Here is a 92,930-nt window from a genome sequence, read left to right as displayed (position 1 = left end):
AACCACAAGCGAAGTGACCATCACCATCAATGGTGCCGATGATCCATCTGAGATTACCGTTGGTGAAGGTGATTCTGACCTGGGTGAGGTGACGGAAGATGTTAATGTCGATCCTGATACTAACGAACTTTCAGTGTCAGGTACTTTAACGATTACTGATGTCGACACGAGTGACATGCCCGCCTTTAAACCTAATGGTGTGTTTACCCCTATTGGGTCTACTTATGCACTTGCTTTGGGTATTTTAACGATTACTCCAGAGGGCGCATGGAGTTATGTCGTTGATAACGATGCGGTTCAATACTTGAATGATGATGACACGGTTATTGAAAGATATGTGGTAACCGCGATCGATGGTGTAGAGCATGTTATCGAGATAACAATCAATGGTGTCAATGACGCACCTGAAGCGACCAGCTTTACGGTCGTTAATGATGAGGACGCGATTATACCTATTCTCTTCGATTCTGAAGATGGCGGCATGCCTGATTACATCTCAGATATAGAAGATGACCATGACGACATTCCACTTAATATTCGAATCGAAAGTTTGCCAACCAACGGCAGCCTCTTGTATACCGACGAAAATGGCGTCACGAGAGAAATTGTACAGTCTGATGTTGATAACGGTGAGTTGTTTGTTCCGAACAATATCAGCTTCGTTGCCGGGCCTGGAGAAATGTTTGAAATGGGCTTTAGTGGCGATCCTGAGGATATGCCAGAGCTTGTTGATGGTTTCTATAATTGGGGTGTGGAAGTTTCACCAACAGAGAGACTTATTACGCTAGATAACGGTAATACGATTACATTAACGATCGAAGATAACAATAATAAACCGTTGAAACAGTATCAAGGTGAGCAACCTCATGTCGGCTTTGGTATCGGTGATACAGACGGTAGAGGCATGAACAAACAGGAGACCTTGGTCCTCGACTTTACTAATAATCCATTAGAGGTTGTTGACTTTGGTTTAGATGGGTTGGGTGGTTCATTTAACACTGATAGCAATGTTTATGTTGAAGTGCTCTATACCTTTGCTGATGGCACGACTCAGACGGAGCAATATCAAAAAGATCCAGGAGATACGGGGAATAGCCAAATTCTGTATGATTTTAGTTATTCTTCACCAGACAATCCGATTGTTGGGATGGAGCTGTCATCGACAGGGGGCAGTTGGGAGTTACGCTATGTCCAAGGTAACGAGGCAGTAACCGAAGACCCGCAGTTTGATTATGTCGCGGTCGACTCTAATGGTGCAGAAAGCACGTTAGAGACGGTCACCATAGATATCGAAGAACCGCAGCAATATAACGTTATTAGTGCTGCGAGTAATGAACCTTTGTATGCGGAGTCAGGCAACGATCTGCTGATTGGAGATAGCGGAAACAACATTTTCACTTGGCTAGACTCTGCGCTCGACAACGGTACTGATATTATTAAAGATTTCGAGCTTTATACAGGTGGTTCTGGGGATCTGATTGACCTCAATGATTTGGTCGAAGACCCTCAAGATGAGACTCAAATGGCCGAGCTACTTGATGCGATTGAGGTCTCTGTCGACGGAGAAGATATCGCGTTGTCCATTCCAATCAATGGAGGGGATGATGTCCAAACTATCGTTGTTGAGGGGATTGCGACTGAACTAGGTGGTTCGGTTGACCTAGGTAATGACCTAGCCGTGCTGGGAGAGCTGATAAAAAATGATGCTGCTTAATTAGATAATGTGAAAGGTTCTAACGTTTAACGTAAGAAAAGCCCTCGATTTCGGGGGCTTTTTTGTGTCGAGTACCCGCTAAAGAAAAGGTATCGGAACAACACACAAAAAAAAGCCCAAACCAACGTGGTTTGGGCGGATACAAGTATAGGAGTTAATAAGGAAAATGCAGTAATTAAGAAAGCAGTGAGAAGAACAAGTTTGACGGCCTGTTAAACTTCTAAATACGCTGTTTTCTATATAATTTATGACCCACCATTTCCATTTCAGTTCCAAGAAAATTCATTATTTTTTTCTTTTTTTGTAAACACACAGCGATTCAATCGGTTAGTGCTGAGTTTTATTAACTGGTACGACCAATTTGTGAAAATGTGATGTTGCTTGCTTGTTAAATAAATGTACTAAGCGTATATTTCAAACAGTTGTTTAATACGAGTGATTGAAATGGCACCAAGAAGTACAACCAAAGACAAAATCTTAGATGTGGCTGAAGGCTTATTTGCTGAGCACGGTTTTAATGACACCTCTTTACGCACGATTACGAGTAAAGCGAATGTCAACTTAGCTTCAGTGAACTATCACTTTGGCGATAAGAAGACTCTGGTTCGTGCGGTACTCAATCGTTACTTAGAAGCATTTATGCCAGCACTGCAAGATGCATTAGTGAACTTAAACTTGAACGAAACGTATTCTATGAGTGACGTGTTTGAGTCGTTGAGACAGCCACTAAGAGCACTTAATGATGTTAGGCCAAATGGTACAAGCCGGTTCATGTTACTTATCGGCAGAGGCTATACAGATGTGCAAGGACACTTGCGTTGGTTCATTACTACCCGTTATAGCGAAGTACTTTCTTTGTTTACAACGTCAGTAATGAAGGCGAATCCGAACCTCACTCAAGAACAGTTATTTTGGCGATTACACTTCACCCTAGGGACTTGTGTATTCACCATGGCATCAAGTCAGGCTCTGGTAGAAATTGCAGAGAATGACTATGACAGAAAGATAGATGCTAAGGCAGTGGTCGATATTCTTATTCCATATTTAGCCGCTGGCATGTCAGCAGAAGAATAAAACAATAAAAAGCGAAACATTCACAACCAATATAGTGAACAAAAGGATCTGAACTATGAGCTCTCTAAGACAAAAATGGGTAAGTGACCCAGCTTTTAAACTCTTTAAAAAAGTACTACCACCACTATCTAGCACCGAGAAAGAAGCGATGGAAGCGGGTAGCGTGTGGTGGGACGGAGAGCTGTTTTCTGGCAAACCAGATTTCACTAAGCTGCACCAATACCCTAAACCTCAGCTGACAGCAGAAGAGCAATCGTTCATGGATAATGAGCTTGGAACTTTGCTGGCTATGCTTGATGACCACCAAATTGTAAAAGAAGATCGAGACCTTCCTGAAGAAGTGTGGAACTTCTTACGTAAAGAGCGTTTCTTTTCTCTTATTATTGCGAAAGAGTACGGCGGTCGTGAATTCTCAGCACACGCCAACTCAACTATCGTAACTAAGATTGCGACTCGCAGTATCAGTACTGCGGTTTCGGTAATGGTTCCAAACTCTCTTGGTCCTGGTGAGCTGCTTTCTCACTACGGAACGCAAGATCAAAAAGACTACTGGCTGCCTCGTCTTGCTGACGGTACAGATATCCCATGTTTCGCACTAACAGGCCCTGAAGCAGGTTCTGATGCGGGTGGTATCCCTGATGTAGGTACAGTTTGTATGGGCATGCACGAAGGTAAAGAGACACTAGGCATCAAGCTTAACTGGAACAAACGCTATATTACGCTAGCACCAGTAGCGACAGTACTTGGTCTGGCTTTCAAACTGCACGATCCAGAAAAGCTACTGGGTGATAAAGAAGACATTGGCATCACTTGTGCGCTTATCCCAGCAGATCACGAAGGTGTTGTAATTGGTGAACGTCATGACCCACTTGGTCTTGCATTCATGAATGGTCCAACACGCGGTCACGATGTGTTTATCCCTATGGAATGGCTAATCGGTGGCGCAGATTACGCAGGTAAAGGCTGGCGTATGCTGGTGGAATGTCTGTCTGCAGGTCGTGGTATTTCACTACCCGCACTGGGTACAGCAATGGGCCACCTAACTGCAAGAACAACTGGCGCATACGCGTATGTTCGTAAGCAGTTTGGTATGTCGATTGGTAAGTTTGAAGGTGTTGCAGAGAGTTTAGGCCGTATTGGTGGCTTAACGTATCTACTAGAAGCGACTCGTACACTGACAACTACTTCACTTGATATGAAAGAGAAGCCGGGTATCGTCACGGCTATCGCGAAATATCATATGACAGAGATGGCACGTACTATCCTGAATGATTCAATGGATATTCACTCTGGTCGTGCAATTCAAGATGGTCCAATGAACTACTTGGCTGCGCCTTATCTAGGTATTCCAGTTGCTATCACAGTAGAAGGTGCGAACATACTGACTCGTAACCTGATGATCTTTGGTCAAGGTGCGACACGTTGTCATCCATACGTGTTGAGCGAAATGGAAGCGGCAGCAAATCCAGACGAGAAGCAAGGTGCTAAAGACTTTGATAACTTGCTGTTCAAGCATATCTCTCACGCAACTAAGAACACGTTTGGCGCGCTTGGCGCAGCACTAACTGGCTCTAAGTTCATTAAAGCCGACATGAGCGGTCCAACTAAGCCTTACTACCAAGACTTAACTCGTCTAAGCCGTGCGCTTGCTGTAAGTGCGGACTTCGCAATGCTAACGCTAGGTGGCGAACTGAAACGTAAAGAGCTTATCTCAGCACGTTTAGGCGATGGTCTAAGTTACCTATACATGGCGTCTGCTGCGCTTAAGAAGTATGAAGACGAAGGTCGTCAACAAGCTGACCTGGACTACGTGCACTACGCGGTTCAACACTGTTTCCACAATGCGGCTAAGTCACTACAAGAAGCGTACAGAAACTTCCCGAACAAGATGGTAGGTAAAGTACTTAAAGGTCTAGTTTTCCCTGTCGGTAACCACTTCGAAAAACCAAGTGATAACCTAACAGTGCAACTAGCAGAAAGCTTGATGACTCCGGGCGCACACCGCGAACGTCTGACTCACCTTTGCTACATCGGCAAGGAAGAAGAGGACAGTGTTGGCCTGATGGAGAACGCGTTCAATGCGATGTACAGCATCAAGCCGTTAGAGCGTAAGATCTTCAAAGCAGTGAAAGAGGGCAAAGTGGCTCGTAAAGGCTTACTGCAAGACAAACTTGCTCAAGCACTTGCTGCTGATGTGCTAACGCAAGAAGAAGTCGACCAAATTGTGGCTGCCGATAAACTGCGTTACGCTGCGATTCAAGTTGACCACTTCAGTCATGACTTTAGTGAAACTTTGACGCGAAAAGAGTTAAAACCTAAGCTAAATAGCGTTGCTTAGATAAAGAAACGATAAAAGGCACCTAATTAGGTGCCTTTTTTGTTTTTGTCGTAGAAGTCGCAATAGATGCGTTAACAAATGGTGACTTAGTCAGCAAATATCAGCTGAGTGCTCCAACCACTTGCATTTTCACCACATTTTTACAGAAATTAGATGCCATTTGCGTACGAAACTTTTATCCTTAACCTGATTTTTTAAGGAAGTTGAATATGATCATCAAACCTCGAATTCGCGGATTCATCTGTACTACAACACATCCAGTCGGTTGTGAAGCTAATGTAAAAGAACAAATTGCTTACACAAAAGCTCAAGGCCCAATCGCAAACGCACCTAAACGTGTACTAGTTGTTGGCTCTTCAAGTGGCTACGGCTTGTCTTCACGTATTGCGGCTGCATTTGGTGGCGGCGCTTCAACTATCGGTGTTTTCTTCGAGAAAGCCGGTACTGAGAAAAAGCCGGGCACAGCTGGTTTTTACAACTCAGCAGCGTTCGACAAGCTAGCTAAAGAAGAAGGCCTGTATTCAAAAAGCCTGAACGGCGATGCTTTCTCTAACGAAGCGAAACAGAAAACGATTGACCTGATCAAAGAAGATCTAGGCCAAATCGATATGGTTGTGTACTCACTGGCGTCTCCAGTGCGTAAAATGCCAGAGACTGGCGAAGTGATTCGTTCAGCTCTAAAACCTATCGGTGAAACGTACACATCAACGGCTGTTGATACCAACAAAGACATGATCATCGAAGCAAGTGTTGAGCCTGCATCTGAAGAAGAGATCAAAGACACTGTTACAGTAATGGGCGGTGAAGATTGGGAACTTTGGATCAACGCTCTATCTGAAGCGGGTGTTCTAGCTGACGGTTGTAAAACTGTTGCTTACAGCTACATCGGTACTGAACTAACGTGGCCAATCTACTGGGATGGCGCGCTAGGTAAAGCTAAGATGGATCTAGACCGTGCAGCGTCAGCGCTTAACGAGAAACTAGGCCAAACTGGCGGTACTGCAAACGTTGCTGTTCTTAAGTCTGTAGTGACTCAAGCAAGTTCTGCAATCCCTGTAATGCCTCTTTACATCGCTATGGTGTTCAAGAAGATGCGTGAAGAAGGTATTCACGAAGGCTGTATGGAACAGATCTTCCGTATGTTCAGCCAACGTCTATACAAAGAAGATGGCAGCGCAGCAGAAGTGGATGAAGTGAACCGTCTACGTCTAGATGACTTAGAACTTCGTGAAGACATTCAAGATCACTGTCGTAACCTATGGCCTCAAATCACAACTGAGAACCTAAAAGAACTGACTGACTACGTAGAGTACAAAGAAGAGTTCTTGAAGCTATTCGGTTTCGGTGTTGAAGGTGTTGATTACGAAGCTGAGGTTAACCCAGCTGTTGAGTTTGATGTAGCTGATATCTAATTCAAACTATCGAATCTAAACAAAATAGGCGCTCATTGAGCGCCTATTTTTTTGTCTTAAAAGCAGATACGGGATTCGAGTGTCGAGATTCGAAAAGATCTAAGAGCGGATGAGAAATTCGAGTGGCGGGATACGAAGAGCTTAAGAGCGGATACGAGTGACGAGATTCGAGATACGAAGAGAGCTAAGAGCATGAGCGGGGAAGGAGGCTTGAACTGCTAAAAACAAGCAATAAAAAATGCACTAACCCAAAGTGAATTAGTGCATTCGAAATATCTAAGCTTGGTTGCTTTTAAAGCAGCAGACGCTAGCTAATTATGATGATGAAAGTACCTGCTAAAGTCATCAATATATTGGCTATCGCGTAAGTACCCGCGTAACCCAGAGCCGGAATCGTTGAGCGAGCGTGATCATTTACGATGTCCATAGCTGGAGCACAGGTTCGCGCACCAATGATCGCGCCAAACAGCAACGCTCGGTTCATCTTCAACACGTAAGCGCCAACCAAATAAGCAAAGAATACTGGCAGCACACTCACTACTAGGGCGATACCTATTACCTGTGGGCCAACTTGGGTTAAGTGCTCAAATATCTTACCACCGGCGCTTAAGCCGATACCGACCATAAAGAACATCAAGCCGAGGTCTTTGACCATGTTTAACGCACCCTGAGGAACATAACCGAAAGTAGGGTGGTTCGCTCGTAAGAAGCCCAGCATGATGCCTGATAGAAGAAGGCCAACCGCGTTGCCTAGTCCAAAAGACACCTGACCGAATGTCATGGTGATCAAACCAAACAAAATACCCAAAATGAAGAAGCTACAGAAGGCCATCAAATCCGCCATTTGGCTGTGGATTGAGATGAAACCAATTTTTTCAGCTAGGCCGTGCACTCGACTCTTTTCACCACTCACCTGTAGGACGTCACCTTTAGAAAGCACGATGTTTAAGTCCATCGGCATTTCAATCTGAGCACGCACTACGCGGTTAAGGAAACAGCCATATTCAGACAGGTTTAAGTCAGATAGACGTTTACCTGCGATGCTGTCACTTTTAACGACGATCTCTTCTTCCACGATACGCAGGTCGAGAAGGTTACGGTCGAAAACCTCTTTACCGTTACGGAAGCTTGGGTCTAGACGAGCGTGGCTATCTGGGAAACCAACCAATGCGATTTCGTCACCTTCTTGCAGAATTGCATCACCATCTGGGTGGGCAAGAATACCATTACGACGAATACGTTCGATGTAACAGCCTGTTTGGCGATAGATACCCAATTCACGCAGGTTCTTACCGTCAGTCCAAGAGATAAGCTCTGGTCCCACACGATAAGCACGAATGATAGGAAGATAAACCTTACGTTGACCAGAAGCACCTAGACCGCGTTCCTGAGCGATTTGTTCAGCTGAGTCGTGCAGGTTCACTTTCTGCAGCTTTGGAATCAGGCGAGCGAACATGATCATACTGATTAAGCCAACCAAGTAAGCCATCGCGTAACCCACTGATAGGTTTTCGATAATCAGGCTCAAATCCATATTTCTTGGTAATTCTGCAAGCCCAGAATTCAGAGCATCTTGAGCACCTACCAATATCGGCGTTGCTGTTAAGGCACCTGCCATCATGCCTGCAGATAAACCAAAGCCTAGGCCAAGGTAATGACTGCTGAAATAGGTTAAGGCAATCGCAGTAGAAAGTACCACAAGGCTTAGAATGAGGTAGTGCTTACCGTCTCTGAAAAAGATACCGAAGAAGTTTGGACCCGCTTCAATGCCAACACAGTAGATGAACAGCATGAAGCCAATGGTGAGTGCATCTGCATTAAAAGAAAAGCCAAGATGTCCCATAACGAGGGAAGTAATCAGAACACCGATTGAGTTGCCGAGTTGGAGACTACCGAAACGAATTTTACCAATGGCTAATCCAATCGATAAAACAACAAAGATGAGGAGAATGGGGTTTTGTTCTAACAGAAAAACAACGTCGATATTCACAGTGGTCGCTCAATAATTGGCGTGAAACACAGGGTAAGTTTGAGGGGTGAATTGTATCTAAATATAAATAAATTATAAGCGATATTTTGCTATTTTACTTGATTTTGACCTTATTCTTATTCCGTATGAAAACTGGTTATAAAAAAGCCCGCTACAGTGAGCGGGCTTTCTATAAATCGTACAGTCTAACGACTAAATGGGGCAGCTGTTTAAGGCTTTAGCCTTGATTCTCGTTTGAGAAATCCTAGCTTAGTCGAAAAGACCTAGGTTTTCTTTTGCGTATGCTTCAAATTCTGTGCAGCCGCCGATGTGGTCTTGGTCGATGAAGATTTGTGGCACTGTGTCTACAGGTTTACCAACAGTCTTCTCTAGATCAGCTTTGCTGATGCCTTCAGCGTGGATGTCAACGTAACGGTAGTTGAAGTCATCGCGTTTAGCTTTAAGAGTTTCAGCATGCTCTTTTGCACGAACACAGAATGGGCAAGCAGGGCGACCAAAAATAACTACAAACATTTAATTTCTCCTAAATACGGGATGAGGCTCGTTAACTCATTTATGTTAACTATTCTTTTATGAATGCCACTCAAAATTTCTTAAAACCAACTATGCCTCAATGCTATGGGGAAATAAAGATGGAATTGCCTCTTAATACAATAGGTTTTGCCTATCAGAGCAAATAATGGTCACAAAAAGGATCCGTGATGATTTTTGATGGGTATCTAGGTTGAGTACCCATAATTTAAGAGTGTGAATTACCCCTAAGAATAGGACTTTAATCCATCTTTAATGCGACAAGTTGCACCTTGTCAAAAAACGTACTCATAGAACGAGGCATCTTAATACTGATGCGCGGGAAAGAAGCTGAATTGAAAAGGGGCAGCATGGCGTAAATACACGGACAGCCACCATGTGCGGTATTCTTTGGTAGCCATCTGTTGTTTTCAGCAAACTCTTACCCTCGCTACTAAATCTGTCAGTTAAAAAGGCAAGAAAAAACGAGCTACAAAGTCTACATTCCAAAAACCAAGAGTTCGCAGTTTTGTTCGGTCATAGGCGCAGGAGGCACCATGTTTCAATTTATGACATCTACAAAGATCATCTTTGGTGATGGAGCACTTTCCGCTTCATTGTCTCTCTTTAATCAATATGGCTACAGTGTGCTATTGGTTACAGGCAATACATTAGAGCGCACTTCAATTGTTACTGACTATCTGGATGCGCAGAGTATGCGTTATCAGCACATTGCCGTTTCCGGTGAACCTAATATTAAAATGGTTGAAGAGGCGGCTATTTCTGCTCGTCGATTTAAGCCTGACATGGTCGTCGCCATGGGCGGTGGCAGTGCCATCGATATGGGAAAAGCGTTAGCCGCGGTTTTACCTAATCAAGGCAATTTATATGACTATGTTGAAGTGGTCGGGCGTAATGTTCCTCTTAAAACCAAACCACTTCCGTTTATCGCAATTCCAACCACAGCGAGTACCGGCGCCGAAGTCACTAAAAACGCGGTGCTGAAATCAGGCCAAGACCAAGTAAAAATCAGCCTTAGAAGCCCAGACATGCTGGCTGACGTTGCGATTGTCGATCCAACCCTAACTCATGGAACTAATCTTTATCTATCTGGACGAGGTGCGATGGATGCCTTTACTCATCTAATGGAAGCCTACGTGTGTGGTGAGCCGAATCCGTTAACCGACATGATTTGTGAAGAAGGGCTGCGTAAGTTGAGTGGTTCTGTGGTTCAGGCATGTGTTTATGATGAGCCTCAAGCGCGTTCTGATCTTGCTTTCGCCTCTATGCTCGGTGGTATGGCGATAACCAATGCCAAGCTTGGCGCAGCCCATGGTTTAGCCTCTGCATTAGGAGGTAAGATTTCTGCGCCTCATAGTGTGATTACCGCGCGCTTAGCGCCATTTGTGATGTTGGAGAACATAGCTGTCGCGAAAGAGCAGCAAAGAAGCGACATCCTAGCGCGTTATCAGCGAATCGCTCAGATAATAACAGGTAACGTAGAAGCAGTAGAAGAGGAGGCAATTTCTTGGTTATCGGAAGTGCTTGATACGCTTAAGTTACCCAACTTGCTGGAATTTGGTGTCTGTGAAGCACAGTTTGATGAGGTGTCTACAGATGCGCTCAAATCCGTGGCGATTAAAGGAAACCCTTTGCCGCTTAACCATGAGAGGCTCGTACACATTTTGAAGCAGGTGTGTGAGAAGTGCAGTTGTAGAGAAGGGCATCATGAGGGAGCTTCAATGAATCAAATTGGGCAAGAGCCAGCTGTCGAGTCGAGCTTTACCATTATCAATTCTTATGCGTCCGAAAACAGCGTGGTTGAGAAGGGCAATAGTTGGACTATCTAACGGTCTTAAACTCGTTCGTTGTATAAGTCATTTTATACAGACAAATAAAAACGGAGCTCTAGGCTCCGTTTTTTTAATTTAACTTGTTCTCTGGTCATCTGTTTTCAGTTCATGACTAAGCAGATTAGAACTGAGAGTACTTCTCGTAACGTGAATCACGAAGTGACTCTTTGACGCGCTTTAGGTTCTCTCTGAAACCAGAACCACGACGTAGCGTAAAGCCTGTCGCTAGCACATCGATAACCGTCATCTGAACAACGCGACTTGCCATTGGCATGTAAACGTCAGTGTCTTCTGGAACATCCAGAGAAATAGACAACGAGCTCGCTTTATCCAGTGGAGAATCTTTTGCTGTGATAGCAATAACTGTCGCACCGTTTTCACGCGCTAAGTTTGCAATCTCAACTTGGCTTTTAGTGCGGCCAGTATGAGAGATAAGAACAATAACGTCGTTATCACTGCAGTTAATGCAGCTCATTCGTTGCATCACGATGTCTTCGAAACACGTGATTGGGATATTAAAACGAATGAACTTGTTTTGAGCATCTTTGGCGACAGCAGAAGAGGCACCCAGTCCGAAGAATGAAATGCGTTTTGCTTGAGTCAACAAGTCAACCGCACGGTTTACTTGCATCGCATCTAAACTGTTTTTAGCAACGTCTAGACACGCCATAGTTGATTCGAAAATCTTATGCGTATAAGCATCTGGACCATCATCTTCTTCAACATTACGGTTCACGTAAGGTGTACCGTTCGCCAAGCTTTGAGCTAGGTGAAGTTTGAAGTCAGGGAAGCCCTTTGTGTCTAATCGACGACAGAAGCGGTTAACTGTAGGCTCACTCACGTCAGCCATTTTAGCTAAAGTAGCAATGCTAGAATGAATTGCAGTTTGAGGGGAAGCCATAATTACTTCGGCTACCTTGCGCTCAGACTTGCTGAAATTTTCCAGATTTTTTTGTATTTTTTCTAATGTATTCATAGTGTTCACAAGGGTATAGAGAACAACTTGCTAGTTAATATCTTTTACCAGGGGGTATGGCTGAAGCAAATATCAGTAAACACAAAGCCAAATGTATATTCGGTATCGTAAATACTGCTGCGTCAAATAGATATCAAGCTAACTAGCACCATAGAGTCAGTATAAACCCAACATACTATTTACTAATACAAAAACAGGGCATGAATGCTTAAGAATATGACAAACCTCAACAAAATTTTAGAAAACTACAGAATTGGAAGAGAGTTTGAGCAAAAAGAATGCAAAATGAGTATGAACTGACAGGTTAGTTACATCAAAAAGAAAGAAATTTTCAATTTGATGCAACTAAAATTGAATGACTATGCGTTGATTTGCGTAACCAGTTTGTTGATTTTGCCCATCAAGTTTGGTGCTAGTTTAGAGATCTCACGTTGTTCCTCAAGCACTGACGAAAGAATGTCATTGCCTGTTAGTGGGTTTGCTAACACCACGCGGAAAACGATGATTGGCTGATGTACCCATGCTTCAGGGTTTAAGCGTGTACGTGACACGAAAGACTTACCTGTTTCACGCTGTTTCTTCTGAATAAATTTCGTGAGTTCATTGAGCAACTCATTCAGTTCGACACGATGTTCAGGCTCAGCTTTAAGGAGTGCAGCTTTGACTGATTCAGGCACGTAGCGATAAGTCAGTAGGCAAAGCTCAGGTTCTGAAACCAGTTCGAAGTCGCTTTGATCTTTAATTAGGTCGGCAAAGTAGCGCGCTTTGTTGATGCTTTGGTCGATCAGCAGTTCATAACCTGGGCGGCTAATGATGTGCATTGCGGCGTAAACCAGCATTGCCATACCTGAACGAGAACCTTCTAACGTATGGCTACCTAAATCTTTTGAGCCTTTACGAAGAATGTATTGAGCATGATGTTCAATCGCTGTCATCGCATCTGGCTTCTTAAACAGAACCATGCCCGCACCCATTGGGATATAAAGCTGTTTATGCGCATCAATCGTGACTGAATCCGCCAGTTCAATACCATCAAGCAGGTGACGATGATTGTTGGACATTAGAGTCGCACCGCCCCAAGCAGCATCAACGTGGAAATGACAATCGGATTCGGCACACACCTCAGCAATGTCTCTTAGCGGGTCGATATTACCGGTTTCGGTTGTACCAGCCACACCAATGACGGCGAAAGGTTTGATCTTGTTCTGCTTGAGTTGCTCAATCTTGAGTCTTAGATCATCAGTACAAATACGATTGTCATTATCTGTTTTAACAGACACTAGACCTTCTTGACCAATACCAAGGACATCCGCGGCTTTTTTCAGAGAGTAGTGACCACGTTCAGAGACTAAGATGGCAAGCCCTTCGTAGTCGTAGTGCTTCATGGCTTTAAACAAGCCCTCTTTTTCCACACCTTTGAACGAACCTTGTGCTTTTAGTGCGTTGTTACGTGCAACCCAAAGCGCCGTAATGTTCGCGATGGTACCGCCAGAACAAAACGCACCTAAAGAGTGGTTTGCGCTGTGCATCCAACGAGAATAAAACTGGTCACTATCTTGATAAATCAGGCGATGTAACATGCCCAGAACTTGACGTTCTAGGGGAGTGAAAGCTTTTGAGGTCTCGATTTTTACTAGATTCTGATTCAACGCAATCATGATTTTTGAAAGCGGCATCAGGAAGTACGGCAACGCAGAGGTCATGTGGCCAATAAAACTTGGCGAAGACGTGTGAACCGAATGAGACACAAGAGAATCGAGGAGATGCTCAGTATGTTCAGAAACAAACTCAGGCTGCTCTGGGATATGAGCATTTGAAAAATCTTTCTCAATTTCACGCAGCGGCTTTTCTTCAGCCACAATATGTTCACGTAAGAATTGATTCAGGTTTCGTGAAAGTTTGTCTTCAATTTGAGTGAGTGTTGAATCTGGGCCTTCAGGTACCGTGAAGATACGTAGAAGACTGTCGAAGCTAACATCTGCTGTTTTTTGTTCCGTAACCATAGCAAGCGAGTTATTTTTCTAATATTGACGCGAGCGGGACAATCTAAACGAAAACGGGAACAATGTCCCGTCTTAATTATGAAATCCAACTTCTCAAAAAAGCATATTAAATGCGGGGTTATTTACACTTAATCGCTTCAAGTTTACTGATCGACTGATTGTAACGCTGTAGCGCCGAGTCGATTTGCTTAGGGTGGCTAAGCAATTCTGCAAAGGCAGAACGTAGCTCGTAGTTTTGAGCGTGAGGCGTTGATTGGCGGTCGTCGAACGTTGTTTTCGCGATTTTACCAAGCTCATCATCACGTGTTGATAGCGTTTTAATGTCGTGTTGCTCAAGTTGCAACCAGCCTTCTACAGGCTGCTCTGTTGCCACTTTGCTTGAATCGTTCACAAGGTAGTAGTTAACCGCAGCACGATTCAGCTCAAAGTGGTGCTTACGACCTTCTAGGAACCACTCACTCACTTCTGTTAGCTCTGGATATTGCTCAGAGGTTAATGCAGCAAGGTCGGCATACCAATTCAAAGAAGCGTCGATGTACGCATCATATTTTTTTGCTTGGCACTGGTTTGTCTCAGACATTGAATCTGCTGCAAAAGAGAAAGTAGAAGTTGAAGCTAGCAGTAATGCGACGCAAAGGCGTTTCATAGTAGTTCCTTTTGTAAGTTTATTCTTTTTATAACTTTGTCGTTATAGGTTACCGTGATCGTTATTTGTTGAGCAATGACACTTAGTGTCTTTTTATTTCGGTAACTGTATCGGTGTCTGGGCATTGGTATTCGAGTTGCATTCTAATCTAAAACAAACGCTATTCCTGCGATCTAGTTAGCAAGAGATACAAAGAACAACATCAATATCGGAACAAGCAAACTGAGGATAAAGCCACTGACGATAGCGATAGGCACACATCGAACGCCGCCTGTTGTTTGAATGACCGGTAGGGTGAAGTCCATCGCAGTCGCACCAGCATAACCAATGGAAGTGCATGGATAACTGCGAATCAGCACTGGAATCAGTACCAAGGCAACTAACTCTCTTAACAGTTCAAGCATGAAAGAAGCGCCACCATAGACAGGGCCAAAGGCGTCACCCATTAAGATGCCAGCCAGAGAGTACCAACCAAATCCGGAAGACATTGCCAAGGCTTTGAACAAAGGGATATCTAGGATGTAAGCCGCGATAATACCACCTAACATTGAGGTGATGATAATGGTGATTGCGATAACCATGCCGTGCTTGTTGAGTAAGATCTGACGAAGTGTGAGTCCGCTATTACGCAGTTGAATGCCGATAAAGAACAGGAGAACAAACAAAATCCATTCGCTTGCGGTATCAACCCAATCAAGGCCAATAGGCAGCACCAAGCCAGCGATTAGCCCTGAACCCACCACTAAGATGAGTTTGGCAGATTCCATCGCCATAGAAGAGAGGGGAAGCTTCTTCTTGCTACTGTCGGTTTTGAGTGGCAATAACTTATCAATAGCGGGCAGTGCCATTAGGTTACAAATGCTTAAGCAGACAAAGAAAGTGACGGTATATAGAAGGATTGTCTGCAGATTACTGCCTAGGTTATCGAGGGCGGCTAAGCTTAGTCCCATCAACGCCAGAATCACGTAGATCAACCGCGATGTTGAGCGGTTGATAAATTCTAATGTCTGAGCGTTCGAAATTGCAAAAAGATACCCCACGACGAGTGGCGCAAATATAAAGATCATCCCTGTAAACATGCTTTCCCCATTGCATTTACTTCATATTACATTTACTTGTCACTTAACAGTGACTTAGAAGCCGCTAGTATTGATCACGTCGCTTAGCTTTGCATTAAAATCATGTTTGCTCAAGTTGCTTAATTTATAGAGCACCTCTGCACCTGTCACATTAAGTTCAACTTCGTGTTCATCGATGTTCTCATCCTTGTTTCTGAACATCAGTAGGTGGTTAGCGATTCGAGCGATATCTAAGTAAGACACTTCACGTTGTTCGTGGTTATTGATGGTATTGCTGCACACATCAATAAAGTCGCTGTCGAAGCCCCAACGATTAAGCACCAATTTACTGGTAGCAGAACATTGGCCTTGGAAGATTTGTAGAGCAATGTCGTGGTCTAGATAATTGCCGTTTTCGAGGTAGAGGTGGTATTCGCTAACCAAACAGAACAAGCCAATATCAGCCAGCAATCCAACAAGCAGTGATTTTTCATGTTCAAGGTAGCGGTATTCAATAGGGGAGAGTTCTTTGAAGCCGTTGGTAACCAATACCATGGTGGCGCCTAGTTCTTTGGATACAGAAGCGCTATTAACCAATAACTCATTACATTCTCTGCTTAGGTCAACTGAATGCTTGAGTTGCTCAATGGCCTGAGCCGTCACGATGTCACGAACTCTTAATATACCAAGGCGGGATACGGCTGTCATAATATCGACACAAGTAATGTTGCGTCTGTTGAAGACGACAGAGTTAGCCACACGAATGACGATAGCAGTAAGGCCTGGATCTTCGAGTAGGCACTCGGCAACTTCGGCAATCCCGGTTGACTCGAGGGTACAGAGTTTTTGAATTTTCAGTACAACGTTAGGGATAGGAGGAAGTGTTATTTTTCCCGCTGAGATAGAATGGCCAACAAGTTGGGCAAACTCTGATTCCAGACCCTTTAAGAGAAGAGTCTTATTTTGTGGTAGCCAGAAAAACGATAAATGATTCATATAAAGAGTAAAAACATGTATGTCTTGCCATTTTACAAGCCACGATGCTGCGAGGCAATACTCATCCGTCCACATAACCTTTAATAATTTGAACCGGTGTATCACTAGGTGTCCAAATTCAAGCATGGTTTGATAGGTTATTGTGATGTCAATCATGAAAAACCAGAATGCTCAATTGATTGATGTGAACTAAGTCCAGACTTATTTTTCTTTTCGAAGTATGATTTATTTAAAGGTGGAAAACGAAACCATAATATTCACCTATAGAATAACAAAATAGATTTAAAATTTTTCGCATAACAAGCTGCTTGTCTGGTGATCAACCTAATCGGGGTAATTTGATTAAGGATCAACGGATATGACCGAGACAGCATTTATTAATTACGTGAATCAATTTGGTGAGCATCAAAAACGTTCTATGTTTGGAGGTATTGGCCTCTTTCAAAATGACGCTATGTTCGCTTTATTGAGTGAAGGTTGTTTATTCATTAGAGGTGGAAAATCATTAGATAAAAAACTGACGGATCTTGATTGTGAAAAGTATCGTCATGTAAAAAAACAGACAACAGCTACCGTAAATTACTACGACATTACGGATCTGTTTACCTGTGAACATCCTGAATTGGATAGTATTATTCGTACTTCAATCGATAATTCAATTCAGCAACGTAGCTTCAAGAAATCATCAGCTAGCCGCAGATTAAGAGATCTACCAAACATGCAACTTACGTTAGAGCGCATGGTTAAAAAGGCGGGTGTGGATGATGTTTCAATGTTTATGCAGTTGGGCGCGCCTGAAGTGTTTAATAAGGTTCGCAAAGCGTACGGAAACGATGTTGACCTAAAACTACTTTGGAAATTTGCGGGTGCAATTGATGGTATTCACTGGAAACTATTACAAGAGCCACGCAAGCAGCAATTACTGAAGAGCTGCCACTAAAGAAGTTTGCCTTATATGCTTAAGATTACTGTCAATAAAAAAAACCGAGGAATGTCCTCGGTTTTTTTTGTTTCTGTCTTAGCCGGATTTCTTAAAAGACTAAGTATCAAAAGGCTAAGTGCTCGTTAAGAGCTAGCTTGGTTTTAAGTATTAGTACTTAAAGCGAGCAGTGAACATAAGTTGGTCACCGTAGAAGTCGTTAATACGAGCTTCAGCGCCTAGAGAGAAAAGCTCTGTAGAGTGGAAACGTGCGTAAACAGAACCTGTCCAATCATCGTTGTCATCGATAGAAACGTAACCACCTTTACCACCAACTTCTAGTTGTGGACCAAGCCATTGGCGAACACCAACGTTGATTTCCATACCGATATCAGTAGAGCTTGAGTTCTCTGGCTGAACGATACGAGCTAGCATTTCACCTGTTAGGTCTGCCCAGTTGTTTAAAGGAGCGTGGAAACCAAGACCGACAGCTGAGTCGTAATCGCCTTCAAATTCTGAATCGATACGTGCTACAGCATGAGCGTTCGGATGAATGGACTTACTGAACGCACCACCAAATGTTACTGGGCTAGCACCGATACGTGCTTCAAAGTAATCATAGTTAAAGTTGCTCATTACCTGTGGTTGTTCATCAACAGCTAGTGCTTGACCAGAAGCCAATAGCATAGCGGTAGTAAGTAGAATTTTGCGCATAACGACCGTAAACCTATATTAGTGTTAATTCCTTTGGTTTGAGACAAATCGGCAAACCATAAACATTGAGACAGTTTAATCTAACTCACGGAAAAGTAATCCTTTAAAATGTAAAACCTTACTCATTTAGTTAAAAAACAAGCAAATTAAGGATCAGTATGTAACAGAGATCTCATGTTTTAGGGCGAATGAGAAAAATAGACGAGCGAATTATCCAAAATTTGTATGCATTCGGACGGTTCTTATATCGGATGCCGCTTTTCTCAGTATCCATTAACCAATCAGTGCTATTCACCAAAACTGGTGCGTTTATCCGCCATTGAAGTCAGTATGCGCTCGGTATCCAAGATCGAAGTCCAGTTAAGCAATTGCTTGTCGTTGGCAATGACATAGTCAGTCAATTGTTGAGTAATCGTGTCTCTCAGTTGGTCGCCTTGCCAAGGTTTTGAAATATAGAAATCAAGTGCTGCGTTGTTAATGGCTGTGATGGTATCTTCTAGCCCAGCTTGCCCGGTGAGCAACAGCTTACGCGTTGGTTTAGTCGCGTCGTGTTGGTTGAGTTCGATCAGAAAATCAATGCCGGTTTCTTCTGGCATGATGTGGTCGCACAAGATTAACGCGAGCTTAATACCATCTTGTCCCATTTCTTTGATGACTTGCTTGGCTTCATCGACCGACTCAGCACCTTCAACCAGAAAGTTCTCTTCAAATATCGCCAAGTCCTGAAGGACACTATTGAGAACTTCAGGTTCATCATCGACACATAAAATTAGGTACTTATTCATGAGGTGCTCCTTCTTGTTTGAATGGAAGCCACACTTGCATGTTTGTATGACTGCCTACCTCTGACTCCACCAAAATAAATCCTTGATGAGCCGAAACGATTTGTTGAGAAATGGATAACCCAATCCCTAAACCAAAGTTGCCTTCTTTTTTGGTGGTGAAGTTTGGGTTGAAAATGGTGTTGATGTCTTCTTTGGCAATGCCGTGGCCAGTATCGGAGATTTGCACCACAAGAAACGTGTCGTCGCCTTTTGTCTGTTGAGAAGTGGTGATGGACACTTTTCCTCGTTCAGATAGGGCATCGAGCGCATTGGAGATAAGGTTGGTCCACACTTGTTGTAGCGAGAGCGACTGGCACAATAAAGGTGGCAAGTCGGTGTCGTAATGCTTCTCGAGTTGGTGATGTTTAAGCCTGTTTTCAAAGATCACTAAGGTATCTTCAAGCCCTTCATGGATATCTGTGTAGTGGCGAACTTCTTCATCTTCCCGGGCATAGCTTTTTAGGCTTTTAACCATGTCGGCAATCCGTTTGCTGCACACTTGAATTGAGCGGATAGAGTTTCCAACATAGTGATAATGTTCTAAGTCATTGAGCAGCTCTTTGCCTGCGATAGGGGAGTCTTTCAAAGTGTTTAGAACCGCAGAGTCTTGGCTTAGGTTTAGTCTCACGGTTTTTTTGGCTAGCGCCCGATCATCAATAGTTGAGGTGAGATGTTTTACGAGTTGTCTTTCTTGAGCTGTAGATAGTGGTTTTGCTAGTTTTGAATGAGCGAGTACGTCTATTCCTTTATTCGATTCTGGGACTGACGAGTTTTCTAGTATCTGGTCGAGATGTTCAGACAAGGTTTCGATGCTTCTTAATATGGCTGCAATCGGGTTATTTAGCTCATGTGCGACTCCCGCGACTAGCTGCCCGAGCATCGCCATTTTCTCTTTTTCGATCAGTTGTTGATGGGCTGATTCTAACGATTCCAGTGTTTGCTGGAGTTTGATCTTATTGGTGATGCTGCGTTGCAAACGTCGATTGAAATGACGAAGCAATAGATTGGTAAACAAAGGCAGCAGGGTATTGTTTGAATGCATCACCTGAGCAAAGCTATCTTTATCCAGCTTGATAACGCGTGTTTGCGTTAGGGTGATCGCGGTAGAAAACGAAGGCTCACCTGTCACAAATGACATCCCGCCGACAATGTTCCCCTTGGAGTGACGTACCACTTCCCGTTGTTGCCCAAGTTCATCTTTCTTATAAAGAGCCGCTTCACCCTCAATGATCAGCCATAAAAAGCGATTGTCTTCGCCTTCCACAGTGAGCAGATGCTCGGGGGAATAGTCACGAATGGCCTTGGTTTTATCATCTTTTGAAAACACATCTTGTAAGGCACTGACGACACGCTCTGCAAGGGCGTTATCCGAAAGCTGGTGGTAATCGTGAATGAAACCCGATTGGAATGAGTGAATCTTTTGTTCAATGTGCGCTCTGAGTAAGCGCTGCTGGTCGAGTGCGTCGCTGTAAGACAACAGGTTTTCTGAGTCGTATTGGATAACAAAAGAAGTCAGCTCTTTTTGCGCTGATTTGAATAGAACCTGATCTTGAACCGGCTTGGTTAGACAGTGGTTAAGCCTGCCTTCATTTACAGCGGTTAGAATGGATTGAATGTCTGACGAAGCGCTGACTAATATCGTTCTTGCGGTATTACTATGGGGCAGCTGTTCGAGTTCAATCAGAAATTGCACGCCATTAAATTCAGAATGATGATGAGTGATCACCAAGGCTACGGTTTGGTTGTGATCATGAATATCTTCTAATGCGTGATGTGCGTCTTCTATGTTCTCGGCAGTATAAATATCGAATACAGAAGCCAACGGAGCCAGCTCCGAACGTATTCTTTCAATGCTAACCGGATTATTGTCCAAACAGATAACAGCGTATTGATTCACAGCTCAACCTTAATAGTAGCGACGTCTCTAGCCTAGCAAGAACCGCCTAATAAGGATGAGAGCTAGCCGTTAATTTATTGAGGCAATCGAAGTATCGAGCAATAGACTGATTTAACTCAATGTTTCTTGTTTGCTACTGATGGGTTAGACTAAAAAAACAGACACGTGTAGAAAGAGAACTCATGGAACAGTTAAGAAAAATTGGTGCAATTGGCGGCGCAATCTCATTGGCTCTTTGCTGGCCTTTAGCGGTTGGCCAAATTGGACAAAATGCGATTACTGATGGCGTTGCAACGCTTAACAATTCAAGCATTCAAGCTGAGATCGTGGAATACGATAGAGGTTACTTGTCTTCCAACGTAACCACTCGTTTAACTGTGACGGATGAAAACCTGAAAGAGCAACTCGCGATTGATGGCTTACCCAGTGAGTTTGTCATTAATAGTGCGGTTAGCCACGGTTTAGTAAGCTTAAACGCGCTATCAACGTTTGAGAACGCTGACATTCTTCCTCTTACTCTGACTACCAGCACGGAACTAAACGGCAACACAGATTTCAATTTCGAGTTAAGCCAGTTCAATCATCAAGGTTCTGATGAGAATGGTACGTCGGTATCGATCACTAAATCGAACCTTTCTGGCCATGCGACTGTTTTAGGCCAAGTTGATTACGAGCTTTCAATCCCTTCAGTTCAAATTGATTTTGAAACCGGTGAAGAGGTAACGTTGTCTAATCTGAAAGGTGTGGGTTCAGGCCAACAAGCGAAAGGCTACTGGTTAGGTACTCAGAATTTTACTATCGATAGCTTCTTGGTTTCAGACTCTGCAATGCAGCCTTTCATGACCATTGAAAATTCTAAGTACGATTTTGAATCACATTTAGATGAAGCAACTAAGCGTCTGCGCAGCAATCTCAAGCTGGATATCGCCAACATAGAGACCAGTGAAGGCCAGTTGAACAACCTAAACGTCGATTTTGAAATGTCGAAGCTGGATAGCGAGTCGTTTGAGAAAATCTTTGAGATTTACCAATCTAACCCTGTGATGACGCAAGAAGACGTTGCAGAGATCATTCCATTTATCGATATCCTGTTTGCTAAAGGTTTCGACCTTTCAATGAACAACATGTCACTAGAGCTAGGTAAAGGGCAGTTCGAATCTAAGTGGTTGGTGAGCGTACCGGAAGGGACCGAAAACATCAGCAGCAACCCTTCGATGATCATGCCGGCATTAACGGGTAACGTTCACTCTAGCTTCTCAAATGAGCTTGTTGAAGAGTACCCATTCATCCGTGAAGGTATCGATGAATTGCTTGTGATGGAAATGATCAAGGAAACAGAAAGTGGTTATGAAATCAGCGCTGACTTAGAAAATGGAAACCTAGTGTTCGAAAATGGACAAGAAATTCCATTAATCGCTCTACTTATGCCGGTTTTTGTTCAATAAATAGAACAGGCTTGAATACTGATAGGGTGATTTAGCAGGTTAAGCTTAAACATTTTATACAGTACAAAACAAAAGAGGTCTTAAGACCTCTTTTGTTGTTTTTATGTTGGGTAAAACATGGTATTACTTTCATAGTTATTATTTAGCAGGAGCAATTATCCCCATGGAACTTACATTAGATAACGTATTCAACTTTAGTGCTGGCCCAGCGGCACTGCCTAAACCGGTAATGACACAAGCGCAAGCAGACTTCATTGATTGGAATGGTTTAGGCACTTCCGTTATGGAAATCAGCCATCGCAGCAAAGAGTTTATTCAAGTTGCCGATGAGTCTGAGCAAGACCTACGTGATCTTCTGAACATCCCAGACAACTATAAAGTTCTTTTCTGTCAGGGGGGAGCTCGTGCTCAATTCGCTGCTGTTCCTCTAAACCTTCTAGGTGACGCGACGAAAGCAACTTACATTGATGCGGGTTACTGGGCAGAAAGCGCAGTGACTGAAGCGAGCAAATATTGCGAAATCGATGTATTTAACGCGAAGACATATCTTGATGGCAAAGCGGCGGTTGTTCCGGCTAAAGATTGGAAAATCGACCCAGAAGCTGCGTACGTACATTTCTGTCCAAACGAAACCATCGATGGCATTGAAATCAGTGAGCTTCCTCAAACGGATAAGCCAATCGTCGCGGATATGTCATCTAACATTCTGTCTCGTAAGATCGATGTTTCTCAGTATGGTGTTATCTACGCGGGTGCTCAAAAGAATATCGGCCCAGCTGGTATCTGCATTGCTATCGTACGTGATGATCTACTAGAACTAGCAAACGAAGTATTGCCGAGCATTCTGAACTACAAAGTACTTGCTGAAAAAGACTCAATGTTCAACACACCGCCAACGTACGCTTGGTACCTATCAGGCCTTGTATTCAAGTGGCTGAAAGCTCAAGGTGGCGTTGAAGCGATGGAGTTGGTGAACAAAGAGAAAGCGGCGTTGCTTTATAATGCGATTGATAGCACTGCTTTCTACAAAAACGATGTTCACACCGCAAACCGTTCAAGAATGAACGTACCTTTCCAGTTGGCGAAACCCGAGCTAGACAGCAAGTTCTTAGAGCTGGCTGATACTGCAGGTCTGAAATCGTTAAAAGGTCATAGAGCTGTAGGTGGAATGAGAGCTTCACTTTACAACGCAATGTCTCTGGAAGGCGTTCAAGCACTGGTTAGCTTCATGAAAGATTTCGAAGAGAAGTACGCTTAATCGATGACAGGGCTTTGACCGATAAATTGCTTATTTGATTTTTATTGTGTCGAATGCACCAAACGAGATAAATGCCGCTTTTGCGGCATTTTTTTGTCGTTAATAATAAAGGGTATGGTATGTTGATTTATTGTAAGAACAGTCATCGAGAGATATGACGGATGTATCGGAATGAGCAGACCTTTCTCTTAAAGCGAGAGTTGCAACTGTTATTCAGGCACTTTTTACTATATAACGTGTCGCCCAAAGTTAGGTCTCTAATCATGAGCAGCGAGCGATAAGTCGCATCGCCCGGTTTATTGATTGGCGATTAAAATCCAACGTCTAATTTTTACCACAAGGAAGCAAGAGTGAGGTTATTGAGTCTATTTGCGATGCTATTTCCAGCCGTTGCTTGTTCGTCCACACTTGAAATATGGGCTGGTATTAATTATGAAACGGCCGATTATGTAAAAGAACATATCGAAGCGATGACGGATCATCGCGTAGAAATTCGTTCGTTTGACGTCAACAGTATTCGTTCTGAACTTCTTGTTGCTGACCCTAGAGACAATACTTTTCCCGACGCCATTTGGGTTCCTTCGGACTTCTTAGGTCTAACTGAATATATCGAATTAGCGACACTTCCCGAGGCTTGGGTTGATACCCAACGCTATGAGAAAAAGGCGCTCGATGCGGTGGTCATTAACGGTGAGCTTAAGGCGTTACCGGTTGGCATTGGAAACCAGGTCGTTCTGTATTCGAGCAAACCTCAAGCGCAAGTCGTTACATGGGAGAGCCTAATTGAACGCTCTGCTCAGTCCGATCAAGTGAGTGTGCTTTTTCCCAACCCAAACATGTACTTCTATCTAGCTTTCTATCAGCTTTTTTCTGAAGACTTATTATCGTCTAAGAATGTTAACGGTGAAGGGTTAGTTGCTATCTTTGATTTCATCGATATGTTGCAGCAGAAAAAAGTCATCGAATCATCGTGCAGTGATATTTGCGCGAGGCAGAGATTCATCAATGGGGAAGTCGAGTTTTTGATTGACGGCGATTGGGCTTTCAGTGAACTCGATGCTGCTTTTGGTCGAGATTTGTACATCAATTCGTTGCCGACCTATCGTGGTGAGAGTATGTCTTCATTTAGTGGCGCGAAGATTTTTGCTGTCACGGAAAAAGGCATGAAGAACCCAGATAAGAAATTAGCTTTGAAAGAAGTCATTCAATACCTGCAATCAAACAGTTTCACCTATTTAGCTCACTCGAGTGCCATGGTTTCGCCGTTTTATGAGGTTAATCAACGTCGTGTTAAGGAAGGTAACCAGACATTTTCAAATATGTACGATGAGTTTCAAGCGTCGCAAATGATGTCGAGTGACTACAAGATGGCGATCGTTTGGGAGGCATCGGCTCGGGCGTATCAGCGTTACAAGTCTGGGATGCCAAAGAGTGAACTGCATAAGTTTTACAATGATTTTGTTCAATATTACTCGGCGAATATGAGGGTAAGAGATTGAAGCTATCATTAAAATATACCATGGGCTTGGTGTTGTTGGCTTGCTCAATGCTCCCTGTTTACCTAGCGGGGCAGTTGATTCTCAATAAACAAAACCAAAGTTCTTTAGAGCAAAAAGAAACCAAGCTGGACAACTCTACGACCGGTATTCGTCAAACTGTACAGGAGCAAATTAAGCTGACGGCGAGCCTAACCCAATGGTATTCGCAAGACCGATCACTGATTAAAGCGGGCGGTAACATCTTTTTCTCGAGTGTGGTTTGGGACAAGATGGATAGCTTCAATGCGCTAGCGGAGAGTGTGTCCGCGACTTATATTCTGGACCAAAACTGGAAGCCCATTTATGACAGCAAAGGCAGCTTGTACCATTTTGAGCAGAGCCAGTTATTAGAAAGCTTGAAACGTCCTCAATCGGTTTATGGGCAAGGGAAATTGTTTCACACCGAGTTTACCGAAACGGAAGTGGCGGATAATGCCACTGCCGGTATTGCTTTTGTCGCGCCGATTTTACCTTATCGTTTGATTGAAGGTTCTACATACACGCCGCAGGGTTATCTTGTGGTTCTTATGGGGTATGACAGACTTAACACTAAAGTGACGCCTTTCCTTTATCAAAATGAGTCGGTTGAGTTTAACTATGTTGATTCAACGGATGCTCAGTCTTCTAAACAAAGTGCGAACATTATCTCTATCGACAGCACATTCTTTACCGACAAATTGGTACTGAACGTCAAACATCATATTTCCGACAGTGCGCGTTTATTAGAGATGCAACAAGCTCAGGTGGTCTTTGTCAGAATATTGGTGGCGACGCTTGCCATCTCGATTGTGTTTGCTCTGTTCCTAAGCCGCTGGTTCTCAGGGCAATTAAACCTGTTGGCTGAATCTGTTACGTCGTATTCGCATAACCAGTCACCGACTCATAGTGTGGATGAACATCGTTTTACAGAGTTCGTCACGCTGAGTCGTTTATTGGAAACCATGTGGGGCCGTATACAATACCAAGTCCGTGAACTGACCGAAAGCAACGATAAACTCGAAAGATTTAATGTTCAGCTAGAGGACTTAGTTGAAGAGAAAACCAGCAAGTTAACGTATTCGCTCGCGCGTGAAGAATCCCAGAAGCATCGTATTTTGAAGATCGTTCAGTTTGCATCATCAAGACACGCGGCTGAATATCGGTTGATTCCTCAAATGGTCGATCAAGAGTTAAAGACATTACTTGTTCAACATTCGATTCAGTTTCATTTTAACCGGACTGGCGAGGCTGACCTGATACTCTGTGACTCACAGGGGACGGCGATCGGGTATTTTTGTTCAAGTTCATTTGATGTCCTCAGTGAAGAAGATCTTCTGATTTTTGACATGTACCAAAAACAGTTAGCTGGTTGGCTAGAGCTCGAAAATATTACACGGATTAACATGCCGACTGGCTGTTTGAACCGTAAAGCTTTTAATGAAGATCTTGAATTCAGTAAACGCAGCATTAACGACAATCAATATCAGGTTTCTTTGATCATTTTTGATATCAATGGCTTGAAAACGACCAATGATGTTCATGGGCATGAGATCGGGGATGAGCTGATACAGCGCTGCGTAGACGTAATCAGCCACGAATTGACACCTGCCAGTAATCTATATCGTTTGGGTGGAGATGAATTTGCGGTGCTTACCTTAACGTCTGGTGAGTCGAGTTCGCTCAATGTCGCAAAGATGACTGAGCAGTTGTACATTGCTCAGGAGCAACAGGCAATCGAGACTAAAGCGGGTATCTCTATTCCTGTCAGATTCTCGATTGGTGCAGCCTCTAGTGATTCAACAGACGTTGAGCAATTGTTCTCAGTCGCTGATGAGAATATGTATCAGCAAAAGCGTCTTTATTACCAAACGTTGTCTGTGGTTGGGAAGTAATAATGCCAATCACGCTGACAAATAGCGATCACGATTTTCGACGCACATTAGAGCGGAACTGCTGCGGTGTGACGTTATAATATGTTTAAACGCTTATGGGAAATGCGCTTAGTCGGGCCAACCGTTGCTTAAACACAGACGATAAAAATGAAAAAGCCCACCAATGGAAGTTGATGGGCTTTGTGTTTGTATTTAGCTTACGTAACTCAGCTAGAGCCAGAAACTCTTCAGAGGCATCTCAGAGTCAAAGTGATGAGCAATTTGCGCTTGGAGTAGCTCAGCGGTCGCAATAGCGTCAGTTAATGCATGATGCGGCGTGTAGTCGGGCAGATGGTATCGACGACGACTCTGACCCAGTCTCACTGAAGCTGGCTTCTTACCTTTCAGCTTATTCCACAAGCCGCCAGCCAGTTTATTTTGGATCTGAGATTCAATCTCCAGCGTGTCGAGGACTGGGAACTCAATGCCTTCACCGAGTCGCACTTTCAATGCATTGTCCAAAAAGTCACGTTCGATACGACGATAGTGAACCACAGGGATATGTCCCGCCATTGATTCTAAGATCTCGCCCAACACTTCGCTAAGGTCTGGCGCATCAATGATGTCATTGTGAGTGATGCCATGAATCACGACAGACTCTTCTTCAAGTTTCTGTTTTGGTCTTAGAGTCCAGTGTTTGGCTTGTCGCAAGTAGATGCGATTGAGCGTAAATGGCACTAAACCAATGGTGATGATGCCGTCTTTGTTTGGGTTTAACCCCGTTGTCTCAAAGTCGACAGCCAAGAACATCACTTCTGAAAGTGGCGTATCAGGCGCAGGAAGAGGCTGGCTATAAAAGTGCTTTAAGCGCGCGTCTCTCGCTCGTTCCAGCTTCTGAGCAAACTTAAATGGCCAATCGACCGCAGGTGATCTGAATAGTTTGTTCATAGGCCCTACTTAAACTTGTTGCTGGCTTGATAACGGAACTTAAGGAAGTTTTGCGCATTACTTAATATTTGGAATGCATCCTTTAGGTTACGTCGCTCGAAGTCAGACAGGTTCTCTGGCTCGATGTTGTTATCAGGCTCGATGTTGTTGTCGACATCGTGTGCTTGGTGGCGAATACGAACCAGAGAGATAAACTCCATCGCATCTTTCAAATCTTGAGCTCGGCCTTTCGGCAGAATACCAGCGTCGATAATGTCATCCAATCGTTCAAAAGAGTTTTTCGAGCGAGACGCGACAGCCAAAGAGTGAACACGAATCAAATCGGCCAGTGGTGCAGTACCACGACGCTTAAGATTGATTGAGTTGTTGTGGCGGCCATCTTTCTCCATCACGAAATCTTTGAAAAAGCCCAGTGGTGGAGTACGGTTGAGCGCGTTACGAGCAAGACACGCCAAGAAGCGGTTGTTCTTACGTGCGCGTCGAACAATAAAGCTGTTCAATTGCTCGGCCCATTTCAGGCGACCATAAACGCCATCTAAGTCAAAGAAGATAGATGCGTTCAACAAGGCTTTCGGGTTTGGATCATCAATCCAATCGGCAAAGCACTCTTCCCACTGTCGACGTGTCATACGCCAAGTCGGGTTGGTCGCCATGATGTCGCCAGTACAGTAAACATAACCACATTGGTCTAAGCCGTCACAAATGAATTTTGAAAGTTCTTCAAAGTACTTACCGTGTTTTGCTTCGTCGTATGTGTCATCGAGGATGATGGCGTTATCTTGGTCGGTAACCAGTAGTTGCTCATCACGTCCCATCGAACCTAACGCAAGGAAACAGTATGGGATTGGTGATTTACCTAACTTCTCTTCACCCAACTCGATAATACGCTGTTTAAAACTACGGCCAATTACCGACATTGCAGTACCCACCATGTGGGCATTGGCATCTTCGTTAACTAAGCGCACAAAGCTGTCTTTCACTTGCTCGGAAAGCACCTTCAGGTCTTCGATACTTTGTTGCTGGAAGATACTACTTACCAATAACAGCGAGTTTTGAGACTCATAACGAACAATATCGGTCGCTTCGATAATACCAATCGGCTTCTTATCTTTAAGCACTGGTAAATGATGCACGTTATAGCGAAGCATGGTCATCATAGCTTCGTATACGTAAGCATTATGGTCGAGTGAGATAACCTCTGGTGTCATTACGCTGGATACTTCATCCGATGGGTCAAGACCTTCGGCGAGAACACGCGTACATAAATCTCGGTCGGTGATGATGCCAATCACGGGTGTTGAGTCATCTTCATCATCTTCAACGATATCTGGGTCGATGATCAGCAAAGAGGAAACATTATCTTGTGCCATCATGGTCGCGGCTTGCTGAATGGTGCGCGTTTTTTCGATCATTGGCGCTTCGCTGGTCAGCAGCGTTTTTACCTTTGATGTGGTTAGGTCGTTAGCGTCGTTGCTGTCTGAGTTGGCTTGGCGCAGTCGCGCGTTATCTTCTACTTCTACGAAATCGGCAAAGGAGTCGTAGTTGTCGTAGAGCTCTTGAAAGATAGGCTCAGGAATACAGTAGAGTAGGGTGTCTTCAGTCGCTTTAACTGGGAAACGCACCTTGTTGTTGGTCAGTAGGCCCATTTGACCGAACAAGTGGCCTTCATCAAGGCGGTTATAGAGTTCGCCTTTACGACGGTAGACTTCGACTTCGCCACTTCGAACGATGTATAAGTCATGAATTTGATCACCAAAGTGAATGATAGGGGTATCTTGGCGGTAATAAGAAATTTCCACGCTACTGGTCACTTTCGCCAACATCTCCTCAGGGAGTTCTGTGAAAGGGGGGTATTGTGCCAGAAAGTTTTGAATCTCTAATAACTCAGCATCCATAATGATCATCCATTGGTTTGTATGATTTCATGGTACAACATTTGATAATATTTTGCCGTCACAAATCAATCTGTGAGCTAAAACCTTTTTAAAGTCTTATGGATAGACTAACCTTTCAATTAATGGAGTGACAGTTTAAGGATGATAGGAATGTCGAAGTGGAAGCTTAGTTTTGTATCTGCGGTTTTTATGTTTTCTCCAAGTTTGTGGGCGGACACTAACGCGGTGGATATTTTGGATTACGACCATATTTATGCCACGGCGCATTCGGGCAGTTTAAATGAAGATGCAGGCAGTAATAACAATGCCTCGTCGTATGGATTAGGCGTCAGTTACGCGATGACGGATGATTGGTTGTTGCTGGGAGACTACAGCGCACGCTTTATTCACCCTGATGACACCACAACTCGAATTGATACGCTGATGCCAGGTGTTGGTTACCGTTACAGCATTAAGAAAGATTTAGATATAGTGGCTTACTACCTGCTTGGTATCACTAAAGGTAAGGTTGAAGATAATGACACCAACCGAACTGAATCTTCAGACACTGAGTTCATCCAAGGGGTAAAAGCTGAGCTTAACTATGGCTTTGCGAAACGTTGGATAGCTAACGGGAGTGTGCAGGTGAATCGGAGTGACCTGTTTGATGAAGAGATTTATCACTTAGGTTTACGTTATCTAGTGACCAACAAGTTTGCGATTGGTGGGTCATACCAACATCGAGATGGTGAAGGTAAGATTCGCAGTGAACGAACCAATGAGCTGGGAGTGGAATTTTTCCTAGAGTATTAGCCAGTAACGAAAAGGCTACGTGCCCTAATAGCTCTTATATACAAAGAGACTGACACAAAAAAGCCAGCTTGATTGCTGGCTTTTGCATGTCTATTGGTCTGCAAATACAGGTTTCGCTTTTCGATTAAAGAACCGCAGCGATACCTTTACATAGAGGACCCATGTTTGACTTAGTCATACCAGCAACACTGATACGGCCAGAGCCAACAATGTAGATTGCGAATTCGTCTTTTAGGCGAGTTACTTGCTCTTTGCTTAGGCCAGAGAAAGAGAACATGCCGTTTTGACGTTCGATGAATGTGAAGTCTGCATCAACACCTTCAGATTTCAGTGTCGTTACGAATAGTTCGCGCATCTCTTGGATACGGTCGCGCATTTCTGCTACTTCTGCTTCCCATTCAGCACGTAGATCAGCATCACCAAGGATGTGAGTTACCACAGCACTGCCGTGCGCTGGTGGGTTAGAGTAGATAGAGCGGATAATACTCTTAACTTGAGAGAACGCTGTCGTTGCTACGTCTGCTGATTCAGCAACCAAAGTGAATGCGCCAACACGCTCGTTGTACAAGCCGAAGTTCTTAGAGAACGAGCTAGCAACAAGGATCTCTTTGTTGTATTGAGCAAAAATACGTAGGCCAGCAGCATCTTCTTCAACGCCTTTTGCAAAACCTTGGTAAGCAAAATCGAATAGAGGAAGCAGTTTCTTCTCAGCAACCAATTTAGCCAGAACTTCCCACTCTTCAGTTGTTGGGTCGATACCTGTTGGGTTGTGACAGCAGCCGTGAAGAAGAACGATATCGCCTTCAGAAGCTTTCTCTAGGTCAGCAACCATGCCTGCGAAGTCTTTGTCTTTAGTTTCAGCGTTGTAGTAGCTGTATTGAGCAGTTTCGATACCCGCAGCAGCGAAAACGCCGTTGTGGTTCGCCCAAGTCGGGTTACTGATCCAGATTTTCACGTCGCCCAGTTGGCGCTTGATGAATTCACCCGCTACGCGAAGTGCACCTGTACCACCTGGAGCTTGTGCTGTTTTAGCGCGTTGAGATGCAACGATCTCTGCGTCTGAACCGAAAAGAAGTTTCTGAACCGCTAGACCGTATTCAGCTGTACCTTCAATCGTTAGGTAAGATTTGGTTTTTTCGTTTTCAAGAAGTGCAGCTTCTGCTTTCTTTACTGTTTTAAGTACTGGTGTTTGACCATCTTCATTTTTGTAGATGCCAACGCCAAGGTTGATTTTCTCTGCACGAGAGTCTTTTTTAAACTCTTCAGTAAGGCCGAGGATAGGATCGGCGGGAGCAGCTAACACTTTTTCAAACATAATCTTCATCCATGTCAATTGAGAGGGGATAGTATCTATGGGTAGTTATACCTGTATGGAATTTTTAAGACAATACGAAGTGAACAGAAAGACCAAAAAAAATCCATTTCAATCAGATTTATTGACTAAAGAGGGTATTTGATAACAAAACACCCTACGGATTAACCTATAGGGTGCAAGAAGTTAGTGGATTTTGAATAGATTACGCTGGTTGAGCAATAAAGCTTTCGCGCTCGAGTTCACTCGCTACATTTTTACCATCTTTGTAGGTCGCGGCAATTGAAACAAACGCTTGTTCGACGGCTAGAAAAGCTTGGACAACTTGCGGATCAAAATGCGCCCCATTGCCCTCTAAGATGATCTGTTTAGCTTGTTCATGAGTAAAGGCTGGCTTGTAGACTCGCTTCGAGATGAGCGCATCATAAACATCAGCTAATGCCATTAAACGGCCAGATAACGGGATATCTTCACCAGACAACTGATTAGGATAACCACTGCCATTCCATTTCTCGTGGTGAGTCAGAGATATCTCCTTTGCGACTCTTAAGAAAGAGCTACTTCCCAACTGCTTTTCTGCAATAGATAACGCTTCAGCCCCAATCGCGGGGTGACCTTTCATTATCTCAAACTCTTCGTCCGTCAATTTACCCGGTTTCAATAATACGCTATCAGGCACACCGACTTTGCCCACGTCGTGCAAAGGTGCAGATTTGTAGAGCAACTCGATGTAGTTTGGTGTTAACAAGCTCGAGTGGGTTTCTGATTTGCTGAGCTCTTGTGCGAGAACTTTGACGTACTCTTGAGTTCTTAAAATGTGAGCACCCGTTTCATTGTCTCGAGATTCAGCCAATGCCGATAAGCTCACAATGGCCACGTCACGTGTGGTTTTGACTTCGTTTTGCGCGGTTTCGAGGCTATCAAGCATGGTATTGGTCATAGATGCCATTGAGCCAAGCTCGTTGTAGCCGAAAATAGGTAAGCGAACGCCTTGCTCGCCATTGGTGACTTTGTTTAATGCGTGCTCTTGGCTTAGGAGAATACGCTTAATTAGCTTGCTCCAAGCGTCATGATGGTAATCGCGTAGCCACCCAGTACCACAGCCAAATAAATAAACTCTTTGATCACGCTGATCTTGCCGGTGCCATCCAATAAGCGGTCAGGGTTATGTTCTAACCAAAAGATGTCTTTGACAGCAATCATCGTCAACATAGTCGTCAGTGTTACCAGAAGCACGATAACCAAGCCTATCATCTGCTTGACTAGTGAACTTCTTTCACCAACCAGTTGGAAGTCGAATTGTCCAGTCGTCTCCATTTTATCCATTTGGCTGAGCTTAGCGTTCAATTGAAGAATGGTTCCGGTAAAGAAGCCGAATAGGCTCATTCCAAACAGCACCTTCAAATTACTATCTATGGTGAATTCATAGCTTAAGTTGTAGTAGAGCGCGAAAGGCACACTTGTAGCAAAAAATAGCAGGGTATCGAGTTGCGCGAATCGGCCTTGCTTGACCAAGGTATGTTGAGCGAATAGGTAACGACGCGCGAGCCATAATAAGACAAACACAATACTGACTTGTGTGAAAATCTCTAACGTCGTTAAGCTCTCGAGCATAGGACACACCCGACTGCCATAGGTGCCAAACAGCACGCCAGCAATGACGTATAACTTAGTCGTTAGCGATTGATTGTAATTTAAAGTATCCATCGATAAGCCTTTGTTCTCATTCTTATTAGATTTACGCATTCATTGATTCACGACTTTAGAACTGCGAATGATTAGCATAACTGACGTGAATAAGACCGGAAATTCTATCGATAGCTTTCGTGGATTGATACAAGAAACTGGTTTGTGTTAGAGATTTGTTAGCTAGGTGGGGGTTATTGCAGCATTTTTATGAAGATACTTGAATAGCCTCGGTCGAGGTTCGAGGCTATTCAGTCTGTGTACTGGGTTAGAATCGCAAATGATTGAGTTCGCTATCTACTTTAACCCGTTACTTTTTCAGATTGATTTCAGCTTCGATTGATCCGGTTTCAATCTCAGGGTGGGACGCTAGTTTGTCTGCAGCCCATTGGTTGATGTGTTTCAGAATAGCAGACACCGCGTGTTTTTCCGTTGGTGCTTGGTCTTGTTCGACATCGATCTTTTGCTTTGGATGTGAGCCTGTCGCATCTTCAGCAATATGGAGCCAATCCGGGTGCCAGTAATATGGCTGACCGCTCGGTGTTGTCCAACTGTGAACACCGTTTGACTCTCCTTTATAACCTAATTGGTCTGCTTCTATTTTTTTCATTGTTATCTCGCATGTTTTTGGGTTACATCAAATTATTGAGGTAGAAAGCCAACTTAGTTCCTACCTTGGGTACAAACTTAGCAAAGCTTACAAAGTTATCTGTGAACTAATTCACACTATTGTGGAAATTAGGTGCGATCATATGGATAGCAGCAATAGTTGTTGGCGTAAGTGATAAAATCACCGGCTCACAGAATTTCTCTAGGTAGTACAATTAGATGGCGCGTTATGAAGAGCTTGCAAAGGATATTCGAACTCAGATAGCCAACAATACGTGGCGATCCGGAGAGAAGATCCCTTCGGTACGCATGAGTTGTCGAAATTACAACGTCAGCAATAGTACTGTCTTACAAGCCTATCAGTTGCTAGAAAGCGAAGGGTGGATCATCGCTAAACCTCAGTCGGGCTACTTTGTAGCGCCAAGGCTGGACGGCGTTGATTACGCACAGCCACTCGTTAGTGAAAAGAAAGCCATTAATGACCGCTTATTTGATTTCTTAAAGTCGAGTTCAGCTGAAGGAGTGATTCCTTTCGGCTCTGCATTCCCCGATCCTGACCTTTTCCCGTTACCTACTTTGACTCGAAACCTTGCCAGCGCGGGTAGGAAGATGACTGGCGCGAGTGTGATCAATAATTTGCCACCGGGCAGTGAGTCCTTGAGAAGACAAATCGCGCAGCGTTATCTGCAACAAGGCATTACGGTTAATCATCAAGACATTGTGATTACGTCGGGTGCTATGGAAGCGCTCAACTTGAGCCTGCAAACGGTCACTAAGTCGGGTGATAACGTCGTGATAGAGTCTCCCGCATTTTATGGTGCTCTGCAGGCTGTCGAGAGGCTAGGGCTTAACCCTATCGAAGTGGACGTTTGCCCAATCAATGGGTTGAATATAGAGCAGTTTGAAAACGCGCTACAAAACCAAGATGTTAAAGCGTGTTGGCTGATGACGACTTTTCAAAACCCAACGGGAACCAGTTTGTCGGAACAGGCAAAGCGCCGTGTGGTAGAGATTGCAGAACAGCATGGAACCTACATTATTGAAGATGACGTGTATGGCGATCTTTATTATGAAGGGCACAAGCCGAAGCCATTAAAGGCTTTCGATAAGACCGATTCCGTCTTGCTTTGTGGGTCGTATTCAAAAAGCTTGTGTCCCGGTTATCGAGTAGGGTGGGTTGTGAACACGCGTTTTAACGATGCGATTCAAAAGTTACAGCTTCTTTCTACGTTATCGAGCAGCGCTCCCGTTCAACTTGGTGTCGCCCATTTCTTAACACATGAAAGCTACGACAATCACCTTCGTAAACTGCGTAAAAACCTTGTCGTCAGGAAAGAGCGATTTATAGATGTCATTAAGCAGTACTTTCCGCATTCAATCGAGATTGAAGAACCGGCTGGTGGCTACTTGATATGGATTCGCTTTTCTGAAAAATTCGACAGCCAACAGTTTCATCAACTAGCTATCGAACAAGGCATTAGCGTCGCATCTGGCGATCTGTTCAGTGAGCAGGGCAGAGTAGATAACGCGATACGATTGAACTTCTCTTACGAACTGACAGAAGAGAAAGAACAGGCGCTCATCTGGCTTGGCAAACTGGCACATCAACTTACGCACTCGTAAAACCTTAAGTCCCTCATAAAAAGACAATCATTCCAACTGTACGGGTTGTTTGTGGGGTAACTGTACGCCTAATTGACCAAAGAGTTGTGATTCAATAACGGTAGACCAAATATTGGAGATACCGTTATGTTGAAAATGACTATGGGAAATGAAGTTAAGCTGATTATTGTCGCGATTGTGTGTGCGCTTCTGCTTATTCTCGGCCACGTACTGCTGGCAAAAGCATTCGCTGATATGGCGTGGGCAGAATACACCACTGCCGCGATCCCATTCGTTATGATGGCAATCTGCGGTCTCGCAATAAAATACGCTATCGACCAAGATGTTGATTAGCTTTTGAGTAACGAGTCTTAGATGGTGGCACGCAGAAACAGCCGTCGTCTCGTTTTATTCCGAACATAAAAAAACCTCCGCAAGTGCGGAGGTTTTTATTTGTTCTTAACTTTTAATATCGAATAGGTTTCGAATTAGAAGTTTGCAGAGCGTGGTGTACGTGGGAATGGAATCACGTCACGAACGTTGCCCATACCTGTTACGTAAGATACTAGACGCTCGAAACCAAGACCGAAACCAGCGTGTGGCACTGTGCCGTATTTACGTAGGTCGCGGTACCAGCTCATGTGCTCAGGGTCGATACCCATAGCAATCATACGCTCGTCTAGAATGTCTAGACGCTCTTCACGTTGTGCACCACCGATGATTTCACCGATGCCTGGTGCAAGTACGTCCATTGCTGCAACTGTTTTGCCGTCGTCGTTTAAGCGCATGTAGAAAGCTTTGATGTCTTTCGGGTAGTTCTTAACGATAACAGGCGCTTTAAAGTGCTCTTCAGCTAGGTAACGCTCATGCTCAGAAGACATGTCGATGCCCCACTCAACGTCAAACTCAAATTTCTTACCAGAGTCTAGTAGGATTTGGATTGCGTCAGTGTAGTCAACTTGTGCGAAGTCAGCGTCAACGAATTGCTCTAGACGAGTAATTGCTTGCTTGTCGATGCGAGAAGCGAAGAACTCTAGGTCGTCGCGGCGCTCTTCAAGAACAGCAGCGAAAACGTACTTAAGCATGTCTTCAGCCAGTTTCGCTACATCGTTAAGATCTGCAAACGCAACTTCAGGCTCAACCATCCAGAACTCAGCTAGGTGGCGGCTTGTGTTTGAGTTTTCAGCACGGAACGTCGGACCGAACGTGTAAACCTTGCTTAGTGCACAAGCGTAAGCTTCAGCATTAAGTTGGCCAGATACTGTTAGGAACGTCTCTTTACCGAAGAAATCTTCGTTGAAGTCTACGTCGCCTTTTTCAGTGCGTGGTAGGTTTTCCATGTCTAGCGTAGAAACGCGGAACATTTCACCTGCGCCTTCTGCATCAGATGCAGTAATAAGCGGAGCAGAAGTCCAGAAGAAGCCTTGCTCGTGGTAGAAACGGTGAATCGCTTGAGATAGACAGTTACGTACACGTGCTACTGCGCCAATCACGTTTGTACGTGGACGTAGGTGAGCAACTTCACGAAGGTATTCGATAGAGTGACGTGTCTTAGCCATTGGGTAAGTGTCAGCGTCTTCAACCCAGCCTACAACTTTAACGTCAGTTGCTGCTAGTTCGAAGTCTTGACCTTTCGCAGGAGACTCAACAATCTTACCTGTTACTTCAACAGAGCAGCCAGTCGTTAGCTTTAATACTTCGTTTTCGTAATTATTAAGATTATTAGGAACCACGGCCTGAATCGGGTCGAAACAAGAGCCGTCATAAATGGCAAGGAAAGAGATTCCAGCTTTGGAATCACGACGTGAACGGATCCAGCCGCGAACAGTTACTTCACTGTCTACCGCTAGCTTGCCGCCAAGTACGTCTGTTACAGGCGCGTAAGTCATGTTGATTTCATTCTCCATTGAGGGACAAATTCAACTCAAAGTCTCTGGCATTGCTGCATATAAACATACATTTGCACAATAATTAGCCGAAACATTAAGTTGTATAAACTTTTTAAATCGATTGAACATATTACCTGTCATACCGACAGCTTCAACCTTTATTCTTGCTTGGTGAAAGAAATATTGTGTCTACTGACGATAAAACCGTTTGAGGGTGTGTTTTTTGTTCGATCTTAGCCTGCACCTTACCTTTCAGCCCAATGTCAGTCGTTGAACGAGCAAGGCGTAATCGAAACCTTTGTTTTCAATAATGGGAGTGTGATTGTGTTGAGACTCGCTCTATATTGGCGCGGATTCAGTCATATTGGACTTGATCACTTTCTTAATTTCCCACTAAAGCAACAAGAGGAGTTTAATATTTACGTGTTAATTACGCCGCCTTAGCCCCTGCATTCTCTCTACACCCGCACTTTTCGAGCGCTCGCTCATTCAAGAAAAACAGTCGATCAAATTATGTCTCAACAAGGCAGGACTGGCTGTACAAGTAAAAGAGAATTACATGCTTAATTATTTAAAAAAACACTGGTTATCAAACGTTAAAGGAGATTCATTATCTGGGATTGTGGTTGCACTCGCATTGATCCCTGAAGCCATCGCATTTTCAATTATCGCAGGCGTCGACCCTAAGGTAGGGCTCTATGCATCTTTTTGTATCTGTGTTGTCACCGCTTTGGTTGGCAGTCGTCCGGGGATGATTTCCGGTGCAACAGGCGCTATGGCGCTGTTAATGGTCACATTAGTGAGAGAGCACGGACTAGAGTACCTACTCGCAGCTTCATTCCTAGCTGGCGTCATTCAAATCGCGGCTGGGTATCTCAAGCTTGGTAACCTGATGAATTTCGTTTCCAAATCGGTGATTACTGGATTTGTTAACGCGCTCGCCATCCTAATCTTCATGGCCCAGCTCCCTGAATTGATCAATGTCCCTTCAAGTGTTTACGTATTAGTCGCTTTGGGTTTGGTGATCATTTATCTGCTTCCTTATTTTCCAAAGTTTGGTCGCACGATACCTTCTCCACTGGTCGCTATTGTCACCCTGACAATCATTAGTTTGTTGTTCGGATTAGATGTGAGAACGATTGGCGACATGGGCAAGCTTCCGGATTCACTGCCTGTGTTCTTGATTCCTAATATTCCATTCACGTTTGATACGCTCGCAACCATCCTTCCATATTCGATTGCTCTATCTCTAGTTGGCTTGTTGGAATCCTTGATGACAGCAACCATAGTCGATGATCTGACCGATACTGAAAGTAATAAAAACAATGAATGTAAAGGGCAGGGCGTTGCGAACATCGTGGCTTCCCTTTTTGGTGGAATGGCGGGCTGCGCAATGATCGGTCAGTCGATCATTAACATCAAATCAGGTGGCTTAACCCGATTGTCCAGTATGATCGCTGGGGTGGTTTTACTGCTAATGGTGGTGTTTGTTTCTGATTGGTTGAAGCTGATACCGATGGCGGCGTTAGTGTCTGTGATGATCATGGTTTCTATCGGCACATTCTTATGGCGTTCTGTTGTTGAGCTTAAAGACCATACACTGCCAACCAATGTAACCATGTTGGCAACCGTGGCGGTGGTGGTGTTTACTCATAACTTAGCGATAGGTGTGGCGGTGGGCGTGATTCTGTCTGCGTTATTTTATGCGCATGTTAGCAAGTCTATGGTCTTTATATCAGATGAAGTGGTGACCAACGAAATGCACACCATTCACCGAGTAAAAGGGCATGTATTTTTTGCGTCTTCAGATGCGTTTGTTGACCTATTCGATTACGACAACGCGACCTCTTTAGTGACCATCGACATATCTGATGCATCGTTTCTCGATAATACATCGGTAGAGGCGCTTGATAAGGTCGTGTTTAAGTTCCGTAAAAAGGGAGCTTATGTGGAGGTTTCCGGAATGGATACTGTGAGTGCGAATCTCATATTCAAACACGCGATGTATCACAAGCATAAAGACTTAACCGCGGTTTCCATTACGCACTAATCATTGTCTAAGGTTCTTTGAAAGCCTGAACTAGACATTGCTAGGAAGATAAAGCGCTCATTGTTGAGCGCTTTTTTGTTGGCGATCTATGACTTCTTCTTTGTACTCGACAAAGTGAACTGATTAATCAGTGACTCAAGGTGATCAGACAGCTCTTCTAAATCATTACTGATTCCACGAGTCTCAGCCGCAGACTGCGATGTGTTGTCGGCGTGAGAAGTGATGGTCTCAACCTTTTGTTGAACATCTTCGGTCGCGTGTGTAGTGGATTGCGTCTGTTGTTGAATATTTTTCGCATGAGCCAGTACTTGTTTCATCTCTTCAACGACACCATTCATTTCAACGGACAGTGCGTCGATATCGGTTGAGCTTTGATGGGCTTGTTCGCAAACGCGATCGGCAGATGTCAGCGACTCTTCGCTGCCTTGTTGGAATTGATGAATGATTGACTCAATGCTGCCTGTTGCTTCAGCGGTTCGCGATGCAAGGTGGCGAACTTCATCTGCGACTACCGCAAAGCCTCGGCCTTGTTCTCCCGCTCGCGCCGCTTCAATCGCTGCATTCAAGGCCAGAAGATTGGTTTGGTCAGCAATACCACGAATCACACTCAATATTGAAGAGACCTCTCCGGTTTGCTCATTGAGTGTCAGGATTTTGTGTTTCACTTCTTCTATGCTGCTGACTAGGTTCTTTATTTCACTGCTTGCATCATGAGCTTGGTTAGCACTCTTACACGCTACATCGGCGGTGTGATTGATTAGTTCTGAAGCGGTTAAAGTGGCTTGTTCTACATTGACTTGTTGCGCCTGTATCCCTTCGATATTGTGTTGCACTTCTGCGGTTTCGCTTTGCTGGTCGCTGGCGGCTTGCTCGGTAATTTGCGCGACGCTAGTCAGTTGGTTTGCCGAGGCATTTAACTTGTGCGAGGTGCTTTGTACCTTTTCTAAGCTGTCAGATACGGTTCCCATGAACGAGTTGATGGAGTTAGCCAGCGTGCCAATCTCATCCTTGCTTTGTTCCGGCAGGCGAGTGGATAGGTTTTTATCGTCGCTGACTTGGGTCATAAAGCGAGAAGTCTGTTGCAGCGGGCGCACGATAATCTTACGAATTAATCCCATCGTAAGGACAAATCCGGCAAACGAGATCACTGCCATAATGCCAATAGCAGCCATGGTTTGAGTGTTGATCAACGAGTTAACATGGTTGAGGTTATATTCGAGGCGAATCGCACCCAAGACTTTACCCTCTGGTGCCATATGACAGGCGACACAATTGGTTCCTCGGTAATCTTCACTCGACTTCATTGGCAGAGCAATAACCAAGCCTTTGCCCCAATCAGCAGAAAAAGGTTCGATAACGGTTTCGCCCGCTAGCGCTCGTTTATCAATATCGTCAACCGGTGTTTGGTTGTCATCACCTGGGCCGTATAACTTGCTGACAGCGTCGGCGCGTAAAACACGAACGTCTTCAATGCCTTCTTGAGCCAGTGCTTTCTGACGAAGGGTCTCTTTTTGTGCCATGGTGCCGGTGAGCATCATCATGTTGAGGCTATCGAAGTAGTTACTTGCTTTGTCGTGAAGCTGCTCACTTAACACTGAGTTTACAAGTTGCTTTTGTTGCGAATATTGGAAATAGGTCGATATTGCCAGCAAAAAGGTGAACACGATGGCGAGGGCCACTAGGATTTTAAAGGTGATTGTTGAGCGCATAAGGTGTTTGTTTTTATTAATTATAATGACGCAAATACTGTACTAGTAAGAATTCCTACCACCTATGGGGTATAACGAATTGTGTGACCACACTCCGGTTGTGGTTATGTTTCTGTGATGTAGCGAGTTTGTGTCGTGTCTGATGTTGAAATGGAACGCGCTTCAAGCTCGTCACTGTTCTCAAAACATAGTGTGGTTCTTAAAACATCGTGTTGTGAAAAATACAGCTTTTATTGAAACAGACTGCTGTTTTGGGAATAGAGCGCTGTTATTGAAGTGCAGCAACGGGCTGTGAGTCTGCTGATAGTTAGAAGAGCCTTGGTTGTTGATTAGCTCGATGTATTTGTCAGCTTGTCTTTTATCAATAAAGACTATTGTTTTAGATGGCTTAGCGGTTAATTTATATCCAAACGGCTTTTTTGTTCAATTTAATAGCAAAAAATGTGGTTATGGCGTTGTGTTTCAGAGTTCATTCGATAATATGAAGTGACCTCTAATGACAGAGGAAGGGCAGCAACGGATACGCTGCTTTAAATAATATGGAATGTGACTTATTGATATTGGACACATACATGAAATTCAAGATTACATCACCGATCATCGAACCCACAGAAGGGTCACCACATCAGAAGATGGCTTCTTCATCTGATCACACCTCTCTATACTCTCGCTTGTACTACTCGTTTTCTACTGCCTTTTCGCGATTTAACTCCGCTTATCGCTCCTATCGATATTCGTTTTAAAGCTTAACTTCTTTCGAATTTTCTTTGCATCTTGGTTGATGACAGAGAACTACGCCTATTAAAAACTAAATAAATAAGTTAAAGACAATGAATATTAAAATGATGGGTAGCTCCCTAATTATCGCTGGTACCGCTCTTGGTGCTGGTATGCTTGCAATCCCAATGGTATTAGCTCAATTCGGATTGCTTTACGGCACACTGCTAATGGTTCTGATCTGTTTCGGTACCACTTACGCCGCATTACTACTTCTTGAAGCAACCATCAAAGCGGGTGGTGGCTTAGGATTAAACTCTATCGCTAGAAAGACACTAGGCAAACAAGGGCAGCTGATCACCAATGGTCTGCTTTACGCCTTACTGATTTGCTTGCTAATGGCTTATATATTAGGTGCAGGTGACTTGCTGAGTAAGCTGCTGTCTAACCTCGGTGTCGATATTACTGCAACAACGAGTCAAATTACTTTTACCTTGATTGCCGGTGCTGTTGTGGCGAGTGGAACAGGCGTGATTGATAAGCTCAACCGTGCACTGTTCTTCGTGATGCTAGCAAGTTTGTTTGCAACGATGGCGTTTTTAGCGCCAAGCATGACGCAAGATAACTTAATGCAGGTAACAAGTCACAATCATGTAGACCTAATTAAAACGAGTGCAATCTTGTTCACCAGCTTTGGCTTTATGGTCGTGATTCCAACATTGGTTTCTTACAACCATGAAGCAACCGATAAACAGCTTCGTAATATGGTGATTGTAGGCTCGCTTATTCCTTTAGTGTGCTACCTATGTTGGTTGTTTGCCGTGGTAGGTAACTTGAGTGAAGAGCAGTTTAGAAGCTTCCACAATGTATCTGACTTGATGGCTGCATTTGAAGCTCAGTCGCCATGGGTTGGTACTGTGCTATCTATCTTCACTGGTTTGGCGCTGCTGACTTCGTTCTTTGGTGTGGCAATGTCGCTATTCAACCAAAACCGAGACATGTTCAACCAAAATACAGCGGTGACTTACTGCATTAGCTTTATCCTGCCATTAGCGGGCTCACTACTGGCTGCGGATAAGTTTCTACAAGTGCTGAACTACGCTGGCATCATTCTGGTGTTCTTGGCGGTATTCGTACCTCTGGTCATGGTTCACAAGCAACGCTTTATGAAAGTAGCAGAAGACAGGTACAGCGCAGAAGGTGGCAAACCAATGATGCTTTTCTCATTGTTGTTTGGTTGCTTCTTACTTATCTCTCAAGTGATTTAACCATTGCTGTGCTGAACAGCAGCTGATATTGAGACATAAAAAAAGGAACGCATATGCGTTCCTTTTTTTGCTTGTTTGTTAGCGAGAGTCGATTAACAAACAACCTTAACAGCCAAACCACCTTGAGATGTCTCACGGTATTTAGCGTTCATGTCTTTACCGGTTTCTAGCATTGTTTCGATAACTTTATCTAGAGAAACAGTAGGAGCTGAAGAACGACGAAGTGCCATACGAGTTGAGTTGATTGCTTTTACAGCAGCAATACCGTTACGCTCGATACATGGTACTTGTACTTGGCCAGCAACTGGGTCACATGTTAGACCTAGGTTGTGCTCCATTGCGATTTCCGCAGCCATACATACTTGCTCAGGGCTACCACCCATAAGCTCAGCAAGACCAGCAGCAGCCATAGAACATGCCACGCCAACTTCACCCTGACAGCCAACTTCTGCACCAGAGATAGAAGCATTACGCTTGTAAAGACCACCGATAGCGCCAGAAGCCGCGAAGTAACGGATGTAGTCTTTCTCAGTCACAGTTTGGATGAACTTATCGTAGTAAGCTAGAACAGCAGGGATGATGCCACATGCGCCGTTTGTTGGTGCAGTAACTACACGACCGCCAGCTGCGTTCTCTTCGTTTACTGCGAATGCAAACATGTTTACCCAGTCAACAACTGTCATTGGATCATTGGTTGTTTTTTCTGAAGTCATTAGCTGTTGGCGAAGTGCTGCAGCACGACGAGGTACACGCAGTGGACCAGGCAGGATACCTTCAGTATTCATACCGCGATCCATACACTCACGCATCGTTTTCCAGATGTTAGCGAAATAAGTACGAGACTCTTCGTCTGAGTGGAATGCTGCTTGGTTTTTCATAACCAGTGTACTGATAGAAAGACCGCTCTCTTTACACTGATTAACCAGCTCTTCAGCTGTTGTGAATTCGTAAGGTGCTTTGATTGGGTTTTCTTCTTCTTTGCCGAAGTTCTCTTCGTCAACGATGAAACCGCCACCAATTGAGTAGTACGTTTTTGAGTATGCAACTTCGTCACCAACCCATGCATGAATGCTCATGCCGTTCTCGTGTAGAGAAAGGTTGCTAGTGTGGAAGTTCATACCGCCATCGCGTGGGAACGATACTGTATGACAGTGCATGCCAACAGGAAGGCGCTCAGTTTCTTCTACGCGAGCAATGAAGCCAGCAATAGAATCGATATCAACACGCTCAGGAGTATTGCCAGCAAGACCCATGATGATTGCGATATCTGTGTGGTGACCTTTCCCTGTCAGTGATAGTGATCCATATACGTCCACGGTGATTTTAGTGATGTCGCGCAATTTTCCCATTGAACGTAGGTCATCAATAAATTCTTTACCCGCTTTCATTGGTCCAACTGTGTGTGAGCTCGATGGACCAACACCGATTTTATAGATATCAAATACACTAATCATAGCGATTACCTCAAAAAGAGAGCCTCCCAAGGGGAGTAGGGAGGCTCATTTATTATCATTATATTTTTTGTCTAATCTCGCGATATAAGATGGATGCCATCTTATAAAAAGGGCTTGAGATTAAAGAGCGCCGTAGATTACAGAACTAATAGCCGCTAGACCACATAAAGCTGTAAAGATTTGCACAGGTGCTGAAGTTTTGTACTTAGCCATTGCTGGTACTTTGTTCATTGCGAATACAGGCATTAGGAACAGGATAGCTGCAATCATTGGAGCACCCATTGTTTCAATCATACCTAGGATGCTTGGGTTAACTACCGCAACAATCCAAGTTGTAATAACGATGAACGCTAGAGATGCTTTTTCAATCTTGCTTACTGAAGAACCAGAGCGAGATTTGATTAGACCAACAAGACCTTCGTGAGCACCAAGGAAGTGACCAAAGTAGCTTGAAGTAATTGCCGCGAACGCTACTAGAGGACCCATGTAAGAGATAAGTGGAGACTCGTGAACGTTAGCTAGGTAAGAAAGTACAGAGATGTTTTGCGCTTGTGCTGTTGCTAGTTGCTCTGGAGATAGAGAAAGTACTACAGAGAATACGAAGAACATTACAAAACCCATCAGCATCATTGCTGCGCCACCAGTGATTGCGTCAGTTTTTTTAACTGCGTCTTCACCGTATACACGACGTTGCTCTTTAGAGAACTGTGAAATGATTGGGCTGTGGTTGAAAGAGAACACGATGATTGGAATAGCAAGCCAGATAATAGAAGGCATTGTTGACCATTCTGGGCTTACGTCCATCATTGAAGTGTTCCAATCAGGAACTAGGTAGAAAGATAGCGCTAGTAGGATGAATACTAGTGGGTAAACCATTGCTGACGTTGCTTTCAGCATTAAATCTTTACCGAATACAACACCTGCTGTCATAGCTAGGATAAGTGCACCAGAAAGAAGAGGACGTGGAATAGATTCCATACCCATTTGGTTTACTAGGAAAGAATCAACTGTGTTTGTGATACCAACACCGTAGATAAGAACGATTGGGTAGATAGCGAAGAAGTAAGCGAAAGTAATAATGTTTGCGCCAGTCTTACCGAAGTGTTCTTCAACTGTGTCTGTAATATCTGCTTCAGGGTTTTTAGCTGACAGTACGAAACGAGCTAGAGATTTGTGTGCGAACCAAGTCATTGGTGCCGCGATTAGAGCTAGGATAACTAATGGCCAAAAACCACCCGCACCAGCTTTGATTGGAAGAAATAGTACGCCAGCACCAACTGCTGTACCGAATAGTGATAAACACCAGGTAAAATCTTTATAGTTAAACTTGCTTGAATCTTTAACGGCATTTGCCGAAGAAGTTGTTGTGTTCATGTTAAATTACTCATTTTTTGGGAACAGGAAATAAGTCGGGGCTAATTCTGCAGAATTTTCGTCTGCAAAAAATAGATCTAAATCATGTAATGAAACGGCGTGTCACATGATATGCGAAAAACGGATTTTTGATCACGAAAATAGCGTGCCACAGGTGATTTATGTTTATGCTTGGTATTAGTTTTTTTTATGCGAAAGGGCGGGTTGTATAGATCTATAGCAGGTAAACGTTTGCGTAAAATTGTATTAATAATTCTGTTCCATACAAAGCTTGCGATTTGTTAACAGAGATTAAACAAAACGTAGTTGCTATGTAATTCGTTGCACTACATGTTGCTGCAGTGATTGGATGATTTGAGCCGTAACGCCCCAAATTAGGTGCTCTTGGAAGGGCATCGCAAAAACGCGATGCTTGATTTGTTTAAAGTTGACCATGTGACTGTGTAACTTGGCTTGGTCTAAAACATAGGTAGCGGGCACCTCAAAAATTGAGGCAACTTCGTTCTCATCGATGATGGCTTTATAGTCAGGATCGACCATGGCAACAATCGGCGTCACAGAAAATTTACTAATAGTACTCAATGCAGGTAATTGCCCAACAATTTTAACTTGATCCGATCGAATTCCCACCTCCTCATGGAGCTCTCTGAGTGCAGTGAATTGCATAGAAGGGTCAGAAAGTTCGTGTTTACCACCAGGAAAGCTGACTTGGCCGGGGTGATGCTTTAAATTAGCCGCTCTTTTAGTAAAAATGACATGTAAACCATCTTCTCTTTCAACTAAACCTACCACCACTGCCGCTTTACGTAATTGCTCGCCACTGATGTGCGAAACACGCTCTACTGACTCAGGGTGATAGCCAACGGTAGGGTTAAGTTGGAATTGCTGAAGGAAGTTTTCTTTATTCATATCAAGCCAATATATTGATTATTATGATTTTAAGTATAGACATAACCGTGGGTTGATTACCAATATTGAATTTTTCTTCATTTACTTTCCCTCTTTTAGTTATCAATTGGATGCCATGAGGGGCTTTTTACCACTGAATCTCCTCAACATGACGATTTTTGCTATATTCAATATGTGCATACAGGCAAGTAAGCGTTATCGATGTCATAAAATTGGGTGACGAAACGTAGATTTTTTGTTTAAGAATTTGATAACAATAACTTAGTGGACCATTCTAAAAAGAAATAGAAGAAAAGGTATGAGATGAAAGGAATCATATTCACCGAATTTTTAGAGCTTGTTGAAGACAAGTTTGGGCTAGAGCTTTTGGAAGAAGTTCTAGAAATGTCAGAAGATGAAGGGATCTATACGTCGGTCGGCAGTTACGACCACAAAGACCTTGTCAGGTTGATTATCAACTTGAGTAAGAAAACCGATATTGATGCGGCAAGCTTGCAACGCGTTTTGGGGCAGTCTGTTTTTAAGAACTTACTGGCCTCATTACCAAATAAAGCGAGCCTTGCTCACAGCAATACCACCTTTCAATTTATTCAGCACGTAGAGCGCTACATTCACGTTGAAGTGAAGAAGCTTTATCCAGATGCTGAGCCACCTGAATTCAGTTTTATCACCACTACCGAAGCACAACTTGTTTTTGACTACAAAAGCGCAAGGTGTATGTCTCATGTTTGCTTAGGACTTATAGAAGGATGCGCTGAATACCACGGTGAATCTATCGCGGTGGAGATGACGCCACAAAATGATGACCAAAGTGTGGTTAGGTTTAATCTCAAAGTAGAAAAGTAATATGGATCTGGCATCTGCCCTAGAGAAGAAGCTTAAGCGTCAAATCGCGGCAAGAAAAGCGGCTGAAGGATTGTTGGAACAGAAGAGCCTCGAGCTGTTCGAGGCTAACCAACAACTTGAGCTTGCTTTGCGTCAGTTAGAAAAGCGCTCCAACGCGAATATACGCCGCATTGAATTCCAAGAACAAATCGACAACCTGTTGATTGATTTTGGGCGCGCGTTTCTAAGAAATGATCTCGATGATGTCATGCTATCTGAATTAACGACCAACGTGACCAGCAGTTACTTAATCGAAGCCAGTCGTTTGATTCTACCTCCCAAGCTCATCCCTCAGTTACAGACCTATGATTATGGCGATGAGACTGTCGAGGTGTTAGAGCAAGACATTCAAGAACCTCATTGGCAAGACGACCTGCTGACCGTGCCTTTAGAGGTTGAAAAAGTCATAGTTGGCGCGTTAATCGTCAGAGTCAGGTTGTTAGACCAAGACTACGAGTTTATACAAAGCCAACTGTTGTTAGTAACGGACCTTATCTGCAGTGCCTTAACCCATCAACTAGCAATCAACCGAAATATTGAATCACGTAAACGAGCGGAAGAGTCCGAAAGGGCAACGCGTGACTTTGTGGCCATGATTAACCATGAGTTAAGAACTCCGCTTAATGGCTTGTTAGGTAGTGCAGAATTGATCAGTGATACGGAACTGAACAGCTCTCAACGTGAAATAGTGAACAACCTGCGCCAGTCTGGAGAGTTTCTCAGAACCATCATTAATGACTTGCTGGATTTCAGCAAAATTAACGCAGGGATGTTAGAGCTGATTCCAAAGAAATTTGCCCTGAATGACTTGCGAAACACGATTGATAGTATCTTCGTCAATCGAGCAATAGAGAAGCAGCTTGAATTCAATATCAGTGTTGCGTCGAACGTTCCTTCCCATTTTCAAGGCGATTTAGAGCGCATCACTCAGCTGTTTGTGAACTTAATCGGTAATGCGATTAAATTTACAGAAGAAGGGCATGTGAATGTTGATATTAAGTGGGACAAAAACCAATTTGTTTTCTCTGTAGAAGATACCGGAGTCGGAATTGCTGAATCGGCGCATAAGACGCTATTTGAACCTTTTACGCAGGCAGATAACTCAAGTAGCCGGAACTATGAAGGCACCGGGCTTGGGTTGGCGATTTGTCGCAAGCTGGTGGCTCTGATGAATGGTGATATTGGGGTGACCAGTGTCGTTGGTTCAGGCACGACGTTTACCATCTCGATTCCTCTTCAAGTTGTCGATGTTCCGGCTGAGAGTGATAGTGTTACCAAGGGCTTTGAGTCTGAGGCGGAATTGTCACTACTTAAAGTGCTGGTGGTTGATGATATTAAGATGAACCAGATCATCATCCAACAGATGCTCCGTAAACATGAGATTGAACCTGCTATTGCAAGTAATGGTGTCGAAGGGTTTGAGCTCGCGTCAGACAATGAATACGACATTGTATTCATGGATTGCAGAATGCCCGTTATGGACGGCTTTGAAGCGACAGAGAAGCTAAGAGAGAAGGGTTACGTTAAATCTATTGTGGCTCTGACCGCCGGAACGACACTTGAAGAACGCGAACGTTGTATTCAGTGTGGAATGGATGACATTTTGAGTAAACCTTACACCGCCAACGATCTTAAAGAGATGCTTAAGAGGTGGGGGCTCTCTGCGGCGAAGGTCGCTTAAACACGCGAATAAAGCGTTGTGAGTCATGTACTCTAACTTAAAGACTAAAAAACCGAAGTGATCTTGCGATCCTTCGGTTTCTTCTTATATAAAGCTTTTTCTGGCCGTTAAGCAGCGGAACTCGTCATTAAGTAGCGGAACTAGCAGTTAATGACATTAGGTTTAGCAATCTTCAAGTACCGGTAGAATTCGACTCAGCTTATCCAGTGTTTCTTGGTATTCAGAAGCACAATCACTATCAAACACCACACCACCGCCAGCCCATGCATAAAGCGTATTGTTCTCGGCGACTAATGTACGAATGGTAATACTGGTATCCATTCTGCCATTTCGGCTGATGTAGCCAATACTGCCGCAGTACGCTGAACGTCGATGCGGTTCTAACTCTTCAATGATCTGCATCGCGCGAACTTTTGGTGCGCCAGTAATCGACCCTCCAGGGAAACACGCCCTCAGAAGGTCAGTCGCAGAATATTGATCATCAAGGTCTGCTCGTATCGTGCTTACTAAGTGGTGCACGGCAGGGAAGCTCTCAATATCGAATAACTTTGGTACATGAACAGTGCCCGGTTTTGCCACTCGGCCAATGTCATTACGAAGCAGGTCGACGATCATCAGGTTCTCGGCCTGATCTTTATCGGCGCTTGCTAGGTCTTGCGCGTTGGCATCATCAATCATCGGGTCATCAGAACGAGGTCGTGTGCCTTTGATTGGCTTGGTTTCAATGACGTTGTCTTTGAGTTCTAAGAAACGCTCTGGCGAAACACTGATGATTGCGCAGTCGGCCAAACGGATAAAACCCGAAAAGGGCGCTGAGTTGTACTGCTCTAACTTGTCATAAGCCAACCATTCACTGCCTTGGTATTGAGCATTGAAGCGCTGAGCTAAGTTGATCTGATAGCAGTCCCCGGATAACAGGTACTCTTGAACACTATCGAACTTAGTGGCGTAGCTTTCTTCGCTCATATTGGATTGCCACGGTGTGGTTAATCCAAAGGGCGCATGTGTTAGGTGTGATTGACCCATTTTCTGCATCAGCCAATCATGATGTTCGTCGATATTGCTGCCGACAATACACGCCGTTTTCAGTTGGTGATCAACGATAACAGCCCATTCATATAAGCCAACCGCCATGTCAGGTGCTTCAATATCACGCGTTGCGAGTGAAGGAAGTGTCTCGACTCTGCGCCCTAAATCATAACTAAAATAGCCTAAAGCGCCGCCAACGAATGGCAACTCAGTGTGCTCTTTAGTCGCAGGTAATAACTGTTGCTGATATTGGTCGAGTAGTTCGAAAGGATCGGAGTCTGAAACCTCGCACGTCTCATTAACATTAACGGTCGTTTTTGCACCGATTGTCTCGAAGGTGGCGATGGGTTGAGCAACTAAAATATCGTATCGACTATCAACGTGGCTTTCTGAAGCGGAGCGTAATAGCATTGCCCACGGCAGGTTTTCAATATGGGAAAACAGCTGTTTAGCTAAAGTTGATTGATATTCAAGCGGCTTGATTTGGATAGAGCGAAATTCGTTGTTATTCATTTGTTTAATTTGTGACAAAGAGTTCGATCACTGCATGGCGTGTGAGAGGAAGCAAGAGTATCATAAATTGAAAATAAAATGGGTTCTTGATTAGAACGGTGCAAACTACATGGTTTAGTTTACAGCTATGCAAGCGATTGCTAAAGCAACTAAATACAGCTCAACATAATAAAAAGCTAAGCCAACTAATCCGGTTAGACAAAAACAGTCAAACCAAGACCCCACATGGAACCAGAACAATAAAGAGGCATGCAATGACGGTTATTCGTAAGCAAGATGTGATCAGCAGTGTCGCTGACGCACTTCAGTACATTTCTTATTATCACCCTTTAGACTTTGTCCAAGCCCTAGAAAAAGCGCACGAGAAAGAAGAGAGCCAAGCAGCTAAAGATGCTATTGCTCAGATTCTTATCAACTCACGCATGTCTGCGGAAGGCCATCGTCCAATTTGTCAGGATACGGGTATTGTTACTTGTTTCGTGAACATCGGTATGGATGTTAGGTGGGAAACGGATCAAACAGTACAACAGATGGTTGATGAAGGCGTTCGTCAAGCTTACAACAATCCAGATAACCCATTGCGTGCATCTGTCCTAATGGACCCTGCAGGTAAGCGTATTAATACCAAAGACAACACACCAGCGGTTGTTCACATTAATATGGTTCCAGGCAACAAAGTTGAAATTCAAATCGCGGCAAAAGGCGGCGGTTCTGAGAACAAAACCAAGATGGTTATGCTGAATCCTTCTGATGATATTGCAGAGTGGGTAGAGAAGACGCTGCCAACAATGGGGGCGGGCTGGTGTCCACCGGGTATGCTAGGTATAGGCATCGGCGGTACGGCTGAGAAAGCAGCAGTTCTAGCGAAAGAATCTTTGATGGAACATATCGATATCCAAGAGCTTATCGAGAAAGGTCCAGAGAACGCAGAAGAAGAGCTTCGTCTAGATATCTTCAACCGTGTAAACAAGCTGGGTATTGGTGCACAAGGTCTTGGCGGTCTAACGACTGTGGTTGACGTGAAAATCAAAACAGCACCAACTCATGCTGCATCTAAGCCAGTTTGCTTGATCCCGAACTGTGCAGCAACGCGTCACGTGCACTTCACGCTAGATGGTAGCGGCCCGGCAGAGCTAACGCCACCTAAGTTAGAAGAGTGGCCAGACATCACTTGGGAAGCGGGCGCAAACACACGCCGTGTTAACCTTGATGAAGTGACTAAAGAAGACGTACAAGAGTGGAAGACCGGCGAAACGGTTCTTCTGTCAGGTAAGATCTTAACCGGTCGTGATGCGGCTCATAAACGTATTCAAGGCATGCTAGAAAGCGGCGAAGGCTTACCAGCTGGCGTTGATTTCAAAGGCAAGTTCATTTACTACGTGGGTCCTGTTGATGCTGTAGGTGATGAAGCGGTAGGTCCTGCAGGTCCAACAACTTCAACACGTATGGATAAGTTCACTGACATGATGCTGAACGAAACTGGCATTATGGGCATGATCGGTAAAGCAGAACGTGGGCCTGCAACGGTTGAATCAATCAAAGAGCACAAAGCGGTTTACCTAATGGCGGTTGGCGGCGCAGCTTATTTAGTCGCGAAAGCAATTAAAAAAGCACGCGTAGTTGCGTTTGAAGATCTAGGTATGGAAGCGATTTACGAGTTTGAAGTTGAAGATATGCCTGTAACGGTAGCCGTTGACTCTAACGGCGTGAACGCACACCAGATCGGCCCTGACACTTGGAAAGTGAAGATTGCTGAAGCTGAGAAAGCGTAATTAACCGACGCCAAAAAATTGTAATTGTCGTTAACTTCAGCGTTTGAATTGCAATTTTTGACAGAAAGTTAAAGACAAAAGTGCAGCATTATCTGCACTTTTGTCATATTATCAATGATATAGTGATAAACACATAGTTTGATATAAGAACATAGGAGAGAGGAATGCCTCGTTTTATTCAGATCCTACAGATTATCTTAGCAGTGGTGATTGGTGCTTTTGTTGGCTACGACCTGATCTTGAAAGGGATCAGTATCTTTGATAATAAATACGTGACGATTACATGTGCGCTTTGGCTAATTGCAGAGATTGCGCTGTTTGTTATCTACAAGTTGATTGAAGACGATTAAACGTCGGATATCGTGCAAAAATTCTAAAGCCCCTGATTATGAATGTAGTCAGGGGCTTTTATTCATCTAGCATTAAGAATGTGTATTGCATACTCATCAACATCAAGATAAGCAAATGCATACAAACTATCCCAACTGGGAAAGAACATAGGCTTGCCTCTCTATTATCATAACCAGCTAGCCTAACTATCACGGAGTCGTTCAAATGAAACACCTAACTCAAGAAATGAGTGACTTTATAAGCAGAGGAACGGATTCTCATATTCGAGTAGCGGTCACGGGGCTCTCTCGTGCGGGTAAGACAGCATTCATTACTTCGCTGGTTAATCAGCTTCTTCATACGTCTACCCACAAAAACTTGCCACTGCTTGCATCAGCGAGAGATGGAAGAATTATTGGCGCAAAGCGCATCCCGCAACACAACATGATGATCCCACGCTTCTCTTATGATGAAGCGATGGAGTCGTTGAATGCACAGCCACCAGAATGGCCGGTGCCAACGCGTGATGTCAGTGAGATTCGTCTAGCAATCAAATATAAGCCTGCGAAGGGCGCAAAGAAGCTACTGAGTAAAAACAGCACCCTTTATCTCGATATTGTCGATTATCCAGGTGAATGGCTGCTTGATTTGCCGTTACTGGATATGGACTTCGATACCTGGAGCCAATCTCAGTTTGCCGCATTGAAAGGCGACAGAGAAACTTACTCGCAACAGTGGAACGCCATGCGTGGTGATATCGATTTGCTAGCAGAAGCGGACGAAAAGAAACTGGTCGCGATTGCCGATAGATACACCCAGTACCTTCATACTTGTAAAAGTAACGGGTTGCATTGGGTACAGCCGGGTCGATTCGTATTACCTGGTGAGCTTGAAGGCGCGCCTGTACTACAATTCTTCCCGTGTAACGCACCTGAGGGTAAGTTCTCAAAAACAAGTAACTATGCGGTACTGAAAGCGCGTTACGAAGAGTACCAGCAGAAGGTCGTGAAAGCGTTCTACAAGAATCACTTTGCTACGTTCGACAGACAAATCGTGCTGGTGGATTGCTTACAGCCGCTCAATGCGGGCTATGACTCTTTCATGGATATGCGTGGCGCATTAGAGCAGCTACTAAAAAGCTTTAAGTATGGTCGAAGCAATATATTAAGACGCTTATTCGCGCCGAAGATCGACAAGATATTATTCGCCGCAACCAAGGCCGATCACGTGACACCGGATCAACACCCGAACTTGGTATCGCTGTTACAACAGATGGTGCATCCGGCTTGGCAACAGGCGGCGTTTGAACACATCGACATGAGTTGCATGAGCATCGCGTCTATTCAAGCGACCAGCGCGGGCTATATCTCGTCGGGCTCAGACAATGTTCCGGCGTTGCAAGGTGTGACTTTAGATAATGTCCCTCAAACCATGTATCCGGGAGAGGTGCCGCGTAAGTTGCCCAATAAACAGTATTGGGAAACCAACCAGTTTGATTTCACGAGCTTTAGGCCGATGGAGCAACATTCCGATGAGCCTTGCCAACATCTAAGAGTCGACAAGGTTTTAGAGTATCTCATTGGCGACAAGTTGAAGTAATTGAGGCAATCAAAATGAGTGAATTAAAAACAAAGCAGGTCTTTAATGAACCGTTGAAGACCTCTTTTGATGAGCAAGACAAGAGCGAAGTTGGCCCGGATTTAGGCGCTCAACAACTGTTCACAGAGCAAGAGAAATTTGTTCCTGTCGCACCACAAGTGGAAACCGAGCTTGATGGTGACGCTGAGCACCAACTGGAACAAGTGATTCGACCGAGTAAAAAGAAGAAGTGGTTTGGAACGGGCTTGTTAGTCGCTTTCTCCGGTTTAGTCGGTTGGCAGGCAATTGACTCTGTCATTACAGCGATTCAAACAGCAGACTGGCTCGCGTTAGGTTGGGCAGGCTTTACTGCTGCAATCGCTTCATTAGGCTTGGGCGCAATAGGCAAAGAGCTGTGGAAGCTACGCTCATTGAAAGATCATTTCAGCGTTCAAGAGCAGAGTGAAGAGCTGTTACAGAGCCAAAGCGTTGGTAAAGGCAAAGCGTTCTGTGAACACATTGCGAAGCAGGGCGGTATTGTCGCTGAATCACCCGCTTATGATAAATGGCGAAACAGTATTAATCCGGCGCACAGCGATGCTGAAGTGTTGGATATGTATGATGCACTCGTTGTTGCCCAACAAGATAAAGTGGCGACTAAAATCGTCACTAAGTTCTCGACCGAATCGGCCGCTTTGGTTGCTGTGAGCCCATTAGCGGCTGCCGATATGTTGCTGGTGGCGTGGCGCAATTTCACCATGATCGACAAGCTTGCTGATGTGTATGGCATTGAGCTTGGTTACTGGTCGCGTATTAAGTTGTTCAAATTGGTGTTAATCAACATGGCTGCTGCAGGAGCCAGTGAACTCGCGATAGACGCAAGTATGGATCTCGTCTCGATGGATCTTGCAGGCAAGGTTTCAGCTCGAGCAGGGCAGGGGCTCGGTGTCGGTATTCTCACTGCGAGACTGGGTTTAAAAGCCATGACATTGCTGCGTCCGATGCCTTGGCATAACGAACGAAAAGTAAAACTGGCAGACCTCCGCAAAGCCGTCCTTTCTGAAATAAAGCGTATCACTCTCAAATAAAGCATTTGAAGCTCAATAGTTTGAGAAGAAGAGTAAACATATGTTTACTCTTCTTCTTGACTGAACTCAGAGCTTAATCCACACTACTGTCAACTTATCCTGACACCTATAATAGGACTATTTGTGCGTCTTGAAGTATTGTGTGAAGACAGACTCGGCTTAACGCGTGAGTTGCTCGATATCTTGGCCTCAAAAAGCATTGATTTAAGAGGAATCGAAATTGATGTTAAAGGCATTATTTACCTAAACTGCCCTGATATCGATTTTGATGCTTTTAGTGAACTTATGGCTGAAATTCGCCGAATTTCAGGTGTGAAGGATGTACGTAAAATCCAATTTATGCCAAGCGAAAGGCATAACACAGAGCTGATTGCTCTGCTGGCAAACCTACCTGATCCTGTGATTGCGATTGACCTTAAAGGCTCAGTCGATATGGCTAACCACGCTGCATTGAACCTCTTCAACAAACAAGAAGATGAAGTCATCGGTGAACCGCTAGCGACGTTTGTTCCTAGCTTTAACTTTGCTCGCTGGATCGAAGGCGATGTAACGCGTCATCGTGAAGTTGTCGTGTTGGATGGTTTAGATTTCTCTATTGAGATCCTGCCGATTTACCTTGGTGGTGATGTCAACGAAGCGGTACTGGCAAGCGCAGTAATGACGATTCGCTCTTGTAATCAAGAGATGAACTCGCCAGATTCAATCCCAGAACAGAACAACCTAGGTTTCGAACACTTTGTTGGTGTCTCTAATCGCCATAAAGCCTTGATCAGCCAAGCTAAGAAATTGGCTATGCTGGATCAGCCTCTATTAATTGAAGGCGATACGGGTACAGGTAAAGAGATGTTGGCGAAAGCGTGTCATAACCGTTCAAATCGATCGTCTTTCCCATTCTTGATTCTAAGCTGTGCATCGATGCCTGATGACGTAGCGGAAACGGAATTGTTTGGTCATGCGCCGGGTTCATTCAACCATGAGCAAGGTCATAAAGGTATTTTCGAACAAGCGAATGGCGGTACCGTATTTTTAGATGAAATTGGCGAGATGAGCCCACATCTACAAATCAAACTGCTGCGTTTCCTACAAGATGGTTCATTCCGTCGTGTTGGTGAAGAAGAAGAGATGCACGCGGATGTTCGTATTATCGCATCAACGCGCCATCGTCTTTCTGAATTAGCCGACTCAGGTTCGTTCCGTGAAGATCTGTTCTACCGCTTGAACGTGCTGACTTTATCGATTCCTGCTTTGCGTGAACGTTCAAACGATGTTGCCCCATTACTGGAGCTATTCGTTGCAAAGTACGCACAGCAATTAGGCATGTTGAAACCAAAGCTGACTCAAGAACTAATCGACCAATTAGGTAATTACCAATGGCCGGGCAACATCCGTCAGTTAGACAATATGGTTTTACGTGCACTAACAGAGTTGGATTCAGATACGTTAACGGTTGAGCAATTCCACCTGCCACAGCTTGAAACCATGACGGCTGGAATGGCGAACTTGAGCTTAGACGGCTCGCTTGACGAGATCATGAAAGACTATGAATCTCAGATTCTAGAGAAGCTCTACCAGTCTTTCCCATCAAGCCGTAAGCTTGCAAAACGTTTGAATGTATCTCACACCTCAATTGCGAATAAGCTTCGTGATTACGGTATTAGAAAGAACTGATCGAATAAGAACAAGATTATGGAAGATTTGAGTACACCGGAGCGCATTTATAAGCGGGACGGTAACCTGATTCTGAGAACGGCTGAAATCGACGACGCAGCGATGCTCAGTGAGTACTTTCAGGTTAACAGAGAGTACCTGAAACCTTGGGAACCGATTCGAGAAGACGCGTTCTTTGATAGAGCGAGTTGGGCGCAGCGACTGATCAAGTTAAACGAGCTTCATAAAATGGGACTAGGCTATTACTGTTTACTGATTAATGCTGACTCTAATGAAATGTTAGGCACAATATCGTTCAGTAATTTGTCTCGTTTCCCGTTCTACGCCTGTAATGTCGGTTACTCATTGGCGCAAAGTGCACAGGGCCACGGCTACATGCGCAGAGGTTTGAGCATGGCCAAAGACTACATGTTTGATGTGCAGAACATGCACCGCTTAATGGCGGGCTACATGCCTCACAACGAACGCAGTGCGGGTGTATTAGAACATCTTGGTTTTGTCCGAGAAGGTTTTGCTAAAGACTACCTACAGATTAACGGTAAATGGGAAGACCATATACTGACGGCATTAGTTAACCCGAATTGGGAAGATAGGCGAGCTGTATAGAGACCAATAGTCATTAGGCGTAAGTATCAATTAAGCGTAAATACAGAGTTAGAGGCAGTGACGACATAGATAAAATGAAACCGTCACTGCATCAAAAAGAACAGATAGGCATGGTAAATCCATCAGCCTGAGAAGATATTTGAGGAATTTTGATGTCATACACAACTTTGGACGAATACCAAAGAAAATGGATTTTCACACACCAGTCAATGCCGCTGCCGGCAGAGGACTTGGAAAAGATTAAGCCAATGACACAGGCGAGAGCATCACAGTTCTGGAAAGAGAACGTTAGCCCTCAAAGCCCAGATTCAGAACGACTGAGCTCGCAAGACTGGCCAAGCAAAGCATCGAACTGGAATGAAGAGATAAACTGGATGGCGCATTGGGAAGCGGATGAGCCAGAAATGCCAGAAGAGATTCTTAACTTTATTGATTGGCAAGATGACGTAACTGTTTATTTTTGTTACGAAAAGTACAATGTTCTTGAAACCAAATGGGCGATTTTCAAGAAGCATTGGAAGAACTTCTTGTTCTACGATGATGGCCCGATTCTAATCGGTCGTCGTCGTTCAGAAGCCCTTTGGTTTGCTACCAATGGCAAGGTGAAAATCGGTAACCGTGCTTAACCTCGGTGTGATTTAATCGAGTAGGTGTTGGTGATTCGAGCAACTGATAGACAAACAAAAAGCGAGCATTGAGCTCGCTTTTTTTGTGCCTGATGATCTTCGAAGATCATGGAGAAGTGCCCACTATTTGAGTGCTGACAAAGGTGACCATTTTCACTCGTTCAAAGTAGGTAAATTACGAAATTGAGATCGCTATCTCATTGGGTTAGTTGAAGTTTTTTGGGGTTGGGCTATCTTTATATTACTGCCTTAGTGGAGGTGAAGTATTATGATTTGGGATACTCTCGAACGTGTAAATAAACTTCGCAAGGAAGCAATGGAGGATCCAGAGTTTTTGGATTCAGCAAAAATGCATGAGGAATGGCTTTTAAGCGAAACTCATAATCAATCAAACAAAGGAGCAAAAGAGAAGAAACCGAAAAAACTATCTGACATTTATGAAAATACGGATTTTCCTATCAACCCAACTGGAACCAAACATTAACAATGATGAACTGCAACACGGCTAAGGCTCTTAACCAAAAAGCTACAAGTCGACTAAACATACCAGCCTTAAGCCACCAATAAAAAAGCCACTTTCAACGAATCGAAAGTGGCTTTTTCTTTTCTTGTTAGCTTCTTTACCGTTAACAACGAAAGCTAATCGTTTTTAGACCTAGTTATTGATTAGGCTTAAGCCGCTTGGTAATGCATCACCAAACACACGCTTAGATTCACTTTCAGAAAGCTCAGTCACTTCACTGACCAGCGTTAACCAAGATTCTGGCACCTTACTTTGTTTCAGCTTCTCAATCACTTGATTGCGATAGTCGTCAGAGATATCAAATTGACGATCACCAGTTTTACGACAAATCATCACCGCTGCAAAGGCGATCATCTGCTCTTTATGCCAGTTCTGCTCAAGCAGCTTCGGTAACCACTGTTCAGCTTGTTCTCTTGGAATCACGCTGTGTTGGCTGCCATACAAAGGCATTCTTGAAGCCAATCGACCTAGAGCCCACCAGTGTGCTTGCTCAAACTGATTATGATTAATCGCCTTGCTTAAGAACCAACTTGCCAGCAGCACTTTGTCTTCAACCTCAAGTTGCTCAAGTGACGCCGCTAAACGAACCATGGCTTCATAACCATTGTCTTGCGCATCTTTGGCTGTCTTCGGGTTCTTCATTGCACCTGGGTGAAGGTACTTAGCGATGTCCGCCAAGATACTTTCTTGCTGCTCTTGGTTAAGCCCCCCAGCGACACGACGCCAGAATACCCACCAGTCTGTCCAGCCTTGGTGGTTCTTGAACTGAATATTCTGTTGGTAAAGGCCCCAAATTTGTTCGATACGCCATGAGTCAGTCGGATCGCCAAAGCCAGGGCGTAGTGAGTAACCCGCTAAACGTAGCCAGTTCTTCTCGTGTGCTTCTGAGCGGCGACGACGTTTACGACCTAATGAAAAGGTATCAAAGAGATGACGAAGGGTCGTGAAGTCCCATTCATCGCGTTTACCTAATCGCTTCTCAAGATCTTTCGATAGCGTTTTGATCTCTTTCGATTCAGCACTCTTTTTGTTGCCGCTGTACAGGCGAGAAATTAATTCCTTACACTCATCCAATCTTGGGTGAAGAGCTGAGATATCAGATTCGTCGCCTTGCTTGTTTCTTACTTCAAACTCAAGCAACCAACGCTTAGAGTCATCTTCTGTGCTCACACACTCCATTTTCAGTGTGCCGACTTCGGTTAACTGACAAGCGAGCAGGACTTCAACACGCTCTTTTTGGTTGGCTTGAAGTTCTGCAGTACCTGAGCCTTCCAACGTAGAAATATACGGTGGGAGAGGGGAGAACAAGTCGGCATCCACATTGACCATCACACCGTTTTGAATGGAGGTGTCGTGAGCAATTTGATCGTGTGTTGAAGTCAGTAGATTAAATCGTACTGGCTCACCTAAAGTCAGCGAGAAACGACGGCTGTTTAAGCGTATCTCTTGTCCTTCCTCAGTCCCCTTGGCAAGCAGACAAAGTGCTTTGCCCATCTTGTTCTTCTCTTGTAGATGCAAGAAGTAAGAACGAGCGGCACCGCCACCGATTTTCAGCTGTGCACCACGGCGAGCTTTACCAAAGGCAACCGCGCCAAGGGCAACAGACCAATCTGGATGAGGGTTATCAAGCACTGTGATCGGAGAACCGTTCCAGTTGCCAAGTAGCTGTGTGATTCGTTCAGTGACCAATTCACTGTTAAACACACCACCATTGAGCAGCACGCCAACTGGAATTGCAGGTTTGGTGTTATCGAACTCAATAGAGTCTGAGTTTTCTAATGCGGCTTTAGACACTTGTTGGTGTGTTGTTAGGAATTCTGCGACGTGCTTACTCACCGCAGGATCAGCGACGTAAGGCAGACCAAACTCAACCACAGCACTGCGGCGCTTGTCGGGTGTTTCAGTAAACTCAGAAAGCGGGAAGAAACCTTCCAATGCGATTTGATGAACTTCTTGTTTGGTTAAGCCAATACTCTTAGTACCGCCTAGTAGCTTCGAGCCGCTACCTAGCATGGTGATCTTCACATCATCGGGTGCATTGGCAGAAAGTAGGCTCTCTTTTGCGGCGCGAGTCTGCTGAATCAGTTTGGTCAGGCTAGAAGCATTCAGCTTTTTGTTTTGATTGAAGCGTTGCTCTGCAAGGTGAGCAAGCGCTAAATCGAGGTTATCACCACCGAGCATCAAGTGTTCACCAACGCCAATACGGTCGAGTGCGAGTTCGTTATTGCCGTCGTTGTTCGCATCGAATTTGGCTTCAATTAAGCTCAAGTCGGTGGTACCACCACCAACATCACACACTAGAATAAGCGGGATCTTTTGGAGTTCTTCCGCAGCCGTTTGCTGGTGGCGTGCATACCAGTCGTAACAAACTGCTTGTGGCTCTTCGAGTAAGAGGATCTTGCCTAAACCGGCTAGCTCTGCGGCTTCGAGTGTCAGCTTACGTGCTGTTTCATCGAATGAAGCCGGAACCGTCACTACAACATCTTGGTCTTCAAGTTTGTTGCTTGGGTTGCGGTAGTTCCATGCTTGGCGAATGTGATTCAGGTAGCTTGCACTCGCCACAACTGGCGATACTTTGTCGACATCAGCTGCGCCTGCCCAAGGGAGAATGTCTGAGTTACGGTCAACCGCTTGGTGTGATAACCAGCTTTTAGCACTCGACACTTGGCGACCTTCAACCTTAGCGCCCAATTCACGCGCCCATTCACCGACGATAACGTTCTTAATATCGCCTTCAACGGGGCTTGGTTCCCATGGCATTGTCAGGTCAGAAGGGAAGATTTGACCTTGTGCTGGGTGGTAACGAAATGATGGAAGTAGGGGCTTGCGAACCACTTCACCGGGGCCGATGAGTTGGTCAATATCGAAAAGAGAAACGGGAGCATGTTGTAGGTCGTCGTTGATTTCACAGTAAGCGACAACCGTATTGGTTGTACCTAAGTCAATGCCGACTAAAAAACGAGGAGTTGCCATACAAAACCTTATTCTTCCAGAGTGATGACCAGTATGTTGATAGCTTTGGTCTTATTGTTGTTATTTGTAATCGTCATTCCTGAGAAACAGGTAGGAATGGGTTAGGAACGGTATTGATAAAATAACGGCACCCGCTAAGGTGCCGTTGATTCATTATGCTTCGTTGCTTGAGTCGTTGTTCGAATCTTCACGAACGTCGAACTCAACGTGCCATTTCTGGCCGTTGTCAGTGGCAATCGCTTCTAGGTATAGAGTACCAAGCTCAGTAACGCGAGAAGCCAAAGTCACCGGAACCACTTCACCTTCGCGACGGCCTTCAGAAACCGGCAGTGTCACTTGGATTTCAGGAAGCTCATCGAGCTCTTCTGGCGCCCAGTGATCAAGATGAGTACCAGCTTGATCTTCACGGCGAGTTGTTGAGCCGAAGAACTGGAAGTGAACTGGCTGACCAATCACTAGACCAAATTCTTGGCTAGGCACTTGAACGCTTGAGCCCTCTTCCATACCAAACGGTGCAACACACAGAGCTTCCATAGGAGGAGCCATTCCTGGGATTGCAGGCATCGCGCTTTCAATACCTACATAGTAAGCAGAAGCGATACCACCGCGGATACGAACGCCTTGACCACGACGTACCGCGCCGTAGTAAGAAGCACCACTTGCAACCGCAAGGTCTAGGTCTAGGCCTGAAAGTTGTTTAGCGAACTCTTCGTCAGCATTGATCAGCCATTCGTTGATCGTGTCTGAAAGACGAGCAGCAAGTAGATTAGATTTTAGAACACCACCATTGAACAGGATTGCTGTTGGCTTGATGAAGTCTGCCGCTGGCGCTTCTGACCTTTGCGCTTCTGTACCGGGCATACCGGGCATGTTTGCAAACGGATTGAAATCTTGTTGAGCCGTTTCACCATTTCCAGAAAGCGCGTTCGCTTGCTTAGAAAGGAATGCGGCAATGTGACGAGTAATACCTGCGTCTTGAGCGTAAGGCAGACCCATTTGAGTCAGTGCACCACGCGTTTTTTGTACCGGGTGATCAGTCACAGCAACTTTAGGGAAGAAGCCATCAACCAATGTTTGTTGTACTTCTTGCTGAGTCAGTTCTGTTTTTAGCGTCGCGCCAAGTAGCTTAGAGCCACGGCTAGGAACCACGATTGGCACAGCTTGAAGCTCTGCGTCGTTCAGTAGCGCTTCTTTTGCGTCACGACATGCGTGAGTCATCGCTTGAACTTGCCAAGGTGCCAGCTCTTTGCCTTCTTGTGCTAGCTTCATCTTCAAGCGGTAAGCCAGAGCCAAGTCCATGTTGTCGCCGCCAAGTAGGATGTGTTCACCTACAGCGATACGGTTCAGGCTCAGGTTGCCATCGTCTTGAGTCACTTCAACTAAAGAAAGGTCGGTAGTACCACCACCGATATCCACAACCAGTACGATGTCGCCAACGTCTACTTCGTCGCGCCACTTGTCGTTGCTGTTATCGATCCAGCTATAAAGCGCTGCTTGAGGCTCTTCTAAAAGCGTTAGATGAGTGAAACCAACATTACGTGCAGCTTCAGCTGTTAAATCACGAGCGGCAGGGTCAAACGAAGCAGGAACCGTGATTGTTACGTCTTGGTCTGCCAGTTTGTGTTCTGGGTTCGCGTGGTTCCAAGCGTCTTTAAGATGCTCAAGATAAAGCTCAGTTGTCTTAAGCGGAGATACTTTTTCTACTTCTTCTGGGCTACCTGCAGGAAGGAAAGCATCACGACGGTTTACACCACCGTGGCACAACCAAGATTTCGCACTAGCGACCAAACGGATAGGGGTTTTAGAACCAAGGTTACGAGCAATCGCACCAACCAGTGCTTTTGGCTCAGAAGACCAAGGTAGAACACGTGATGCTTCGTTCATTTCGTGCTCGTGCGGTTGGTATAGGAACGAGCCAAGTTGGCTGCGAGTTTCTACTGTACCAGGAGCAGTAAGCTGAGGAATTGGCATTACCTCAACACGTGCATCTTCATTCGTTGTGTCGATGTAAGACAAAACGCAGTGTGTAGTACCTAAATCGATACCAACGCTGAATTTAGGTGCTTGCTGTTCTTGTGAATGTTCTTGGTGTTCCATTATAGCTCTACCTCTGCCGGTGCAATTACAGATGCATCGTAGTTTTCAGCAAGCTTAGGTAGGTTCATGTCAGTTGCTTTCCAGCCTTTGTGAACAAGTGTACCGTTGAATGGTGCGTTACCTGTTACGTTGCCTGTTAAGCGGATTTCTTGAGGGTTGAAACCTTCAGCTACTGTGATGCGAGTCTCTTCATCTTCGCTGCGGATATGAGCAAGCGTTACGTAGTCTGCTAGTACTTTTTGACCGCCCGTGTGAATAACACGTGCAGCTGCGCCAACTTCTTCGTCAGAGAACGAAGTCAGGTCTTCTTTTAGGAAGTCGATTAGTCGCGCTTCTTGTTGCATGATAGACAGTAGCTGCATTGCAGAATCTGTTGGTGCTGTTGCCAGCTTAGATTCAACTTCTACTACTTTTTCGATGACTTTCTCTACTTCAACAACTTTTTCTACTTCGACAATCTTTTCAACTGGCTTTTCAACTTCAACGATCTTTTCTACTGGTTTTTCTACGACTTTCTCAACCACTTTGGTTTTACGAGAAACGGCAATTAGCAGTAGTAAAACGCTTGATGCAGTAAGGCCTGCGTGAAGCATATCAAACGTCTGTGGGATTAGGTTCAAATCAACGATCATAGTGATTTTTCTCTTTAAATTGATTTAACGGTATATTCGTCGGTTTCATGGAATATACAGGTTGGAAAGAAACGCATTGGCACAAAACCAAAATGGTCGCTTTCAAGCTATAAATATGAATGGATACTAGCATATTCAAGGCTTAAGAGTGGTAATTTATGTTTTCAAACAAGTGGTTTTTGAGTGTGTTAGCTTGAAATTTAGTCGAGATTTGGTCGATTGTTAACCTGTGATGTAAGGGCGAAGTAAACTGTGCACGATTTATGTCATTTTTAGGACGAAAACTTAAATGGAGCATCATTCCCTTCCGTTATATACTTTTAGCTCATCGAAGCCTAATTGGAACCTTTATGCCACACACTACCGACCCACTAACAGGGTTGAAGAGACGGACGCTCCCACTGGTCGTATTTTCGGTCAGTTTTTTGATAACAGTGTTGTGCTTTATACTCGTCGCACTTAACCAAAATCGTGCTTTAAACATGAATTTGGACAGTTTTGCTAAACACCAAACACTGAGCTTGGAAGCGTTTATCGACAATGATGTGGCCTACATAGGTTCGGGTGCAAACTTCTTCTATTCGAATGATCCTGAAAATTGGGACAAGTTCGATCGATTCGCACAGCAAACCATTAACGGTTCAAAGAGCTTGATTGGCTTGCAGTGGATGCAGAAAGTTACGGCAGATGAGATTGCCGAACATACCGCGAAAATGGAAGAAAAGTATCCGGCTTACCAGTTGTTCACTATCCCTAAACATGAAGAGAAAACTTATGGCTACATCCTAAATGGAGAGCCAGCTTATATCGCGACTGATATTTACCCAAATACCGAAGCCAATGACAAAGTGATTGGTTTCTACTCTTCTCGTGAACGTTTTAGACTGATCATCGAAAATATTAAACAGACGCGCCAAGCGAATATCTCGGACAAAGTACGCCTTATTCAAGATGGTCTAACTCAAGATACGCCTAAGGCAGGCATGCTGGTTTATCACCCTGTGTTTGAAGGCGAAAGTGATAACCTACTTGGTGTTGTGATTGGCGTGGTTCGCACAACTTACTACTTTGAGAACCTGTTAGCCTCTGCCGTCGGTGATATGGACGTGTACATTCGCGTTACGGATACCGGGTTTGAAGCTGAAGACTCCCCAATTCTATTTGAAACTCAAGGTTATGAGGGAGTAACAGGGCACCATATAACTAAGACAATCGAGTTGACCAACCGAAATTGGAAGATCGATTACAAGATAGATGCCTGCATCTCTTTTTATGGCTACCTAGTACTAACTGGAATTGCCTTAGTCGGAACAACCATCTCATTGTTGTTAGCGTACATCGTGAATATGCAGATCAGAGAAAAAGAGCGCCTGTACCGCATGCTAGACAAAAGAACGGAAGAGCTCCGATTCCTTGCGAACCACGATAGCTTAACTGAAATCTATAACCGACGAGCTTTCAATAAGATGTTTGATAGGGCGGTTAAGCGAAGTGAGTCATTTAGCTTGATTGGGTTTGATGTCGATAAGTTTAAAAGCATCAATGACAAGTTTGGTCACCCTGCTGGTGATGCTTTGCTTGTGCATGTCATCAAGTTGATTTCGGTAAACCTGAAAGAAGGGGATAACCTTTTCCGTTTGGGCGGAGATGAATTCTGTATTATTTCGAGCATCTCAAATCATGAAGCGCTAGACCGCTACTTACAATGCATACTAAATACAGTAAGTCACTCTCATTGTGAGCATAAAGGGCAACAGTTAAGCTGCACATTGAGTATTGGTGCCGCGATTCATACCAGTGAAGACACAGAAGAATTGCTGCAAAAAACAGACAGTATGCTCTATCAAAGTAAGTCGAATGGCCGAAATCGAGTGACAATTGCAGGCTAAATGAGCACTTGATACAACTAGGGTCGAGTTCTGTATTGGGCTCATGTACAATTTCACGAAATTTTTGACGAGAGAATTAGGCGACGTATGAATCACAATCGAGTTGTATGTTTCGATTTGGAAATGTGCTGTTGGAGCGAAGACGGTGTGGGAACAACAGGGGAGATCATTGAAGTTGGTCTTGCTGAGATTGATCTAGCATCCGGCACTATCGTGAAGCGAGCGCAATACTACGTTAAGCCAGAGAAAGACGAAGTCTCTCTATTCTGTGCCGAGTTAACGGGCATTACACCTCGCAAAATCGAAAAGCAGGGTCGCCCATTAGAGTCTGTTATCAAGTCGATGATTAAGAACTTCGGTGGTCCCAAAAAAATCTATGCAGCGTGGGGACGTGACGACCTCATCTTACACAAAGAGTGTATTGAAAAAGGCATTGAACCTCCATTTAGCGAGTTCTTGAATATCGCCACGCTTTATCGAGTTCAGAATCGATTGAAAGACAAACGCATTGGTCACCGCGCCGCACAAGAAGCGAAAAACATTGAGTGGGAAGGTCGTCAGCACTCGGGTTATGTCGATGCTTATAACTTGGCTAAGCTAACGCTGGCGATGCTGTAGTCGTTTGCATTAAACGGCGCTTGGCTAAAACTCAAACCAGCAAGACTCTTGTGAGTTATTCAAATTAAGAGCCACCTACTTATTAGGTGGTTTTTTTGTGCCTGTAATTTAAGGAAAACTCCCTTCCAAAGAAAACTCATTTCAGCGAGTGGTTTATCAATAGTGAATGGCTACATCGCTTATTTAACGAGTGAATAATATTGGTTTGAAATTTAGCTTTTTAATTAATATTAAATCGCAGGTTGCAGCCTTGATTGGGTAGGGCTAGATGATAGCGTTAGCTCACCCAAAACAAGGAGAATAGGATGAAGAACATAATTAAGTATGGATTGGCACTGGGGGCGCTAAGCGTAAGTGCGTTGGTTTCGGCACAACCCGTTGTATTGATAAACACTTTTGCAGTCGAGCCAACCCATGAAGCTGCGACATTAACGTATTGGGAAGATGCGAGAGATGTATTGGTGAAGCAACCCGGATATATCTCTACCAAATTGCACCGCTCTTTAAGCTCGGACGCGACATACCGCTTTATCAATGTTGCTGAATGGGAGAGTAAGAAGCAATTCCATGATGCAATACAAGTGATTAGAAAAGAGCTACCACCTTTAAAAATCGAAGGGGTTTCTGCTGACCCTAACTTGTATGAAATTATTCGCGACTAATTAGGAAACTACATAATGAAAACAATTCGAGGAACCTTTTTAGCTATTTTTAGCTTTCTATTTTCAGCGATTCTATTTTCTAGCTATAGCCATGCTGCGGCATACGGCGTGTCAGTGGCTTGGAAAACCGATGACGCTCAAGCGGTATTTGAGGCAATGCCTCATCAGCAAAAAGCCTTTGCTAACTTAGTTGATGCAGGCTTGGTCCACGACATGTTCGTATCAGAAAGCTTTGTCGGAGATAAGAAGTTTCCGATCATCAAGTTTGTGATTGAAGCGGACAGTGAACAGCACGTTCGAGAGTTGATTGGTAACTTACCATTCCAATTTAAAGAGCTTGTCGAGGTGACCGAAATCAGAGACATCGGTAATAAGTGGTTAAACACCGAAGTTGCTTTCAAAAACTACGCAGTCGAACTCGCTTGGACAGAGCCTGAGAATCAATTCATTGTTGATGAAATTATCAGTCAAGATTTACAAATGGTTGTCGATTGGAGCGCTCAAGGCGTGATTACGTCTGCTTACTTAAAACATCAAGAAATAGCCCAAGAGAAGCCAAACCAAAAAGCGATGATCAGACCTATCTACTCAATGGCAATATTGGCTAAAAACGAACAGCAAGCTCGCGAAGTTGCCAGTCAGTTGAATGCAGTAAAGCTAGGCTTTGCTGAGGTCATGGTCAGTGAACTGGGCTTTAAACTAGACCTATAAATAAGTTCTATAGACGATAAGAACTAAAGAAAAATGAAAGCTATCGAAAACGAGAATTATCAAAATCAATCGATGTAGCTTTCTTTCTATAGACCTCATTAGTTGTTCTAATGGCTAGGCTTTGTACTAATGTGAGTGAGTCTGCGTGACTCACTCACCTTATTGTTATTTTATCTTGTTACCTGCTGAGCTTATATTTGGCTTAATTATTGGCTAAACTTATCACTATTCTTTTCTATGTATGGTTTGGCATTAGCTCGACCAAACAAGTACCTTTTTGATGACCTTTTTATTTATGAACACCTCGCCGAAATGAACGCTAGCAGCCCTGAAAAAATCATCTTAGACGCTTCGGGTATCGAGATGATTAACAACACACTCATTGATTCGAACTTGGACAAGCGGGTGACTTTGTCTCCCTCAGAAGCCTTGATTCTTGAGTTCTTAGTGAAGAACAGCCCCAAAGCTGTGGGTCGCGACTTCTTGCTTGAGCATTGTTGGCCGGGCAGGGTGGTGACAGGCAGTTCGCTTAATGTTGCAGTTAAGAACATTCGTACAGCATTAGGTTCACTTAAGTGTGATTGCAAAATCTTAACGGTGCAAAAGGAAGGGTACAGTTTTAGTAGACCTCAACAGCTCGATGGCTATCTATCAACGCCCACCTCGACTATTCAAGTTGAAGTATCTCAATATGAATCGCCTAAAGGTGAAGCGCTTAAAGAAACCTCAGTATCAAAGAGCTCGGGCACTGAACGTGGTGACAATGAACATGAGCCAGCCTTAACGAAGCAACCAGACTCGTATAAACAGCGTCAGGTGCAGCATTTTATCGCGCGTCATCGATCTCGTATCGCAGGAATATTAGTCAGCGGATTTCTTTTAATGCTGTTTTATCAGTTTGCTTTTTTTATGGATAAGACGAGTTATCACGGCATGGATGTTTATCACGACAGTTTGAATTTTGATCAAGAGCTTTTAACTGAGTTGAATACCGTGTCAGAACTCGGTGTTGAATCACTCTACCTGCATCGCATTGGCGTTGGGTGTCAGAACATTCAAGCCGTTGCTTTGATAAACGGGCGCTGGAAAGAGATGAGCCACCAGTTTAAATCGCTCTCTTGTGATGACGACAATGACGATGAGCGAGGATAGACGATATGAATCGTAAGTTTTGGATGCCTATCTTGTTGACGCTTTTTGTGATTCTAAATGTAGGCTTAATTTCTGGGCTCGCAACCAAAAGTACTTATAAATTCACAGCAGAATATCCGATGATAGGCTGGGAGAAAATCTCACTTCGATTGGAAAATGGTCGAGTTAAAATGCAGTACATTGGTTACGACATGGATGGGAATGTCGCTCAAACCAAGCAAATGTTTGGTGTGTTCTTACGCTGGGGGAATCACTATTACCTTTATCAATTGGATCAAGAGCAGGCCCAAGATAAACAGACATTCAATATCAAGCACTTATATATTCAACAAACCCAAGGTAAGCGCAGTGTGTTGGTATCGAATCAGCGCGGCCTTTATGTAACGAAAAAAGGCGCGCCATTAGAACTTAAAGGCATCATGCATGGCGATCGATTACGTTAATACAGAAGCTTAACGTGAATAAAAAACCTTTGGTTAGCTTTTACCGAGGACGTTTAGCTTAGTCTTGATAAAGTCACTGTGGTCGACGTAGAGCAGTTCTGCTGTTTTACGGATCACAGAGTCTTCGATAGGATCAATTTCCCCATCGGCATGCGCCACTTCCCACATCGCTTTGATTAAGTCGATTCGCACTGGCTGAGATAGGTCTCTGAGTTGCGATGTAAAGTCATACAGCGATACTGATTGCTCTACTTTCGGCTCTGCTTGCGCGAGCAGCACCTTTGCTTGTTCTTCGTCTAAATCCAGCAAACGTTGCAGAAGCTGTAGCTTAGCGACTCTTTCTGATTCATTGACCTGATGGTCGGCTCCCGCCACTTCACACAACAAACTCGCGATGGCGATATTAGGTGATGTGCCTTGGTTTTTGCTTAGGTCCTGGCCTTCAATCAATTGTTTAAACATTGATGTGAGAGAATTGAACATAACGAGCTCCAGTTAAAATTTGTATCGGGTTCCGTAACGCTGATAGTTATCAACTACAACTATTGGGTCTACAGAGTGTGATCGCAAGCGTCTTTACTAAAAACTGACATTACGGTTAGGCGAGCGATAAGGAGCACTTTATCAATCGGGTTCCGGAAAACGTGTAACCTTGCCATCGCCACTGAGTGTCGTGATCGATTGCGGTTTCCCATCAGTGTCTAGCCTCAATTCTCCAATCGCACTGCGGTTTGAAAGGCGATAGAAGGTTTGATTGTCGGGGCTTCGCTTTTCGATCTTCAAGCGTTTACGCTTAGTGAAGTAGTTCAAAACTGAGCGAGGGCTGTATAACAGGCGGTCCCATACATCGCAGAATTTAAGCAACGGAGCAGGGAACTGATTTTTAATACCACTACAGGTGATTTGATAGATGTTCGGGCTGTTGCGACGATACCGAAGCTTGATGTCATAAGCGAAGGAATAGTGAACGTCACCAGACAGTACCACGAAGTTGGTCGGTGTTTTGGTGTGGGTGAAGATGCTGATCAGCGTATTCGCACTGCCCGGATGTGCCATCCAGTTTTCAGCGTCAATCACTAATGGCTTGCCGATTGTGGTCGCCATCTTTTGCAGTGTTTCAATAAACTTCACGCCAAACATCGGTGCAGCAGAAACGATCACCACTTTATCTTGATTCATTAACTGATGTTGAAACTCAATCAAGGCCTCCCAGTCCATCAAACCTGAAGGCTTGTTCATGCGTGACTCTGAACGCCAACGACGTGTACGAGTATCCAACACAATGACTTTGGGTGAGGTATCTATTGTGTAATGCCAATCTTCAAAGCGACCGAGCATCTCAATGAAGGCCTGGTGTTTGTTTGGTTCTATGTTGCCAACAGAGTGTTCAGTATTGTTGCCGCCAGTTTCATTCTGCGCTTGATTTTCAGCATGCCATTGAAAACCAAAGAGCTGTTTTGCTTGCTTGATGAACTCTTTGTTAAAGCTCTCCGGTTTGTTACCCCAACCCTGACACATCCAGTAGGCGGCAAGGCCGTTACCAATCACTTGAGTAGCAAACTGATTTTGATCGACAGCATGTTCCCAACCCACAGTCAGGTTCCAATCATCGGTGACATCATGATCGTCGAAGATCATGTACGTTGGAATATGAGCGAACAGACGCTGCACTTTCGGTAGACCTGCTATGAAGTCATCAATGATAATGCTCTCGTCACACCATTGTTGCTGCTCGGCTGGTGTGAGCTGGCGGCCAGCCTGCATGAAATTATTCTCGATCAACCGTTCGCGGTTAATGCACTGCCACAAGGTCGGTGACCAAACCAGCAGATACATGGCAATAAATTCAGACAATGTCACCAAGTGATTTTCACAATCAGTGGAGCTGAAGATGGGTATTCCGCGTTTAGGGAACAACTTATCGAGCAATGAATGCGATGTGTTATGGTGCGGTAGTAAATGATCACGTTGATAGAGGTGATAGTCGCTGTTAAACAGAGCTTCACTGCTATCGATTTTTCCGTCTAATGAATCGGTCGGTAGTTCTTCGTTCACTAATCCAAGCCGCTGAATCACTTGATCAATCGCATCGAGTGTTGGACCGGCAACGTGATCAGCGTAGATCTGGTCGCCGCTCATCATCAGCATATCTGGACGCTCTAATACGGCTTGCTGCTCAACTTTATTATCGGCTGCGACTAGGCTGTCTTTGCTTGGGTGATGAGGGTTGCGACAGGAACCATGCAAGATGTAGTCGGCGCTGGTTGAGATCTTAAAGGCTATTCTTGGCGCACCAGTGGTGTCTTGTTGCTCTTGGTACACTAAATGCGGAGCCAACTTGGTTAACGCGCCTTGATCAGTCTCTATCTGATATTCCAAAGGCGTGTTGGTTGGAAACTCACCCTTTAGTTGAATCAGGCTTACCCAAGCATGTGTACCGATTTGAATCGATTCATGTTCGCTCAGTGGTGAACTATAGAAAGGGGCTTCTTGGCCTTGGTTATATAGCTCAGCATTACCATTGAGTGGTGTGCTCGTAACAACCCAAAGCACAACCTCAGTTGCGGTCGTCTTTCTTAAAATAGGGCCAGCGAGTAAGAAGGGGAGAGAAGATGTCATCGGGCGTTTCAAGTCGATTCCTAAATCTTTGGTGGTTAGTCGTTCAGCGCTTCGGCGTTACATTGTGGAGCGGCCACTTCATGTTCATTGGGTTCAATGTCTGGCTCTGTTGATTCCAAGATTTCGATAACTTCCGAGCTAGAAAGTTCATGACCCATTAGAAATATTGCCAATAGGGCATCGGCTTTGGTCTTGGTATCGGAAGGGTCGTCTAACACCTGCTCCAGTTTTTCACGAATCATCGCGATTTCGTGTTCAACAAAACCACGACCTTCTTCATCCCCTTGATTGTCTTCAGGGGCATTATCGAATTCGAGGAATAGCATGTCGCCGTCTAGGTTGGTATTCACCAAACGTTCGGGTAGCCACGCCTCGCCCATAACAATATCTGGATCGGAATATTTGGGTAAGTGATCTATAATGTTTTGTAATTCGGAGACTTTCACAATACTTTCATTTAACCGAGAATATCCTACATTGTAACGGTCAATGCCGATCAAACCTAAAAATAGTTAGCCATCACGGTTAATAAATGTCTATTCAGTAACACAATATTTATTACAAAGAGTAATTACATAAGAATGAAGCTCAAATATTTACCGACTCTCACTTCATCGGGTGCGATCCTACTTGGTAGCGCGTTCCTAAGCACTAATGTGTGGGCCGCTGAAGAGCAAGAGTGGGGCATTGCAGCAATGTTCCGTACTGCTAGTATCCCTTATGACACGTCAGGTGGTGATAAGAGCGTAAGTTCGTTTGTCCCAATGCTGTTTTTCAAGAACGACTATGTGTTCATTGATGGCACGGAAATGGGGGCTTACCTCTACCAAACTGATGATGAAAAATGGTCTTTCAATGCTATTTCTCGCATGCGGTTTATTGATATCCCAGCATCTGAGCAGAACGCGATTGAGGGTGATACAGCTGACTTCGGTGGGCAACTTGCGTACCAGTTGGACGAGCAGTGGGCTGTTGAAACAGAAATCATGAGTGACAGTGAGTTTAACCTCCACGGTAACTTGCGTGCTAAAGCCAAGTATGAAACAGGTGATTGGGAGTTCTACCCGAGCGCGACACTGCGTTATAAGAGTGCTGACTTCAACAGTGAGTATTACTCTCCAGCGAGTGAGAGCATTGGTGCAGGTATTGACTTAAATGTCGGTGTTGAAGCGCGTTACCATGTGGTTTCAAACTTATACTTATTGGGTTCAACCAGTGTCACTCGATTGGACGATAACGCTTACGATTCGTCGATTGTCGAAGATCGTTATCAAGGTGAACTGTACCTTGGCTTTGGTTTCTTTAACGATAAAGAGAAAGCGCCGAAACCTAAGTTGAGCAATGCGCCGTATTTACGTGTCGCACATGGCTGGGCAACACCGTCGAATATCGGCGATATCATGAAGTTCAACACAGAGAAAGACGAATACAACAACCAGTTGACCTCGTTTTTTTATGGCCACCCGTTAACCGATGAGATCTTTGGCTTCCCATTGGATATCTACCTAACGCCGGGTATTGCTCACCACTGGAGTTCAGAGGTTCAGTCGAGTAGCACCGAATACATCATTGCGATCAAAGCCTACTACACATTTAATTGGCCAACTCAGTGGCGATTTGGTGTAGCGGAAGGTATGTCTTACATTGATTCGATTACGTATATCGAAGGCTCTGAAATGGACCGTAAAGGTTACACAGCCAGCCATCTGTTGAATTACTTAGACTTCTCATTCGATGTGAACGTCGGCGACTTGATTGGTAAGAATGACTTGAACAACTTGTGGTTCGGCTACTCGTTGCATCATCGCTCTGCGATCTTTGAAAACGCCTCTCAGTTTGGTCGTATCAAAGGCGGCAGTAACTACAACACGGTTTACTTCCAGTACGAGTTTTAACGATTGATTTAGGCGCTGATTGAACCTGAGATAAGAAGCCTGATAGCCACTGTGAAATCGCTGAGTTTTTAAACGTTAGCGCAGTTTTCACATAGCTCTCAGGCTTTTTTATTGAATACTTGTGGTACAATCGCGCGAGTTTATATAAGAGAAAGAATAGGACACGCTGTGACTTCGTCTCCGGAAAAAGCAGACCAAAATAAGCATACTGCGAATAAGCAGAACCATGACGCGAATTCAAACGCGACATCAGATTCCTCTGCTAATCAAGCTAAGCAAAACCCAAAACAAAACCAAAAATCAAAGCAGCAAGCTCCCAAGACTAGCGCATCTCAAAATAGCCCAGCCTCTCTTCGTAAGGCCTTAAATGAGTGCATGATGCGCGACCGCTTCCGTTTAAGTAAGCGTATCTCTGGTGCAAGCCGCATTAAGAACGAACAATCTAAGCATGCTGTTTTCGATGAAATCGCATTAGACATTGCCAAGTCGATGATGACGGCAACCCAGCGTGCTGCGCAAAAACCAACGATTGAATACCCAGAAATTCTACCGGTTAGCCAAAAACGCGAAGACATCGCGAAAGCCATCGCCGAAAACCAAGTGGTTATTGTGGCGGGTGAAACGGGTTCGGGTAAAACCACTCAGTTACCAAAAATCTGTTCTGAGCTTGGCCGCGGCCGCTTTGGCTTAATTGGTCACACTCAGCCTCGTCGTCTTGCGGCGCGTTCGGTTGCGAACCGTATTGCTGAAGAGATGGAAACACAGCTTGGTGAGTTCGTTGGTTATAAGGTTCGATTCAACGACCAGATTTCTGACAACACCCAAATCAAATTGATGACCGACGGTATTCTACTGGCGGAAATTCAACACGACAGATTCTTAAATCAGTACGACACCATCATCATCGATGAAGCACACGAACGTAGCCTGAACATCGATTTCATCATGGGTTACCTGAAAGAGTTGCTGCCAAAGCGTCCTGATCTTAAAGTTATCATTACATCGGCGACCATCGATCCAGAGCGTTTCTCGAAGCACTTTAACAATGCACCGATCATTGAAGTATCAGGTCGAACGTACCCTGTAGATACGCGTTACCGCCCATTAGGTGGTGATGAAAGTGATTCAGACCGTGACCAAATCGAAGGCATTTTTGAAGCCGTAGATGAGCTGTGTGATGAAGGGCAAGGCGATATCTTGATCTTCATGAACGGTGAGCGAGAGATTCGTGATACCGCAGATGCATTAAGTAAACGTAACCTGCGTGATACTGAAATTGTTCCGCTCTACGCACGTCTATCGGCGGGCGAGCAGAACCGAATCTTCCAGTCTCACACTGGTCGACGCATCGTTCTGGCAACCAACGTGGCAGAAACCTCGTTAACAGTGCCGGGCATCAAGTACGTAATCGATCCGGGTACAGCACGTATTAGCCGATACAGCTACCGCACCAAAGTACAACGCCTACCGATTGAGCCAGTATCTCAAGCGAGTGCTAACCAGCGTAAAGGTCGTTGTGGTCGTGTGGCAGAAGGTATCTGTATTCGTCTGTACTCAGAGGAAGATTTCGAGTCACGTCCAGAGTTTACTGATCCAGAGATACTTCGTACTAACCTAGCATCTGTTATCTTGCAGATGACAGCGCTAGGTCTAGGCGACATTCAAGCGTTCCCATTTGTTGAAGCGCCAGATAAACGCAACATTCAAGATGGTGTAAGGCTGCTTGAAGAGCTTGGTGCAATTGCGACAACTGAGCCTGCTGCGAACAAAAACAAGAATCACGGCGATGATAAGAAGAAGCTCACGGCGATTGGTCGTAAGCTAGCGAAGTTACCTATCGATCCACGTTTAGCGCGTATGGTCATTGAAGCGCCACGCAACCGCTGTTTGCATGAAGTGATGGTTATTGCGTCTGCGTTGTCGATTCAAGATCCACGTGAGCGTCCGTCAGACAAGCAACAATCGTCTGACGACAAGCACAAACGCTTCTTCGATAAAGAATCTGATTTCATCACGTTTGTGAACCTATGGGATTACATCAAGCAGCAGCAAAAAGCGCTGTCGAGTAACCAGTTCCGCAAACAGTGTAAGCAGGATTACCTGAACTATTTACGTATTCGTGAATGGCAAGATGTGTACTTCCAAATTCACCAAGCGATGCGTGAATTGGATACCAAGCTGAACACTGAACCAGGTAGCTACGATGGCATTCACATGTCGCTACTATCAGGTCTGCTTTCGCACATCGGTATGAAAGACCAAGAGAAGAATGAATATCAAGGTGCACGCAATGCTCGCTTCCATATCTTCCCTGCGTCTGGCTTATTCAAGAAACAACCTAAGTGGATCATGTCTGCTGAGCTGGTGGAAACCTCGAAACTCTGGGGTCGTGTTATCGCTAAAATTCAACCTGAATGGATTGAACCGCTAGCGAAACACCTCATTAAACGTAGCTACAGCGAACCACATTGGTCGAAGAAGCAAGCGGCGGTAATGGCACACGAAAAAGTGATGCTTTACGGAATCCCAATTGTACCTAAGCGCCTTGTGAACTACGGTGCGATTGATGCAACCGTCAGCCGCGAGTTGTTCGTGCGTAGTGCATTAGTAGAAGGTGAGTGGGAAACCAAACACGCTTTCTTCAAGCAGAACCGCAAGCTACTGCAAGAAGTGGAAGAGCTAGAGCATAAGTCTCGTCGTCGTGACATCTTGATCGATGATGATGAGCTGTTCGATTTTTATGACCAGCGTGTGGGTGAAGAGGCTGTTTCAGGCCGTCACTTTGATACATGGTGGAAGAAAACCAGCCAGAAAACGCCCGATCTGCTGAACTTCGAAAAGTCGATGCTGTTCAGAGGTGATGCAAGCCACGTTACCGATTTGGATTACCCGAACTTCTGGCACCAAAACGGTATCAAGCTCAAGCTGAGCTACCAATTTGAGCCGGGCGATGACAACGATGGTGTAACGGTACACATTCCGCTACCTATCTTGAACCAGATCGACCAAAACGGATTCGATTGGCAGATCCCAGGTTTACGCCAAGAGTTGGTGATTAGCCTGATTAAGTCACTTCCAAAAACGCTACGCCGTAACTTTGTGCCTGCACCAAACTACGCCGATGCATTCTTGGCACGTGTTACGCCACTTGAAGCTCCGCTATTGGATTCTCTTGAGAAAGAGCTACGTCGTATGACAGGCGTGGAAGTGGTACGTGATGACTGGAAGTTAGACCAGATTCCAGAGCACTTAAAGGTAACATTCCGCGCTGTAGATCATCGCAAGCGTAAGCTGAAAGAACAGAAAGATCTGCATGAGCTGAAAGAGAGCCTGAAAGACAAGGTTCAAGAAACGCTTTCTAAGGTTGCTGACGACGATATTGAGCAACAGAACCTGCACACGTGGAGCTTTGGTGAGCTACCAAAAGTCTACCAACAGAAGCGTGGCGGCTACGATGTTAAAGCTTTCCCTGCGCTGGTGGATACCAAAGACAGCGTAGAGATCAAACTGTTCGAAACTGAACAAGAACAGATCTCGGCAATGAAATCGGGTCAGCGTCGTTTAATCTTGTTGAACGTGCCATCGCCGATCAAATATTTGCACTCGAACCTACCGAACAAATCGAAACTTGGCTTGTACTTCAATCCATACGGACAGGTGCTTGATTTAATCGATGACTGTATCGCTTGTGGTATTGATAAGCTAATTGAAGAGAAGGGCGGTTTGGTTTGGGAACCAGAGCAGTTTGAAGCACTGAAAGAACACGTACGTGCAGAGTTAGGCGATACGGTTGTTGAGATTGCTCAACAGGTAGAAACTATTCTAACTACGGCGTTCAGTATCAGTAAGAAGCTGAAGGGCCGCGTAGATCTTTCGATGGCATTCGCACTTTCTGACATCAAAGCTCAGGTAGAAGGTTTGATTTTTAAGGGGTTTGCCACAGAATGCGGGTGGAAACGCTTGCCGGATATTCTACGCTATATGAAAGCTATTGAGCGTCGAATGGAAAAACTGCCGATTGACCCTAACAAAGATCGCCTACATATGATCAAAGTTGAGTCGGTAATGAATGATTACAAAGAATTGCTGAATAAAATTCCAAAAGGGATCGCGGTTCCAGAAAATGTAAAAGAGGTGCGTTGGATGATTGAAGAGCTTCGTGTAAGCTTCTTCGCACAGCAGCTCGGTACGCCTTACCCAGTATCAGATAAGCGTGTTAAAAACGCGATTGATGCTTGCTAAAGGAATAAAGCTAGACGCAATAGCAAGGTTTGGGTATAAATCTTGCTTATTGCATTACTAATTGAATAGTTATTACATACAGGGCGACTTGGTGGCAATTTATTACCACTCAAGGCCTGCCACTAGGACGAAAAAGGTCGAATATGAAAAAAACGTTATTGGCATTAGCACTACTAGGTGCATCTTCAACAGCAATGGCTGATTCTTGGTTGTACGGTGGTGTAATGGGTGGTCAAAACTCATTAGGCAATAAAGAAGAGACAGCGATGGGTATCCACGTAGGTACTGGTATTCTTCCATTAATCGGCGTTGAAGCGGGTTATTGGGATCTTGGTTCTTTCGGCAGCGTTAATTACGGCAACCGCGATCTTAAGAATTTAGACGCAAGCACTGCTTACCTAGCGATTAAACCAAGCATCGATTTTGGTCCTCTTCACGTATACGCGAAGGGTGGTCTTCACTCTTACGAGCTTAAAGCTGATGGCTTCAAGCAAGACGATGTTGATATCATGTACGGTGTAGGCGCTGAATACTTCATCTTTGGTCCACTATCTGTAGGCGCTAGCTACCAAAACTTCAAAATGAAAGATGACGACTCTGGCGTATTCACGCTAAACGCAACTATCCACCTACTGTAATTACTTGCAGTCAGTGACAGACGTACCGTTGGTCACGGATATTTGTAGAGTTCGTAAGAATTCGTAAAAAATGCCAGCTTGATAGCTGGCATTTTTGTATCTGTTAACCGTGTAATCGCTACTCTGTTTTCTTATAACAGATAGTAAGCGGATGGTTATTTTTTACTGTTGAGAATACGCTGAATTCTTGGGTTAATCGCTTTACCGTGTTTACTTTCGTACTCTTCGCGTTTTAAATCGTTCAGGTTCTTTACAGAGTTAGCGGCAAGAAGGAATTCTGGTAACTCAGTTTCAAGCATGCCTTTCTCGTCTAAACGTTTTGCTTCTAGGTAGTACTTCTTAAACAGGCCATCGAGCTTGTTTTCCGCAGTGCGCTTCAAGTCGTACAGTTTGTTTTGGATTAACCATTTTTCAATCTTGTTTACTGCTGTACGAGACAACACACGGATACGACTATCCAGCAACTCTTCTTCCGTTAGAGAATCTTTCAGGATCCACAGCTCACCCATTTGCGGCGGCCAACTGTTGCCAAGTTGAATACGTTCGTGACAGTGCATTAGCACACGGTTTAGGCCGTCTGAATCAACAGAATTAGCAAACTCAATGAACTTGCCGCTTGGCTCACTACCGTACTGATATTCCCACTGTGTTTCGTAAACGCTCAAGAAAGAGCCAAATACGTGAATACACCAATCGGTTAGTTCCAGCTCTGCAGGATCTTGATCAACAACAGGCACTTGTTGAGACGCACCAGAATCCGCAGCTTGTGCAGCCGCTACTTTCACTTCGGTACTTTGCGCTTCAATCACTTCAGGTACTAATGGACCTGTAGCGTCAGGTACAACAGGTTGAGCTGGCTCAGAAGGTTGGCTTTTTGCCTTTTTGAATGAGCTGCTGCCTGAAGCGTTCAGATGGGCTAAGCTTTTGTCTATACCCATTTCCTTTAGCTTGTCCTGCATTTCCTGAATATTGAGAGGTCTTCTGCTGTTGTTGTCTTTCATTTTGCTTCTCGTTAACTAGCCAGTACTGCAGCTTGGATTCAATCCGAGATAGTGGCATTAATTCATTAGCTTTGGCTTTATACCAAAGGACAAATTTCTTCCATACTAAACTATGGTCACCGGCCAAGCCGGAGAATTTAAACGCACGTTCTGCCCATGATGGGATCTCTTCTTCGTTGAGATCATGAGTAGAAACGGTGTTGCTGTTCATTGAGCCTCGGCCTTGTGGGCGAGGAGCATATTGCGTGTTTTGCATTGGTGCCGGAGCAGGCTGAAACTTGGGTGCAGGTGCAGGTGCAGGTGCAGGTGCAGGTGCAGTAGAGTAAACCGGAATACTATTGACCGGTTGAGTTTCAACTTGAACCGCAGCTTGCTCTTGCTCAATGAGCATTTTGAAAACGTGTATCTCTTTCTTGTCTCGATAATCTACTTTTACTTTATCGAGGAAACCTTGGTCGACTAGACACTTAAGGCAATCGGCTAAACCGAACGTCGAGAGAGCACAAAGTTGACTTGCTGATTGCAGACACACATTGGTGAAACCGAACTCATCAGCACCATCTGCAAGCATCAATAAAACCAGTTTTTCTGCTGGGATAGAAGTATTCACTTGCCAAGCTAAATAAGAATATTTGGCGCTCAATATCGTGTTCTCAAAAAGGTAAGTCGTTGTCACTATTGTAAGTCACCCCTTACCGAATTTATAGCAACTTAACAGAAAACGACATTAGTAAGCCAAATATTGACCATAAGGAGAGGTCTGCCCCAAAAAGTAAGCCTACACTCATTCATTCTCGTGGGTTACGCTTGGAGTTATTGGACTTGAATAGGCATATCAGCTTTAGATAGTAAGGCTCATTTGCAACTTAAAAACAGCGCTGAAACCTTCGTTATCTCTACAACAAAGTGTAGGTTTTCCCCTAAGATCGACTATTGATTCTTTTCTTATCGACTCCCCATTCATTTACCTACCCATTCACAAGTTGAATTTAATTTATAAAACATCTTGATATGATCAATATTTGCGCTATTATGACGATGAGTCAAAAATGACGAAGCGTCACAAAATGGTTAAGTACATGAATTTGCTATTCGTGTTAATATATTAAACAGGAGTGTTTTAAATACTGACTCAGCTTAGGTGATAGCTAAGCTCAAATACGGACTGAGAAATTATGTTTGGCTTTGGTTGTAAAGGCGATAAACAAGGTATCTTTGGTTGCAAAGGCGTGTTGTCTAAAAAGCAGCAGTCTATCGCAGACCGAGAAGTAGAGTTGATGTTGTTGGCGAAAGATCTGGTTCGAGAACAAGGGTTCGGAAACCTCACGATGGATAGGCTAACGGCAGCAAGTTCTTATTCTAAAGGTACGATATACAATCACTTTTGCAGCAAAGAAGACGTGGTTTTAGCGTTATGTATTCATTCTCTCAAGACAGAAGCAATGATGTTTGCTCGCTCTGGAGAGTTTGAAGGCAACACACGTGAAAAGATCGTCGCACTGCACGTTGCTTACCGAATCTATGCTCGCATGGAACCGGTACTATCAACCTGTGCGATCATGGCGAAAAGCCCGTGGGTACTAGAGAAAGCGTCTAGTGCACGCGTCGCCGAGATGAATGAACTGGAAGAGTTGGTGATTGAACAAGCCGACACTATGGTTAACCAAGCGGTAGAGGCGGGCGACCTAAAGTTCTCTTCTGGTGTGGGTTCTGATGCCATCGTGTTTGCTAACTGGTCAATTGCATTTGGTTCAAATGCCTTGTCACAGAACGCATCAAACAGTCATTGTATTAAGCGGTTGCAAGACCCGTATTCAGTATTACACAACGCGAACATGATTCTAGACGGCCTCAATTGGCAGCCCCTTTCTAGCGATTGGGATTACCGTAAAACGTGGCGTCGTGTAGAACAAGAACTGTTCAGTGAAGAGATCGCTTACTTAGAATCTGTAGGTCGATAACTTCCATTAAGCCCACACATGTGGGTTTATTAATAACCATTTTTGACGATTCGTCACAAAATTGAGATTAACCGACTGTGGTTGCTGTTTTCTTGAGTATTTGACTAAGCATTGTGTCTTTTGTCAGCTTCGGCTGGCTTTTTATGACACATATATGACGAATCGTCACAAATGGAGACTGTGATGAAACATGACAGCCAGAAGCCCGCTTTCGATCAGCAAAATCGAGATAACCGTAATGCCGATAACGCAAACGCAGATCTAGATAACAGTTGGCACTCAATACCGACCAAGCGTTCGTTTATCGTTCTGCTGGTGGTGTTTTCAATCATCATTCTCTCTGCATTAGGGGCTAAGAACCTCTACTTTAGAGGGGATTACAACATCTTCTTCGAAGGCACCAACAAGCAGTTGATGGCGTTCGATGAGATTCAAACCACCTTTGCAAAAACCGACAACCTTGCGATTGTTGTCGCCCCTGAAGATGGCAACGTCTTCACCCTTGAAACTCTCACCCTGATTCAAAACCTCACGGTCGATGCGTGGCAGATCCCGTATTCAAGCCGTGTGGATTCGCTTGCTAATTATCAGCACACCGAAGCCATCGAAGATGATCTTTTAGTAGAAGACTTGTTGTATGAAGAATACGAACACACACCAGAGCGCATCGCCAAAGTAAAACAGATCGCGCTAAACGAACCGTTGCTTAAGAATGCCTTGGTGTCGGCTTCTGGTGATGTGACCATTGTTAACGTGACCGTGCAATTACCTGAAGTAGATAAAACCGCGGAAGTGCAAGAAGTCATAGCAGCAATCAACACTATGATCGCCAAGTATCAAGCGGACTATCCTAACGTCGAATTCCATAAAGCGGGCATCATTGCTATGAACAATGCTTTCATGATGTCGGCTCAAGAAGACAGCTCAACACTGGTGCCATTAATGCTATTGGTGGTGTTGGTATTCCTGACCTTTATGCTGCGCTCATTCTTTAGCGTGGTGGCGACCTTAGTTGTGATTATCTCTTCGATTGTCGCGACCATGGGGTTGTCTGGCTGGGCAGGGATGTTCCTCAGCACCGCAACGGTTAACGTCCCAACTTTGGTACTGACCCTAGCGGTGGCCGATTGTGTTCATGTGATTGTGACCATGAGACAAGCCATGCAGCGTGGCATGGAAAAAGCACAAGCCATTCAATACAGCATCAAGCTCAATGCGATGCCGATTCTAATCACCTCAGTGACCACTGCGATTGGTTTCTTGATGATGAACATGTCGGACTCGCCAGTGCTGCGTGATTTCGGTAACTTGTCGGCACTAGGCGTGATCATCGCATGTTTCCTATCCGTGACTATGCTGCCTGCGCTATTAAAACTGCTACCAGTTAAGACTTTACCAACGAATGAAGTGGCACAAAGTAAAGTGACCTTCATGGATAAGCTCGGTGACTTTGTGGTAACTAATCGCAAAGCGTTATTGCCTATTTCTACTCTAGTTATCGTCGGCGCCGCGGCATTAATTCCACTGAACAAAGTGAATGATGAATCGGTGAAGTATTTCGATACCTCAAGCGAATTCAGACAAGCAGCCGACTTCATGGAACAGACTGTAAGCGGTATGACGACCATCAGTATTGCGGTCAAAACTAACGAGTCTCAAGCGATTGCTGACCCCTTGTTCTTACAAGCGATTGGTGATTTTACCGATTGGCTACGCGTTCAACCAGAAACCGACCACGTGGCAACACTTTCCGATGTTTACATGCGTTTGAACAAGAACATGCATGGCGACGATGAAAGCTACTACAAGCTGCCGCTTAACCGTGAACTTGCTGCGCAATACCTACTGCTTTACGAGATGTCTTTGCCGTATGGCTTGGACTTGAACAACCAAATCAACGTCGATAAGTCATCGATCAAAATGGTACTCACGGTAGATAACCTCGGCAGCGTGGAATTGGTGGAACTCGAAGAGCGCATCTACTCATGGTTTGCAGCTAATGCACCTCAGTATGAAGTGGTCGCCTCGAGCCCATCACTGATGTTTGCTCACATTGGCGAAACCAACATGGCGAGCATGCTATCAACTTTGCCTATCACCTTAGTGCTTATCTCTGGCTTGATGATCTTTGCATTGCGCTCGGTTCGCTTAGGCATGATTAGCCTAGTGCCAAACATTGCGCCTGCGATTATTGGCTTTGGTTTATGGGCGCTTATCTCTGGTGAAATCAACTTGGGGTTGTCGGTCGTGGTCACGCTTACATTGGGTATCGTGGTCGATGATGCAGTGCATTTCTTAAGTAAATACCAACGCGCCAGAATGGAAGGGAAATCAGCAGAAGAAGCCGTTCGTTACGCCTTCCACACCGTCGGTCGCGCACTGTGGATCACGACTGTCGTGTTAGTAGCTGGCTTCTCTGTACTGGCGATGTCGAGCTTCAGACTCAATTCCGACATGGGCTTACTCAGCGCGATTGTGATTTTCATTGCGCTAGTAGTCGACTTCATCTTGCTACCTAGCTTGCTGATGATCTTCGACAAACAAACTCACTATGCAGTTAAAACTCAGCACGAATCAAAGCCAGACACCAAGTCGCAGCCTAACTCGACAGCCGAACTGACTACATCGACCAAATAAGGAAACGTTAGCCTGCTGCGGTGGGCTGACTCAAGGAGATATTTATGAAAAGCGTTAAACAATCATTCGTTACTACATTATTTGCTGTGAGCACGTTAAGCATCAGCACATTCGCCGCTTTCCCAGCATTAGCAGACCCAGCGAAAGGCTTAGAAATTGCCGAGCAACGTAAAGCGGTCGATGTCGGGTGGGGCGATTCTGTCGCGACCATGGAAATGCTACTTCGCAATAAACAGGGCGAAAGCAGCACACGCCTGATGCGATTGAAATCATTAGAAGTGGATAACGATGGCGATAAAGGCTTAACCATTTTTGATGAACCGCGCGACGTAAAAGGCACGGCCTTCCTAAACCATTCACACATCACCAAATCGGATGACCAATGGTTGTATCTGCCGGCATTGAAACGTGTAAAGCGTATCTCTTCTCGCAACAAGTCTGGCCCGTTTATGGGCAGTGAATTTGCTTACGAAGACCTAAGTTCGTTTGAGTTAGAAAAGTACACCTTCAACTACATCGAAGACGCCAATATTGAAGGTGTTGATACCTTTGTTTTAGAGCAAGTACCGACCGACAAAAACTCCGGTTACACCATGCAAAAAGTATGGCTAGACCAACAGCACTACCGCCCAATGAAAGTCGAATTTTACGACCGTAAAGGCGCATTGCTGAAAACTCTATCGTTCCAAGACTACAAACAATACCTAAACCAATACTGGCGCGCACACACCATGTCGATGCAAAACCACCAAACAGGCAAAAGTACGGTATTAACTACGACAGATTTAGCGTTCCAGACCGGTCTTAAAGACAAGGATTTCCAAAAGAACACACTAAAACGTGCAAAGTAAGGCAGGAATATGAAAAGGATTGTGGCAACAGGAACCCAGTTATCCTTAACTTTGGCAGCGACCGTCGGGCTTATGCAGGTGTCGTTGCCATGTGTGGCGGCAGGCTTTAGCTCTGAATTCGTAGAACAGATCACCCCAGAGCTCGCAGGGCAAGTTAACCTTGAACACAGACAGTTCTTTAGCGAGGGTTTACAGGGGCAGAACAAAGGACAAAGCTCACTGGTGTTACAACCGGAGTTTTACTGGGAGCAACAAGAAGGCAGCGGCAGCTTTACCTTCACCCCGTTTTATCGCCTAGACAGCGAAGATGATGAGCGTACCCATGGCGACGTTCGTGAAGCTCTGTATCTCAATTATTGGGACGATTATGAACTGCGAGCCGGTGTCGGTAAGGTGTTTTGGGGCGTAACCGAATCGGCGCACTTGGTCGATGTAGTAAACCAAACCGATGCCATTGAATCGGTCGATGGTGAATCCAAGTTAGGTCAGCCTATGGTGCACTTTACCTCGATTAAAGACTGGGGAACCATCGATGCCATGTTACTGCCGTATTTTCGTGAACGCACCTTTGCAGGGGAAGACGGTCGACTAAGGCCAACGGTGCCAGTTTCGGACGATGCGCTTTATGAATCCTCGCGAGAAGAAAAACATGTCGATGTAGCGCTGCGCTATAGCCAAATGTACGGCGATTGGGATGTCGGCTTAAGCTATTTAGGAGGTACGAACCGTGACCCTTATTACCGTGTTGAAAGTAATGAGCTCAAGCCCTATTACGCGCAAATGCAGCATTTCGGCCTTGATGTTCAGGGGATTATGGGTGATTGGTTATGGAAGCTTGAAAGCATTTATCGCGACAGCTACGACAACCACACAGGCGTAGCAACAGGCTTTGAGTATACATGGGTTGGGGCGCTAGAGTCGTATTGGGATATCGGTTTTATTGCTGAATACTTGTACGACAGTCGAGGCAACAATGCGCAGAGTGTCGGTCAAAACGACGTGTTCCTTGGGGCGCGTTTCGCCTTAAATGATGAAGACGGGACCGAGGTGTTAACGGGCATCACTCAGGATCTAGATAACAGTGATGTTTACAGTGCAAAGCTCGAAGCCTCAAGTCGTATCAACAACAACCTCAAGTGGCGGTTGAACGCGTGGTTGTTTGAGAATGAAACCCCAGAAGACTTATTGTTCTTCGCTCGCAAAGATGATTTTGTTGAGATGGCGTTGGAATATTACTTTTAGTATTTTCAATAAGTTAAGTTAATGTTGGTTTATTGGGGTGTTCTTGTTGAATTGAACGCCCCAAACCCAGTGTTAATTTATATTTGTAGAGATCGAAGTCGTCTTTTTATAAAAGGAGTAAGCAATCAGGTAGGCCTACAGGTAGTATGGTTATATTTTACATGTATATATAACCTCTACATATGCACGCTTTTGACTACTGGTAACTGCCGGTAAACAAGTGTGATTTGGGCGTTAAGGGATTTATGAATTCATTTACTTGGAATAGATACTTCGAAACAGGCATTGGTGTCGTAGATGAACAACATCAATACCTCGTCGGTTTTATCAACCACTATGGCAATTTGCTGTCTGAAAACACTATCTCAATCGAAGATATTAGCATCGCTTTACTCGATCTTACGAGCTATGCAGAGTTTCACTTTAAAGAAGAAGAATCTTTGATGAGAGCTCGTAATTTATATCGCTCTCACATCGAAGAACACATCAAAGTGCATCGTGTTTTTATGCAAGATATCTACAGCATGCAAGCTTTCATTTTAGAAGAAGATCAGGCGTCTGCACGGCAGCTACTCGATTTCTTAATTCATTGGCTTGCGTATCATATCCTCGGTATTGACCAAAACATGGCTCGACAAGTGGCCGCGATAGAGGAAGGAGCGACCCCTAAACAAGCGTTTGAAGCCGAAGGAAAACAGAACGATTCTTCAACCATTCCTCTATTAGCTGCTCTTAAAGGCCTATTTGAGCAAGTCTCCGAACGTAATAAAGAGTTGTTACGGTTCAACCAGCTACTCGAAGACAAAGTCGAGGAAAGAACCGCAGAGCTAAAACGAGCGAACAAGAGACTTGAAGAGCTGTCATTAACCGACTCTCTCACTAATTTGCATAACCGTCGTAGTGCTTTTAAACAGTTAGCGCTGCATTGGCAAGACTCCAAAGAACTGGGCATGCCTTTAGTGTGCATTATGATTGATGCCGACCACTTCAAGCGCATTAATGACACTAGCGGTCATGATGCAGGCGACTTGGTGCTAAAAACCCTCTCGCGTGAACTGAAAAACACGTTCCGTAATGATGATATTGTTTGCCGGTTAGGTGGCGATGAGTTCTTGGTTATCTGTCCAGATACCGACCTTAAAGGTGGGATGTACATCGCGGAAACCGCTCGACAGAAAGTGTCTGAATTAGAGGTTGAAACCAGTAATCAAGTTTGGATTGGCAGTATTAGTGTCGGTGTCGCTGAAATAACCGAAGAATTCGGCTCAATGAATGATTTGATTAAAGCCGCCGATGAGTCCGTCTATTTAGCGAAAAACGCGGGGAAGAACAGCGTTTGTTCGATTCAGATTTAGCGTTCAGGTCATTTCCAAATTAAGCAGTGGAACCTGTAATTGTTCCACTTCTTCCTACTCCTCATTAATATCCTGTTAAATTTGCCGTGTTTTTAGGCAATAACTTGCTCTTTTAGCGATTCAATTTGGCATTGGTTGCGTGTTTGATTACTATGTGTAGCTATCTAAAAAAACTAATCATCCGATACGGACACTACCAACTGGTAGATGAGGAAATGATGCAACATCTAGAAGAGATCATTGCTAATGCAACGACTGCTATTGATACAGCAGATTCGTTAGTCGCACTTGATGAAGTGCGAGTTCAGTATTTAGGTAAGAAGGGTGAATTAACTCTTCAACTACAAAGCCTAGGTAAACTTCCACCTGAAGAGCGTCGCACTGCTGGTCAAGAGATCAACAAAGCGAAAGGTGCTGTTCAACAAGCGATCGCAGCTCGCAAAGACGCACTTCAACGTGCAGAGCTTGAAGCGAAACTAGCTGAAGAAACTATCGATGTGAGCCTACCAGGTCGTCGCATTGAGAACGGTGGTCTTCACCCAGTGACTCGCACCGTTGAGCGTATCGAACAGTTCTTTGGTGAGCTTGGCTTTAGCACTGAGTCTGGCCCTGAGATCGAAGATGCATTCCACAACTTTGATGCACTAAACATCGCAGACGATCACCCAGCTCGTACTGATCACGATACTTTCTTCTTCAACCCTGATCTAATGCTACGTACGCACACTTCTGGTGTTCAAATCCGTACGATGGAAAACGGCAAACCGCCATTCCGCTTCATTGCTCCGGGTCGTGTTTACCGTAACGACTACGATCAAACTCACACGCCAATGTTCCACCAAGTGGAAGGTATGTTAGTTGATGAGAACGTAAACTTCGCACAACTTAAAGGCATTCTTAACGATTTCCTTTGTAACTTCTTTGAAGAAGAAGTTGAAGTGCGTTTCCGTCCTTCATTCTTCCCGTTCACTGAGCCTTCAGCTGAAGTTGACGTGAAACGTAAAGATGGCAAATGGCTAGAAGTTCTAGGCTGTGGCATGGTTCACCCTAACGTACTTCGCTCTGTTGGCATCGACCCTGAGAAATACTCTGGTTTTGCATTCGGTATGGGTGTAGAGCGTCTAACGATGCTTCGTTACGGCGTAAATGACCTTCGTGCGTTCTTCGAGAACGACCTTCGTTTCCTTAAACAATTCAAGTAATCCGGGGCAGTCAAAACTATGAAATTCAGTGAATCTTGGCTACGCGAGTGGGTTAAACCTGCAATTAACAGCGAAGAGCTAGCTCACCAAATCACTATGGCTGGTTTGGAAGTTGACGATGTAGAACCTGTTGCTGGTGAATTCACCGGCGTTAAAGTAGGTAAAGTGGTTGAGTGCGGTCAGCACCCAGACGCAGACAAACTACAAGTTACAAAAATCGATATTGGTGAAGAAGAGCTGCTAGATATCGTTTGTGGTGCATCTAACTGTCGTCTTGGCCTAACGGTAGCAGTAGCAACAGTTGGCGCAGTACTTCCTGGTGACTTCAAAATCAAGAAAGCAAAACTACGTGGCGTTCCATCGAACGGCATGCTTTGTTCTTTCTCTGAGCTAGGTATCGACGTAGAGTCAGACGGCATCCTTGAGCTGCCTGAAGGCACAACGCTAGGTATGGACGTACGTGAGCTTCTAGAGCTTAACGACGTAACTATCGACGTAGACCTAACAGCAAACCGCGCAGACTGCTTCAGCATCCGTGGCCTTGCTCGTGAAGTTGGCGTACTAAACCGCGCAGACGTTACAGAGCCAGCAGTTGAAACTGTTGCAACAAGCATTGAAGACACAGTATCTGTTGAAATCAAAGCAGCTGATGCTTGTCCACGTTACCTTGGCCGTGTGGTTAAGAACGTAAACGTGAAAGCGGACACTCCAATCTGGATGCAAGAAAAACTGCGCCGTTGTGGTATCCGTTCAATCGACCCAGTTGTAGACATCACAAACTACGTGATGCTAGAGCAAGGCCAACCAATGCACGCATTTGATCTAGCTAAGATCGAAGGCGGTATCGTGGTTCGTCTAGCAGAGCAGGGCGAAAAGCTAACACTTCTAGATGGCAACGAAGCTGAACTAAACAGCAATACGCTTGTTATCGCTGACCAAAACAAAGCACTAGCAATCGCTGGTATCTTTGGCGGTCAAGAATCAGGTGTGACTACTGAAACAACAGACGTACTTTTAGAAGCAGCATTCTTCGCACCGGATCACATCCGTGGTCGCGCACGTGCTTACGGCCTTCACACAGATTCTTCTCTACGTTTCGAACGTGGTGTTGATTCAACTCTACAAGCAGCAGCAATGGAGCGTGCAACACAGCTTCTAGTTGAAATCTGTGGTGGTGAAGTTGCGCCAGTAAACGGCAGCGAATCTGAAGCTGATCTTCCTAAAGCAAACGTAGTTGCTCTACGTCGCGCTAAGCTAGACAGCCTACTAGGTCACGAAATCCCATCGACAGACGTAGTGGAAATTCTTACTCGCCTAGGTTGTGAAGTTGAAAGCACTGATGCTGGTTGGACGGCAACGTCTCCATCTTGGCGTTTTGATATCGCAATCGAGCAAGACCTAATTGAAGAAGTAGGTCGTATCTACGGTTACGATAACATTCCAAACCAAGCGCCTAAAGCGGCACTTAAAATGAATGACCACAAAGAAGCTAACCAACCGCTTAAGCGCGTTCGTGACCTTCTTGTAGACCGTGGCTACCACGAAGCAATCACATACAGCTTCGTAGAACCAGAACAGCAAAAGCTTGTTGTACCTGGTGTTGAGCCGCTAATCCTGCCATTCCCAATCTCTGCGGACATGTCAGCAATGCGTCTTGGCCTAATCCAAGGTCTACTAAACACAGTTGTTCACAACCAGAAGCGTCAACAGTCTCGCGTTCGTCTATTCGAATCAGGCCTACGTTTCATCCCTGAAGCAACTGCTGAAAACGGCATGCGCCAAGAAATGATGCTTGCGGGCGTTATCTCTGGTACTCGTGGTGAAGAGCACTGGGACATTGCAACTAACACAGTAGATTTCTTCGATCTTAAAGGTGACCTAGAAGCAGTTCTTGAGCTTTCTGCAAACGAAATCGCATACAGCTTCAAAGCAGCTAAGCACCCAGCACTTCACCCAGGTCAAACTGCGGTTATCGTAGTAGACGGCAAAGAAGTGGGTATCATTGGTACTGTTCACCCAGAACTAGAGCGTAAGTTTGGTCTTAACGGCCGCACTATCGTATTCGAAATCGAATGGGCAGCTATCAATACTCGCGTGCTTCCAGAAGCCGTAGCAGTATCTAAGTTCCCTGCAAACCGTCGTGATATCGCAGTAGTTGTTGACGAAGCAGTAGCTTCTGGCGACATCGTTGAAGCGTGTATCGCTGCTGGTGGCGAATTCCTAACAGGCGCTAAACTGTTTGACGTATACGTTGGTCAAGGCGTTGAAGAAGGTAAGAAGAGCCTAGCTATCGCACTTAGCCTACAGTCTGTAGAGCGCACACTTGAAGATGCAGACATCGCTGGTTCAGTAGATGCTATCGTAGCTTCAATCTCAGAGAAATTCGGCGCAGCACTTCGCGACTAATCTCTTCTGATAGATAGAAAAAATAAAAGGCCTCGCATTGCGAGGCCTTTTTTGTGGGTAATTAGGGGAGGGCTGTGATTCTTAACAGTACACCGAGAAGCCATAATCTGTGTTCTAGCTTGTTAATGGCTAGATTAAATCATCATAACTGCGTATTTCGGTGATTGCGATCGGCT

The 92,930-nt window shown here is 44.6% G+C and carries 69 protein-coding genes and 1 pseudogene; 41 read left to right on the top strand and 29 right to left on the bottom strand.

Annotation, left to right across the window (positions count from 1 at the left end):
• From A142_RS20175 to fabV, 4 genes are all read left to right on the top strand, one after another.
• Positions 1–1,714: VCBS domain-containing protein (locus A142_RS20175; protein WP_019822623.1), on the top strand; the 1,714-nt coding region annotated here is incomplete at its 5' end.
• 444 nt (positions 1,715–2,158) lie between these two features.
• A complete protein-coding gene (locus A142_RS20170) occupies positions 2,159–2,788 on the top strand; it encodes a TetR/AcrR family transcriptional regulator (RefSeq protein ID WP_017065403.1) in 630 nt (209 codons plus the stop codon).
• A gap of 55 nt (positions 2,789–2,843) precedes the next feature.
• Positions 2,844–5,126, top strand: a complete 2,283-nt coding sequence (locus tag A142_RS20165) for an acyl-CoA dehydrogenase (RefSeq protein WP_019822620.1) — start codon at positions 2,844–2,846, stop codon at positions 5,124–5,126.
• A 209-nt stretch (positions 5,127–5,335) separates the two neighbouring features.
• Positions 5,336–6,538 (top strand): enoyl-ACP reductase FabV, encoded by a 1,203-nt coding sequence (gene fabV / locus A142_RS20160; RefSeq protein WP_029405477.1) that lies wholly within the window; start codon positions 5,336–5,338, stop codon positions 6,536–6,538.
• Positions 6,539–6,845: 307 nt separating this feature from the next.
• On the opposite strand, the gene A142_RS20155 is transcribed toward fabV, so the two are convergent.
• Together A142_RS20155 and A142_RS20150 are read right to left on the bottom strand one after the other, a co-directional pair.
• Entirely contained in the window at positions 6,846–8,528 is a 1,683-nt protein-coding gene (locus tag A142_RS20155; protein WP_019822610.1) for an aspartate:alanine antiporter, read from the bottom strand.
• Positions 8,529–8,777: 249 nt separating this feature from the next.
• On the bottom strand, positions 8,778–9,041 hold the full coding sequence (locus A142_RS20150; RefSeq protein ID WP_009847069.1) for a GrxA family glutaredoxin: 264 nt from the start codon (positions 9,039–9,041) through the stop codon (positions 8,778–8,780).
• A 554-nt stretch (positions 9,042–9,595) separates the two neighbouring features.
• Between A142_RS20150 and A142_RS20145 the strand changes: the two genes are divergently transcribed.
• Entirely contained in the window at positions 9,596–10,888 is a 1,293-nt protein-coding gene (locus A142_RS20145; protein WP_019822608.1) for an iron-containing alcohol dehydrogenase, read from the top strand.
• A 124-nt stretch (positions 10,889–11,012) separates the two neighbouring features.
• Here A142_RS20145 and A142_RS20140 read toward each other — a convergent pair whose 3' ends face one another.
• The 5 genes from A142_RS20140 to A142_RS20120 all read right to left on the bottom strand — a co-directional run bounded on the left by A142_RS20140 (position 11,013) and on the right by A142_RS20120 (position 16,570).
• The gene (locus tag A142_RS20140; RefSeq protein ID WP_004734686.1) at positions 11,013–11,867 is read right to left on the bottom strand and encodes a MurR/RpiR family transcriptional regulator; all 855 of its coding nucleotides are present in this window, start codon (positions 11,865–11,867) and stop codon (positions 11,013–11,015) included.
• A 359-nt stretch (positions 11,868–12,226) separates the two neighbouring features.
• Positions 12,227–13,870 carry a pyridoxal-dependent aspartate 1-decarboxylase PanP gene (panP, locus tag A142_RS20135; RefSeq protein ID WP_017060397.1) on the bottom strand — a complete coding sequence of 548 codons (1,644 nt, stop codon included), beginning with the start codon at positions 13,868–13,870 and terminating at the stop codon, positions 12,227–12,229.
• Positions 13,871–13,988: 118 nt separating this feature from the next.
• Entirely contained in the window at positions 13,989–14,516 is a 528-nt protein-coding gene (locus tag A142_RS20130) for a hypothetical protein (RefSeq protein ID WP_017065407.1), read from the bottom strand.
• A gap of 173 nt (positions 14,517–14,689) precedes the next feature.
• On the bottom strand, positions 14,690–15,595 hold the full coding sequence (locus tag A142_RS20125) for a lysine exporter LysO family protein (protein ID WP_019822606.1): 906 nt from the start codon (positions 15,593–15,595) through the stop codon (positions 14,690–14,692).
• A gap of 54 nt (positions 15,596–15,649) precedes the next feature.
• Positions 15,650–16,570 carry an HDOD domain-containing protein gene (locus tag A142_RS20120; protein ID WP_019822605.1) on the bottom strand — a complete coding sequence of 307 codons (921 nt, stop codon included), beginning with the start codon at positions 16,568–16,570 and terminating at the stop codon, positions 15,650–15,652.
• Positions 16,571–16,928: 358 nt separating this feature from the next.
• Here A142_RS20120 and A142_RS20115 point away from each other — a divergent pair, with 358 nt between their 5' ends.
• Positions 16,929–17,510 (top strand): TfoX/Sxy family DNA transformation protein, encoded by a 582-nt coding sequence (locus tag A142_RS20115; RefSeq protein WP_019822603.1) that lies wholly within the window; start codon positions 16,929–16,931, stop codon positions 17,508–17,510.
• Between the two features lie 150 nt (positions 17,511–17,660).
• Here A142_RS20115 and A142_RS20110 read toward each other — a convergent pair whose 3' ends face one another.
• From A142_RS20110 to A142_RS20100, 3 genes are all read right to left on the bottom strand, one after another.
• Positions 17,661–18,203: a hypothetical protein gene (locus A142_RS20110; protein ID WP_019822601.1), complete on the bottom strand. Its 543-nt coding sequence runs from the start codon at positions 18,201–18,203 to the stop codon at positions 17,661–17,663.
• A gap of 287 nt (positions 18,204–18,490) precedes the next feature.
• On the bottom strand, positions 18,491–18,988 hold the full coding sequence (locus A142_RS20105) for a response regulator (protein WP_019822599.1): 498 nt from the start codon (positions 18,986–18,988) through the stop codon (positions 18,491–18,493).
• Complete coding sequence (locus A142_RS20100) at positions 18,981–20,924, bottom strand: ATP-binding protein (protein ID WP_019822597.1); 1,944 nt, start codon at positions 20,922–20,924, stop codon at positions 18,981–18,983. The genes A142_RS20105 and A142_RS20100 overlap by 8 nt, the downstream gene beginning before the upstream one ends.
• 182 nt (positions 20,925–21,106) lie before the next feature.
• On the opposite strand from A142_RS20100, the gene A142_RS20095 reads away from it, so the two are divergent.
• From A142_RS20095 to A142_RS20080, 4 genes are all read left to right on the top strand, one after another.
• Complete coding sequence (locus tag A142_RS20095) at positions 21,107–22,369, top strand: DUF945 family protein (protein ID WP_019822596.1); 1,263 nt, start codon at positions 21,107–21,109, stop codon at positions 22,367–22,369.
• Positions 22,370–22,532: 163 nt separating this feature from the next.
• Positions 22,533–23,627 carry a 3-phosphoserine/phosphohydroxythreonine transaminase gene (gene serC / locus A142_RS20090; protein WP_029405476.1) on the top strand — a complete coding sequence of 365 codons (1,095 nt, stop codon included), beginning with the start codon at positions 22,533–22,535 and terminating at the stop codon, positions 23,625–23,627.
• Between the two features lie 350 nt (positions 23,628–23,977).
• The gene (locus tag A142_RS20085; RefSeq protein ID WP_029405475.1) at positions 23,978–25,126 is read left to right on the top strand and encodes a sugar ABC transporter substrate-binding protein; all 1,149 of its coding nucleotides are present in this window, start codon (positions 23,978–23,980) and stop codon (positions 25,124–25,126) included.
• Between the two features lie 20 nt (positions 25,127–25,146).
• Positions 25,147–27,036, top strand: coding sequence for a GGDEF domain-containing protein (locus A142_RS20080; protein ID WP_019822591.1), 1,890 nt, complete (start codon positions 25,147–25,149; stop codon positions 27,034–27,036).
• 210 nt (positions 27,037–27,246) lie between these two features.
• Here the strand turns inward: A142_RS20080 and A142_RS20075 are convergent, their stop codons facing one another.
• Positions 27,247–27,963, bottom strand: coding sequence for a 3'-5' exonuclease (locus A142_RS20075; protein WP_019822587.1), 717 nt, complete (start codon positions 27,961–27,963; stop codon positions 27,247–27,249).
• Positions 27,964–27,968: 5 nt separating this feature from the next.
• Entirely contained in the window at positions 27,969–29,858 is a 1,890-nt protein-coding gene (locus tag A142_RS20070) for a DUF294 nucleotidyltransferase-like domain-containing protein (RefSeq protein ID WP_019822585.1), read from the bottom strand.
• A gap of 150 nt (positions 29,859–30,008) precedes the next feature.
• Between A142_RS20070 and A142_RS20065 the strand changes: the two genes are divergently transcribed.
• Positions 30,009–30,650, top strand: coding sequence for an outer membrane beta-barrel protein (locus A142_RS20065; protein ID WP_029405474.1), 642 nt, complete (start codon positions 30,009–30,011; stop codon positions 30,648–30,650).
• A gap of 124 nt (positions 30,651–30,774) precedes the next feature.
• On the opposite strand, the gene A142_RS20060 is transcribed toward A142_RS20065, so the two are convergent.
• The 3 genes and pseudogenes from A142_RS20060 to A142_RS20050 all read right to left on the bottom strand — a co-directional run bounded on the left by A142_RS20060 (position 30,775) and on the right by A142_RS20050 (position 34,258).
• A complete protein-coding gene (locus A142_RS20060; protein ID WP_019822582.1) occupies positions 30,775–31,965 on the bottom strand; it encodes an amino acid aminotransferase in 1,191 nt (396 codons plus the stop codon).
• A gap of 202 nt (positions 31,966–32,167) precedes the next feature.
• Positions 32,168–33,669 (bottom strand): annotated as a pseudogene (locus A142_RS20055) (HD-GYP domain-containing protein).
• A 289-nt stretch (positions 33,670–33,958) separates the two neighbouring features.
• Entirely contained in the window at positions 33,959–34,258 is a 300-nt protein-coding gene (locus A142_RS20050) for a hypothetical protein (RefSeq protein ID WP_019822580.1), read from the bottom strand.
• Positions 34,259–34,476: 218 nt separating this feature from the next.
• Between A142_RS20050 and A142_RS20045 the strand changes: the two genes are divergently transcribed.
• Both A142_RS20045 and A142_RS20040 read left to right on the top strand, forming a co-directional pair.
• Positions 34,477–35,880 carry a PLP-dependent aminotransferase family protein gene (locus A142_RS20045; protein ID WP_019822578.1) on the top strand — a complete coding sequence of 468 codons (1,404 nt, stop codon included), beginning with the start codon at positions 34,477–34,479 and terminating at the stop codon, positions 35,878–35,880.
• A gap of 126 nt (positions 35,881–36,006) precedes the next feature.
• A complete protein-coding gene (locus A142_RS20040; RefSeq protein ID WP_004734707.1) occupies positions 36,007–36,213 on the top strand; it encodes a hypothetical protein in 207 nt (68 codons plus the stop codon).
• A 134-nt stretch (positions 36,214–36,347) separates the two neighbouring features.
• Here A142_RS20040 and asnS read toward each other — a convergent pair whose 3' ends face one another.
• A complete protein-coding gene (asnS, locus tag A142_RS20035; RefSeq protein ID WP_017060416.1) occupies positions 36,348–37,748 on the bottom strand; it encodes an asparagine--tRNA ligase in 1,401 nt (466 codons plus the stop codon).
• 559 nt (positions 37,749–38,307) lie between these two features.
• Here asnS and A142_RS20030 point away from each other — a divergent pair.
• Complete coding sequence (locus A142_RS20030; protein ID WP_019822575.1) at positions 38,308–39,798, top strand: SulP family inorganic anion transporter; 1,491 nt, start codon at positions 38,308–38,310, stop codon at positions 39,796–39,798.
• A gap of 86 nt (positions 39,799–39,884) precedes the next feature.
• Here A142_RS20030 and A142_RS20025 read toward each other — a convergent pair whose 3' ends face one another.
• Positions 39,885–41,507 (bottom strand): methyl-accepting chemotaxis protein, encoded by a 1,623-nt coding sequence (locus A142_RS20025; protein ID WP_019822569.1) that lies wholly within the window; start codon positions 41,505–41,507, stop codon positions 39,885–39,887.
• A gap of 830 nt (positions 41,508–42,337) precedes the next feature.
• Here A142_RS20025 and A142_RS20020 point away from each other — a divergent pair.
• Positions 42,338–43,492 carry an amino acid permease gene (locus tag A142_RS20020; protein ID WP_019822567.1) on the top strand — a complete coding sequence of 385 codons (1,155 nt, stop codon included), beginning with the start codon at positions 42,338–42,340 and terminating at the stop codon, positions 43,490–43,492.
• Between the two features lie 92 nt (positions 43,493–43,584).
• Here A142_RS20020 and A142_RS20015 read toward each other — a convergent pair whose 3' ends face one another.
• The 3 genes from A142_RS20015 to A142_RS20005 all read right to left on the bottom strand — a co-directional run bounded on the left by A142_RS20015 (position 43,585) and on the right by A142_RS20005 (position 47,229).
• Positions 43,585–44,946, bottom strand: coding sequence for an L-serine ammonia-lyase (locus A142_RS20015; protein ID WP_019822565.1), 1,362 nt, complete (start codon positions 44,944–44,946; stop codon positions 43,585–43,587).
• 120 nt (positions 44,947–45,066) lie between these two features.
• The gene (locus tag A142_RS20010) at positions 45,067–46,320 is read right to left on the bottom strand and encodes an aromatic amino acid transport family protein (RefSeq protein WP_019822563.1); all 1,254 of its coding nucleotides are present in this window, start codon (positions 46,318–46,320) and stop codon (positions 45,067–45,069) included.
• A gap of 309 nt (positions 46,321–46,629) precedes the next feature.
• Positions 46,630–47,229, bottom strand: coding sequence for a CoA pyrophosphatase (locus A142_RS20005; RefSeq protein ID WP_019822561.1), 600 nt, complete (start codon positions 47,227–47,229; stop codon positions 46,630–46,632).
• 303 nt (positions 47,230–47,532) lie between these two features.
• On the opposite strand from A142_RS20005, the gene A142_RS20000 reads away from it, so the two are divergent.
• Both A142_RS20000 and A142_RS19995 read left to right on the top strand, forming a co-directional pair.
• Positions 47,533–48,075, top strand: a complete 543-nt coding sequence (locus tag A142_RS20000) for a heme NO-binding domain-containing protein (RefSeq protein WP_019822560.1) — start codon at positions 47,533–47,535, stop codon at positions 48,073–48,075.
• 1 nt (position 48,076) lies between these two features.
• Positions 48,077–49,795 carry an ATP-binding protein gene (locus A142_RS19995; protein WP_019822559.1) on the top strand — a complete coding sequence of 573 codons (1,719 nt, stop codon included), beginning with the start codon at positions 48,077–48,079 and terminating at the stop codon, positions 49,793–49,795.
• Between the two features lie 162 nt (positions 49,796–49,957).
• Here the strand turns inward: A142_RS19995 and pabB are convergent, their stop codons facing one another.
• Positions 49,958–51,337 carry an aminodeoxychorismate synthase component I gene (pabB, locus tag A142_RS19990; protein WP_019822558.1) on the bottom strand — a complete coding sequence of 460 codons (1,380 nt, stop codon included), beginning with the start codon at positions 51,335–51,337 and terminating at the stop codon, positions 49,958–49,960.
• A gap of 254 nt (positions 51,338–51,591) precedes the next feature.
• On the opposite strand from pabB, the gene A142_RS19985 reads away from it, so the two are divergent.
• From A142_RS19985 to A142_RS19950, 8 genes are all read left to right on the top strand, one after another.
• Positions 51,592–53,109 (top strand): fumarate hydratase, encoded by a 1,518-nt coding sequence (locus A142_RS19985; protein WP_029405472.1) that lies wholly within the window; start codon positions 51,592–51,594, stop codon positions 53,107–53,109.
• Positions 53,110–53,273: 164 nt separating this feature from the next.
• The gene (locus A142_RS19980; protein WP_004734731.1) at positions 53,274–53,459 is read left to right on the top strand and encodes a hypothetical protein; all 186 of its coding nucleotides are present in this window, start codon (positions 53,274–53,276) and stop codon (positions 53,457–53,459) included.
• Between the two features lie 205 nt (positions 53,460–53,664).
• Positions 53,665–55,038 (top strand): YcjX family protein, encoded by a 1,374-nt coding sequence (locus tag A142_RS19975; RefSeq protein ID WP_019822556.1) that lies wholly within the window; start codon positions 53,665–53,667, stop codon positions 55,036–55,038.
• A 14-nt stretch (positions 55,039–55,052) separates the two neighbouring features.
• Complete coding sequence (locus A142_RS19970; RefSeq protein WP_019822555.1) at positions 55,053–56,105, top strand: YcjF family protein; 1,053 nt, start codon at positions 55,053–55,055, stop codon at positions 56,103–56,105.
• A 123-nt stretch (positions 56,106–56,228) separates the two neighbouring features.
• Positions 56,229–57,773: a transcriptional regulator TyrR gene (gene tyrR, locus A142_RS19965; protein WP_019822554.1), complete on the top strand. Its 1,545-nt coding sequence runs from the start codon at positions 56,229–56,231 to the stop codon at positions 57,771–57,773.
• Between the two features lie 18 nt (positions 57,774–57,791).
• Entirely contained in the window at positions 57,792–58,379 is a 588-nt protein-coding gene (gene rimJ, locus A142_RS19960) for a ribosomal protein S5-alanine N-acetyltransferase (protein ID WP_019822553.1), read from the top strand.
• 152 nt (positions 58,380–58,531) lie between these two features.
• On the top strand, positions 58,532–59,005 hold the full coding sequence (locus tag A142_RS19955; protein ID WP_029405471.1) for a DUF2947 domain-containing protein: 474 nt from the start codon (positions 58,532–58,534) through the stop codon (positions 59,003–59,005).
• A 268-nt stretch (positions 59,006–59,273) separates the two neighbouring features.
• Complete coding sequence (locus tag A142_RS19950; protein ID WP_012604204.1) at positions 59,274–59,489, top strand: hypothetical protein; 216 nt, start codon at positions 59,274–59,276, stop codon at positions 59,487–59,489.
• 171 nt (positions 59,490–59,660) lie between these two features.
• Here the strand turns inward: A142_RS19950 and A142_RS19945 are convergent, their stop codons facing one another.
• From A142_RS19945 to A142_RS19935, 3 genes are all read right to left on the bottom strand, one after another.
• Complete coding sequence (locus tag A142_RS19945) at positions 59,661–62,501, bottom strand: Hsp70 family protein (protein ID WP_029405470.1); 2,841 nt, start codon at positions 62,499–62,501, stop codon at positions 59,661–59,663.
• 153 nt (positions 62,502–62,654) lie between these two features.
• On the bottom strand, positions 62,655–64,598 hold the full coding sequence (locus A142_RS19940; protein ID WP_019822549.1) for an Hsp70 family protein: 1,944 nt from the start codon (positions 64,596–64,598) through the stop codon (positions 62,655–62,657).
• The gene (locus A142_RS19935) at positions 64,598–65,230 is read right to left on the bottom strand and encodes a DUF2760 domain-containing protein (RefSeq protein ID WP_019822547.1); all 633 of its coding nucleotides are present in this window, start codon (positions 65,228–65,230) and stop codon (positions 64,598–64,600) included. The genes A142_RS19940 and A142_RS19935 overlap by 1 nt, the downstream gene beginning before the upstream one ends.
• A gap of 350 nt (positions 65,231–65,580) precedes the next feature.
• Here A142_RS19935 and A142_RS19930 point away from each other — a divergent pair, with 350 nt between their 5' ends.
• From A142_RS19930 to A142_RS19905, 6 genes are all read left to right on the top strand, one after another.
• On the top strand, positions 65,581–67,119 hold the full coding sequence (locus A142_RS19930; RefSeq protein WP_019822545.1) for a sensor domain-containing diguanylate cyclase: 1,539 nt from the start codon (positions 65,581–65,583) through the stop codon (positions 67,117–67,119).
• Positions 67,120–67,206: 87 nt separating this feature from the next.
• Positions 67,207–67,737 (top strand): 3'-5' exonuclease, encoded by a 531-nt coding sequence (locus tag A142_RS19925; protein ID WP_019822543.1) that lies wholly within the window; start codon positions 67,207–67,209, stop codon positions 67,735–67,737.
• A 305-nt stretch (positions 67,738–68,042) separates the two neighbouring features.
• Positions 68,043–68,399, top strand: a complete 357-nt coding sequence (locus tag A142_RS19920; protein WP_019822541.1) for an antibiotic biosynthesis monooxygenase family protein — start codon at positions 68,043–68,045, stop codon at positions 68,397–68,399.
• 15 nt (positions 68,400–68,414) lie between these two features.
• Positions 68,415–69,110, top strand: coding sequence for a hypothetical protein (locus A142_RS19915; RefSeq protein ID WP_019822538.1), 696 nt, complete (start codon positions 68,415–68,417; stop codon positions 69,108–69,110).
• Positions 69,111–69,557: 447 nt separating this feature from the next.
• Positions 69,558–70,262: a winged helix-turn-helix domain-containing protein gene (locus tag A142_RS19910; protein ID WP_029405469.1), complete on the top strand. Its 705-nt coding sequence runs from the start codon at positions 69,558–69,560 to the stop codon at positions 70,260–70,262.
• Between the two features lie 5 nt (positions 70,263–70,267).
• Positions 70,268–70,705, top strand: coding sequence for a hypothetical protein (locus A142_RS19905; RefSeq protein WP_019822532.1), 438 nt, complete (start codon positions 70,268–70,270; stop codon positions 70,703–70,705).
• Positions 70,706–70,738: 33 nt separating this feature from the next.
• On the opposite strand, the gene A142_RS19900 is transcribed toward A142_RS19905, so the two are convergent.
• The 3 genes from A142_RS19900 to A142_RS19890 form a co-directional block, all read right to left on the bottom strand.
• A complete protein-coding gene (locus A142_RS19900) occupies positions 70,739–71,188 on the bottom strand; it encodes a TerB family tellurite resistance protein (RefSeq protein WP_019822528.1) in 450 nt (149 codons plus the stop codon).
• A 141-nt stretch (positions 71,189–71,329) separates the two neighbouring features.
• On the bottom strand, positions 71,330–73,336 hold the full coding sequence (locus A142_RS19895) for a hypothetical protein (protein ID WP_029405468.1): 2,007 nt from the start codon (positions 73,334–73,336) through the stop codon (positions 71,330–71,332).
• Positions 73,337–73,359: 23 nt separating this feature from the next.
• A complete protein-coding gene (locus tag A142_RS19890) occupies positions 73,360–73,824 on the bottom strand; it encodes a hypothetical protein (RefSeq protein WP_019822524.1) in 465 nt (154 codons plus the stop codon).
• Positions 73,825–73,905: 81 nt separating this feature from the next.
• On the opposite strand from A142_RS19890, the gene A142_RS19885 reads away from it, so the two are divergent.
• From A142_RS19885 to A142_RS19875, 3 genes are all read left to right on the top strand, one after another.
• Positions 73,906–75,219: a MipA/OmpV family protein gene (locus A142_RS19885; RefSeq protein WP_019822520.1), complete on the top strand. Its 1,314-nt coding sequence runs from the start codon at positions 73,906–73,908 to the stop codon at positions 75,217–75,219.
• A 168-nt stretch (positions 75,220–75,387) separates the two neighbouring features.
• Positions 75,388–79,461: an ATP-dependent RNA helicase HrpA gene (gene hrpA, locus A142_RS19880; RefSeq protein WP_019822518.1), complete on the top strand. Its 4,074-nt coding sequence runs from the start codon at positions 75,388–75,390 to the stop codon at positions 79,459–79,461.
• Positions 79,462–79,604: 143 nt separating this feature from the next.
• The gene (locus tag A142_RS19875) at positions 79,605–80,099 is read left to right on the top strand and encodes an outer membrane beta-barrel protein (protein ID WP_010441347.1); all 495 of its coding nucleotides are present in this window, start codon (positions 79,605–79,607) and stop codon (positions 80,097–80,099) included.
• Positions 80,100–80,254: 155 nt separating this feature from the next.
• Here A142_RS19875 and A142_RS19870 read toward each other — a convergent pair whose 3' ends face one another.
• Positions 80,255–81,037 carry a hypothetical protein gene (locus A142_RS19870; RefSeq protein WP_019822516.1) on the bottom strand — a complete coding sequence of 261 codons (783 nt, stop codon included), beginning with the start codon at positions 81,035–81,037 and terminating at the stop codon, positions 80,255–80,257.
• Positions 80,958–81,776: a hypothetical protein gene (locus A142_RS19865; protein ID WP_019822514.1), complete on the bottom strand. Its 819-nt coding sequence runs from the start codon at positions 81,774–81,776 to the stop codon at positions 80,958–80,960. Before A142_RS19865 ends, A142_RS19870 begins: the two co-directional genes overlap by 80 nt.
• A 499-nt stretch (positions 81,777–82,275) precedes the next feature.
• Here A142_RS19865 and A142_RS19860 point away from each other — a divergent pair, with 499 nt between their 5' ends.
• From A142_RS19860 to pheT, 7 genes are all read left to right on the top strand, one after another.
• Positions 82,276–83,061 carry a TetR/AcrR family transcriptional regulator gene (locus A142_RS19860; RefSeq protein WP_019822512.1) on the top strand — a complete coding sequence of 262 codons (786 nt, stop codon included), beginning with the start codon at positions 82,276–82,278 and terminating at the stop codon, positions 83,059–83,061.
• Between the two features lie 183 nt (positions 83,062–83,244).
• The gene (locus A142_RS19855) at positions 83,245–85,698 is read left to right on the top strand and encodes an efflux RND transporter permease subunit (RefSeq protein WP_029405465.1); all 2,454 of its coding nucleotides are present in this window, start codon (positions 83,245–83,247) and stop codon (positions 85,696–85,698) included.
• 44 nt (positions 85,699–85,742) lie between these two features.
• Positions 85,743–86,549 carry an outer membrane lipoprotein-sorting protein gene (locus A142_RS19850; RefSeq protein WP_019822510.1) on the top strand — a complete coding sequence of 269 codons (807 nt, stop codon included), beginning with the start codon at positions 85,743–85,745 and terminating at the stop codon, positions 86,547–86,549.
• A gap of 9 nt (positions 86,550–86,558) precedes the next feature.
• Positions 86,559–87,791: a hypothetical protein gene (locus A142_RS19845; RefSeq protein WP_019822508.1), complete on the top strand. Its 1,233-nt coding sequence runs from the start codon at positions 86,559–86,561 to the stop codon at positions 87,789–87,791.
• Positions 87,792–88,036: 245 nt separating this feature from the next.
• Complete coding sequence (locus A142_RS19840; protein ID WP_019822506.1) at positions 88,037–89,146, top strand: GGDEF domain-containing protein; 1,110 nt, start codon at positions 88,037–88,039, stop codon at positions 89,144–89,146.
• A 218-nt stretch (positions 89,147–89,364) separates the two neighbouring features.
• On the top strand, positions 89,365–90,348 hold the full coding sequence (gene pheS, locus A142_RS19835; RefSeq protein WP_004734764.1) for a phenylalanine--tRNA ligase subunit alpha: 984 nt from the start codon (positions 89,365–89,367) through the stop codon (positions 90,346–90,348).
• An 18-nt stretch (positions 90,349–90,366) separates the two neighbouring features.
• Positions 90,367–92,754, top strand: a complete 2,388-nt coding sequence (pheT, locus tag A142_RS19830; RefSeq protein WP_019822503.1) for a phenylalanine--tRNA ligase subunit beta — start codon at positions 90,367–90,369, stop codon at positions 92,752–92,754.
• The last annotated feature ends 176 nt before the right edge of the window (positions 92,755–92,930 follow it).

This window comes from Vibrio splendidus 12E03, assembly GCF_000272105.2.
GTDB lineage: Bacteria > Pseudomonadota > Gammaproteobacteria > Enterobacterales > Vibrionaceae > Vibrio > Vibrio splendidus_I.
The sequence above is the reverse complement of the archived record's forward strand: the minus strand, read 5'-3'. Positions and strand labels throughout refer to the sequence as shown.

Excerpts from the sequence above, each read along its gene's own strand:
- A142_RS20170 (WP_017065403.1), top strand. The coding sequence starts at position 2,159 with ATGGCACCAAGAAGTACAACCAAAGACAAAATCTTAGATGTGGCTGAA.
- A142_RS20165 (WP_019822620.1), top strand. The coding sequence starts at position 2,844 with ATGAGCTCTCTAAGACAAAAATGGGTAAGTGACCCAGCTTTTAAACTC.
- fabV (WP_029405477.1), top strand. The coding sequence starts at position 5,336 with ATGATCATCAAACCTCGAATTCGCGGATTCATCTGTACTACAACACAT.
- A142_RS20150 (WP_009847069.1), bottom strand. The coding sequence starts at position 9,041 with ATGTTTGTAGTTATTTTTGGTCGCCCTGCTTGCCCATTCTGTGTTCGT.
- A142_RS20145 (WP_019822608.1), top strand. The coding sequence starts at position 9,596 with ATGTTTCAATTTATGACATCTACAAAGATCATCTTTGGTGATGGAGCA.
- A142_RS20140 (WP_004734686.1), bottom strand. The coding sequence starts at position 11,867 with ATGAATACATTAGAAAAAATACAAAAAAATCTGGAAAATTTCAGCAAG.
- panP (WP_017060397.1), bottom strand. The coding sequence starts at position 13,870 with ATGGTTACGGAACAAAAAACAGCAGATGTTAGCTTCGACAGTCTTCTA.
- A142_RS20130 (WP_017065407.1), bottom strand. The coding sequence starts at position 14,516 with ATGAAACGCCTTTGCGTCGCATTACTGCTAGCTTCAACTTCTACTTTC.
- A142_RS20125 (WP_019822606.1), bottom strand. The coding sequence starts at position 15,595 with ATGTTTACAGGGATGATCTTTATATTTGCGCCACTCGTCGTGGGGTAT.
- A142_RS20120 (WP_019822605.1), bottom strand. The coding sequence starts at position 16,570 with ATGAATCATTTATCGTTTTTCTGGCTACCACAAAATAAGACTCTTCTC.
- A142_RS20115 (WP_019822603.1), top strand. The coding sequence starts at position 16,929 with ATGACCGAGACAGCATTTATTAATTACGTGAATCAATTTGGTGAGCAT.
- A142_RS20110 (WP_019822601.1), bottom strand. The coding sequence starts at position 18,203 with ATGCGCAAAATTCTACTTACTACCGCTATGCTATTGGCTTCTGGTCAA.
- A142_RS20105 (WP_019822599.1), bottom strand. The coding sequence starts at position 18,988 with ATGAATAAGTACCTAATTTTATGTGTCGATGATGAACCTGAAGTTCTC.
- A142_RS20095 (WP_019822596.1), top strand. The coding sequence starts at position 21,107 with ATGGAACAGTTAAGAAAAATTGGTGCAATTGGCGGCGCAATCTCATTG.
- serC (WP_029405476.1), top strand. The coding sequence starts at position 22,533 with ATGGAACTTACATTAGATAACGTATTCAACTTTAGTGCTGGCCCAGCG.
- A142_RS20080 (WP_019822591.1), top strand. The coding sequence starts at position 25,147 with ATGGGCTTGGTGTTGTTGGCTTGCTCAATGCTCCCTGTTTACCTAGCG.
- A142_RS20075 (WP_019822587.1), bottom strand. The coding sequence starts at position 27,963 with ATGAACAAACTATTCAGATCACCTGCGGTCGATTGGCCATTTAAGTTT.
- A142_RS20070 (WP_019822585.1), bottom strand. The coding sequence starts at position 29,858 with ATGGATGCTGAGTTATTAGAGATTCAAAACTTTCTGGCACAATACCCC.
- A142_RS20065 (WP_029405474.1), top strand. The coding sequence starts at position 30,009 with ATGTCGAAGTGGAAGCTTAGTTTTGTATCTGCGGTTTTTATGTTTTCT.
- A142_RS20060 (WP_019822582.1), bottom strand. The coding sequence starts at position 31,965 with ATGTTTGAAAAAGTGTTAGCTGCTCCCGCCGATCCTATCCTCGGCCTT.
- A142_RS20050 (WP_019822580.1), bottom strand. The coding sequence starts at position 34,258 with ATGAAAAAAATAGAAGCAGACCAATTAGGTTATAAAGGAGAGTCAAAC.
- A142_RS20045 (WP_019822578.1), top strand. The coding sequence starts at position 34,477 with ATGGCGCGTTATGAAGAGCTTGCAAAGGATATTCGAACTCAGATAGCC.
- A142_RS20040 (WP_004734707.1), top strand. The coding sequence starts at position 36,007 with ATGTTGAAAATGACTATGGGAAATGAAGTTAAGCTGATTATTGTCGCG.
- asnS (WP_017060416.1), bottom strand. The coding sequence starts at position 37,748 with ATGACTTACGCGCCTGTAACAGACGTACTTGGCGGCAAGCTAGCGGTA.
- A142_RS20030 (WP_019822575.1), top strand. The coding sequence starts at position 38,308 with ATGCTTAATTATTTAAAAAAACACTGGTTATCAAACGTTAAAGGAGAT.
- A142_RS20025 (WP_019822569.1), bottom strand. The coding sequence starts at position 41,507 with ATGCGCTCAACAATCACCTTTAAAATCCTAGTGGCCCTCGCCATCGTG.
- A142_RS20020 (WP_019822567.1), top strand. The coding sequence starts at position 42,338 with ATGAATATTAAAATGATGGGTAGCTCCCTAATTATCGCTGGTACCGCT.
- A142_RS20015 (WP_019822565.1), bottom strand. The coding sequence starts at position 44,946 with ATGATTAGTGTATTTGATATCTATAAAATCGGTGTTGGTCCATCGAGC.
- A142_RS20010 (WP_019822563.1), bottom strand. The coding sequence starts at position 46,320 with ATGAACACAACAACTTCTTCGGCAAATGCCGTTAAAGATTCAAGCAAG.
- A142_RS20005 (WP_019822561.1), bottom strand. The coding sequence starts at position 47,229 with ATGAATAAAGAAAACTTCCTTCAGCAATTCCAACTTAACCCTACCGTT.
- A142_RS20000 (WP_019822560.1), top strand. The coding sequence starts at position 47,533 with ATGAAAGGAATCATATTCACCGAATTTTTAGAGCTTGTTGAAGACAAG.
- A142_RS19995 (WP_019822559.1), top strand. The coding sequence starts at position 48,077 with ATGGATCTGGCATCTGCCCTAGAGAAGAAGCTTAAGCGTCAAATCGCG.
- pabB (WP_019822558.1), bottom strand. The coding sequence starts at position 51,337 with ATGAATAACAACGAATTTCGCTCTATCCAAATCAAGCCGCTTGAATAT.
- A142_RS19985 (WP_029405472.1), top strand. The coding sequence starts at position 51,592 with ATGACGGTTATTCGTAAGCAAGATGTGATCAGCAGTGTCGCTGACGCA.
- A142_RS19980 (WP_004734731.1), top strand. The coding sequence starts at position 53,274 with ATGCCTCGTTTTATTCAGATCCTACAGATTATCTTAGCAGTGGTGATT.
- A142_RS19975 (WP_019822556.1), top strand. The coding sequence starts at position 53,665 with ATGAAACACCTAACTCAAGAAATGAGTGACTTTATAAGCAGAGGAACG.
- A142_RS19970 (WP_019822555.1), top strand. The coding sequence starts at position 55,053 with ATGAGTGAATTAAAAACAAAGCAGGTCTTTAATGAACCGTTGAAGACC.
- rimJ (WP_019822553.1), top strand. The coding sequence starts at position 57,792 with ATGGAAGATTTGAGTACACCGGAGCGCATTTATAAGCGGGACGGTAAC.
- A142_RS19955 (WP_029405471.1), top strand. The coding sequence starts at position 58,532 with ATGTCATACACAACTTTGGACGAATACCAAAGAAAATGGATTTTCACA.
- A142_RS19950 (WP_012604204.1), top strand. The coding sequence starts at position 59,274 with ATGATTTGGGATACTCTCGAACGTGTAAATAAACTTCGCAAGGAAGCA.
- A142_RS19945 (WP_029405470.1), bottom strand. The coding sequence starts at position 62,501 with ATGGCAACTCCTCGTTTTTTAGTCGGCATTGACTTAGGTACAACCAAT.
- A142_RS19940 (WP_019822549.1), bottom strand. The coding sequence starts at position 64,598 with ATGGAACACCAAGAACATTCACAAGAACAGCAAGCACCTAAATTCAGC.
- A142_RS19935 (WP_019822547.1), bottom strand. The coding sequence starts at position 65,230 with ATGATCGTTGATTTGAACCTAATCCCACAGACGTTTGATATGCTTCAC.
- A142_RS19930 (WP_019822545.1), top strand. The coding sequence starts at position 65,581 with ATGCCACACACTACCGACCCACTAACAGGGTTGAAGAGACGGACGCTC.
- A142_RS19925 (WP_019822543.1), top strand. The coding sequence starts at position 67,207 with ATGAATCACAATCGAGTTGTATGTTTCGATTTGGAAATGTGCTGTTGG.
- A142_RS19920 (WP_019822541.1), top strand. The coding sequence starts at position 68,043 with ATGAAGAACATAATTAAGTATGGATTGGCACTGGGGGCGCTAAGCGTA.
- A142_RS19915 (WP_019822538.1), top strand. The coding sequence starts at position 68,415 with ATGAAAACAATTCGAGGAACCTTTTTAGCTATTTTTAGCTTTCTATTT.
- A142_RS19905 (WP_019822532.1), top strand. The coding sequence starts at position 70,268 with ATGAATCGTAAGTTTTGGATGCCTATCTTGTTGACGCTTTTTGTGATT.
- A142_RS19900 (WP_019822528.1), bottom strand. The coding sequence starts at position 71,188 with ATGTTCAATTCTCTCACATCAATGTTTAAACAATTGATTGAAGGCCAG.
- A142_RS19885 (WP_019822520.1), top strand. The coding sequence starts at position 73,906 with ATGAAGCTCAAATATTTACCGACTCTCACTTCATCGGGTGCGATCCTA.
- A142_RS19875 (WP_010441347.1), top strand. The coding sequence starts at position 79,605 with ATGAAAAAAACGTTATTGGCATTAGCACTACTAGGTGCATCTTCAACA.
- A142_RS19870 (WP_019822516.1), bottom strand. The coding sequence starts at position 81,037 with ATGGGTATAGACAAAAGCTTAGCCCATCTGAACGCTTCAGGCAGCAGC.
- A142_RS19860 (WP_019822512.1), top strand. The coding sequence starts at position 82,276 with ATGTTTGGCTTTGGTTGTAAAGGCGATAAACAAGGTATCTTTGGTTGC.
- A142_RS19855 (WP_029405465.1), top strand. The coding sequence starts at position 83,245 with ATGAAACATGACAGCCAGAAGCCCGCTTTCGATCAGCAAAATCGAGAT.
- A142_RS19850 (WP_019822510.1), top strand. The coding sequence starts at position 85,743 with ATGAAAAGCGTTAAACAATCATTCGTTACTACATTATTTGCTGTGAGC.
- A142_RS19845 (WP_019822508.1), top strand. The coding sequence starts at position 86,559 with ATGAAAAGGATTGTGGCAACAGGAACCCAGTTATCCTTAACTTTGGCA.
- A142_RS19840 (WP_019822506.1), top strand. The coding sequence starts at position 88,037 with ATGAATTCATTTACTTGGAATAGATACTTCGAAACAGGCATTGGTGTC.
- pheS (WP_004734764.1), top strand. The coding sequence starts at position 89,365 with ATGCAACATCTAGAAGAGATCATTGCTAATGCAACGACTGCTATTGAT.
- pheT (WP_019822503.1), top strand. The coding sequence starts at position 90,367 with ATGAAATTCAGTGAATCTTGGCTACGCGAGTGGGTTAAACCTGCAATT.